This is a genomic window from Nocardia sp. MDA0666 (assembly GCF_003023875.1).
GTDB lineage: Bacteria > Actinomycetota > Actinomycetes > Mycobacteriales > Mycobacteriaceae > Nocardia > Nocardia aobensis.
Window position 1 is genome coordinate 56,648 of record NZ_PYHT01000008.1, and the last position, 115,343, is coordinate 171,990.

The 115,343-nt window shown below is 68.6% G+C and carries 105 protein-coding genes, 3 pseudogenes and 1 riboswitch (2 of these 109 running past the window's edge); of the genes and pseudogenes, 45 read left to right on the top strand and 63 right to left on the bottom strand.

Going from position 1 to position 115,343, the window contains the following annotated elements:
- Nucleotides 1-183: the start of an ABC transporter permease gene (locus tag C8258_RS13930; protein WP_106955555.1), read on the bottom strand. The gene continues 639 nt to the left of window position 1, outside the view; the window shows 183 of its 822 coding nt (coding positions 1-183); it begins with the start codon at nt 181-183; its stop codon lies beyond the left edge, outside the window.
- Nucleotides 180-1,013 (bottom strand): ABC transporter permease, encoded by an 834-nt coding sequence (locus tag C8258_RS13935; RefSeq protein ID WP_106955556.1) that lies wholly within the window; start codon nt 1,011-1,013, stop codon nt 180-182. The genes C8258_RS13930 and C8258_RS13935 overlap by 4 nt, the downstream gene beginning before the upstream one ends.
- Nucleotides 1,014-1,197: 184 nt before the next feature.
- Here C8258_RS13935 and C8258_RS13940 point away from each other — a divergent pair, with 184 nt between their 5' ends.
- The gene (locus C8258_RS13940) at nt 1,198-1,713 is read left to right on the top strand and encodes a peroxynitrite isomerase (protein WP_369974756.1); all 516 of its coding nucleotides are present in this window, start codon (nt 1,198-1,200) and stop codon (nt 1,711-1,713) included.
- Between the two features lie 168 nt (nt 1,714-1,881).
- On the top strand, nt 1,882-2,037 hold the full coding sequence (locus C8258_RS32610; RefSeq protein ID WP_157104394.1) for a hypothetical protein: 156 nt from the start codon (nt 1,882-1,884) through the stop codon (nt 2,035-2,037).
- A 67-nt stretch (nt 2,038-2,104) separates the two neighbouring features.
- Here the strand turns inward: C8258_RS32610 and C8258_RS13945 are convergent, their stop codons facing one another.
- The 3 genes from C8258_RS13945 to ispG (C8258_RS13955) form a co-directional block, all read right to left on the bottom strand.
- Nucleotides 2,105-3,925, bottom strand: coding sequence for a penicillin-binding transpeptidase domain-containing protein (locus C8258_RS13945; RefSeq protein ID WP_106955558.1), 1,821 nt, complete (start codon nt 3,923-3,925; stop codon nt 2,105-2,107).
- Nucleotides 3,926-4,005: 80 nt separating this feature from the next.
- Nucleotides 4,006-4,866 carry a GNAT family N-acetyltransferase gene (locus C8258_RS13950; RefSeq protein WP_106955559.1) on the bottom strand — a complete coding sequence of 287 codons (861 nt, stop codon included), beginning with the start codon at nt 4,864-4,866 and terminating at the stop codon, nt 4,006-4,008.
- Nucleotides 4,867-4,974: 108 nt separating this feature from the next.
- Nucleotides 4,975-6,108: a flavodoxin-dependent (E)-4-hydroxy-3-methylbut-2-enyl-diphosphate synthase gene (ispG, locus tag C8258_RS13955; protein WP_210743744.1), complete on the bottom strand. Its 1,134-nt coding sequence runs from the start codon at nt 6,106-6,108 to the stop codon at nt 4,975-4,977.
- Between the two features lie 255 nt (nt 6,109-6,363).
- Here ispG (C8258_RS13955) and nfi point away from each other — a divergent pair, with 255 nt between their 5' ends.
- The 4 genes from nfi to C8258_RS13975 all read left to right on the top strand — a co-directional run bounded on the left by nfi (nt 6,364) and on the right by C8258_RS13975 (nt 12,222).
- On the top strand, nt 6,364-7,146 hold the full coding sequence (gene nfi / locus C8258_RS13960; RefSeq protein ID WP_233225080.1) for a deoxyribonuclease V: 783 nt from the start codon (nt 6,364-6,366) through the stop codon (nt 7,144-7,146).
- A 505-nt stretch (nt 7,147-7,651) separates the two neighbouring features.
- Nucleotides 7,652-7,912, top strand: coding sequence for a three-helix bundle dimerization domain-containing protein (locus C8258_RS13965; protein ID WP_233225081.1), 261 nt, complete (start codon nt 7,652-7,654; stop codon nt 7,910-7,912).
- Nucleotides 7,913-7,947: 35 nt separating this feature from the next.
- The gene (locus C8258_RS13970; protein WP_106955560.1) at nt 7,948-10,743 is read left to right on the top strand and encodes a cation-transporting P-type ATPase; all 2,796 of its coding nucleotides are present in this window, start codon (nt 7,948-7,950) and stop codon (nt 10,741-10,743) included.
- A gap of 93 nt (nt 10,744-10,836) precedes the next feature.
- Entirely contained in the window at nt 10,837-12,222 is a 1,386-nt protein-coding gene (locus tag C8258_RS13975; protein ID WP_106955561.1) for a diacylglycerol kinase family protein, read from the top strand.
- Here the strand turns inward: C8258_RS13975 and C8258_RS13980 are convergent.
- Nucleotides 12,206-13,429: an RIP metalloprotease gene (locus C8258_RS13980; protein ID WP_106955562.1), complete on the bottom strand. Its 1,224-nt coding sequence runs from the start codon at nt 13,427-13,429 to the stop codon at nt 12,206-12,208. The genes C8258_RS13975 and C8258_RS13980 overlap by 17 nt on opposite strands.
- A gap of 21 nt (nt 13,430-13,450) precedes the next feature.
- Nucleotides 13,451-14,590 (bottom strand): 1-deoxy-D-xylulose-5-phosphate reductoisomerase, encoded by a 1,140-nt coding sequence (dxr, locus tag C8258_RS13985; protein ID WP_106955670.1) that lies wholly within the window; start codon nt 14,588-14,590, stop codon nt 13,451-13,453.
- 162 nt (nt 14,591-14,752) lie between these two features.
- Between dxr and C8258_RS13990 the strand changes: the two genes are divergently transcribed.
- Nucleotides 14,753-15,037 (top strand): DUF2631 domain-containing protein, encoded by a 285-nt coding sequence (locus C8258_RS13990; protein ID WP_086007267.1) that lies wholly within the window; start codon nt 14,753-14,755, stop codon nt 15,035-15,037.
- A gap of 46 nt (nt 15,038-15,083) precedes the next feature.
- Here C8258_RS13990 and C8258_RS13995 read toward each other — a convergent pair whose 3' ends face one another.
- A complete protein-coding gene (locus tag C8258_RS13995; protein WP_106955563.1) occupies nt 15,084-15,818 on the bottom strand; it encodes a LysR substrate-binding domain-containing protein in 735 nt (244 codons plus the stop codon).
- A gap of 194 nt (nt 15,819-16,012) precedes the next feature.
- Here C8258_RS13995 and C8258_RS14000 point away from each other — a divergent pair, with 194 nt between their 5' ends.
- The 3 genes from C8258_RS14000 (at nt 16,013) to crcB (C8258_RS14010) (ending at nt 17,685) form a co-directional block, all read left to right on the top strand.
- The gene (locus C8258_RS14000) at nt 16,013-16,660 is read left to right on the top strand and encodes a phosphatase PAP2 family protein (protein WP_199195700.1); all 648 of its coding nucleotides are present in this window, start codon (nt 16,013-16,015) and stop codon (nt 16,658-16,660) included.
- 147 nt (nt 16,661-16,807) lie between these two features.
- Nucleotides 16,808-17,326 carry a fluoride efflux transporter CrcB gene (crcB, locus tag C8258_RS14005; RefSeq protein WP_036503544.1) on the top strand — a complete coding sequence of 173 codons (519 nt, stop codon included), beginning with the start codon at nt 16,808-16,810 and terminating at the stop codon, nt 17,324-17,326.
- On the top strand, nt 17,323-17,685 hold the full coding sequence (gene crcB, locus C8258_RS14010) for a fluoride efflux transporter CrcB (RefSeq protein ID WP_036503547.1): 363 nt from the start codon (nt 17,323-17,325) through the stop codon (nt 17,683-17,685). The genes crcB (C8258_RS14005) and crcB (C8258_RS14010) overlap by 4 nt, the downstream gene beginning before the upstream one ends.
- Nucleotides 17,686-17,697: 12 nt before the next feature.
- Here crcB (C8258_RS14010) and C8258_RS14015 read toward each other — a convergent pair whose 3' ends face one another.
- On the bottom strand, nt 17,698-18,840 hold the full coding sequence (locus C8258_RS14015) for a CdaR family transcriptional regulator (protein WP_199195701.1): 1,143 nt from the start codon (nt 18,838-18,840) through the stop codon (nt 17,698-17,700).
- A gap of 179 nt (nt 18,841-19,019) precedes the next feature.
- Here C8258_RS14015 and hpnC point away from each other — a divergent pair, with 179 nt between their 5' ends.
- The 12 genes and pseudogenes from hpnC (at nt 19,020) to C8258_RS14075 (ending at nt 35,612) form a co-directional block, all read left to right on the top strand.
- Entirely contained in the window at nt 19,020-19,874 is an 855-nt protein-coding gene (hpnC, locus tag C8258_RS14020; RefSeq protein WP_106955566.1) for a squalene synthase HpnC, read from the top strand.
- A complete protein-coding gene (hpnD, locus tag C8258_RS14025; RefSeq protein ID WP_233225082.1) occupies nt 19,871-20,779 on the top strand; it encodes a presqualene diphosphate synthase HpnD in 909 nt (302 codons plus the stop codon). Before hpnC ends, hpnD begins: the two co-directional genes overlap by 4 nt.
- Nucleotides 20,776-22,245: a hydroxysqualene dehydroxylase HpnE gene (hpnE, locus tag C8258_RS14030; RefSeq protein ID WP_106955672.1), complete on the top strand. Its 1,470-nt coding sequence runs from the start codon at nt 20,776-20,778 to the stop codon at nt 22,243-22,245. Before hpnD ends, hpnE begins: the two co-directional genes overlap by 4 nt.
- Nucleotides 22,242-23,258 carry a polyprenyl synthetase family protein gene (locus C8258_RS14035; protein WP_106955567.1) on the top strand — a complete coding sequence of 339 codons (1,017 nt, stop codon included), beginning with the start codon at nt 22,242-22,244 and terminating at the stop codon, nt 23,256-23,258. The genes hpnE and C8258_RS14035 overlap by 4 nt, the downstream gene beginning before the upstream one ends.
- 2 nt (nt 23,259-23,260) lie before the next feature.
- The gene (gene shc, locus C8258_RS14040) at nt 23,261-25,423 is read left to right on the top strand and encodes a squalene--hopene cyclase (protein ID WP_106955568.1); all 2,163 of its coding nucleotides are present in this window, start codon (nt 23,261-23,263) and stop codon (nt 25,421-25,423) included.
- A 34-nt stretch (nt 25,424-25,457) separates the two neighbouring features.
- Nucleotides 25,458-26,609: a 4-hydroxy-3-methylbut-2-enyl diphosphate reductase gene (locus C8258_RS33635; protein ID WP_369974751.1), complete on the top strand. Its 1,152-nt coding sequence runs from the start codon at nt 25,458-25,460 to the stop codon at nt 26,607-26,609.
- The gene (gene hpnH / locus C8258_RS14050; protein ID WP_036503553.1) at nt 26,610-27,611 is read left to right on the top strand and encodes an adenosyl-hopene transferase HpnH; all 1,002 of its coding nucleotides are present in this window, start codon (nt 26,610-26,612) and stop codon (nt 27,609-27,611) included. It abuts the gene before it with no gap.
- Between the two features lie 48 nt (nt 27,612-27,659).
- Entirely contained in the window at nt 27,660-29,453 is a 1,794-nt protein-coding gene (locus C8258_RS14055) for a 1-deoxy-D-xylulose-5-phosphate synthase (protein WP_106955570.1), read from the top strand.
- The gene (ispG, locus tag C8258_RS14060; protein ID WP_106955571.1) at nt 29,450-30,577 is read left to right on the top strand and encodes a flavodoxin-dependent (E)-4-hydroxy-3-methylbut-2-enyl-diphosphate synthase; all 1,128 of its coding nucleotides are present in this window, start codon (nt 29,450-29,452) and stop codon (nt 30,575-30,577) included. Before C8258_RS14055 ends, ispG (C8258_RS14060) begins: the two co-directional genes overlap by 4 nt.
- Before the next feature lie 82 nt (nt 30,578-30,659).
- A pseudogene (efeU, locus tag C8258_RS14065) lies at nt 30,660-32,471 on the top strand (iron uptake transporter permease EfeU); the annotation flags it as partial.
- A gap of 511 nt (nt 32,472-32,982) precedes the next feature.
- Entirely contained in the window at nt 32,983-34,218 is a 1,236-nt protein-coding gene (gene efeB / locus C8258_RS14070) for an iron uptake transporter deferrochelatase/peroxidase subunit (RefSeq protein WP_106955573.1), read from the top strand.
- A 62-nt stretch (nt 34,219-34,280) separates the two neighbouring features.
- Nucleotides 34,281-35,612, top strand: a complete 1,332-nt coding sequence (locus C8258_RS14075; protein WP_106955574.1) for an MFS transporter — start codon at nt 34,281-34,283, stop codon at nt 35,610-35,612.
- On the opposite strand, the gene rlmN is transcribed toward C8258_RS14075, so the two are convergent.
- Nucleotides 35,609-36,718 (bottom strand): 23S rRNA (adenine(2503)-C(2))-methyltransferase RlmN, encoded by a 1,110-nt coding sequence (gene rlmN / locus C8258_RS14080; protein ID WP_063065000.1) that lies wholly within the window; start codon nt 36,716-36,718, stop codon nt 35,609-35,611. The two genes, C8258_RS14075 and rlmN, sit on opposite strands and share 4 nt — an antisense overlap.
- A 135-nt stretch (nt 36,719-36,853) precedes the next feature.
- On the opposite strand from rlmN, the gene C8258_RS14085 reads away from it, so the two are divergent.
- The gene (locus C8258_RS14085) at nt 36,854-37,201 is read left to right on the top strand and encodes a lipopolysaccharide assembly LapA domain-containing protein (RefSeq protein WP_030513091.1); all 348 of its coding nucleotides are present in this window, start codon (nt 36,854-36,856) and stop codon (nt 37,199-37,201) included.
- 3 nt (nt 37,202-37,204) lie between these two features.
- Here the strand turns inward: C8258_RS14085 and C8258_RS14090 are convergent, their stop codons facing one another.
- From C8258_RS14090 to pyrH, 3 genes are all read right to left on the bottom strand, one after another.
- Nucleotides 37,205-38,092 (bottom strand): phosphatidate cytidylyltransferase, encoded by an 888-nt coding sequence (locus C8258_RS14090; RefSeq protein ID WP_106955673.1) that lies wholly within the window; start codon nt 38,090-38,092, stop codon nt 37,205-37,207.
- A 103-nt stretch (nt 38,093-38,195) separates the two neighbouring features.
- The gene (gene frr, locus C8258_RS14095) at nt 38,196-38,753 is read right to left on the bottom strand and encodes a ribosome recycling factor (RefSeq protein ID WP_062962886.1); all 558 of its coding nucleotides are present in this window, start codon (nt 38,751-38,753) and stop codon (nt 38,196-38,198) included.
- A 63-nt stretch (nt 38,754-38,816) separates the two neighbouring features.
- Nucleotides 38,817-39,551, bottom strand: a complete 735-nt coding sequence (pyrH, locus tag C8258_RS14100) for a UMP kinase (RefSeq protein WP_036503626.1) — start codon at nt 39,549-39,551, stop codon at nt 38,817-38,819.
- Nucleotides 39,552-39,748: 197 nt separating this feature from the next.
- On the opposite strand from pyrH, the gene C8258_RS14105 reads away from it, so the two are divergent.
- Nucleotides 39,749-40,066 (top strand): hypothetical protein, encoded by a 318-nt coding sequence (locus C8258_RS14105; protein ID WP_106955575.1) that lies wholly within the window; start codon nt 39,749-39,751, stop codon nt 40,064-40,066.
- Nucleotides 40,067-40,126: 60 nt separating this feature from the next.
- On the opposite strand, the gene tsf is transcribed toward C8258_RS14105, so the two are convergent.
- From tsf to C8258_RS14125, 4 genes and pseudogenes are all read right to left on the bottom strand, one after another.
- A complete protein-coding gene (gene tsf, locus C8258_RS14110) occupies nt 40,127-40,951 on the bottom strand; it encodes a translation elongation factor Ts (protein WP_063011778.1) in 825 nt (274 codons plus the stop codon).
- Nucleotides 40,952-41,074: 123 nt separating this feature from the next.
- The gene (gene rpsB, locus C8258_RS14115) at nt 41,075-41,953 is read right to left on the bottom strand and encodes a 30S ribosomal protein S2 (protein ID WP_036503641.1); all 879 of its coding nucleotides are present in this window, start codon (nt 41,951-41,953) and stop codon (nt 41,075-41,077) included.
- Nucleotides 41,954-42,220: 267 nt separating this feature from the next.
- Complete coding sequence (locus tag C8258_RS14120; protein ID WP_106955576.1) at nt 42,221-42,586, bottom strand: DUF202 domain-containing protein; 366 nt, start codon at nt 42,584-42,586, stop codon at nt 42,221-42,223.
- A pseudogene (locus tag C8258_RS14125) lies at nt 42,583-42,918 on the bottom strand (YidH family protein); the annotation flags it as partial. The pseudogene C8258_RS14125 and the gene C8258_RS14120, both read right to left, overlap by 4 nt.
- 473 nt (nt 42,919-43,391) lie before the next feature.
- Here C8258_RS14125 and C8258_RS14130 point away from each other — a divergent pair.
- Nucleotides 43,392-43,766, top strand: a pseudogene (locus C8258_RS14130) (M23 family metallopeptidase); the annotation flags it as partial.
- Nucleotides 43,767-43,922: 156 nt separating this feature from the next.
- Here the strand turns inward: C8258_RS14130 and C8258_RS14135 are convergent.
- Entirely contained in the window at nt 43,923-44,693 is a 771-nt protein-coding gene (locus C8258_RS14135; RefSeq protein WP_106955578.1) for a siderophore-interacting protein, read from the bottom strand.
- Nucleotides 44,694-44,842: 149 nt separating this feature from the next.
- On the opposite strand from C8258_RS14135, the gene C8258_RS14140 reads away from it, so the two are divergent.
- Nucleotides 44,843-45,355: a DUF1990 family protein gene (locus C8258_RS14140; RefSeq protein WP_106955674.1), complete on the top strand. Its 513-nt coding sequence runs from the start codon at nt 44,843-44,845 to the stop codon at nt 45,353-45,355.
- Between the two features lie 485 nt (nt 45,356-45,840).
- On the opposite strand, the gene C8258_RS14145 is transcribed toward C8258_RS14140, so the two are convergent.
- The 21 genes from C8258_RS14145 to ftsY form a co-directional block, all read right to left on the bottom strand.
- Nucleotides 45,841-46,764, bottom strand: a complete 924-nt coding sequence (locus C8258_RS14145; protein ID WP_106955579.1) for a tyrosine recombinase XerC — start codon at nt 46,762-46,764, stop codon at nt 45,841-45,843.
- Between the two features lie 221 nt (nt 46,765-46,985).
- Entirely contained in the window at nt 46,986-48,158 is a 1,173-nt protein-coding gene (gene dprA / locus C8258_RS14150; protein WP_106955675.1) for a DNA-processing protein DprA, read from the bottom strand.
- Between the two features lie 309 nt (nt 48,159-48,467).
- Nucleotides 48,468-49,976, bottom strand: coding sequence for a YifB family Mg chelatase-like AAA ATPase (locus tag C8258_RS14155; RefSeq protein ID WP_106955580.1), 1,509 nt, complete (start codon nt 49,974-49,976; stop codon nt 48,468-48,470).
- Entirely contained in the window at nt 49,976-50,332 is a 357-nt protein-coding gene (locus C8258_RS14160; RefSeq protein ID WP_039779810.1) for a YraN family protein, read from the bottom strand. Before C8258_RS14160 ends, C8258_RS14155 begins: the two co-directional genes overlap by 1 nt.
- A gap of 144 nt (nt 50,333-50,476) precedes the next feature.
- Nucleotides 50,477-50,782 carry a DUF2469 domain-containing protein gene (locus tag C8258_RS14165; RefSeq protein WP_011210678.1) on the bottom strand — a complete coding sequence of 102 codons (306 nt, stop codon included), beginning with the start codon at nt 50,780-50,782 and terminating at the stop codon, nt 50,477-50,479.
- 65 nt (nt 50,783-50,847) lie between these two features.
- Complete coding sequence (locus tag C8258_RS14170) at nt 50,848-51,549, bottom strand: ribonuclease HII (RefSeq protein WP_255420421.1); 702 nt, start codon at nt 51,547-51,549, stop codon at nt 50,848-50,850.
- Between the two features lie 111 nt (nt 51,550-51,660).
- The gene (gene lepB / locus C8258_RS14175; protein WP_369974752.1) at nt 51,661-52,497 is read right to left on the bottom strand and encodes a signal peptidase I; all 837 of its coding nucleotides are present in this window, start codon (nt 52,495-52,497) and stop codon (nt 51,661-51,663) included.
- 152 nt (nt 52,498-52,649) lie between these two features.
- Nucleotides 52,650-52,991 (bottom strand): 50S ribosomal protein L19, encoded by a 342-nt coding sequence (rplS, locus tag C8258_RS14180; protein ID WP_030513071.1) that lies wholly within the window; start codon nt 52,989-52,991, stop codon nt 52,650-52,652.
- 175 nt (nt 52,992-53,166) lie between these two features.
- Nucleotides 53,167-54,129 carry a hypothetical protein gene (locus C8258_RS14185; protein WP_233225083.1) on the bottom strand — a complete coding sequence of 321 codons (963 nt, stop codon included), beginning with the start codon at nt 54,127-54,129 and terminating at the stop codon, nt 53,167-53,169.
- A gap of 143 nt (nt 54,130-54,272) precedes the next feature.
- Nucleotides 54,273-56,726: a Tex family protein gene (locus C8258_RS14190; RefSeq protein WP_106955678.1), complete on the bottom strand. Its 2,454-nt coding sequence runs from the start codon at nt 56,724-56,726 to the stop codon at nt 54,273-54,275.
- Between the two features lie 334 nt (nt 56,727-57,060).
- Nucleotides 57,061-57,744 (bottom strand): tRNA (guanosine(37)-N1)-methyltransferase TrmD, encoded by a 684-nt coding sequence (gene trmD, locus C8258_RS14195; protein WP_106955679.1) that lies wholly within the window; start codon nt 57,742-57,744, stop codon nt 57,061-57,063.
- Between the two features lie 44 nt (nt 57,745-57,788).
- Entirely contained in the window at nt 57,789-58,328 is a 540-nt protein-coding gene (gene rimM, locus C8258_RS14200) for a ribosome maturation factor RimM (protein WP_106955581.1), read from the bottom strand.
- A complete protein-coding gene (locus C8258_RS14205; RefSeq protein ID WP_036503663.1) occupies nt 58,329-58,571 on the bottom strand; it encodes an RNA-binding protein in 243 nt (80 codons plus the stop codon).
- Nucleotides 58,571-59,005 carry a 30S ribosomal protein S16 gene (gene rpsP / locus C8258_RS14210; protein WP_030513065.1) on the bottom strand — a complete coding sequence of 145 codons (435 nt, stop codon included), beginning with the start codon at nt 59,003-59,005 and terminating at the stop codon, nt 58,571-58,573. The genes C8258_RS14205 and rpsP overlap by 1 nt, the downstream gene beginning before the upstream one ends.
- Before the next feature lie 320 nt (nt 59,006-59,325).
- Nucleotides 59,326-60,420, bottom strand: coding sequence for an amidohydrolase family protein (locus C8258_RS14215; protein WP_106955680.1), 1,095 nt, complete (start codon nt 60,418-60,420; stop codon nt 59,326-59,328).
- Between the two features lie 165 nt (nt 60,421-60,585).
- Nucleotides 60,586-62,169: a signal recognition particle protein gene (gene ffh, locus C8258_RS14220; protein WP_036503666.1), complete on the bottom strand. Its 1,584-nt coding sequence runs from the start codon at nt 62,167-62,169 to the stop codon at nt 60,586-60,588.
- A gap of 132 nt (nt 62,170-62,301) precedes the next feature.
- Complete coding sequence (locus C8258_RS14225; protein WP_036503669.1) at nt 62,302-62,613, bottom strand: hypothetical protein; 312 nt, start codon at nt 62,611-62,613, stop codon at nt 62,302-62,304.
- A 207-nt stretch (nt 62,614-62,820) separates the two neighbouring features.
- Complete coding sequence (locus C8258_RS14230) at nt 62,821-65,259, bottom strand: [protein-PII] uridylyltransferase (RefSeq protein WP_199195702.1); 2,439 nt, start codon at nt 65,257-65,259, stop codon at nt 62,821-62,823.
- An 81-nt stretch (nt 65,260-65,340) separates the two neighbouring features.
- On the bottom strand, nt 65,341-65,679 hold the full coding sequence (locus C8258_RS14235) for a P-II family nitrogen regulator (RefSeq protein ID WP_030513058.1): 339 nt from the start codon (nt 65,677-65,679) through the stop codon (nt 65,341-65,343).
- 4 nt (nt 65,680-65,683) lie between these two features.
- Nucleotides 65,684-67,093, bottom strand: a complete 1,410-nt coding sequence (locus tag C8258_RS14240) for an ammonium transporter (protein ID WP_106955583.1) — start codon at nt 67,091-67,093, stop codon at nt 65,684-65,686.
- 206 nt (nt 67,094-67,299) lie between these two features.
- Entirely contained in the window at nt 67,300-68,889 is a 1,590-nt protein-coding gene (ftsY, locus tag C8258_RS14245; RefSeq protein WP_369974753.1) for a signal recognition particle-docking protein FtsY, read from the bottom strand.
- 217 nt (nt 68,890-69,106) lie between these two features.
- On the opposite strand from ftsY, the gene C8258_RS14250 reads away from it, so the two are divergent.
- Complete coding sequence (locus C8258_RS14250) at nt 69,107-69,496, top strand: DUF2237 family protein (protein WP_030513055.1); 390 nt, start codon at nt 69,107-69,109, stop codon at nt 69,494-69,496.
- Nucleotides 69,497-69,526: 30 nt separating this feature from the next.
- Here the strand turns inward: C8258_RS14250 and C8258_RS14255 are convergent, their stop codons facing one another.
- On the bottom strand, nt 69,527-70,627 hold the full coding sequence (locus C8258_RS14255) for an FAD-dependent monooxygenase (RefSeq protein ID WP_106955584.1): 1,101 nt from the start codon (nt 70,625-70,627) through the stop codon (nt 69,527-69,529).
- A 100-nt stretch (nt 70,628-70,727) separates the two neighbouring features.
- Between C8258_RS14255 and C8258_RS14260 the strand changes: the two genes are divergently transcribed.
- A complete protein-coding gene (locus tag C8258_RS14260; RefSeq protein WP_106955585.1) occupies nt 70,728-71,315 on the top strand; it encodes a TetR/AcrR family transcriptional regulator in 588 nt (195 codons plus the stop codon).
- Between the two features lie 27 nt (nt 71,316-71,342).
- On the opposite strand, the gene C8258_RS14265 is transcribed toward C8258_RS14260, so the two are convergent.
- Entirely contained in the window at nt 71,343-72,179 is an 837-nt protein-coding gene (locus C8258_RS14265; protein ID WP_233225084.1) for a TetR/AcrR family transcriptional regulator, read from the bottom strand.
- A gap of 63 nt (nt 72,180-72,242) precedes the next feature.
- Here C8258_RS14265 and C8258_RS14270 point away from each other — a divergent pair, with 63 nt between their 5' ends.
- Nucleotides 72,243-73,145 carry an NmrA family NAD(P)-binding protein gene (locus C8258_RS14270; protein ID WP_106955587.1) on the top strand — a complete coding sequence of 301 codons (903 nt, stop codon included), beginning with the start codon at nt 72,243-72,245 and terminating at the stop codon, nt 73,143-73,145.
- Here the strand turns inward: C8258_RS14270 and smc are convergent.
- Together smc and C8258_RS14280 are read right to left on the bottom strand one after the other, a co-directional pair.
- A complete protein-coding gene (gene smc / locus C8258_RS14275) occupies nt 73,142-76,750 on the bottom strand; it encodes a chromosome segregation protein SMC (RefSeq protein WP_106955588.1) in 3,609 nt (1,202 codons plus the stop codon). The two genes, C8258_RS14270 and smc, sit on opposite strands and share 4 nt — an antisense overlap.
- 88 nt (nt 76,751-76,838) lie before the next feature.
- Nucleotides 76,839-77,261, bottom strand: coding sequence for a hypothetical protein (locus tag C8258_RS14280; protein ID WP_106955589.1), 423 nt, complete (start codon nt 77,259-77,261; stop codon nt 76,839-76,841).
- 210 nt (nt 77,262-77,471) lie between these two features.
- On the opposite strand from C8258_RS14280, the gene C8258_RS14285 reads away from it, so the two are divergent.
- Both C8258_RS14285 and C8258_RS14290 read left to right on the top strand, forming a co-directional pair.
- Complete coding sequence (locus tag C8258_RS14285; RefSeq protein WP_106955590.1) at nt 77,472-78,704, top strand: acyl-CoA dehydrogenase family protein; 1,233 nt, start codon at nt 77,472-77,474, stop codon at nt 78,702-78,704.
- Between the two features lie 3 nt (nt 78,705-78,707).
- Complete coding sequence (locus tag C8258_RS14290; protein WP_106955591.1) at nt 78,708-79,832, top strand: acyl-CoA dehydrogenase family protein; 1,125 nt, start codon at nt 78,708-78,710, stop codon at nt 79,830-79,832.
- A gap of 176 nt (nt 79,833-80,008) precedes the next feature.
- On the opposite strand, the gene thpD is transcribed toward C8258_RS14290, so the two are convergent.
- From thpD to C8258_RS14320, 6 genes are all read right to left on the bottom strand, one after another.
- The gene (gene thpD / locus C8258_RS14295) at nt 80,009-80,890 is read right to left on the bottom strand and encodes an ectoine hydroxylase (RefSeq protein ID WP_106955592.1); all 882 of its coding nucleotides are present in this window, start codon (nt 80,888-80,890) and stop codon (nt 80,009-80,011) included.
- 27 nt (nt 80,891-80,917) lie between these two features.
- Nucleotides 80,918-81,310, bottom strand: a complete 393-nt coding sequence (locus tag C8258_RS14300) for an ectoine synthase (protein WP_030513045.1) — start codon at nt 81,308-81,310, stop codon at nt 80,918-80,920.
- A 2-nt stretch (nt 81,311-81,312) separates the two neighbouring features.
- Nucleotides 81,313-82,575, bottom strand: coding sequence for a diaminobutyrate--2-oxoglutarate transaminase (gene ectB / locus C8258_RS14305; RefSeq protein ID WP_106955593.1), 1,263 nt, complete (start codon nt 82,573-82,575; stop codon nt 81,313-81,315).
- A 12-nt stretch (nt 82,576-82,587) separates the two neighbouring features.
- On the bottom strand, nt 82,588-83,037 hold the full coding sequence (gene ectA, locus C8258_RS14310; RefSeq protein WP_063065010.1) for a diaminobutyrate acetyltransferase: 450 nt from the start codon (nt 83,035-83,037) through the stop codon (nt 82,588-82,590).
- Between the two features lie 169 nt (nt 83,038-83,206).
- Nucleotides 83,207-84,244 carry a HAMP domain-containing sensor histidine kinase gene (locus tag C8258_RS14315; protein ID WP_106955595.1) on the bottom strand — a complete coding sequence of 346 codons (1,038 nt, stop codon included), beginning with the start codon at nt 84,242-84,244 and terminating at the stop codon, nt 83,207-83,209.
- On the bottom strand, nt 84,231-84,941 hold the full coding sequence (locus C8258_RS14320; protein WP_036503729.1) for a response regulator transcription factor: 711 nt from the start codon (nt 84,939-84,941) through the stop codon (nt 84,231-84,233). The genes C8258_RS14315 and C8258_RS14320 overlap by 14 nt, the downstream gene beginning before the upstream one ends.
- A 354-nt stretch (nt 84,942-85,295) precedes the next feature.
- Between C8258_RS14320 and C8258_RS14325 the strand changes: the two genes are divergently transcribed.
- The gene (locus C8258_RS14325) at nt 85,296-86,528 is read left to right on the top strand and encodes an Ig-like domain-containing protein (protein ID WP_106955596.1); all 1,233 of its coding nucleotides are present in this window, start codon (nt 85,296-85,298) and stop codon (nt 86,526-86,528) included.
- Between the two features lie 33 nt (nt 86,529-86,561).
- Here the strand turns inward: C8258_RS14325 and C8258_RS14330 are convergent, their stop codons facing one another.
- The 4 genes from C8258_RS14330 to kdpF are packed head-to-tail and all read right to left on the bottom strand — an operon-like array spanning nt 86,562 to nt 91,399.
- Complete coding sequence (locus tag C8258_RS14330; RefSeq protein WP_106955682.1) at nt 86,562-87,470, bottom strand: potassium-transporting ATPase subunit C; 909 nt, start codon at nt 87,468-87,470, stop codon at nt 86,562-86,564.
- A gap of 16 nt (nt 87,471-87,486) precedes the next feature.
- Nucleotides 87,487-89,640, bottom strand: coding sequence for a potassium-transporting ATPase subunit KdpB (kdpB, locus tag C8258_RS14335; protein ID WP_106955597.1), 2,154 nt, complete (start codon nt 89,638-89,640; stop codon nt 87,487-87,489).
- Between the two features lies 1 nt (nt 89,641).
- The gene (gene kdpA, locus C8258_RS14340; RefSeq protein WP_106955598.1) at nt 89,642-91,312 is read right to left on the bottom strand and encodes a potassium-transporting ATPase subunit KdpA; all 1,671 of its coding nucleotides are present in this window, start codon (nt 91,310-91,312) and stop codon (nt 89,642-89,644) included.
- Complete coding sequence (kdpF, locus tag C8258_RS33190; RefSeq protein ID WP_223273250.1) at nt 91,313-91,399, bottom strand: K(+)-transporting ATPase subunit F; 87 nt, start codon at nt 91,397-91,399, stop codon at nt 91,313-91,315.
- A 368-nt stretch (nt 91,400-91,767) separates the two neighbouring features.
- Here kdpF and C8258_RS32615 point away from each other — a divergent pair, with 368 nt between their 5' ends.
- The 8 genes from C8258_RS32615 to C8258_RS14380 all read left to right on the top strand — a co-directional run bounded on the left by C8258_RS32615 (nt 91,768) and on the right by C8258_RS14380 (nt 98,718).
- Nucleotides 91,768-91,914 carry a hypothetical protein gene (locus tag C8258_RS32615; RefSeq protein WP_158271257.1) on the top strand — a complete coding sequence of 49 codons (147 nt, stop codon included), beginning with the start codon at nt 91,768-91,770 and terminating at the stop codon, nt 91,912-91,914.
- Nucleotides 91,911-94,433 carry a sensor histidine kinase KdpD gene (locus C8258_RS14350; RefSeq protein WP_106955600.1) on the top strand — a complete coding sequence of 841 codons (2,523 nt, stop codon included), beginning with the start codon at nt 91,911-91,913 and terminating at the stop codon, nt 94,431-94,433. Before C8258_RS32615 ends, C8258_RS14350 begins: the two co-directional genes overlap by 4 nt.
- Nucleotides 94,430-95,137, top strand: coding sequence for a response regulator (locus C8258_RS14355; protein WP_036503736.1), 708 nt, complete (start codon nt 94,430-94,432; stop codon nt 95,135-95,137). The genes C8258_RS14350 and C8258_RS14355 overlap by 4 nt, the downstream gene beginning before the upstream one ends.
- A 117-nt stretch (nt 95,138-95,254) precedes the next feature.
- On the top strand, nt 95,255-95,770 hold the full coding sequence (locus C8258_RS14360) for an OsmC family protein (RefSeq protein WP_106955683.1): 516 nt from the start codon (nt 95,255-95,257) through the stop codon (nt 95,768-95,770).
- Entirely contained in the window at nt 95,767-96,048 is a 282-nt protein-coding gene (locus tag C8258_RS14365) for an acylphosphatase (protein WP_036503737.1), read from the top strand. The genes C8258_RS14360 and C8258_RS14365 overlap by 4 nt, the downstream gene beginning before the upstream one ends.
- 24 nt (nt 96,049-96,072) lie before the next feature.
- A complete protein-coding gene (locus C8258_RS33195) occupies nt 96,073-97,062 on the top strand; it encodes a hypothetical protein (RefSeq protein ID WP_233225085.1) in 990 nt (329 codons plus the stop codon).
- Nucleotides 97,063-98,229, top strand: coding sequence for a glutathionylspermidine synthase family protein (locus tag C8258_RS14375; RefSeq protein WP_106955601.1), 1,167 nt, complete (start codon nt 97,063-97,065; stop codon nt 98,227-98,229).
- A 36-nt stretch (nt 98,230-98,265) separates the two neighbouring features.
- Nucleotides 98,266-98,718, top strand: a complete 453-nt coding sequence (locus tag C8258_RS14380) for a DUF350 domain-containing protein (protein WP_036503742.1) — start codon at nt 98,266-98,268, stop codon at nt 98,716-98,718.
- Nucleotides 98,719-98,728: 10 nt separating this feature from the next.
- Here C8258_RS14380 and C8258_RS14385 read toward each other — a convergent pair whose 3' ends face one another.
- From C8258_RS14385 to C8258_RS14415, 7 genes are all read right to left on the bottom strand, one after another.
- Nucleotides 98,729-99,754, bottom strand: coding sequence for a PHP domain-containing protein (locus tag C8258_RS14385; protein WP_255420420.1), 1,026 nt, complete (start codon nt 99,752-99,754; stop codon nt 98,729-98,731).
- Nucleotides 99,754-100,335 (bottom strand): dihydrofolate reductase family protein, encoded by a 582-nt coding sequence (locus C8258_RS14390; RefSeq protein ID WP_106955685.1) that lies wholly within the window; start codon nt 100,333-100,335, stop codon nt 99,754-99,756. The genes C8258_RS14385 and C8258_RS14390 overlap by 1 nt, the downstream gene beginning before the upstream one ends.
- Before the next feature lie 63 nt (nt 100,336-100,398).
- Entirely contained in the window at nt 100,399-101,256 is an 858-nt protein-coding gene (gene mutM, locus C8258_RS14395; protein ID WP_106955602.1) for a bifunctional DNA-formamidopyrimidine glycosylase/DNA-(apurinic or apyrimidinic site) lyase, read from the bottom strand.
- The gene (gene rnc, locus C8258_RS14400; protein ID WP_036503747.1) at nt 101,256-102,011 is read right to left on the bottom strand and encodes a ribonuclease III; all 756 of its coding nucleotides are present in this window, start codon (nt 102,009-102,011) and stop codon (nt 101,256-101,258) included. The genes mutM and rnc overlap by 1 nt, the downstream gene beginning before the upstream one ends.
- Nucleotides 102,012-102,034: 23 nt before the next feature.
- Nucleotides 102,035-102,217, bottom strand: a complete 183-nt coding sequence (rpmF, locus tag C8258_RS14405) for a 50S ribosomal protein L32 (protein WP_030513024.1) — start codon at nt 102,215-102,217, stop codon at nt 102,035-102,037.
- A 2-nt stretch (nt 102,218-102,219) separates the two neighbouring features.
- A complete protein-coding gene (locus C8258_RS14410; protein WP_106955603.1) occupies nt 102,220-102,879 on the bottom strand; it encodes a DUF177 domain-containing protein in 660 nt (219 codons plus the stop codon).
- 96 nt (nt 102,880-102,975) lie between these two features.
- Nucleotides 102,976-103,722 (bottom strand): DivIVA domain-containing protein, encoded by a 747-nt coding sequence (locus C8258_RS14415; RefSeq protein ID WP_063013333.1) that lies wholly within the window; start codon nt 103,720-103,722, stop codon nt 102,976-102,978.
- 257 nt (nt 103,723-103,979) lie between these two features.
- Between C8258_RS14415 and C8258_RS14420 the strand changes: the two genes are divergently transcribed.
- From C8258_RS14420 to coaD, 3 genes are all read left to right on the top strand, one after another.
- A complete protein-coding gene (locus tag C8258_RS14420; RefSeq protein ID WP_369974754.1) occupies nt 103,980-104,489 on the top strand; it encodes a GtrA family protein in 510 nt (169 codons plus the stop codon).
- A 328-nt stretch (nt 104,490-104,817) separates the two neighbouring features.
- Entirely contained in the window at nt 104,818-105,828 is a 1,011-nt protein-coding gene (locus C8258_RS14425; protein WP_106955605.1) for a hypothetical protein, read from the top strand.
- A gap of 45 nt (nt 105,829-105,873) precedes the next feature.
- Nucleotides 105,874-106,359, top strand: a complete 486-nt coding sequence (coaD, locus tag C8258_RS14430) for a pantetheine-phosphate adenylyltransferase (protein ID WP_036503754.1) — start codon at nt 105,874-105,876, stop codon at nt 106,357-106,359.
- Between the two features lie 81 nt (nt 106,360-106,440).
- Here the strand turns inward: coaD and rsmD are convergent, their stop codons facing one another.
- Together rsmD and C8258_RS14440 are read right to left on the bottom strand one after the other, a co-directional pair.
- Nucleotides 106,441-106,998 carry a 16S rRNA (guanine(966)-N(2))-methyltransferase RsmD gene (gene rsmD, locus C8258_RS14435; RefSeq protein ID WP_106955606.1) on the bottom strand — a complete coding sequence of 186 codons (558 nt, stop codon included), beginning with the start codon at nt 106,996-106,998 and terminating at the stop codon, nt 106,441-106,443.
- Between the two features lie 144 nt (nt 106,999-107,142).
- Nucleotides 107,143-110,547, bottom strand: a complete 3,405-nt coding sequence (locus tag C8258_RS14440) for a pyruvate carboxylase (protein ID WP_106955607.1) — start codon at nt 110,545-110,547, stop codon at nt 107,143-107,145.
- A 213-nt stretch (nt 110,548-110,760) separates the two neighbouring features.
- A riboswitch (cobalamin riboswitch) is annotated at nt 110,761-110,981 on the top strand.
- A gap of 134 nt (nt 110,982-111,115) precedes the next feature.
- Between C8258_RS14440 and metE the strand changes: the two genes are divergently transcribed.
- Together metE and C8258_RS14450 are read left to right on the top strand one after the other, a co-directional pair.
- Nucleotides 111,116-113,386 (top strand): 5-methyltetrahydropteroyltriglutamate--homocysteine S-methyltransferase, encoded by a 2,271-nt coding sequence (metE, locus tag C8258_RS14445; protein ID WP_233225086.1) that lies wholly within the window; start codon nt 111,116-111,118, stop codon nt 113,384-113,386.
- Between the two features lie 293 nt (nt 113,387-113,679).
- The gene (locus C8258_RS14450) at nt 113,680-115,092 is read left to right on the top strand and encodes a short-chain fatty acyl-CoA regulator family protein (protein ID WP_106955687.1); all 1,413 of its coding nucleotides are present in this window, start codon (nt 113,680-113,682) and stop codon (nt 115,090-115,092) included.
- Here C8258_RS14450 and recG read toward each other — a convergent pair whose 3' ends face one another.
- A protein-coding gene (gene recG / locus C8258_RS14455; RefSeq protein ID WP_106955608.1) for an ATP-dependent DNA helicase RecG crosses the window boundary here: on the bottom strand, nt 115,093-115,343 show its final stretch. The gene runs 2,041 nt beyond the window's last position; 251 of the gene's 2,292 nt are visible here — the last part of the coding sequence; its start codon lies beyond the right edge, outside the window; it ends in the stop codon at nt 115,093-115,095.

Below are 115,343 nucleotides of genomic sequence, written 5' to 3' on the forward strand. Positions count from 1 at the left end.
ATTCAGCATCACCAGCAGCAGCGCCGGGAACACCAGGATCTGCGCCGTCGTGAGCGGATCGCGGCGCCAGCGCCGCAACAACCGGCCGGTCTGCACCAGGGTCTGCGGCAGCAGATATCGCCAGCGCTCGGTATCCACCTGCACGGTCGCCAGTTCGCGCACCGCGGTGCCCGCCCCCGTCATCGCTGCCTCCGTATCGCCAGCACCACCGACCCGACGCCGAAGACCAGCAGGCCGGCCACCGTCCACACCACACCCGGCCCGATCGTCGACCGGTCCACCGCCGTCGCGAAACCCGGCTTGTCACCCGCGAGCGCCCGCATCGCGTCGACGAACTGCGACACCGGCTGATTCCGCGCGAAACCCTGAATCCACGGCGGGAATTGAGAGGCCGGCGCGAACCCGGTGGACACCATGCCGAGAATCAATTGCGGCAGCATCAGCACCTGGGTGGTGGCCTCCGGCGACTTCGACAGCGCACCCAGCAGATCACCGAACAGTCCCAGCATCACCCCGACCGACACCGCGAACAATACGAAACCCAATGTCTCCCAGTTACTTCCGCCGAAGCGGAAACCGATCACGTGCGCGGCCAGCAGCGCCGCCGCCAACGCGATCGCGACGCGGTATCCGGTGGCGGCGGTGCGGGCCGCCAACGGCGCGATCGAGGGAATGGGCATGGTCGCCAGCCGGGCATCGAGACCGTCCCGGGCATCGACCGCCGCGCGGAGCGCGGCCGCGGACGCGCAGAACGACACCGCCTGCATGACGATCATCGGCATCAGGAACTGGGCGTAACTGCTCGCCCCGTGCCCGGCGAAACTCATCACCCGATTCAGCGGTACGTAGAACCCCAGGGTGAACACCGTCGGGGCCAGCACCGCCGTGAGCACCTCGCCGTTGCGCAGCGACGGCCGGATCTGGCGCCGGGTGAGCACCCAGCACGGCAGCCACCAGCCGCGTAGCACGGCGTGCGCGCCCCGCCGCGGCATCGCCTGGATTCGCACGGTCATCGCCTGCTCCGTTCGCACCCGGTCGGCATCCGTCCATCACACCAGACCCGAGGCCGCCGCGGCGCGATCTCCGCGCAAAGCGCCGTCCGATTCGCGATGTATGTCGCGACCTACCGGGTCTCGTCCCGGACGAACCGGACCAGGCCGCGCGGTCCTCCCAACTTCTGCGGCGCGGGGAACTAAGCTGTGCGCCGTGCTCGAACCCCAGCCCGCCGTCGCCCCCCATCCGGATATCGCCCATCTGGCTCCGCTGCTGGGCACCTGGCGGGGCTCCGGCCACGGGGAGTACCCGACCATCGAGCCGTTCGACTATCACGAGGAAATCCGGTTCGGCCATGTCGGCCGGCCGTTCCTCACCTACCGGCAGCGCACCCGCCACGCCGGCGACGGCCGCTCGCTGCACGCCGAGACCGGCTATCTGCGCTCGATCGGCGCGGACCGGGTCGAACTGATCCTCGCCCATCCCACCGGGATCACCGAGATCTGCGAAGGGCGGGTCGCCGTCGCCGAGGACGGGCTGCGGCTCGAACTCGATTCCACACATATCGGCAACTCCAGTACGGCGAAGTCGGTCACCGCACTGGGCCGCTCGATCCATCTGTCCGGAGACACGATCGATTACAAGCTGCGAATGGCGGCCGTCGGGCAACCGAAGCAACACCATCTGTCGGCCAGCTTGCACCGCGCCGAACAGAATTAGAAATTGAAGGTGTAACCAGGCTTTTCATGGACTTTTCCGCTGCGCATTCGGGCACAGGGGGTTGTCGGCGCGCGGTTCGCCGGTTTACGGTTTTCCAGGTCGGCTAATAGTCGGCGAACCCGATGGTTCGATGCCAGTGGCTCTCACTCACCGACAAGGGAGAAGACCATGAAGCGTTCGACGCTCACGCTGATCACCGCGGGGATGATCCTCGCCGGGACCGGGGCCGTGGAGATTCTGGGAGACGGTTCGGCCGGGGCGTCACCCCCGACCGAGCACGCGACCTCGGCACCCGTCGGTGGAACGGAGGTGCAGGGACAATAAACGGCATCCGAACTACACAGCTTTCACCCCCGTGACCGGACGCGCCGAGCGTCCGGTCACGATTGTTTCAGGCACTCCCCGGCGGCAGAGCCGCCAGCATATCCCTGGTCACCGCGACCGCATTGTCGGAACTTCCGCCGCGCACCAGCAGCGTGGCCCACGCCAGATCGCCGCGATAGCCGATGAACCACGAATGCGATCCGCCGTCGACCTCCGCCTCACCGGTCTTGCCGAACACCTCACCCTGGTCGGCGATCCGCTCCGCCGTACCGCCGGTGACCACCTTGCGCATCATCGCCTGCAGCCCCTGCACCACCTGCGGCGACAGGCTCGGCCGATCGCCGTGCACGGCCGTCTCGTGCCCGGCGATCAGATACGGCGTCGGCGCCGATCCGTGCGCGACCGTCGCCGCCACCAGCGCCATGCCGAACGGGCTGACCACTACCTTGCCCTGGCCGATCCCGTCCTCGGTGCGGACCACCTCGTCGTCGGCGCGCGGTACCGAACCCGATACGGTCGGCAACCCGGCGACGGTGTAGTCCGGGCCCACGCCCATCCGCGCCGCCGCGTCGGTCAGTGCCGTCCCCGGCAGTTCGCTGGCCAATTTCGCGAAGGCGGTATTGCAGGAACGCTCGTACGCCGTCGACATCGGCACATCGCCGAGGGAGAACTCGTCGTAGTTCGGAATCGTGCGCTCCCCCACCACGATTCGGCTCGGGCACGGGACGACGGTATCCGGGTTCGCGATGTCGGCGGTCATCGCGGCGGCGGCGGTGACGGTTTTGAAGGTGGAGCCGGGCGGATACAGCCCGGTCGTCGCGACCGGACCGTCGGTGTCGGCGGCCTCGTTCTGCGCCACCGCGAGGATCGCTCCGGTGGAGGGCTGGATCACCACCATCATGGTCTGCTCGCGGCGCGGGTCGACGGCCCGCTGCGCGGCGTTCTGCACGGTGCGGTCGATACTCAGCGAGAACGACGGTGCCGGTTGCGGCGCAACCTCTTTCAGTACATCGGTGTCGACACCGTCGGCATTCACGGTGACCACGCTCCAGCCGGCCTTGCCGTCGACCTCGTCGATGATGGTCTTGCGGATCTGGGTCATCAGATCGGGCGCGAAATGCCGGTCGGCCGGGATGAGGTCCCACTGCCGGTCGGTGGTCACCCCGGGCAGTCCCAGCAACTGTCCACTGACCTGATCGAATTCCCAGTCGCTCAGGCCCAGGACCAGTGCGGTGCCGCGTTGTCTGCGGGCGGCGGCCAGGATCGCGTCGGTGGTCACGGTGTCGTCGAACTGCTTCAGCGCGGCCGACAGCGCACCGGCCACATAACCCGGGTCCGGGGCGTCGGACACCGTGAACGAGATCCGGTGCACCACACCCGGAACCAGGACGTCGCTGCCGGATCGTTCGTTGACCCGGGCGCGGGGCGCCGGGGTGGTGCGCAGGTGCAGATTCTGGGTGTCACCCAATTTCGGGTGGATGTCGGAAGCGCTCCAGCGCACCTTCCACTGCCCGCCGCTGCGGCCCATCTGCAACTGCCCGGAGTAGGTCCAGACGCGGTCCTTCGGCAGTGTCCACTCGTAGGTGTAGTCGACGGTGGCGGTATCGCCGGTGACGCGTGCGGATCCGGTGTGCGCGGTCAGGTGCTGTGCCTGCAGGTTCTGCCACGCCGAAGCCAGTGCCGCCGAGGCCTTCTCGGGCTGCGTGGTCAGATCGGCGGCGTCCGCCGGATCCTGCCGGGCGAAGGCCGCCAAGAAGGAGTCGGCGGCGGCGACCGGCCCCTGCGGTCCGGACGAACACGCGCCCGCCGTTATCACCACGGCGGCGGCCGCACTCAGCACCAGCGCGCGGGGCGCCCACGCGCGCGGCGCACATCTCGACTTCGACATCGCCACCGATGGTAGCCAGCCGGTCGCTGGTAAACGTTGCGACACACTGGTTTTGCCCGGTGCGCGGCGGAACCTGGCGTTCAGTCCACGAGGATCGTCGCGAATGTCGCGACCTGATGGAAGCCGACCTTGGCGTAGGCGCGGCGAGCGACCTCGTTGTAGGAGTTCACGTACAGGCTCGCGGTCCGCCCCGCCGCGACCACCGCATCGGCGACCGCGGCCGTCCCGGCGGTGCCCAAGCCGCGCCCGCGCCACTGCGGATGCACCCAGACGCCCTGGATCTGGCCGGTCCGCCGGGACATGGCCCCCACCTCGGCCTTGTAGACGACCTCACCGTCATCGAAGCGCGCCCAGGCGCGGCCCGCTTCGATGAGGCTCGCGACGCGACGCCGGTATCCGCGACCACCGTCACCGGCCCGCGGATCGACGCCGATCTCCTCGGTGAACATGGCGACCGCGGCGACCAGATACCGTTCCAGCTCGTCACCGCGCACGCGGCGCACCTTCGGATCGGGGATGGCCTGGGCACGGCCGTCGAGGGCCAGCAGCGGCTGATCGGCGCGGATCTCGCGCGGCGGACCCCACCGCTGCTCCAGCATCTCCCACAGCGGCAACGCCAATTCCTGGCGGCCCACCACCGAGGAGCACACCCGCGGCCAGCGGGCCGCGCGGTCGGCGAAGGCGCGCATATCGTCGGTCGTCCCGCGCAGCGGCACCAGATTGGCGCCGGAGAAACACAGCGAATCCGCCGGGGTGCCCCGCGTCCACAGTTCCCCGCCGCCGCGATTGTCCAGACCGTATTCCTGCAGGCGCGCGGCGACCATGCACCCGGCCACCGGATCGGTGTCCAGCACTTCCAGCACCTGCGCCAGATCGCGATCCGCGAGCTGACGAGCACCGGAAATCCGTGACCGGCGCGACGGTTCCAGCACACTCCGCACGCTCCCAGCCTGCCATGAACGTCGCCTGCGTGCGGGGGCTTTGCTCGGCTCCAGGGACAGAATGCGGCCGGCGCGCGACACGCCCACTCCCCTATCCGCGTCCGGCGATCATCCGACGGTGACGACGGGCTCGCCGGTTTCGGCGTCGGTACCCATCTCGTCGGCGATGCGCATGGCCTCTTCGATCAGCGTCTCCACGATCTGATGTTCGGGCACGGTCTTGACGACCTCGCCCTTCACGAAGATTTGGCCCTTGCCGTTGCCGGAGGCGACACCCAGATCGGCCTCGCGCGCCTCACCCGGACCGTTGACCACACAACCCATCACCGCCACTCGCAGCGGCACCTCGAGACCTTCCAGACCCGCGGTGACCTCGTTGGCGAGGGTGTAGACATCGACTTGCGCACGTCCGCAGGAGGGGCAGGACACGATCTCGAGTTTGCGCGGCCGCAGATTCAGCGACTGGAGGATCTGCCCACCGACCTTGACCTCCTCGGCGGGCGGCGCGGACAGCGATACCCGGATGGTGTCGCCGATGCCCTCGCTGAGCAGGGCACCGAAGGCCACCGCCGACTTGATCGTGCCCTGGAAGGCCGGTCCGGCCTCGGTGACGCCCAGGTGCAGCGGGTAGTCGCACTGCGCGGCCAGCTGCCGGTAGGCCTCGACCATGACCACCGGATCGTTGTGCTTGACCGATATCTTGATGTCGCCGAAGCCGTGCTCCTCGAACAGGCTCGCCTCCCACAGCGCCGACTCCACCAGCGCCTCGGGGGTGGCCTTGCCGTACTTCTCGAGCATGCGCTTGTCCAGGGAGCCGGCGTTCACGCCGATCCGGATCGGGATCCCGGCCGCACCGGCGGCCTTGGCGACCTCCTTGACCCGGCCGTCGAACTCCTTGATGTTGCCCGGATTGACGCGCACGGCGGCACAGCCGGCATCGATCGCGGCGAAGATGTAGCGCGGCTGGAAGTGGATGTCCGCGATCACCGGGATCTGCGACTTCTTCGCGATCATCGGCAGCGCGTCGGCATCCTCCTGCCGCGGGCAGGCCACGCGCACGATGTCACAGCCCGATGCGGTCAGCTCCGCGATCTGCTGCAGCGTGGCGTTCACGTCGTGGGTCTTGGTCGTGGTCATCGACTGGACGGAGATGGGGTGATCACTGCCCACTCCCACCGTGCCCACCATCAGCTGTCGCGTCTTACGCCGCGGTGCGAGGACCGCCGCCGGTGCGGCCGGCATCCCCAGGGTGATGGCTGTGCTCACGTTCGGCTGCCTACTTTCGTCTGCGTCTGGTGCACCCGTTCGTTGCCGAGTCTAGTGCGGGCGGTACGGGAGCGACCTGTGAGAGCACCGACACCCCTGCCGGTGACCGGCGCGCCCCGGGTCCGCGACCGCCCGGACCGACTGTGACCAGGACCGCACCGCTGCCGGGCCGGGCTGAGCGCGGCCCCCTGGTGTGCCCGGTCATCCGGGGTTTTCCGCTCGGAGGCCGATGTGGTTACCGTGGACCGGCCGAAGGCCGGCGCCCACCGTCGTGTTCAGGAGGATTCACCGGATGTACATCCCACGACCACGTGTCGGGCGGTGCTGACCGTGCGCCTGGCGATGACTCCGGAACTGCCCGCCGACCCGGAAGCGGCTGCGGCACTGCAGGAGCGATTGCGGGATTCGGTGCTCACCCACGACCCGCGGCCGCCGCGATTCGGCACCGTCGCGGGCCTGGATTCGGCCTACGACGAGTCCGGCGCGGTGGTCGCCGCCGTCGTGGTCCTCGATATCGACACGATGGAAACCGTCGACACCGCCGTCGCCCACGGCACGACGCGGTTTCCGTACGTCCCCGGCCTGCTCGCGTTCCGGGAGCTGCCGACCACCCTGACCGCGCTGGAGCGCCTCGGCACCACGCCCGATCTGCTGGTGTGCGACGGCCAGGGCATCGCCCACCCGCGGCGTTTCGGGCTGGCATGCCACCTGGGCGTGCTGACCGGGCTGCCGTCCATCGGCGTCGCCAAGACGGTGTGGGGTGACTGCGGCGAGCCCGATGCGGCGCGTGGTTCGGTCGCCGACATCACCGTGGATGGCGAGGTGGTCGGCCGGGCCCTGCGCACCCAGCCCGGGATCAAACCGGTGTACGTCTCGGTGGGCCATCGCATCTCCCTCGACACCGCCTGCGCCCAGGTTCTCGCGCTGGCGCCGAGGTACCGCCAGCCCGAAACCACCCGCCGCGCCGATCATCTGTGCCGGACCCTGCTGCGCGACACCATCGCTCGCGGCTGAGCGCGAATCCGGCGACCGGCGCCGTGCGGCAGCATCGAAACAATCTCGGAGACGAGCTTCGGCAATCTCATCGCTAACGCGAGTTCCCGAGGTGCTCACCGGCGAGATCCGCGGAACGCCAACGCCACCCGAGGCGACGGGCGATCATCGTCCGGGAGGCGCCGGAGTCGAATGCCACCTCGTTCCGAATATTCGTTGTCGAATTACCGTAGCGATCAACTCGATCGATTTGATTATCTGTTCCTCGAACAAATCGAAGCAGCTGGAAACCGAAAGCAATTCGCCCTCATCTCCGTGCGATTCGACTCCTTTCCTCCGATCCGCGACGCCGCCGGAGTACCACTGCCGCCATCGCTTCCCGTGCTGAATATCGCAGATCAAGCGGTGTTCCCGCGGAGCGGATATCGGCGACGGACAGGACGAACCACGAAAAGGCAAGCCGCGGTCGAAATTCGCGTCCAATTCGTGCCTTGACGGGCTTCGTCGCCGGGCAGACGATGGACCGATGACCGGCGATGAGGAATTGATTCAGGTCGAACAAGTCATCGGGCGGCTGATCGCCAGCCACCCGTCCGTCCCGCCCGGGGACATAGAACTCATCGTGCGCGGCATCCACAAGCGGTTCTCCGATGCACGAGTACACGACTTCGTCCCCCTTCTGGTCGAGAAGGCGGCGCGGCAAGCGATCAGCATCCGGCCGGCCGGAACAGCGGCGCCCTCGCCTCGCATCCGTCCGCGCGGCACCCACCCGGTAACGGTCATCTGAGGAGGATTCGCGCGCCGAGGGAAAGGACGAGCGTTATGGCGGCCACACAAGCGGTGCCCCAGAGTTCGTCGGCGGGTCCGCCGGCTCCCGAACCGGCCGATTGGCACGCCCGCGACGCCGACGCCGTGGTGGCGGCGCTGTCCTCGGACCGGCACGCCGGACTCACCTCCGCCTCGGCCGAGGAGCGGCGTCGACGCTACGGCCCCAACGAGATAGCCGCCGAACCCGCACCGGCGCCGTGGACCGTCGCGCTGCGCCAGCTCCGGGATCCGATGAACCTGATGTTGATCGCGGTGGTGGTGGTCAGCGTCGTCATCGGCGAGATTCCGACCGCCGTCGTGGTGGCGGTGCTGGTCGTACTCAACGTGGTGCTCGGCACGCGGCAGGAACTCGTGGCGCGCGCGAGCGTGGACGCCCTGGCGAAGATGCAGTCGCCGCAGGCGCGGGTACTGCGCGACGGAGTGCTGATCCAGCTCGACGCGCTCGAGCTGGTGCCCGGCGATATCGTCCAGCTCGAAGCCGGCGATATCGTCCCCGCCGACGGCCGGCTCGTCACCTCCGCGACCCTCGAAACCCAGGAGGCGGCGCTCACCGGTGAAAGCGCCCCCGTCGCCAAGGATCCCGGCACCCTCGCCGCCGCGGACGTGCCGCTCGGCGACCGCGGCGACATGGTCTATCAGAACACCTCGATCACCCGAGGAACCGCGACCATGGTGGTGACCGAAACCGGGATGAACACCGAGATGGGACGGATCGCGTCCATGCTGTCCGCGGTCGCCCCGTCGCGGTCACCGCTGCAGCGGGAGCTGGATTCGCTGACGAAACTGCTGGGTGTGATCGCGTGGACGGCGGTGGCGATCATCGTGGTGATCGGCGCGCTGCGCGGTCAGGATGTGACAGCGGTACTGCTGCTGGGCATTTCGATGGGCGTCTCCGCGATTCCCACCGGGCTGCCGACCTTCGTCCAGGCGATGCTGGCCTACGGCGCCCGCCGTCTCGCCGACGCCAAGGCCGTGGTCAAGAACCTCACCGATGTCGAGACGCTGGGCGCGACCAGCGCCATCAACTCGGACAAGACCGGCACCCTGACCATGAACCAGATGACGGTGCGCTCGCTGTTCTTCCACTGCCGGTGGTACGGCGTGACCGGAGAGGGCTACAGCAAGAACGGAACCGTCACCGAGGCCGCCGGCGCGGACACCCCGGATTTCACCCTGCTCGCCTACGGGCTGTGCCTGGACAGCGATGCCACCGTGTCCGACACCGGGGAGGTGGTCGGCGATCCGACCGAGGCCGCGCTGGTGGTTCTGGCGGCCAAACTCGGCATCGACGCTCCGCTCACCCGCCGCGACTACCCGCGCGTCGTCGCGGTGCCCTTCGACTCGGCCTACAAATTCATGGCGACCTTCCACCATCTGCGCGTCGACGGTGAGACTCGATTCGTCGAATTGGTCAAGGGCGCACCCGATATGGTCCTGGCCCGCTGCGCGAGCGCGTACCGCCCGGGCCGCACCGAGGTGCCGATCGACGAGGCGCGCGCCGAGATCACCGCCGCGATGCGCACCATGTCGGAGCAGGGGCTTCGCGTCCTGGCCTTCGCTGCCCGGATCCTCGACGGTCAGCAGGACGCCGCACGGGCCGACCCCATGTCGATGGTCGAGGATCTCACCTTCGTCGGCATGGCGGGCATCATCGACCCGCTGCGGCCCGAGGCGGTCGAATCGGTGCGCATCGCCCACGAGGCGGGCATCGACGTGCGCATGATCACCGGCGACCACGCGATCACCGCCGCCGCGATCGGAGCCGAGCTCGGGCTGGGGCCGGGGGCGGTCGGCGGCGCCGAACTGCAAGCCATGACCGACGAGCAACTGGCCGAGGCGCTGCCGCATCTGCACGTATTCGGCCGGGTGACCCCACAGGACAAGTTGCGGCTGGCCGGCGTGATGCAACGTGGCGGCGCGGTGGTGGCGATGACCGGCGACGCGGTCAACGATGCCGCCGCGTTGAAGAAGGCCGATATCGGCGTCGCGATGGGTTCGGGCAGCGAGGTCACCAAACAGGCGGGCAAGATGGTGCTCACCGACGACAACTTCGGGACCCTGATCACCGCGATTCGCCTGGGCCGCAGCATCTACGACAAGATCGTGTCCTACATCCGGTACCAGATGTCGAAACTGTTTTCCCTGGTGCTGCTGTTTCTGGTGGCCAGCATCTTCGACATCAACCACGGTGTCGCGCTGACCCCGCTGATGGTGCTGTTCCAGCACTTCTTCATCACGCTGTTCCCGGTGGCGGTCATCATGACCGATCCCCCGCCACCGAATCTGATGAACAAACCGCCCCGCGATCCGGCGATGCCGATCGCCAACCGGACCGCGTTCACGCAGTGGCTGATCTACGGTGTGCTGCAGTTCGCGGTCGCCCTCGCCGCCATGCTGCTGGCGCCCGGCGAGATGAGCACGGACACCGCCTCGGTGCCGATGACGACGACCTTCGTGGTGTTGTCGCTGGGCTCTGTCCTCGCCGGACTGGCGATGCGCCGCGACCCCGAATCCGGTTTCACCGCACCGATTCTCGGCGCCCTGAAGATTCTGTCGATACCGGTCGTGGTCACCGTCCTGGCCGTGCAGCTGGGCTTTCTGCAGGACCTGCTGATGACGAGGTCGCTGACGGGTGGGCAGTGGCTGGCCTGTCTCGGCTGGTCGCTGCTGATCCCGATCGCCGTCGAGGCGGAGAAGGCGCTGCGGCGCCGCCACATTCGCCGCAGTACACCGCCGGAGCCGTTGAACGCCGCGGTAGCGGTGGCGCCGCTGCGAGCCCGGACCGGCTGAGGCCGGTCGTCGCCGAGCCGATCACCGGCCTGGACCCTTCCGGCACCGATCCGGCCACCCGGCCGACACCTGAACTCCGGGACGAGGCACGCCATGGATCACACCCCCGACCGGCCGGACACACACCGTGCAGCGACCGGCACCGCGAACGGTCGTCAAGACCTGCGTGGCCGAAATCGCTGGGCGCGAGCCGCATTCGTCTTCGCCGCGGTGACGGTCGTGGTGCCGGTGGTGTTCGCCGGACTCCTGGGCACTCTCGTGGTGCTGATCATCGGCGCCGGCGGCATGGTGGTGACCGTGGCGGCGCTGTACTGGTTCGTGAGCGCGCGCGGCGTCCTGCGCTGGTTGTCGGCGGCGGTGGCGGTCGCGACGCCGATCGTGGTGCTCGTGATGTTCGTGCGCGCCGGCCTGCTGTGGGTGGTACTGCTGACGGGCGCGGCAGCCCTGGCCGCCGTGGTGTCCGCCCACCGTGCGCTGCGCCCCATCGTCACGTACACAACCGCGGTCGAATACGCCGCGCCGCCACCGCGGCGACCGTTCCTGATCATGAATCCGCGATCCGGCGGCGGGAAGGTCGCGAAATTCGATCTCCGGCGCCGGGCCGAGGAACTCGGCGCGGAGGTCGTCCTGCTGGAGGGCAGCGTCGATGTGGCCGCCTTGGCCCGCGAGGCCGTCGAACGCGGCGCGGATCTGCTGGGCGTCGCGGGCGGCGACGGAACCCAAGCCCTCGTGGCGGATGTCGCGGCCGCCCACGACCTGCCGTTCCTGGTGCTCAGCGCGGGCACCCGCAACCATTTCGCGCTGGACCTCGGGCTCGGCGGCGCCGATCCGGCGACCGGGCTCGACGCCTTGCGCGACGGTGTGGAGATGCGCGTCGACCTGGGCCGCATCAACGGCCGACCGTTCGTCAACAACGCCTCGTTCGGCGTCTACGCCGAAATCGTGCGCAGCCCCGCCTACCGCGACGACAAGACCGCGACCGTCCTGCGCCTGCTCCCCGATCTGCTCGCCGGCCACAGCGGAACCCGGTTGATCGCTCATATCGGCGCCACCACGGTGATCGGCCCGCAAGCGGTGCTGGTGAGCAACAACCCCTACGGCACCAGCGATCTCGCCGGGCTGAGCCGCCGCGACCGCCTCGACCGCGGCGTGCTCGGGGCGGTCACGGTCTCGGTCTCGGATACCCGCTCGGCCGTGGGTCTGATCCGCCGCACGCACAGTCGCGGCCTGACGCAGCAGACCGCGTCCGCCGTCGTCGTCGTCGAGGCCGGTGGCGCATCGATCCCCGTGGGCGTCGACGGAGAATCGCTGCTGCTCGACACGCCGGTGCGATGTGCCGTCGAACCGGGCGCCCTGCGCGTGCGGGTGCCGCGGAATCGCCCCGGAATACGCCCGGCCGCACCGGCTCTGGACTGGATGCGCCTGCGCGATCTGGCGATCGGCCGCGCGCACGCCGAATTCGCTACGGGAACAGCTTGATCGGGTTCACGATGTCGGCGACCAGGGTGAGGATCATGTACGCACCGCCGATCACCACCACGATGTAGGTGGCTGGTAGCAGCTTCATGTAGTCGACCGGAGCGCCGTTGGGCAGGCCCTTGCGGTTGCGCCACATGTTGCGCAGCTTCTCGAAGATCACCACCGCGATATGGCCGCCGTCCAGCGGCAGCAGCGGCAGCAGGTTGAACGCGCCGAGGAAGAAGTTCAGGCTGGCCAGCACCAGCACGAACGCACCCCACAGCCCGTGTTCGGCGGTTTCGCCGCCGATCTTGCTGGCACCGTAGACGCTGACGGGAGTGTCGGCATCGCGCTGGCCGCCGGTGACCGCGTGCCACAGGCTGACCACCTTGCTCGGCATCTGCGCCAGCGAGGCGAAGGTGCGGCCGAACATGTCACCGGTGAAGGCGACCGACGCCGGCACCGCGGAGACGATGTTGTGTTTGACCGGCAGGTAGAAGTCCTGTGCCACACCGACTTTACTCACGTACACCGGCGTGGTGACCCGCTCGGAACTGTCCGTGGACTTCAGCGGATAGGTCGCCACCCGCTCCGGGGTCACCGGAATCTGCAGCGTCCGATCGTCACGCTTCACGGTGTAGACGACCGGGCCGCTCGCCTTCTCGGTAATCGAGCGGAAGTCGTCCCAGGTCTTGACGGGCTTGCCGTCGATCGCGGTCACCAGGTCGCCGCGCTGCAGTCCGGCGCGTTCGGCCGGGCCGGGGCCGGTGCACTTCTGCGTCGACCCGTCGGGGTTCTGTGCGGGCACACAACCGGCCGGGTAGATCTGGGTGGCCGGCGGCGAATCCAGCCGCGGCAGCCCCCAGGCCACCGCGAGCAGCATGATCAGCAGGAAGCCCAGGATGAAGTTCATCGCGATGCCGCCGAACATCACCACCAGGCGCTTCCAGGTGGCCTGCCGGTACATCGCGCGATGCAGGTCCTCGGGTGGTACCTCGTCCAGCGCGGTCATGCCCGCGATATCGCAGAAACCGCCCAGCGGCAGCGCCTTGAGGCCGTATTCGGTCTCACCGCGGCGGAAGGAGAACACCTTCGGCCCGAAGCCGACGAAGTAGCGGCGCACCTGCATGCCGGTGGCCTGCGCCGCCCACATGTGGCCACATTCGTGTAGCGCCACCGATACCGTGATGCCGAGGGCGAACAGCACGAATCCGATCGCGAAGCCCATGCGGTATGGAACCCTCCTGAATCAGTTGCTCACGAGCGTGCGCGCACGCTGTCGCGCCCACGCATCCGCCGCGAGCACCTCGTCCAAGGTACTGGGTTCCGCGGCCCAGCGGTCGGCCGACTCGACCACCCGCGCGACCGTGCGCACGATATCCGGGAATCGGAGCGCACCGTCGAGGAAGGCCTGGACCGCGATCTCGTTGGCCGCGTTGTAGACCGCGGTGACGCTGCCGCCGGCCTTACCCGCCGCGCGAGCCAGTTCGACCGCGGGGAAGACTACGGTGTCGACCGGTTCGAATTCCCAGGTGAACGCCGTGCCGAAGTCGATCGGGGCGAGGGTGCCGGGGACCCGGTCCGGCCAGCCGAGCGCCAGCGCGATCGGGAGTTTCATATCCGGCGGGCTGGCCTGGGCGAGGGTGGAGCCGTCGGTGAAGGTCGCCATCGAGTGCACGATCGACTGCGGATGCACCGTGACATCGATCTTGTCGTAGTCGATGCCGAACAGCATGTGCGCCTCGATCAGTTCGAGGCCCTTGTTCACCAGCGTGGCCGAATTGAGGGTGTTCATCAGACCCATCGACCAGGTGGGATGGGCCTTGGCCTCCTCGGGGCGCACCGATTCCAGCATTTCCGCGGTCCAGCCCCGGAACGGGCCGCCGGAGGCGGTGAGCACCAGCCGCGCGACCTCGTCGGCGCGCCCGCCGCGCAGGCATTGCGCCATCGCGGAGTGTTCGGAGTCGACCGGCACGATCTGCCCGGGAGTGGCGGCCCGCGTCACCAGGCTGCCGCCCGCGACCAGCGATTCCTTGTTGGCCAGTGCCAGGCGCCGCCCCGATTCCAGGGTCGCGAGCGTCGGCCGCAGCCCCAGCGCGCCGACCAGGGCGTTGAGCACCACGTCGGCGTCGGTGCGGCGCACGAGTTCGGTCGCCGCGTCCGGACCGGCCAGGGCCACACCGAGTTTCGCAGCCGCGGCCGGATCGGCGACGGCCACGTTGTCGGTGCCGGTGGCGCGGATCTGCTCGGCCAGCAGGTCGGTATTGCCGCCGCGCGCGGCCAGTCCGACCACCTGGAATCGGTCCGGATTGGCGGCGACGACCTCCAATGCCTGGGTGCCGATGGAGCCGGTGCTGCCCAGCAGCAGAACTTTCACGATGTCGGACACGCACTCATTGTCCACGGTGAATCGCCGCGGACGTCACCCCGCTGGCTACGACGGCCGGTCGTATGCAAACATATTCTCGACAGATACCTTCACGACCTGCGGACCTCACGGCGTACTCCGCGCACGCGAGCCGCAGCGCACACGGAAATGATGGGAGCGAACGTGGCCGCCACGGAACTGGAACCCGCCAAGAGCGCCGGCGTCGTCACCAAGGTCGATCCCGCCGAGGTTCCCTCCGCCGCCTGGGGCTGGAGCGGTGAATCGCGGCGCACCTTCCGTATCGCCGGATGGGTCGTCGTCGTGATCCTGCTGGCCATGCTGTTCGAGAACCAGCAGGGCCACACCTCCGGCACCGGTTACACCGGATACATCTTCCTGATCGGTTTCGCCGTCGCGCTGGCGGCCGTGCTGATCCGCGATTCGATCATCCAGCGCAAGCCGCGCTGAATCCGCTTCGCGCCATCCTGTTTCGACCGGCCGCTGAGGTTCCGCCTCAGCGGCCGCGTCGTTTCCGGGGGCCGCCGGCCTTACCCGCCCGCCCCGGCTTCGCGGCGCCGCCCCGGCGCGCGGCCGGTTTCGCACCACTCTCGCCCCGGCTCCTACCGCGCTGTGCCGCACCACCTTCGGCGCGCGTGCCGGACTCCTGGCGGCCGCGCCGATCCCGTTCACCGGTGGTCCGGGAACTGCGTGCGGTGCGGCCCCGCACGACACCGATGAATTCCTCGGCGAGTTCGACCGCGTCCTCGATCGGCCAGGACAGGGCGATCTGCGTGGGGTCGACATCGGTGAGCGGACGATAGATCAGGTCGCGGCGATGATGCAGCCGCGCGAGCGACTGCGGCACCACCGCCGCCCCGCCGACCGCGGCCACCAACTCGACGGTGTCGCCCACGGCGTCGAGATCGGTCGCGTCCTGCATCCGCTCGCCGTCCAGATCGGCCAGACTCACCTCGTCGAACAGTCCGATCGGATGATCCTTGGGCACCACCGCCACCGCGACCTCGTGGTAGAGCGGAATCGCGTGCAGCCCTTCGCGTTCGATCGGCAACCGGACGAAGCACATGTCGACCCGTCCCTGCGCCAGCGCCTCGCGCTGCTGGGCCTGCGGCACCGCGATCACGTCGAGCGGGACGTCGGGGAAGCGTTCGGCCCACACCCGCGCCCACTTGGCGACGGTGACGCCCGGGACGTAGCCGATGCGCAGCGCGGTGGGAGCAGACTCGGTCATGCGGCCAGCGTATGGCACCGGTCGAGGCGGTCCGGCATCCGCCGCAATCCACAGCGGCCAGGTACGCGATCGAGGTGACGCGGAGGTCGACGGCAGTGGTCGAAACCGTGCCCACCGGGCGAACACGGTAGAAATGATCGCAGTACGTTTCCCATCCTCCCCCGGCGTCCCGGGCAGACCAGATCGGATATGCGTTGACGACCCCCTCCCCGGCCCCGATGGCATCCGGTGGCCCTGGATTCGATCGGCCGCTGTTCACCACCATCACCGATTTCGCCGACCACACCCGGTGGCTCAACGACACGATGCTGTGGTTGACCGATGCCGGCCTGGCGGTGTTCGCGGTGCTGATGGTGATCGGCTGGTGGCAGGCCCGCCGCCGCGACGACCGGTCGATGGCGCTGGCGCTGCTGGCTCCGGTGAGCGTGGTGATCGCCTATCTGGTCGCCGAGGTGGTGAAGGTGATCGTCGCCGAACCGCGCCCGTGCCGGGGCGTGCCGACCGCCTACATCATCGAGACGTGCCCGGTGCCGAGCGACTATTCGTTCCCCAGCGGCCACACCACCACCGCCGCGGCGACCGTCGCGGCGCTGTATCTGCTGGATCGGCGGCTGGGCTGGATCACGGCGGTCTTGGCGGTCGTCCTGGCCTTCAGCCGGGTCTACGTCGGCGGTCATTATCCGCACGACGTCGTGGCCTCGGCGATCCTGGCCATTCCGGTCGCCGCGGCCGTCAGTCTGCTGCTGGCCCGCCCGGCCAGCGCGGTGGTGACGCGGATGCGGTCCTCCGCGCTGGCGCCGCTGGTCACCGACACCGGAGGTACGCCGGTATCGCGGGTGTGAGCGAGTCCGGCCGGATTCGCTATTCTGTCCGACGTGGCGGTGGGGCTCGCCACTTCGGCGCAGCCGCCGGAGCAACCGTGATCGGACGATCGCCAACAGTCCCTACTCGAGGTACCGCCATGTCCGTGTTCGAGTAGGAGTCCGTCGTTGACCGAACTACGCCGCGAGGAGCCCCGGCCCGGCGCATCCGCCGACCGGCCGGTCGATCCCGATATCGATCTGCACGTCCCGTCCCAGCGGCGCGAACTGCTGCGCGAACACGGCGCCGTGCTGGCGGTGATCGGGCTGGGTGGCGGATTGGGCGGTCTGGCCCGCTACGGCCTGACCCAGCTGCTGCCGACCCGCCCCGGGCAGTTCCCCTGGGGCACCTTCACCGAGAACGTCCTCGGCTGCCTGGCCATCGGCGTGCTGATGGTCCTGATCACCGAAGTGTGGTCGGCGCATCGACTGGTGCGGCCGTTCCTCGGAGTCGGATTTCTGGGCGGGTTCACCACCTTCTCCACCTACGCCGTCGAGATCCGCAATCTGCTGCAGCCCGGTTCGGCCGTGACGGCGTTCGTCTATCTGGCCGCGACGTTGTTGAGCGCGCTGCTCGCGGTGCTCGCCGGGGTGACGGTGACGCGAATGACGGTGCTTCGCAAGGTGATTCGAGGGGAGGCGCGGTGACCGTCGTCCTGGTTTTCGCCGGTGCGGTGCTCGGTGCCCCGGCCCGCTATCTCACCGATCGCTTCGTTCAGGCACGCCACGACAGCCTGTTTCCGTGGGGCACGCTGACGGTCAACATCGTCGGCTGCCTCATTCTGGGCGCGCTCACCGGTGGTGCGGCCGGCAGCCCGGTGCTGGCGTTCGCCGGCACCGGATTCTGCGGGGCGCTCACCACCTACAGCACCTTCGGCTATGAGACGGTCCGGCTGCTCGAACAGCGCGCCGTGTTCTACGCCGCGATGAATGTGGTGATCAGCGTGATCGCCGGACTGGGTGCCGCACTGCTCGGCTATGCCGTCGCGCACGCGCTGATCGGCTGAGAACTCGCGTACTCAACCCGCTCGTCCGTGCGGCTGATCCCAGACCAGCGCCAGATACATGCGGGCCCGCTCGCGCGGCGAATTCAGGCGCTCTCCGAGCAGATCGTGCAGCCGGTCCATGCGGTAACGCACGGTCTGCGGGTGGATGTGCAGATCGTCGGCGACCGCGTGCCGGTCGCCCATGTTCCACAGCCAGCTGCGCAGCGTTTCGACCAGCCGGTCGCGCTTACCGTCGGGCAGCTCCCGAAGTGGTTGCAGCACTTGGGCTCGCAGCGTTTCCAGCAGCCATTCGTCGCGATTGGCGATGATGGTGTCGAGTTCCTCGGCGACCACGACCGGCGATCCGGACAGCACACCCGCCTTGCGCAATCGCAGCGCGGTGCGAGCGATCCGCATACCGGTCGGCAGCAGGTCCAGCGTGAGCGGATGACCGATCACCGCGTCGCAGCCCCGTAGCGCGGCGACGAGCCGCGTGATCCGCCCGCCCAGCATCGGACTGGGCACGATCGCCCCGACCGCGTCGTCGCGCCGGATCGGCAGGCAGTGACCGCCGAGATGTTCCACTACCCCGCAGGAGCGCGCATCGGCCGGATCGGCGAGCACCACCGCGACCTCGGGGGGCAATTGCCAGCCCGCGCGCTCGGCGGCCAGCCGGATTCCGATGGTGTCGGAACGCCCGGAAAGCAACATTTCCGCCAATTCCTCGCGATGGCGTTCCCGGGCCGCGCTGGACGCGGATTGTTCGAGCACATAACCGTGCGCGGAGGCCGCGGAGAATTCGTCGACGAAGGCGAAAACGGCCTCCGCCAGCACCGCGAGCACCTCCGGCCCCAGGTCGAGTTTCAGCGCCGTTTCCGCGACGTGATGCCAGGCCGCGCGGGCGCCGACCTGGTACGCGCCGAGCAGATCGGACAGGTCCGCGCCGTCCTGCAGTTGCTGGCGGCCGACCTGTTCGAAAACCAGCTGCGTCGGTGGCGGAACGCCCTCACCAGCGGAAACTCCTGTGCGCGGGCCGTGTTCGGCCAAGTGCAGCAGCCGATGGACGAACAGCACGCCGACCTCGGCCACCTCGGGACGATGGTCGTCGAGATAGCGCGCGTAGTCGGGCCACTCGGCGGCGAGCAGGTCACGGACCTCGTCCAGAAGATCGGGCATCCTAGCGTCGAGTTCCTCCGAAAGCTGCTCCAATGCCTCCGGTGTTATCGGAATTTCATTATGGGAATCGCTCATTCGAGTCCTCTCCGACTCGATTATCTTCCGGATACAAAAAACGCCAACCGGAATCACTTCAACGGTTGAAGATTTGAGCCCTGTGTTGCGTTCACCATCGAATCATGGACGCAGCGACAGCCCCGGCCCGCTGGCTGCGGGCCCGTGAAAAGGAAGAGAACTTTCCCGTCGCGCTGCGGTGGTTGCCGCGCGAACCACGCCGGCACCTGCACGCGGTCTACGCAGCCACCAGGTTAATCGACCAGGTCGGCGACGCAGCCCCCGGCGATCGTGTGTCGCACCTGCTGACGCTGCGCGCCGACCTCGCCGGTCTCTACCAGGGTCGCACACCCGACGATCCGGTGCTGCAGATGCTGGCCCCCACCGTGGCGGCGTGCGATCTGCCGCAGGAGGCGTTCCAGGAACTGATCGAGGCGAATCTGCTCGATCAGCGCGTCGGCCGCTACGCCACCTTCGAGGATCTGCTCGGCTACTGCCGGCTGTCGGCGAATCCGGTGGGCCGCTTGGTGCTGGCGGTCTTCGACCAGTCCACGCCGGACACGGTGGCACTGTCGGACCGGGTGTGCTCGGCCCTGCAGGTACTCGAGCACTGCCAGGACGTGGCCGAGGACTACGCGGCCGGGCGCGTCTATCTGCCGCAGGACGATCTGGCCGCGGCCGGGGTGGCGGAAGCGGCGCTGGCCAACGGCGGACCGGATGATCCGGCGTGCCGGACGGTGGTGCTCACCCAGGTCGAACGCTGCGAAGCGATGCTCGGCGAAGGCGCTCCGCTGGTCGCCCGGCTCACCGGATGGGCCCGGCTCGCGGTCTCGGGATATCTCGCGGGCGGCTGCGCGACCGCGCGGGCGCTGCGCGTGGCCGAGGGCGACGTGTGGAGCCAGCCGGTGCGGCCCCGGCACGTCGACACCGTGGCCTCGATGGTCACGCTGCTCGGCAAGGCCACGGTGGTGCCGCAGTGAGCACTATCGCGACCGGGACGACCACGGCGGCGGCCTATGACACCTGTGAACGGATCACCCGCACCGAGGCCAAGAACTTCTACTACGGCATCCGGCTGCTCCCCCCGGAGAAGCGCTCGGCGCTGTGCGCGCTCTACGCGCTGGCACGGCGCATCGACGATATCGGCGACGAGCAGGGCGAACCGGCCGCCAAAACCGAGGCGCTGACCCTGTTGCGCAAGGAATTGGACAAGGTCACCGGCGGCGCCGGAACCGATGATCCGGTGCTGTTCGCCGTCGCCGACACCGCTCGGCGCTATCCGGTGCCACTGGGCGCGTTCGGCGAACTGATCGACGGGGTGCAGGCCGATGTCGACGGCGTCACCTACACCGATTTCGACGAGCTGACCCACTACTGCCGCTGCGTGGCCGGGGCGGTGGGCCGCTTGTGCCTGTCGATCTTCGGCTCCGGCGGCGATCCGTGCGCGCCGCTGTACGCCGATCAGCTCGGGATCGCGTTGCAGCAGACCAACATTCTGCGCGATATCCGCGAGGATCTCGGCAACGGCCGCGTCTATCTGCCCCGGGACGAACTGCGGCGCTTCGGCGTCCAGCTGGAACTCGACGCCGGTGGGGCGCTCGACGATCCCAACGGCGGACTGGCCGCGCTGATCCGCACCGGCGCCGAGCGCGCCGAGAACTGGTACTGCCTGGGGTTGCGCCTGATTCCGCATCTGGACGGCCGCAGTGCCGCCTGCTGTGCGGCGATGGCGGGTATCTACCGGCGGCTCAACGAGCGCATCCGCGCCAATCCGGTGGCCGTCTACGACCGGCGGCTGTCGTTGAGCGGACGGGAGAAGACGCGCGTCGCCTCCGGCGCGCTACTGCAGTATTCGATGACCACATTCGGGTGGGGCCCGCGATGACGGCGCGGGTGGCCGTGGTGGGCGGTGGGCTCGCGGGGATGACCGCGGCCCTGCGCTGCGCGGACGCCGGATATGCGGTGCGGCTGTTCGAATCCCGGCCCTGGCTGGGCGGGCTGACGCATTCGTTCCTCCGTGGTGAGCTGTGGATCGACAACGGCCAGCACGTATTCCTGCGCTGCTGCGACCGCTATCTCGCGCTGCTGGATCGGCTCGGCATGCGCGATGCGGTCCGGCTGCAACCGCGCCTCGACATCCCGGTATCCGGCGGCGGACGGGTGGGCAGGTTGCGGCGGTTGCCGCTGCCGGCGCCGCTGCATCTGAGCTGGGCGCTCCTGCGTTACCCCTGGTTGTCGCCGGGCGCGCGGCTACGGTTCGTCCGGGCCGCGCTGGCACTGCGAGCCGTCGACACCACCGACCCCCGCACGGACGCAACGAGTTTCGGCGACTGGTTGCGTGCGCACGGTCAGGATCGCGACGCCGTCGACAGCCTGTGGGATCTGGTCGGCATCGCCACCCTCAACGCCCGGGCCGACGACGTATCGCTGGCATTGGCCGCCACCGTATTCCAGGTCGGCTTGCTCACCGACTCGGACGCGGCGGATATCGGCTGGTCGCGTATCCCGTTGCGCCAGTTGCACGGCGACGCCGGACAGGCGACGCTCACCGCGGCGGGCGCGACGGTGATCCACCAGAAGGTCACGGCCGTCCGCCGGGTCGGGGCCGGCTGGTCGGTGCACACCGGCGACAGCGAATATGCCGCCGACGCGGTCGTCTCGGCGGTGCCCCCGACGGCGGCGCAGGCGCTGCTGCCCGCCGAGGCGATGGATCTGCCCGCGAATTGGCCTGCGGCCCTGGGAAGTTCGCCGATCGTCAACATCCATGTGATCTACGACCGGCAGGTGATGGACGAACCGCTGCGAGCGGGTGTCGGCACGGTCGTGCAGTGGGTGTTCGACCGGACCGATGCATCCGGGTTGCGCACCGAGGCAGACCCCCGCGGCGCGGCTGCGACCGACAACCCTCGCCCGGCGGGAGCAGCGAGCCCGCTTCCCGCCGGCGCGCAGTATCTGGCCGTCTCCGTCTCCGCCGCCGACGCCTTCGTCGATCGCCCGGTCGCCGAGCTGCGCCGGGAATTCCTGCCCGCCCTCGAACAGCTGCTGCCCGCCGCTCGTACGGCACAGGTGGCCGACTTCTTCGTCACTCGCGAACGCCATGCGACGTTCCGGCCCGCGCCGGGCAGCGCGCGGCTGCGTCCGCCCGCGGCCACCGCATTGCCCGGCCTGGCGCTGGCCGGCGCGTGGACCGACACCGGCTGGCCCGCGACCATGGAGGGCGCCGTGCGCAGCGGGGAAGCCGCTGCGGCCGAAGTCATTTCGCATCTGGCGGGGCCCCGTCCCCGCGCCGGTGCCGCCGAGCGCACCGGTACGCCCGAACCTCGCACGCGGATATCGGAGGTGATCAGATGACGGTGACAACCCTGTCCACGGTCGATGCCGACGGTCATGCCGTCCGGTCGGCGCTGTCCGACGCCGTCGGACGGCTCGACGACGCGATCCGGCCGGTGGTCGCCTATCACCTCGGCTTCTGCGACGAACACGGCCGCCCGGTCGTCGCCGACAGCGGCAAATCGGTGCGGTCGCGGCTGACCATGCTCGCCGCCCACGCCGCCGGCGGCGACGGACTCTGCGGAATCCCCGGTGCGGTGGCGGTCGAACTCGTGCACAACTTCTCGCTCGTACACGACGACCTGATGGATCGCGACGCCACCCGCCGGCATCGCCCGACGGTGTGGGCGGTGTGGGGAGATGCGGTCGCGGTGCTGGCCGGCGACGCGATGCTCTCGCTGTCGCACGAGGTGCTGCTCGATTCCGGCTCCCCGCATGCGATGGCGGCGGCCCGGCTGGTCGGGAAGGCGACTCAGGAGCTGATCATCGGCCAGGCCGCCGACGTCGACTTCGAACATCGCAACGACGTGGGCCTGGCCGAATGTATCCGCATGGCCATGGGCAAGACCGCGGCGCTGCTCTCGGCGAGTGCCGCGGTCGGCGGCGTCCTGGCCGGGGCGCCACCGGCGACGGTCGCGGCGCTGCAGGCCTACGGCGACAACATCGGCCTCGCCTTCCAGCTCGTCGACGATCTGCTCGGCATCTGGGGCGATCCGGCGGTGACCGGCAAACCGGTGTTCTCGGATCTGCGCTCGCGCAAGAAGTCGCTGCCGGTCACCTGGTGCCTGGAATCCGGCCGCCCGGCCGGGCAAGCGCTGGCGCAGTGGCTGGCGCAATCGGGCGAACCGAGCGAGCACGATCTGCGGGCCGCCGCCGACATGGTCGAGACCGCCGGTGGCCGGCGCTGGGCACGGGCCGAGGCCCGGCGGCGGGTGCGCACCGCCCAGCAGGCCCTCACCACGGTCACCCTGACCCCCGAATACCGCCGGGAGCTCTGCGACCTGGCGGATTTCATCGTGGAACGGAGTGCATAGGAATGACAGTCACCCACACCGGCAATGCGGCAGCGAACTGGCGGGCAGCAGTCGATCCGGCGCCTGGCGCCGACGAACTGAGCGTGGTCCGCGCCGCCACCGACGCGGCGGTGCGGCTGCTGCGCTCGTCCCAGCACGAACAGGGCTGGTGGAAAGGCGAATTGGCGACCAATGTGACGATGGACGCCGAAGATCTGCTGCTGCGGGAGTTCCTCGGCATCTCCACCCCGGACGTGACCGAGCCGGCGGCGCGCTGGATCCGATCACAGCAGCGCGCCGACGGGACGTGGGCGACCTTCCACGGCGGACCCGGCGACCTGTCGACCACCGCCGAGGCGTGGGTGGCCCTGCGGCTGGCCGGCGACGACCCCGCCGCACCGCATATGCGCGCCGCCGCCGACTTCGTGCGCGCCGAAGGCGGGATCGAGGCGTCGCGGGTCTTCACCCGAATCTGGTTGGCGCTGTTCGGGTTGTGGTCCTGGGACGATCTGCCGAATCTGCCACCGGAGCTCGTGCTGTTCCCGTCCTGGTTTCCGCTCAACATCTACGACTGGGGATGCTGGGCCCGCCAGACCGTGGTGCCGTTGACCGTGGTGGCCACACTGCGGCCGTGCCGCCCGCTGCCGTTCGGCATCGACGAATTGCGGACCGGCGCGCCCCGGGCCCGCCGCGCGCCCCTCACCTCCCTGGCCGGAGTGTTCCAGCGGGTCGACACGGTGCTGCACACCTACGCGCGACTGCCGCTGAATCCGCTGCGCGATGTGGCGATGCGGCACGCCGCGGAGTGGATTCTGGCCCGCCAGGAGGCCGACGGCGGCTGGGGCGGAATTCAGCCGCCGTGGGTGTATTCGCTACTGGCCCTGCACCTTCTGGGCTATCCGCTCGATCATCCGGCGATGCGGGCGGGCATCGCGGGCCTGGACGGATTCGTCGTCCGCGAACAGACACCGGAGGGCGAGATACGGCGGCTCGAAGCCTGCCAGTCACCGGTGTGGGATACCGCATTGGCGACCGCCGCGCTGCTGGACGGCGGGGTGGCGCCGGACGATCCGGCGGTGCTGCGGGCCACCGACTGGCTGCTGGGTGAGCAGATCACCGCCGGCGGCGACTGGCAGGTGCGCCGGCCGCATCTGGAACCCGGCGGCTGGGCGTTCGAATTCGCCAACGACGTCTACCCGGACACCGACGACACGGCCGAGATCGTCATTGCGCTGCATCAGGTTTCGCATCCGGACCGCCGTGCACTGGATACCGCGATCGAACGCGCGGTGCGCTGGACGGTCGGCATGCAGTCCGCCGACGGCGGGTGGGGCGCCTTCGACGCCGACAACACCTCGATCCTGCCGACGAAACTGCCGTTCTGCGATTTCGGCGCCGTCACCGATCCGCCCTCGGCCGATGTGACCGCGCACGTGGTGGAGATGCTGGCTGTGGTCGGCCGCAGCGGTGATCGCGCATGCCGGCGCGGCGTGCGCTGGCTGCTCGATCATCAGGAGTCCGACGGCTCCTGGTTCGGACGCTGGGGCGCCAACCACGTCTACGGCACGGGCGCGGCGGTACCGGCGCTGGTCGCGGCAGGCACGAGCCCGCGGTCGACGACGATCCGCGCGGCGGTGCGCTGGCTGGAGAACCATCAGAACGCCGACGGCGGATGGGGTGAGGATCTGCGCTCCTATCGGGAGCCGGAATGGGTCGGCCGCGGCGAATCCACCGCCTCGCAGACCGCGTGGGCGCTGCTGGCCCTGCTGGCCGCCGAGGAACACGACTCTCCCGCCGTACGCCGCGGCATCGACTGGCTGGTGCGCACACAGCGACCCGACGGCGGCTGGGACGAGGACCTGTTCACCGGAACCGGATTCCCCGGCGATTTCTACATCAACTACCACCTGTACCGGCTGGTGTTCCCGATCTGGGCGCTGGGGCGGTATCTGCGGCGACAGACCGCATCGGACGAGCGGGTGGCCGCGGCGGCGGTGTCCGCACCGGCCATGTCCCAGGCAACCGGCGGAGCGGCCGTCCAGCGGCGCCGGCGCGCAGACGCATTCGGTGAGGACGGCGCCGACTCGCTCCGCGGCAGCACCTCGACCGCCTCGCACGGCGAGGGCCGCAGCGTCGACAGCCCGCGCTCGAACGGGACCGGTACTGCCGGTCGGGACGGGAGCTGACCGTATGGCCCGGCCTGGTACCGTCTGCGCCCCTTTGCTTTCGGAGTGGGCAGCACTGCGCGGCGCCGCCACGGCGCCCGTGGTGCACACCGGGCGCGGTCCGCGACGGCGCTACGACGCCGCCGCGGCGGGTCCGGTCGCGGTGGCGGGAGTCGCGGGTGCGCTGACGACGGAGCTGCGACCCGGTGATCTCGTGGTAGCCAGCGAGATCCGGCGCAACGGTACCGAATTAGCCAGTCCCGCAGCGGTATTGCTGCACGGTGAACTGCTGCGCTTGGGTCTGCCCGCACGGCTCGGGCCGGTGTATTCCGCCGAGCACGTGGTCACCGGCCGGGCGCGCGCCGAACTGGCGGAGACCGGTGCGCTCGCGGTCGATACCGAGACGGCGTTCCTCGCCGCCGATGCCCCCGACGGGCAGGCCGTCGCACTCCGGGCGATCGTCGACACTCCCGACGCGCCGCTGCTGAGCCCGGGCACGCTGTGGCGCGGGGTGCGGGCACTGCGTTCACTGCGCGCGGCGGCGCCGGTGCTGGACCGGTGGTCGGCGGCGACCGGCGATCGCGAGATCCTGCTCGCCGGTCCGCGCTCGTTCTGCGCCGGGGTCGAGCGGGCGATCGAGATCGTCGAGCAGGCCCTGGACCGCTTCGGCGCACCGGTGTACGTGCGGCGTCAGATCGTGCACAACAGCCATGTGGTGCGCGAATTGGCCGGGCGGGGAGCGGTTTTCGTCGAGGAGCTCGATCATGTGCCCGAAGGCGCGGTGGTCGTGCTCGCCGCGCACGGGGTGGCCCCGGAGGTCCGCCGCCAGGCCGAACGCCGCCGCCTGCGCGTGATCGACGGCACCTGCCCGCTGGTGTCGAAGGTGCATGCGGAGGTGCGCGCGGTGGCCCGCGAATCGGACCTGGTGCTGGTGCTGGGTTCGCGCAACTCCTCCAACTCGCTGCGGCTGGCCGAGGTCGCCGCGGCCGAGGGTGTGGCGGCGCATCTGGTGGAGGACGCCGGTGAGGTCGAATTGAACTGGCTGGCCGGCACCCGTCGCATCGGCGTCACCGCCGGCGCGTCGGCACCACCGCATCTGGTGGACGACCTGGTCGAGGCCCTGTCCGGGCTCGGCCCCCTCCGGGTCCGCCACACCACCGTGACCGAAGAGAGTGTTCGATTCAACCTGCCTCGGGAGGTGAGCTGAATGGCCATGCCATTCCGTCAATCCGTACGTCTGGGAGCGTATCTCGCCAAGCAGAAGCTGCTGCGACGCGAGAAGTTCCCCATCCTGGTCGAATTGGAGCCGCTGTTCGCCTGCAATCTGAAATGCGCGGGCTGCGGCAAGATTCAGCATCCGCACACGCTGCTCAAACAGCGCATGCCGGTCGAACAGGCCGTCGGCGCGATCGAGGAATGCGGCGCTCCGATGGTGTCGATCGCCGGTGGTGAACCGCTGATGCATCCGCAGATCGACGAGATCGTGCGGCAACTGCTCGACCGCAACAAGATCGTCTTCCTGTGCACGAACGCGGTGCTGCTGCCCAAACATCTGCACAAGTTCGCACCGCACCGCAATTTCGCGTGGATGGTGCACCTGGACGGATTGCGCGAACGCCACGACGCCTCGGTGTGCAAGGACGGTGTCTTCGATCAGGCCGTGGCCGCGATCCGCGAGGCCAAGGCCGCGGGATTCCGGGTGATGACGAATACCACGTTCTTCGACGTGGATTCGCCGCAGGACGTGATCGACGTCCTGGACTATCTCAACGACGAGCTCGAGATCGACCATATGCAGATCGCGCCCGGTTACGCCTACGAGAAGGCGCCCGATCAGGAGCATTGGCTCGGCGTGAAGGAGACCCATCAGCTGTTCGCCAAGGCCTTCGCCGACGGGCGCCGCAAGAAGTGGCGGCTCAACCACTCCCCGCTGTATCTGGATTTCCTGGAGGGCAAGGTCGACTTCGACTGCACCGCCTGGGCGATTCCGTCGTATTCGCTCAAGGGATGGCAGCGGCCGTGTTATCTGCTCGACGACGGTTATGTGGCCACCTATCGGGAATTGATCGACGACACCGACTGGAACGCCTTCGGCCGCGGCAACGATCCGCGCTGCTCGAATTGCATGGCGCACTGCGGATATGAGCCGACCGCGGTGGTCGCGACCCTGGGTTCGTTGAAGGAGACGATCCGCGCCGCCGTCAGCTGAGTCGAATCGACACCGGGTCGAAGTCCCCCACCGGAAGGTGAGCCACGCATGAACCCCTCGCCGCGCGGGCCGGACCCGCTCGCCGCCCTCACCGGACCCGACGCGCTGGCCGCGTTGTCCGACGACGAACTGCCCGCGCTCGCCCAGCGGTTACGCGATCGCCTCGTCGAGACCGTCACCGGAACCGGCGGGCATCTCGGCGCCAGTCTGGGGACGGTGGAGCTGACCATCGCGCTGCATCGCGTCTTCCGTTCGCCCACCGATGTTCTCGTCTTCGACACCGGACATCAGAGTTATGCGCACAAGTTGCTCACCGGGCGGTCGCCCACCTTCGACACACTGCGGCAGGCCGGTGGGATCGCGGGGTATCCGAACCGCACCGAATCCGCGCACGACTGGGTGGAGAATTCCCACGCCTCGGTCAGCCTGGCGTGGGCCGACGGCATCGCCAAGGCCTTCCAGCTGCGCGGCGAACACGAGCGCCGGGTGGTGGCGGTGATCGGCGACGGCGCGCTGACCGGCGGTGTGGCCTGGGAAGGCCTGAACAATCTGGGCGCGGGCGGGCGCCCGGTCGTGGTGGTTCTCAACGACAACGGGCGCTCCTACGATCCGACCGTTGGAGCGCTGGCCGGCCATCTCACCGGACTGCGCGACGGCGACATCGTCTCCGGAAATCTGTTCGACGCCTTGGGTTTCAGCTATCTGGGCCCGGTGGACGGCCACGATATCGGCGCGCTGTGCACGGCCCTGCACAAGGCGGTCGCACTGGCCAAACCCGTTGTGGTGCATGCGGTGACGGTCAAAGGGCGCGGCTTCGGCCCGGCCGAGGCGGACGAGGCCGACCGCATGCACGCGTGCGGGGTGATCGATCCGGTCACCGGTGCGCCGCGTAGACAACCCGCCCCCACCTGGACCGATATCGTCGAATCCGAACTGGCCGGTATCGCCCGCGACCATCCGGAGGTGGTCGCCATGACCGCGGCGATGCGGTTGCCCACCGGACTCGGCGAATTCTCCCGGAGCGCACCGGAGCGGGTGTTCGATTCCGGGATCGCCGAACAGCACCTGCTGGCCTCCGCCGCGGGCTTGGCGGCGGCCGGGATGCATCCGGTGGTGGCGGTGTACTCGACCTTCCTCAACCGCGCGATCGATCAGGTACTGCTCGATATCGCGCTGCACGAACTGCCGGTCACACTGGCCTTGGACCGCGCCGGCGTCACCGGTCCGGACGGCCCCAGCCATCACGGGATGTGGGATCTGGCGCTGCTCACCTGCGTACCGGGGATGCGGATCGCGTGCCCACGTGATCCCAGCCGGGTCCGCGAACTCCTGCGCGAAGCCGTAGCCACGGCCGGGCCCACCACCGTGCGCTATCCGAAAGCTACTGCCGGAGAAGGTATTTCGTCGCTGGCACGAATGGACGGGATGGATATCCTGTACCGCGGGCCGCGCAGTCCGCTCGACATCCTGCTGGTGGCGGTCGGCCCGATGGCCGGGCCGTGTCTGCGCGCGGCGGAACTGCTGGCCGACAGCGGTTTCGGCGCCACCGTCGTCGATCCGCGCTGGGTGTGGCCGATCAATCCGGGACTGCCGGCGATCGCGGCACGGCATCGGCTCACCGTCTGTGTGGAGGACGGTATCGCCGCCGGCGGGATCGGCACCCACCTGATGCACGCGGTCGCCCGCGACACCGGCGCCGCCCCGGTCCGCGCGCTCGGCCTGCCGACCGCATTCATCGCCCACGCCTCCCGCGACAGCATCCTGGCCGAATACGGCCTCACCGGCGAGGGCATCGCCGCCGCCTGCACACAGTGGTTACCCGCGACCGAGAGGATCCGATGACAGCCGTATTCCTGTCCGAGCCCTCGGCTCCGACCCTACGACCACGCCGGGAAAGCCGGCGCATCGACGTCGGCTCGGTGCCCGTCGGCGGCGGCGCACCCGTCTCGGTGCAGTCGATGACCACCACCGTCACCGCCGACGTCGAGGCGACGCTGCGCCAGATCGCCGAATTGACCGCTGCCGGTTGCGATATCGTCCGCGTCGCCGTGCCCACCCAGGACGACTGCGCGGCACTGCCGACGATCGCCCGCCGCTCGGCCATCCCGGTGATCGCCGACATCCATTTCAATCCGCGCTACGTCTTCGCCGCCATCGACGCCGGCTGCGCCGGAGTGCGGGTCAATCCGGGCAACATCCGCACCTTCGACGACAAGGTTCGTGAGATCGCCGCGGCGGCCGGTGCGGCGGGGGTACCGATCCGCATCGGGGTCAACGCCGGTTCCCTCGATCGGCGCATCCTGGAACGGCACGGCGGTCGCTCCACAGCCTCCGCCCTGGTCGAATCGGCGCTGTGGGAGGCCGGGCTGTTCGAGGAGCACGGTTTCACCGCACTGAAGATCTCGGTGAAACACAACGATCCGCTCACGATGATCCGGGCCTACCGGCTGCTCGCCGAGCGCTGCGACTATCCGCTACACCTGGGGGTCACCGAGGCGGGTCCGCCGCTGCAGGGCACCGCGAAATCGGCCACCGCGTTCGGGATCCTGCTGTCCGAGGGGATCGGCGACACGGTCCGGGTCTCGCTGTCGGCGCCGCCGGTCGAGGAGGTCAAGGTCGGGCATCACATCCTGGCCGGGCTCGGGCTGCGGCCCCGCACCCTCGACATCGTGTCCTGCCCGACCTGTGGTCGCTGTCAGGTCGACGTCTTCGAGCTCACGAAGAAGGTCGAGGCGGCCTTCCGGGATTTTCCGGCGCCGTTGCGCGTCGCGGTGATGGGCTGCATCGTCAACGGCCCGGGTGAGTCACGGGAAGCCGATATCGGGGTCTCGGCGGGCAATCACAAGGGTCAGATCTTCGTCCGCGGCGAGGTGGTGCGGACGGTGCCGGAATCGATGATCGTGGAAGCGCTGCTCGAGGAAGCGCTGACGCTGATCGACGACGCGCCGGAGAGCCGGTCGAGCTAATACGGACATACCTCGCATACCACCCCACCTGCGGCAATGAGTACTCGCTACAGGCATGCAGGATTGGACCTGTGGTATAGGTATGCCTTACCTTTGGACGGTGAGCTGGGCCGAGGCTGTACCTAATCTACTGATCTGCCTGCGGGAGGGCCTCGAGGCGGGACTCGTGGTGACGATCCTGCTGGCTGCCGTGCGCAAGACGTCGACCCCGCAGCGCCCGGTCTCCGCGACTCCCGTCTGGCTCGGCCTGCTCGGCGCGGTATCGGTGGCGGCCAGCTTCGCGGCCGTGCTCACCTACTCCACGAGCGTGCTCTCGAATTCCGGCCAGGAAATCGTCGGCGGCACCCTGAGCGTGATCGCGGTCGGACTGGTGACGGCGATGGTGTTCTGGATGCGGCGCACCGCCGCGTCGCTGTCCGGTCAGCTTCGCGGTGAGGTCGCCCGCGCCACCGCGATCGGGGCGGGTGCGCTGGCAATCACGGCATTCATGGCCGTCGGGCGCGAGGGCCTGGAATCGACGCTGTTCGTCTGGACCGCGGTCAAGGCATCCGGCACCACGGTCGCACCGCTGGTCGGCGCCGCGCTCGGTTTCGCCGCCGCGGTGGTGCTGTGCTGGTTGCTGTACCGGCAGTCGGTGAAACTCAACCTCGGCGTGTTCTTCAACCGCACCGCGCTCGCGCTGATCGTGATCGCCGCCGGTGTGCTGTCCTACGGTCTCGGTGATCTGCAGGACGCGAACATCCTGCCCGGACGACACTGGGTCGCCTTCGACCTGTCGGCCCATATCGACCCGAATTCGTGGTGGGTCTCGATCATCACCGGCATCACCGAGCTCACGCCGCGCATGACGGTGCTGCAGGTTGTCGCCTGGGTGGTCTACCTGGCCGTGGTGATCCCGCTGTTCATCCGCGCGGGACGCCAGGCGCCCGCGAAGGCCCCGGCGAAGGCGGCGCAGCCGGCTGCCGCGACGGCTGCCGCTGCGGCGAGCGCCCCGGGTGCCACACCGGTGTCAGCGGCTCCTGCCGCCTCCGACTCGGCCGCGGCCGAGTCGGAGCCCACTGCGCCGCCGCAGCCCAGGGAGGCAACCGGCCAGGGTCCCGCAAACACGGCGTCGGCGCCTCCCCCGAGTGCAGCGGCAACGTTCACATCGGCTCCAGCCGACTCCGAGCACGCGCCCGACTGGTGGGAGCGAATCGCCGGGCCGCGGCCGTTGCTGGTCGGTGCGGTGCTGGTGGTCGTTCCCGCCGTGGCCGCCGGGGTGGCGATCGCGCTGCTGCCGTCGAGCGGCTCCGGTAAGGCGCAGGCGGTGTCGGTCACCGACAGTTCGTGTGCCTCGGAATGGAAGTCGGGGCGGGCCGGGACGCAGACGTTCGAGGTGCAGAACAAGACGTCCAAGGCCGGGGAGATCAACCTGGTGAACTCCGGCGGTGCGGTCGTCGGGGAGATCGAGACGATCGGCCCGGCCACCACCGCCAACCTGACCGCGACCTTGAGCAGCGGCACCTACACCATGCAATGCCTGATGTCCGGTAAGCCGGTGACCTCGTCGGCGGCGGTGCAGGTCAGTGGCGAGGCGGGCGACACCCCACCGGCCGTCAAACGCGTCACAGAGGACGATCTGCGCGGCCCCAACGACGCCTATCAGGCCTACGCCGCCGGCGTGCTGACCCGGCTCTCCGGCGCCGTCACCGCGATCGGCAACGATCTGCGTGGCGGCAATATCGCTGCCGCACAAGCGGATTGGCTCAGCGCCCAGCTGGAATGGGAGCGCGTCGGCGCCTCCTACAACAGTTTCGGCGACGCCGGCACCGCGGTATCGGGTCTGCCCGACGGCCTGCCCGGTGGTGTGAACGATCCCGGATTCACCGGTCTGCACCGGCTGGAATACGGCCTGTGGCACGGACAGCGGCCCGATCAACTGCTGCCGGTGGTCGATCGGCTCGGCGGCGATATCGCGAACATCCGGCATAATCTCGGCAGCGACGACCTCGCCGGCGATCCGAAGAAGCTGCCGCTGCGCGCCCACGAAATCCTGGAAGACGCTCTGCGCGACCATATTTCGGGCATCGACGACCAGGGCGCGGGCGCGGCGTATCCGATGACGCTCGCCGACATCGACGTGACTCGCGCGGTTCTCGATCAGTTCGGCCCACTGATCGATCCGCGGGCGCCGCAACTGCGCGCCACCCTGCGCACCCGCCTCGACGAGTTGCAGGCGGCTCTGCTCGCCACCCAGAACCACGGACAGTGGCAGTCGCCGGATCGGACCCCGCCGGCCGCGCGGCAAGCCGTCAACGCGCGCCTCGGCGCCGCTCTCGAGGAACTCGCCAAGGTGCCGCGGTTGCTCGAAGTGCCGATCTCCCACTGACCATGCCGAACCACCGACCGACCAGTAAGGCTTCACGATGAACGTCAGCCGCCGCCGCTTCCTCTCCGGCGCCGCCGCCGGTGCCGCCGGAACCGCGCTGACCGCGGGCATTCTCGCCGAGGGTGCCCGCCAGGACGCCGACGCCGCCACGGTGGGCAGCCCGAAGGCCGAGGCGAGCTATCCCTTCCACGGCGAACATCAGGCCGGCATCCTCACGCCGGGCCCGTCGGCGAAACAGAACGCCGCCTGCTTCGCCGCCTTCGACGTCACCACCACCCACCGCGCGGAACTGGTGGAGGCGATGAAGACCCTCACCGCACGTGCCCGCTTCCTCACCGCCGGCGGCGCCCCGACCGACCTCGGCCTTGGTCAGCCGCCGTCCGACAGTGCGGTGCTCGGGCCGGAGGTGATCGCCGACGGGCTCACCGTCACCACCGGAGTGGGCGCGAGCCTGTTCGACGGCCGCTTCGGGCTGGCCGCGGCCAAACCCGCCAAACTCACGCCGATGCGAACCTTCCCCAACGACACCCCGGATCCGGCCTGGATGCACGGCGACCTGCTGATCCAGCTGTGCGCCCACCACCCCGACACGGTCCATCACGCGCTGCGCGACATCACCCGCCAGACCCGCGGCGCACTGCAACTGCGCTGGAAGATCGACGGCTACAACTCGCCGCCGCGCCCCTCCGGCACCGGCCGGAACCTGTTGGGCTTCAAGGACGGAACGGCCAACCCGACCGGCGCCGACGCCGAATCGCTCATCTGGACCGACGGCGGCGGCGAACCCGAATGGACCCGCGGCGGCACCTACCAGGTGGTCCGGCTGATCCGCATGCTCGTCGAATTCTGGGACCGGGTCTCGATCAACGAGCAGGAGAACATGTTCGGGCGCCGCCGCGACTCCGGCGCCCCGCTCGACGGCAATCAGGAATTCGACACCCCCGACTACGCCGCCGACCCGGAGGGCTCGGTCATCCCGCTGGATTCCCATATCCGGCTGGCTAATCCGCGCACCCCCGAAACCGCTCGCCAGCAACTGGTCCGCCGCTCCTACAACTACGACCTCGGCGTGGAGCGCAACGGCAACATGGCCTCGGGGCACATCTTCACCTGCTTCCAGCAGGACGTCGCCCGCCAGTTCGAGGCCATCCAGACCCGGCTGATCAACGAACCCCTCACCGACTACGTCCAGCCCTTCGGCGGCGGCTACTTCTTCGCGCTGCCGGGAGTGCGTGACGACAAGGATTGGTACGCAAGGGCTTTGCTCAGCTGAGCGGCGCGCGGGTGACACCACGACGCGACTTGACTGGCCGTCCGCGAATGCGGAGAGTACGGATGATGATCGCTCCCGCCGACGTCGCCACCGCGACCGTACGCAAGGTGACGATTCGGCTGGTGCCGTTTCTGTGCCTCCTGTACTTCGTCAATTACCTGGATCGGGTGAACGTGGGATTCGCCGGGCCCAGCGGAATGAAGGCCGACCTCGGCATGTCGGAGACCGCGTTCGGCTTCGCCTCGGGGATCTTCTTTCTCGGCTATCTCGTACTGGAAGTGCCGAGCAATCTGGCGCTGCACCGGTTCGGTGCGCGGCGCTGGATCGCCCGCATCATGCTCACCTGGGGCATCGTCGCCACCGCGATGACGTTCGTGCCCAACGAGACGGTCCTCATCGTGCTGCGCTTCCTGCTGGGCGTGGCGGAGGCCGGATTCTTCCCGGGCATTCTGCTGTATCTGACCTTCTGGTTTCCGCAGCGCTATCGTGCCCGAATCGTCGCTCTGTTCATGACCGCGGTACCGCTGTCGACCGCTCTCGGATCCACGCTGTCGAGCCTGCTCATCGAATACGGAGACAACGTATTCGGGCTCAGCGGCTGGCGATTCATGTTCCTCGTGCAGGGCCTGCCGGCCTTGCTGCTGGCGGTAGCGACCTGGTTCTACCTCACCGATCGGCCGGAGCAGGCCCGATGGTTGTCGGACGAGGAGAGGACTTGGCTGGCAACCGAACTCGCGGAGGAGCAACGGTCGGTTCAGCGCACCGAACACTGGACGGTGCGCCGATCTCTCACCCATCCGCGCATACTCGGACTGGCCGCGATCTACGCGGGTATCGTCTACGGGCTCTACGCGCTCGGGTTCTTCCTGCCCACCATCGTGGCCGGATTCCAGCAGCAGTACGGTACCCACTATTCGGTGGTGCAGCGCGGTCTGATCACCGCTGTCCCCTATGTGATCGGCGCGGTCGCGATGGTGTGGTGGGGCCGCCACGGCGATCGCACCGGCGAACGGCGCAGGCATGTCGCTCTGCCAGCGATCATCGGCGGTCTCGCCATTCCGGTCGCCTTGTACCTGCACAACCCGTTCGCGGCCATGTCCGCGGTCACCGTCTGCGCCGTCGGTGTGCTCGCCGCTCTGCCCACCTTCTGGGCCCTGCCGAGCGCGTTCCTGTCCGGCGCGGCCGCGGCGGGCGGTATCGCCCTGATCAATTCGCTCGGCAATGTCAGCGGGTTCGCGGCGCCCTACCTCACCGGCTGGCTGGCCGACCTGACCGGGACTCAGCGCGCGGGCCTGTGGGTGGTGGGAGCGGCGATGGTACTCGCGGGTCTCGGCGTATTCGCGCTGCGATCCGGCAGCGCCGACCGCGACCCTACCGGCAGCGCAGCAAGCTAACCCTCCGCGGCCAGCTGTCCGCAGGCCGCGGCGATTTCCTGCCCGCGGGTATCGCGTACGGTGCACGGCACACCCTGTGCCTCCACCCGCCGAACGAATTCCCGCTCAACAGGTTTCGGTGAGGCGTCCCACTTACTACCCGGGGTCGGATTCAACGGGATCAGGTTCACGTGCACACGGGCGCCCAGCGCCTTGTGCAGCTTCTGGCCCAGCATGTCGGCACGCCACGGCTGGTCGTTGATGTCGCGGATCAGAGCATATTCGACCGAGACCCGGCGACCGGTCTTGTCGGCGTAATACCGTGCGGCGTCGAGGACTTCGGCGACCGACCAGCGATTGTTGACCGGCACCAACGTATCTCGCAATTCGTCGTCCGGCGTGTGCAGGGACACGGCCAGCGTCACCGACAGGCCCTCGTCGGCCAGTTTGCGGATCGCGGGGGCCAGACCGACCGTCGACACGACCACGTTGCGCTGCGAGATACCCAGACCGTCCGGCGCGGGTGAGGTGATTCGCCGGACCGCGGCCACCACACGCTTGTAGTTGGCGAGCGGCTCGCCCATGCCCATGAACACGATGTTCGACAGCCGACCGGCACCGCCGGCGACCTCGCCGTCGCGCAGCGCCGCGGCGGCCGCGCGCACCTGGTCGACGATCTCGGCGGTGGAGAGGTTGCGGTTCAGTCCGCCCTGCCCGGTCGCGCAGAACGGGCAGGCCATACCGCAGCCGGCCTGACTGGAGATGCACAGCGTGTTGCGGTCGGGATAGCGCATCAGCACGCTCTCGAGCAAGGTGCCGTCACCGGCGCGCCACAGGGTCTTGCGCGTGGTACCCGCATCACACACCACCTGCCGCACCTCGCTGAGCAGCGGCGGGAACAACGCGTCGGCGATCTTCTCCCGCATCGGCTCGGGCAGATCGGTCATCTGCCGCGGATCGGCCTGCAGCCGCCCGTAGTACTGCCGGGCGATCTGATCGGCCCGGAACTTCGGCAGTCCGAGTTCCTCCACCGCCTGCCGCCGCTGGGCCGAGTCGAGGTCGGCGAGATGCCGCGGCGGCATTCCACGGCGCGGAGCGTCGAAAACGAGCGGCAGGGAGGTAGTCATAACCCTTCCAGTGTCGCATTGCCGGTACCGGCCCGCCGCCTGCGGGCAGGGATAACCCGATCACAGTTACGGCGCGGGCGAACGGGTATTCCGGAGATACGCATATCCGCCATAGCGATCGGGAATGATCGAAATATGACCAGCGACGCAGTACCGAGCCACGGACCGGACCCGGTCCCGCACACCGATCCCCCGCGCGTCGACACCCCGCCCTCGACCGCACCCGTCCGCCGCAACCGAGCACTCAAGACCCGTGCGGGCTACACCTGGGTGGCGCTCGTCGCGGCGGCGGTCATCGGGGTTCTGCTGTTGATCTTCATCCTGCAGAACCTCGATCAGGTCCGAATCCATCTGTTCTTCTGGCAGTTCAACCTGCCGCTCGGCGTCACGCTGCTGCTGTCGGTGATCGCCGGAGCGCTGGTGATGGCGCTGGCCGGCGGCTGGCGGATCATGCAGTTGCGGCGCGCGGCGAAGCGACGCTGAGCCTCAGAGCAGGGCGGTCAGCACCAGCCAGGAGACGAACGCCGAGGGCAGCATCGAGTCGAGGCGGTCCATGATGCCGCCGTGCCCGGGCAGCAACGTGCCCATGTCCTTGATGCCCAGCTCGCGCTTGATCTGCGATTCGATCAGATCCCCGCAGGTCGCCACGACCACGACCGCGACGCCCAGCAGCACGCCGATCATCGAATTGGCCTGCAGCAGCAGCGTCACCGTGAGGAGTCCGCCGATGATGCAGAACACCAGCGATCCGGCGAATCCCTCCCACGATTTCTTCGGGCTGATGGCCGGCACCATCGGATGGCGGCCGAACAGCACGCCCGCGACGTAACCGCCGACATCGGAGCAGACCACCAGGATCATGAAGGTCAGCACGCGGAGATTGCCGTCGTCCTGCTGCAACATCAGCACCGCGAACGAGGCCAGCAGCGGGATCCAGGACACCACGAACACCGTTATCGCGGTGTCGCGCAGGAAGTTTCGCGGCGTGGCCACCAGGCCGTGGTCGAACAGCCGCCACACCATGCACACCAGCGCCGTCGCCGCGAAGGCGCCCGCCACGCCCTCGGTGCCGTAGGGCCAGGCCAGCCAGATCATCGCCTGTCCGCCGACGATGAGCGGCACCCGCGGCACCAGGACGTCGGCCTCGCGCAGCCGCTTGGCGACCTCCCAGGTGGCGATCGCCATCGCGACCGCGATGACTCCGATGAGAACCTTCGGAACGAACAGCAGGATCGCGATCAGCGATGCGCCAAGGCCGACACCGACCGCCAGCGCGGCCGGTAAATTGCGACCGGCGCGGGAGGGCTTACCGCTCGGCTGCGCCGAGGGGGTGTCGGGAGCCGGTGTTGCACCGGCCGGGTCGCTCGCCGGCATCGTCTCGCCGGCTGCGGCTTCTTCGGCCACGATTGTCCCGTCGCTCACTTATTCGTCCACTCCGTCCCCGGGCCCGTGCCGCATCGTCGCGCCGGGCCGAGTCTCACACCTCGAGCAGTTCCGATTCCTTGTGCTTGACCAGCTCGTCGATCTGGGCAACGTACTTCTGGGTGGTCTTGTCCAGTTCCTTCTCGGCGCGACCGACCTCGTCCTCGCCGGCCTCGCCGTCCTTCTGGATGCGGTTCAGCTCGTCCATCGACTTGCGCCGCACATTACGAATGGCGATCTTGGCGTCCTCCCCCTTGGATTTCGCCTGCTTCACCAGTTCTCGGCGGCGTTCCTCGGTCAGCTGCGGGATCACCACGCGGATGATGGTGCCGTCGTTGGTCGGATTCACGCCCAGATCCGAATTGCGGATCGCGGTCTCGATCGTCTGCAACTGCCCCTGCTCGTAGGGCTTGATGACGACCATGCGCGGTTCGGGCACGGTGATGCTGGCCATCTGGGTGATCGGCGTCGGCGAGCCGTAGTACTCGACCACGACCCGGTTGAACATGCCCGGGTTGGCGCGGCCGGTCCGAATACCTCCGAGGTCGTCCTTCGCCACCGAGACAGCCTTTTCCATCTTCTCCTCGGCGTCGAAGAGCGCTTCATCAATCACGACCGTTTCCTCCACAGCATCGTTTCGGGGCCCGGAATTCGCGAGGACCGATCCCCGCAGGGTTCAGGACCGAACCAGTGTGCCGATTTTCTCACCGGCCACCGCGCGGGCGATATTGCCCTTGATCAACAAATTGAACACCAGCATCGGCATCTGGTTGTCCATACACAAACTGAACGCGGTGGCATCGGCCACCTTGAGTCCGCGCTCGAGGACTTCCTTGTGAGTGATCTCGGAGAACATGCTCGCCTCCGCCTCGACCTTGGGGTCGGCGGTGAAGACGCCGTCGACGGCCTTGGCCATCAGCACGACCTCGGCGCCGATCTCGAGCGCGCGCTGTGCTGCGGTGGTGTCGGTGGAGAAGTACGGCATGCCCATTCCGGCCCCGAAGATCACCACGCGACCCTTCTCCAGATGCCGCTTCGCGCGCAGGGGCAGATACGGCTCCGCGACCTGTCCCATGGTGATGGCCGTCTGCACGCGGGTGTCGACCCCCTGCTTCTGCAGAAAGTCTTGCAGCGCAAGGCTGTTCATCACGGTGCCGAGCATACCCATGTAATCGGAGCGGGCCCGTTCCATGCCGCGCTCCTCGAGTTCGGCGCCGCGGAAGAAGTTGCCCCCACCGATGACTACCGCCACCTGCACGCCGGTCGAGACGACCTCGGCGATCTGCTCGGCCACGGTCTGGACCACATCCGGGTCGAGCCCGACCTCGCCGCCGCCGAACATCTCCCCACCCAATTTGAGGAGTACTCGGCGATAGCCCTTGCGGTCGGGCGCCGTATCCGGGTCCGTCATCGGTCTCCTAGTCCTCGGCAGTCGAGCGAGCGCACGCACGGGAAATTACCCTCCCGGGCGCGATTGTTCGCGCGGGACGGTAACACGCTGTGTCCATCCTGCACCACCAGCGGTCGCGCCGGTGAGCCGACCCTCGAATACGCGACAATTCCCTATCCCACTGCGAAACGTTGTTGTTTCAAATAAGGTGCGGGCGCATGGAGATCACTCGCCGGACGGTTCACATTCTCTGCGCCGCGGCATTGCTCGGCGCCGCACCCCTCGCCGTCGCCTCCCCCGCCACAGCGGCGGTCGTTCCACTGACGCCGGAGGCCGGCGCGGCGCCGGATCACGCCGGTTCCGCGGCACCTGCCAGTTTCACCGGCCCGATCCCCACCGGCAGTACCGATGCCGCGTTCGGCAGCGTCGACAGCGGCACGCCGATCATCAGCCTGCTGCCGGCGATCCCGTATCTGGCGAACTGGGCCATCACGGGCAGCAGCGGATGCATCAACCCCGGCGGCTGCGGCGGCTGATCGATACCGAAAGGCCCCCGGCGCAACGGAATTCGTCGCACCGGGGGCCTTTCCGGCAGATCAGGCCTGACCGACCTCGAAGCGGGCGAAGCGGGTGATGGTGACACCGGCATCGTCCAGCAGCTGCTTGACGGTCTTCTTGCTGTCGGTGACCGAGGACTGCTCCAGCAGGACGACGTCCTTGTAGAAGCCGTTCACGCGACCCTCGACGATCTTCGGCAGCGCGGCCTCCGGCTTGCCCTCTTCCTTCGCGGTCGCCTCGGCGATCTCGCGCTCCTTGGCGACGACATCGGCCGGGACATCCTCGCGGGTCAGGTACTTGGCCTTGAGCGCGGCGATCTGCATCGCGGCGGCGCGAGCGACCTCGGCCGCGGCGTCGCCCTCACCCTGGTACTCGACCAGCACGCCGACGGCCGGCGGCAGGTCCGAGGACCGCTTGTGCAGGTAGGTCGCGACCGGGCCGTCGAAGGACACGACGCGACGCAGCTCCAGCTTCTCGCCGATCTTGGCGGCCAGCTCCTGCACCACCTGGTCGGCGGTCTTGCCGTTGACGTCGACGGCCTTGAGCGCCTCCAGGTCGGCCGGGCGCACCTTGGCGGCGGCGTCGACGATGTCGCCGGCGGTGTTCTGGAACTCGTCGTTCTTGGCGACGAAGTCGGTCTCGGAGTTGAGCTCGATCATCACGCCGTTCTGCGCGGCGACCAGGCCCTCGGCGGTGGCGCGCTCGGCGCGCTTGCCGACATCCTTGGCGCCCTTGATCCGCAGCACCTCGACGGCCTTGTCGAAGTCGCCGTCGGTCTCCTCCAGGGCCTTCTTGCAGTCCATCATTCCGGAGCCGGTGAGCTCGCGGAGCCGCTTCACATCCTGGGCGGTGTAGTTCGCCATCGTGGCGAGCCTCCTCGAAGATTTACGAAAGTTGTCAGGTCTCTTAGCACCACCATGCCGACCGCTTCCGAACAGGAAGGGCCGGCAGGGTGAACAGACAATCGCGGTGGGAACCGCGCCGGATCAGAAGTCGGCCGGGGTCTTGGTGGCCGGCTCTTCCTTCAGCTCCGCCTCGGCGGCGGTCTCGGCCGGAGCTTCGGCGGCAGCCTCGCCGCCCTCGGCGGCCGGGGTCGCCTGCGCCAGCAACTCCTGCTCCCACTCGGCGAGCGGCTCGCCGGCGCCGGCTTCGGGCTTCACATCGCCCGACGCGCGGGAGGCGCGGGCCTGCACGCCCTCGGCGACCGCGGAAGCGACAACCTTGGTGAGCAGCGCGGCCGAGCGGATCGCGTCGTCGTTACCCGGGATCGGGTAGTCGACCAGGTCGGGGTCGCAGTTGGTGTCCAGGATCGCGATGACCGGGATGTTCAGCTTGCGAGCCTCACCGACGGCGATGTGCTCCTTGTTGGTGTCGACGACCCAGATGGCCGAGGGAACCTTGGCCATATCGCGGATACCGCCGAGGGTGCGCTCCAGCTTGTTCTTCTCGCGGGTCAGCATCAAGATTTCCTTCTTGGTGCGGCCCTCGAAACCACCGGTCTGCTCCATCGCCTCGAGTTCCTTCAGGCGCTGCAGCCGCTTGTGCACGGTGGAGAAGTTGGTGAGCATGCCACCCAGCCAGCGCTGGTTGACGTAGGGCATCCCGACGCGAGTCGCCTCGGCCGCGATCGACTCCTGAGCCTGCTTCTTGGTGCCGACGAAGAGAACGGTGCCACCGTGGGCAACGGTCTCCTTGACGAACTCGTAGGCCTTGTCGATGTAGGTCAGCGTCTGCTGCAGGTCGATGATGTAGATGCCGTTGCGGTCGGTGAAGATGAACCGCTTCATCTTCGGGTTCCACCGCCGGGTCTGGTGACCGAAGTGTGCGCCGCTGTCGAGCAGCTGCTTCATGGTTACGACAGCCATAGCTGCGTACCCGCCTTTCTGAGCCGGTTGACGCAGAAATCGAGGGTCGATCTCTGCCCTGGCGTCCGTGGCCGCCGGACCTTCCGGAAAAATTCGGGAGGACCAGCCGACGGCACCGTGATCGGACGCGCGAAGTCGATCCGCGTACAGCGAACCGCGTTGCCAGTCTACGACCAGCGCAGGTGAGAACATAAACGGGGTGGTCAGCGCCCGGATTCCCACCCCCGCCCAGCGGACGCCGGGCAACCTGCCGATGCGCAGATCAGCTCAGAGATGCCAGCCGGGCGTCGACTCCAGCAACGCCACCACGAGCGCCGCCGACGCCACGACACAGATCGCCGCACTCGTCGTCGACATCGCGATCCGCCCGTCGCTCCAACTCCCCCACGCATGGGTGTGCAGGGTCCGGCTGCGCACCACACAGACGGTGGTGATCACCGCCAGTGCGCCGATCGCCACTAGCGCGAGCACGGTGGCGGCGCGGTCACCGCTGGTCAAGGCTACGTGCAGGAACAGCAGCGCATTGGCCATGGCACCCACGGCGGTCCGCCACCAGGACAACGCCGTCCGCTCGGCCTGCAAACCGCGGTCGGCCGGGACGGCGGGCGGACGATTCGGCGGGATCGCGGTCATGACAGCAGCAATCCGATTCCGGCCAGCAGGGCGATGACGGCGATCCCGATCGCCAGAATCGGCACCATCACGGTGTTCGGGAGCGGGCGGCCCGCCCGCATCGCCGCGCCCACCAGCCGCCAGCGGCCGAACGCGCCGAGCGCGATGACGGCCGACAGCACGATGCAACTGATCGCCAGGACCGATCGAATGTCGTGATGTCCGAACGGCTGCACCAACTCGTGCACCGCGACCCCGCCCGCGAGCAGGCCGAGGGCGGTGCGGATCCAGGCGAGGAAGGTGCGTTCACCGGCGAGGGTGAATCGGTAGTCGAGGTCGGGCCCCTCGGCGGGAGCGGGCGATGACGCGGCTGCGGGTGTGGACGACGACGCGGCCGCGGGTGTGGACGACGACTGGGCCGCGCGGCCCGGCGAGGACTCGACATCGCGCCCGGCGGACGAGCCGGCTCTGCCGCCACTCGAGTCCGGTGACGCGGGCTCGGCGGGCTCGGGCGTTTCGGCACTCATGAACCGGACCCCCTGCGCGCCCGGCGCGGGCGCGGGGAGCCGGACGAATCGCGAACGGCCACTTGCCTTTCCACCGGGCGCATCGTCGCGGTGACCGATGCGGCCGTGATCGGGTCGGCGACATCACGACACTCGACCATCGACCTGCCCCTTCCTCGGGCGGACCCAGCGGACCGTGGGGACCAGCACAACGTCTCGCCGGGAACGCGCCCTGTTCACATGCTTCCGAGTTGTCCACACACGCCGAAGCCGATCTTTCCATGTCCCTCGGTTCCGGCGAGGGTGGACGCATGCGCTGGATGTCGATACTTCTCCTGGCGGCGGCGGTGGTGGCCGTGAACTGCGGCGCCACCACGGCGAACGCCACGCCCGCGACCGGATTCGACTGGCCGCTGCAGCCGCGCCCCGCCGTCGTGCGCGGTTTCGACAAACCGCCGCAGAATTGGCTCCCGGGCCATCGCGGAGTCGATCTCGCGGGCGCCGCCGGACAGTCGGTACTCGCCGCCGGCGCCGGGATCGTGGTGTTCGCGGGTGAAGTGGGCGGCAAATCGGTCGTCTCGGTCGACCATCCGGGCGGACTGCGCACGACCTACGAGCCGGTGCGAGCGGATGTGCCGGTCGGCCGCCGAGTCGAGCGCGGGTCGGTGCTCGGGACGCTGCAACCCGGACATGCGGGCTGCCCCGGCGTCTGCCTGCATTGGGGTCTGCGGCGCGGCCGCGACTATCTCGACCCGCTGGTCCTCGTGCGACACGCCCCTGTGCGCCTGCTGCCGGTGCGACCCCCGGGGCCCTCGGACACTCGCCGGAGCCAGGCGGCGGCCCGCGCCGGTCTAGCGAACGGCCTCGGCGGCACCGGATTCCTGGTCGGACAGTTCACGCTTCCACTGCCGGAAGCCCTCCTCGGTGCGCCCGCGCCGCCAGTAGCCGGAGATCGAGGCCCAATCGGCGGGCACCCCGCGTTCGGTGCGGATATAGCGCCGCAGATCGTGCATGATCTTGTCGGCCTCACCATGGATGAAGACGTGCACGCGGCCGTCGCGCCAGGGCTCGGCACGGACCGCGGCGGCGAGCGCTTCGCCCGGGGCGCGATCCCCGCGATGCACCCAGTCGAGTTCGACCGCCGCGGGGCGCGGGACATCCAATTCGTCTGCGGGACCGGCGATTTCGACGAACACCCGGCCGATGGCATCGGACGGCAGGGCGGCACATGCGGCGGCGATGGCGGGCAGGGCGGCCTCGTCGCCGGCGAGCAGATGCCAATCCGCCTCGGGCTTGGGGGAATACGCACCTCCCGGCCCGAAGAGTTCGATGGGGTCGCCCGGCCGAGCCGCTGCGGCCCACGGCCCCGCGACGCCCTCGTCACCGTGGTAGACGAAGTCGATGGCGATCTCCTCGGCCTCGGTATCGATGGCGCTCACGGTGTAGGTGCGCATCGTCTCGCCGTCGGGGCCGGGGAAGAGCAGTTTGACGTAGGCGTCGGTGAATCCGTTGGGCTGGAATCCGGCGAACCCCGGGCCGCCCAGGTACACCCGGATCAGGTGGTCGGTCAGCCGTCGGGTGCGCCTGACCTCGAAGGACAGTTTGGTGCGGGTACGAGCCACAGTGCGATACCTCCGATATTAGGGTTACCTAAGGCAGAGTAGCACGACTTATCTCCGATAGCTCGGAGTATATCGGCGATAATTTCGAGTGCGCTGTGTCGCTCCGGTATCCCTGGTGTGTCACTCCCGCCGCGAGCGAGGATGGGGATATGGCGAATTCCGCGGCCGCCGAGCCGTTCACCTATCCGGAAGTCGGAGCGACCGCCGGAGAATTCCCGTCCGGCTATCACCACTTCCGCCTGCGCCGCCGCATCGGCAGCGGACGAGCGCTGTTCGCCTCCGCCGGCGATCAGATCCTGGCCTACCGCATGCAGCGTGGCACCGGCATCTTCCAGCACGCCGATACCCCGGTCGCCGAACCGGGAACAGCCCTTACGGTGCGGCTGGGCATCGCCGGTCTCGGCATCACGGCACCCTGCCGAGTCATCTACGTGGTCGACGAACCGACCCGCCGCGGCTTCGCCTACGGAACCCTGCCGGGGCATCCGGAAATCGGCGAGGAACTCTTCGCGGTGGAATACGACCCCGCGGACGAGACGGTCTACGGCGTGGTAGCCGCTTTCTCGCGTCCCGCCACCTGGTACACGAAACTCGGCGGGCCCGTCGTCCGCGCGATCCAGCACTTCATCGCCGGCCGCTACATCGACGCCATCCGCCCCTAGACGAGGCTGGGCCAGTGGCGACGACATGATCGGCCCGTAGGCGACGACGCGAAAGTCTTCGCCTTGGTCCACTGCTCGGGGCTTCGCACCCGAGCGTTGGTGTCCAGGACCCCGCCGCCGACCGAATGCCTTTCAGGGTCAGCGTCATTCTCGGCACCGGGTAGGGCGAACCCGTCCCAGACCGTCTCGTTCCATAGGTCGGCCCAGGGGTCGTATGGCCACGCATCGTCCGGGGTGCACGTCGACGGACTCCCGAACGCCGGGTGCAGGATCTTGCCGTGCGACACGCACCTCGGACCGGCTTCCCGATCCGCCGAGCACAGGTCACAGCGCGCCCGACGCCGGAGGGCACCCCGGCATCGCGCCGACTCCGCGAAACAGACCGCGTGCCGAGTGTTCGAACTGGTGTATAACAACGTGTTTCGAGCTCAGCAGCTCAACAACACCATCGCCGCGACGCTGCGGGGCGTCCGTCGCACCGCTGCTCAGGCGCGGGGGTGGGCTTGGTCGTGCACCCGTTTCAGGCGTTCGATCGAGACGTGGGTGTAGAGCTGGGTGGTCGCCATACTGGCGTGGCCGAGCAGTTCCTGGACCACACGCAGGTCGGCTCCCCCTTCCAGCAGATGGGTGGCGGCGGTGTGGCGCAAGCCGTGCGGACCCAGGTCCGGCGCTCCCGGAACCGCCGAAACAACTTCGTGGACAACGGTTCTGGCTTGGCGCTGGTTCAGTCTGCGGCCGCGCCGGCCGAGCAGCAGCGCTCGCCCGGATTCGGCGGTGGCCAGGTGCGGGCGCCCGAAGTTCAGCCAATTCTCCAGTGCCCGGTCGGCGGGCAGGCCGAACGGTACCGAGCGCTCCTTGTTGCCCTTGCCCAATACCCGGACCAGCCTCCTGCCCCGGTCGACGTCGTCGATGTCGAGCCCGCACAGTTCGCTGACCCGTATTCCGGTGGCGTACAACATCTCCACGACGAGCCGATCCCGCAGCGCCATCGGGTCACGCTGCGCCGCACCGGATTCCGCGGCGTTCATGGCCGCGTCGGCCTGGTCCTTGCCCAAGACGGCGGGCAGGACCCGATGTGCACGCGCCGAGCCCAGCCGTGGGCCGGGATCGGCCGCGAGGCGGCCGGTGTGCGTCAACCAGGCGGTGAACGTCCGTGCGGCCGAGGCACGCCGCGCCATGGTGGTCCGGGCGGCGCCCCCGGCCGACTGTTCGGCCAACCACGAACGCAACAGCGGCAGATCGATCTCTCCCACCGCGGCATCGGGCGAGCGGGCGCACAGATGTTCCAGCAGAGATCGCGCATCCCCGAGATAGGCCCGCACCGTGTGCGCGGACCGGTTGCGTCCGAGAAGCAGGTGCCGTTCGTACTGCTCGAGCAGATCCGCGAGATCGCCCGGTAATCCGTCCATTTCTCCACGTTCACCGGCGGCCGCCCCGCGCGCAAGCCCCCGCGCCGACAGCATCCCGCAGAACCCGCACACCCTCCCCCGCCCGGCTTCCGGTGGCGTCGGTCGGCCACCCCGGTGTCTCTCGATCGAGACGCCCGCTCACCACCGACGGACAGCCCCACCACCGCCGACCACGCCGACAGTCAGGCCCACTCTCACCCCGATCATGTCGTACTGGCCTTTCACGCCCCCTTTCGCACGGTGCGAAACCAGCCCGAACTGTCGGACCCGACCAGCCCGGCGACCTCGAGGGCGACGAGTGCGGCGCGCACCGCGTGGATGGTGAGGCCGCTCTCGTCGGCGATCTGTTTCGGCAGGCGCGAACCGGCCACCGGCAATTCGGCGAAGACCGTCGCCTGGTCGCCGGCGAGATCCGGCCCGACTTCGGTACCCGTGGGCAGCGACAAGCGCAGTGGCCCGACCTCGTCGTGGATTTCGTCGACGCGAGTGACGAGGATCGCTTCCCGGTCGCGGATCATGCGGTGGCAGCCGACCGACGCCGCGGCGGTGATCGGCCCTGGCACCGCGAGGGCCGGACGGCCCAGGCGCCGAGCCCATTTCGCGGTATTGCGCGCACCGCTGCGCATGCCCGCCTCGACCACCAGCACTCCGTCGGCCAGGGCCGCGATCAAACGGTTCCGCGCCAGGAACCGGTGTTTGAGAGCAGCGGCGCCGGGCGGGTATTCGCTCACCACCACACCCGTTTCGGCGATCTCGGCCAGCAGGCGTTCGTGCTGAGCGGGATAGGGGCGGTCGACGCCGCAGGCCAGGACGGCGATGGTGGGGCCGCCGACGGCCAGCGCCGCGCGATGGGCCATCCCGTCGATGCCGAATGCGGCTCCGGACACGATCGTCCAACCGTGCGCGGCCAGTTCACCCGCGAGTTCGGCGGTGACCTGTTCGCCGTATCCGGAGGAGCAGCGAGCGCCCACCACGGCGAGGGCCTGTTCGGTGTACTGCTGCAACGACAACGGACCGCGGGCCCACAGCACCAGCGGCACCGCGGCGTCGGCGTCGCGGGCCGGGTCGAGCTGGGTCAGGCCCAGCAGGCGCCACTGCGGCCACTCCGGGTCGTCGGGAGTGATCACGCGTCCACCGATGCGCGCCATCAGCTCGAGATCGCGTTCGGCACGGTCGACTTCGCGCCGGCGTTCGGTCGGCCCACGCAGCGATTCGGGCAGATCGCATTCACGCACCGCACGCGCCGCCTCCACCACACCGACGCGCGCGATGAGCGCCGACAACGCCGGACACGGGCCCTCCACCACGCGAGACAGATAGACCCAAGCCAGCCGCCGTTCGTCCGCGTCGACGGTCACCAGAGACGCGACACCACCACCCGAATCGCCGTCCATGCCGCCATCGTGACCGGTCACCGCGACACCTCCGTCTCGCTGCCGACGCGGCACGCATGCCGGTGGTGCCGCGGAAATCGACAGCCCGGCGTCACGGTCATGTCGTCCCCCGCCCTGCGAAAAACACCGTGCCTGTCCGCTCGATCTCGACTCCGAACGCGTTCGGCGATCCCCGTTCCCGCGCGGACCATCGATCTGCGAATCATCCATTCCCTCCCTTACTGCGCATTCGGTCACCCCGTCCCCACGCCCACGCCCACGCCCACGCCCACGCCCAGACGATGGGCGCCGAAGCCCGGCGCAAACGACTCAGGACACGCCGCGTTGCCGAAAGTTCAATGCCTGCAGGACATCCTGCGCCGACGGCACCTCTCCCCCGCGTAAGTCGCAGACGGTCCAGGCGACTCGGATCGCCCGGTCCGCACCGCGTGCGGACATCCGCCCCTGCCGCAGCGCACTCTCCACCGGTGCCAGCGCATCGGCCGGCAGCCGGAAGCGCTGGCGCAGGACATGTCCCGGCACCTCGGCGTTGACGGTCCAGCCGTACTCGGACCAGCGCCGCGCCGCGACCTGCCGCGCCAGCTCGACCCGTTCCCGCACGACGACACTGGATTCGGCGTCGGACGGGGTGAACGTTCCTGCGGCGTGCGCGTGCATCTGGACCCAGATGTCGATGCGATCCATCAGCGGCCCCGACAGTTTGCCCAGATATCTGCGGCGGGCCAGGGGCGCACAGATGCAGTCGACATCGCGAGCGGGAGCACACGGGCAGGGGTTCGCCGCCAGGATGAGCTGGAAGCGTGCCGGATACCGGGCCACGCCGTCGCGGCGGGCGATGCGGACCTCGCCCTCCTCCAACGGAGTTCGCAACGCCTCCAGCACCTTGGTGCCGATCTCGGCACATTCGTCGAGGAAGAGGACACCGCGGTGCGCACGGCTGACGGCCCCCGGACGCGCGGATCCGGAACCGCCGCCGACCATCGCCGACACCGATGTCGAATGGTGCGGAGCCACGAACGGCGCCGTCGTGATGAGCGGATGATCGTCCGACAACGTCCCGGCCACCGAATGGATGGCGGTGACCTCCAGTGACTCCGATTCGGTCAACGCAGGCAGCAGTCCCGGAAGTCGTTGCGCCAACATCGTTTTGCCGATGCCGGGCGGCCCGGTCAGTAGCAGATGATGGCCGCCGGCCGCGGCCACCTCCAACGCCCAGCGCGCCTCGTCCTGCCCGACCACCTCGTTGAGATCGCCGATACTTCGCCGCGGGGCGGTGTAGCCGCCGTCCGGCGCCGACAGTTCGCCGTCACCGCGCAGCCAGTCGATGAGTGCCCGCAGTGTCGGCGCACCGAGCACGGTGATGCCGTCCACCAGCCCGGCTTCACCGAGCACCGACTCGGGCACCACGACGGTCCGGCGGCCGGCGGTCCGCGCCGCCAGGACGGCGGGGAGAATCCCGCGCACCCGCCGCACCCGGCCGTCCAGGGCCAGTTCGCCGAGCAGGACCGTACCGGCGAGCTTCGCGCCGGGCACCGAGTCACCGGCGTGCAGTACGGCCGCCGCCAATGCCAGGTCGTACACGCTGCCGACTTTCGGCAGCGTCGCGGGCGACAGGGCGAGAATCACACGCCCGTCGGGCCACTTCTCCCCCGAGTTCGCCACCGCGGCCCGGACCCGGTCCCGCGATTCCTGCAACGTGGTGTCCGGACGCCCGACCAGATGGACCGACGGCAGCCCCTGCCCGATATCGGCCTCGATCTCGACGAGTTGCCCGTCCACCCCGGTCACGGCCACCGAATGAGCGCGTCCCAGGGCCATCAGAAGGCCGCCCGGACATGCTCGATCTGCGGGTCCCGCCCCGGCAGCAGCAGGACCGACACCACATCGAAGCGAACCCGCCGCCACGGTCCGCTCTGTTCGGCCAGCCACAGCAGCGCCAGCCGCCGGATGCGCTGCTGTTTGGCGAAAGTCACCGACTCGGCCGGTGTGCCGAACCCCAGCCCGGAACGCGTCTTGACCTCGACGAAGGCGGTGGTGTCGGACTCCCGGACGATGAGGTCCAGCTCGCCGTAGCGACACCGCCAGTTTCGTTCGACGATCCGCATCCCGGCCCCCTGCAGGAACTGCGCGGCCAGTTCTTCTCCGTGGGCGCCGAGCGCCAGATTGTGTGCCACCCGCTCAGGATGCCGTCGGCGTGATCGCGGCCAGCGGGCCTCACCTGCGGAAACAGAAAGTCTGTGGAGGAACCCGAGGCTGTGGATCAACGGCGGTGCCGGCAACCGATCGCCCCAGGTGGGACGGTTCTCGCGACCTGCGCGCTATTCGGGCAGGCGCAGGTCCGGCTTCTCCAGTTCCTCGATGTTCACATCCTTGAACGTGATCACACGGACGTGTTTGACGAAGCGGGCGGGCCGATACATGTCCCAGACCCACGCATCCGACATCCGCACTTCGAAATACACTTCACCGTCGGCGTTCTGCGGGCGCAACTCGACAGAATTGGCCAGATAGAAGCGGCGTTCGGTCTCGACGACGTACGAGAATTGACCGACGATGTCCTTGTACTCGCGATACAGCGAGAGTTCCATCTCGGTTTCGTACTTCTCGAGGTCCTCGGCGCTCATGCCTCGCTCCGCTCGCTCATCGGGTGGAATATCCTCCTCTATCGCCACGAACGCTGTAGGTCACATCATCCCGCATGGGCCGGATCGGCAGCCACCCGCCCGGTCTCCCCGGCCTCGGTGCCCCGCACGTTGCGCCACGACCGGCGATGTTCGTCGCTGGGCCCCAGCCGCTCCAGCGCCGCCAGATGTTCGGGCGTGTTGTAGCCCTTGTGCGCGGCGAAACCGTATCCGGGCAGGTCACGGTCCATCTCGACCATGATTCGGTCGCGGGTGACCTTGGCCAGAATGCTGGCCGCGGCGATACACGCCGCCGCCGCGTCACCGCCGATCACCGGCAGCGACGGAACGCTGATACCCGGCACCCGGAAGCCGTCGGTGAGTACGTAGCCGGGCCGCACCTCCAGACCCGCCACGGCCCGGCGCATGCCCTCGATATTGGCGACGTGAATGCCGATCGCGTCGATCTCCCAGGCTGGGATCACCACGACCTTCCAGGCCAGCGCCCGGCGCATGATCACCGGATACAGCTGCTCACGCACGGCCTCGGTCAGCTTCTTCGAATCGTCCAGTCCCGCAAGGGAATCGTACGCCTTCGGCGCGAGCAGACAGGCCGCGACCACGAGCGGGCCGGCGCAGCATCCCCGGCCGGCCTCGTCGACACCCGCGACGGGACCGAGGCCGCTGCGGATCAGCGCCGCTTCCAGGGTGCGCAGGCCACCGGCCCGCCGCATCACCACTCGCGGCGGCCAATCCCCTGTGCGAACCACCGGCCGGATGATCTTGCCGCCCTTACCGTTGCGCGTCGTGCGTCGCGATGTCTCCGCCACTGCACCTACCGTTCGACTATCCCGTGACTCGATTATCTCGCGCCGCGCGCCTCAGTTCGTCTGCGGATTCTGTGACTTGACCGGGCCGATCCGGTTCGGCGGCCAGATCTTGAACACCGCTTTACCGCGCACGGCGTCGATCGGCACGGTGCCGGAGTACTCGTCGTCGACATGGGCGCGCGAATCCGCGGATTCGTTGCGGTTGTCACCCATCACCCACAGATTGCCGTCGGGCACCTTGACCGGGCCGAATTCGCGACCGCGCGGGTCGATCGACAGCCCGCCGGCCACCTTGGTCGCATAGGCCAGCCCCGGCTGATAGGGGTAGATGTAGTGCGCGTAGGGCTCGTCGAGCGGTTTGCCGTCGACCATCACCCGGCCCTGCGCATCGCAGCACTGCACGGTTTGACCGCCGGTTGCGATCACGCGCTTGACCAGGTCGTTCTCATCCGGCGGCACCAATCCGAAGAATGAGAAGAAGTTCTGCACGCCGCGCACGGCGACATTGCCGGAGCGGTTGGAGTGGTAGGACTTGTTCCAGGAGCCGCTCGGTCCGACGAAGACCACGACGTCGCCGGGCTGGGGATCCCCGAAGTCGTAGCTCAGCTTCTCGACGTAGATCCGGTCGCCCGTGCAGCCGGCACAGCCGTGCAGGGTCGGTTCCATCGACTGTGACGGGATCACATAGGGCCGGCCGATGAAATTCACCACCAGCGCCGCGATCACGGCGGCGATGACGATCAGGATCGGCAGTTCCTGCCAGAAGGGCCGCTGCTTGCGCTTGCGCCTGCCCCGCCGGCTGCGCGATGCGGACTCGCCTTTGCGTTCGCTACCGGCACGGTTGTCATCGGCTCCGGGCACCGCCACCGACTCGCTTTCGTCTGCCACGCCGAACAGGTTATCCCGCAGCCATGTTCGTCGTCGCTCCGGCGCACCCCTGCGTGCCGGGAAGGCGGCATCTCGGGCACATCCCGGCCGGAAAAGGAAAACCCCCGGTCGCGAGGACCGGGGGTCGACGTGAACGGGCAGAGCCCTGATGTTCAGCGCTTCTCCTTGATCTTGGCGGCCTTGCCACGCAGATCGCGCAGGTAGTACAGCTTGGCCCGGCGGACGTCACCGCGGGTCACCACATCGATGTGGTCGATGTTGGGGCTGTGTACCGGGAAGGTGCGCTCGACACCAACGCCGAACGACACCTTGCGCACGGTGAAGGTCTCGCGGATGCCGCCGCCCTGGCGGCGGATGACCGCACCCTTGAAGACCTGGATGCGCTCCTTGTTACCTTCGATAACCTTCACGTGCACGTTCACCGTGTCACCCGGGCGGAAGTCCGGGATGTCGGTGCGCAGCGACTTTTCGTCGACGAAGTCGAGGGTGTTCATTTCCGTCCTTTGGAAGTTCGCGTGAACAGAGGAACCTGGCGGCAACTGCTCGGCCGGTTCGTGCTCCGGATAGTGGGCGGTGCGCCGGGCCGAATTCGCCCAGAGCAACCTGAGCATTGTGCCAGATCAGGCCGCTGCACGAAAAATCGCCCCCGAAGTCCGCGCGGTCCGGGCGTCACTGCCCGGAATGCCGGGGGTGGGCCGCGGTCAGGCCGTCCGCATCGGCCGGTCGCGGCGTATCCGCAGGTGGCGACGTGTCGGCAGAGCTCGCCCGGACCGGCCCGTCGTGCATCGAGGCCCGCATGGCCCTGGTCCGCAGATGGGCGGGCGGAGCGGGGACCACGGTCCGCGCCAACTCTTCCTCGGCGGCGCTGCGGACGTGGGCGACATCGGGCTTCCCGGCGACCAGATCCTGCACGAAGATCTTGGCCCGGATCACGGGGCGCCGGTACCGGCGTTCGCGCACGACTGCCCGGTACATCAGGCGGCGGCGTTCGCCGTAGCGCCAGCGCGCCCACGGCGCGCCCGGCCGGCTCAGCCGCAGGGCGCCCACGACCAGCAACGGCAAGAAGAACATGCCGAACAATCCGGTCCAGATCTTGCCTTTGGCGATGACGATCGCGGCCAGGACCAGATTCACCAGCGCGAACATGCCGAGGAAGCTGCGTCCCGCGACGCTGCCGTCGTGCCGGATGTCGTTGACGTCCAGCAACCACAGCGGATGGAAGCCGAGCAACAGCAACCCCGTGACGGCCACCGCGACGAACACCGCATCGACCGATGTGCGCCCCTGCTCCTCCCAGTACACGTCGCGCAGGTAATAGATCAGCGCGAATTCGTCGAGCACCAGCGCCGCACCGACACCGAACGTCGAGGCGAGGGCGGAGATGGTGCCGACCCCACTGTTGTAGGTAGCGACCATGCCCAGTCCCGATGTCAGCACCAGCACCACCCCGAACACCATGTGGTGGATGTGCACGTTGCCGGCGCGCAGGTTGCCGGGCCACCAGCGCACCTGCTTGCGAATCATCCGCACACTGAGCCGGATCAGCAGGAATCCGACGATGAAGCCGAGCAGGAAGCACAGCAACGGCAGGCGTCCCTCCGCGAGAATCGCGTCGTCGAACCAGCGCCGCACAGCCGTCGTCCCCTCACTCGGAACCGGGGTCGGGGTAGTGATGCCCCGCGGGGCCGATGACCGAGATCGAACCCCGCGACTCCATTGTCCCGTACCCGGCCGCCGCGGTCGGGACAAACCCGCATGCGGCGGCCGCGGAGGTCCTACCGCCCGAAACCGGCGCGGCGCAGCGCATCCGCCATCGCGCCCGACGGCTCGGGCGCGCTGCGACGCTGCTGATTTCGGCCCTGCCCCTTGTTCTGGCCGCCGCCACGGTTCTGTCCACCGCGATCCTGACCGCCACGATCCTGACCGCCACGATCCTGGCCGCCGCGGCCCTGATTGCCCTGGCCGCCGCGCGGCTGACCACCACGGTTCTGCCCGCCGCGCTGGCCCGCGCCGCCCTTCTCGGGCTTGCCGGCGCCGGGCTCGTCGTCCAGGCGCAGGCTCAGGCCGATGCGCTGGCGGGCGACGTCGACCTCCAGCACCTTCACCTTCACCACGTCACCGGACTTCACGATCTCACGGGGATCGCGGACGAACGAATGCGACATCGCCGAGACGTGGACGAGTCCGTCCTGATGGACGCCCACATCGACAAAGGCGCCGAAGGCGGCCACGTTCGTCACCACACCTTCGAGCACCATGCCGGGTTCGAGGTCGGCGACCTTCTCCACCCCGGCGGCGAATTCGGCGGTCTTGAATTCCGGGCGCGGGTCACGGCCGGGCTTCTCGAGTTCGGCGATGATGTCGGTGACGGTCGGCACACCGAATTTCTCGTCGGTGAATTCGCTCGGCCGCAGTGCCCGCAGGGCGGAGGTGTTGCCGATCAGGCCGGGTACGTCGCGTCCGGTCGCCTCCAGCATCCGGCGCACCACCGGATAGGCCTCGGGGTGCACGGCCGAGGAGTCCAGCGGATCGTCGCCGCCGCGGATGCGCAGGAAGCCCGCGCACTGTTCGAACGCCTTGGGGCCCAGCCGCGGAACTCCCAGCAGCGCGGTGCGACTGCGGAAGGGCCCGTTCTGATCGCGATGCGCCACAATCGATTCCGCGACCGAGGACGCGATACCGGAGACGCGGGACAGCAGCGGCACCGAGGCGGTGTTGACGTCGACACCGACCGCGTTCACCGCATCCTCGACCACCGCGCCCAGCGACCGGGCCAGCAGCGTCTCGGAGACGTCGTGCTGGTACTGGCCGACGCCGATGGACTTCGGCTCGATCTTCACCAGTTCGGCCAGCGGATCCTGCAGCCGGCGCGCGATCGAGACCGCGCCCCGCAGTGAGACGTCCAGTTCCGGCAGCTCCTGCGAGGCGTACGCGGAGGCGGAATACACCGAGGCGCCCGCTTCCGACACCACGATCTTGGTCGGCTTCCGCGCGCCGGGCGTCGCACCGATCCGCGAAATCAGTTCCGCGGCAAGGGCGTCGGTCTCCCGGGAAGCGGTGCCGTTGCCGATCGCGATGAGCTCCACGTCGAATCGCGCCACCAGCGCCCCGAGCACCGCGAGCGACTTCTCCGTCTGGCCCTGCGGCTTGTGCGGGTAGATCGTCTCGGTGGCCACCACCTTGCCGGTGCCGTCCACCACGGCCACCTTCACGCCGGTGCGGTAGCCCGGATCCAGGCCCATGGTCGTGCGGGTGCCGGCCGGTGCGGCGAGCAGCAGGTCACGCAGGTTGGCGGCGAAGATGTCGACGGCGTCCTTCTCCGCGGACTGCCGCAACCGCATCCGGATATCGATGCCGAGGCTGACCTGCAGCTTGGTCCGCCACGCCCAGCGCACCGTGTCCAGCAGCCAGGTGTCGGCCGGGCGCCCCTGGTCGGCGATGCCGAACTTGTGCGCTATGCGGCCCTCGTAGATGGTGCGCTGCCCCGGCTCCGGTTCCTCGGTGTCGGGTTCGAGCGACAGGCTCAGCACATCTTCCTTCTCGCCGCGCAGCAGCGCGAGGATGCGGTGCGAGGGCAGTTTGGCGAAGGGCTCGCTGAATTCGAAGTAGTCGGCGAATTTGGCCCCGGCCTCTTCCTTACCGGTCCGGACCCGCGAGGTGACCTGTCCGCGCTCCCACATCAATTCGCGCAGTTCACCGACGAGGTCGGCGTCTTCGGCGAATCGCTCCACCAGAATCGCGCGGGCGCCGTCGAGCTGTTCGGCGGTGTAGCCGGCCGGATCGGTGGCGGGGTCGCCGATGAGGGCGTCCGCGACCGGTTCGTGCCCGGCTTCGCGGGCGATCTGCGCCTTGGTGCGCCGCTTGGGCTTGTACGGCAGGTAGATGTCCTCGAGGCGGGCCTTGGTCTCCGCGAGCATGATCTGCTGTTCCAGCGCGGCATCCAATTTGCCCTGCCCGCGAATGGATTCCAGGATCGAGTTCCGGCGCTCGTCGAGTTCGCGCAGGTAGTGCAGCCGCTCCTCCAGTTGCCGCAGCTGCGCGTCGTCGAGCCCGCCCGTCACCTCCTTGCGGTACCGGGCGATGAACGGCACGGTCGACCCGCCGTCGAGCAGCTCTACGGCGGCACGGACCTGTTCGTCACGGACCGAGAGCTCCTCGGCGATCCGCCTGCCGACACTGGCCAGGCGGACCTTGCCGGTGGCGGGGGCATCGGCCGGAGCGGTGCCCACGGAGGCTTCCGTGCCGGTGGTTGCTTCGGTGCTGACGGGTTCGGAGGCTGTCGTCACGCTGGCTGACACTACCGTCGGCCGCCGACAGCAGACCAGGTGGAGCGGCCGGTGCTCACACAGCCGCACCCGGTGTCGGCGCGCCGGGGACGGAAACGGCCGAAAATTGGCTGGCCACAGCCTCGCCGATCTCGTCACCGCGATCGAATCCGATGTTCCGGGCGACCGCACATCCGCACCCCTTCACGGGCGCGTCGGCAATGTTCGGCACGCGATACGACAGCGGCGCGGATGCCGGATCGCGGCGCGGTGAAGTCCTGTCGCGCAGAGTTTTCGGTTACTCCGGCGGCAGCAGATCCGGGCGCCGCTGCCTGGTCCGCAGCACCGATTGTTCATGCCGCCACGCCTCGATGCGCGCGTGATTGCCCGACAGCAGAATTTCGGGCACATCGAGTCCGCGCCAGCTCACCGGCCGGGTGTAGCTGGGGCCTTCGAGCAGGCCGTCGGAGAACGAATCCTGTTGGTGGGAGGCCTGATTGCCCAGTACCCCGGGGATCAGGCGCACCACCGCCTCGGTCATCACGAGCACGGCGGCCTCCCCGCCGATCAGGACGTAGTCGCCGATGCTGACCTCTTCCACCCGGACCCGGCGGGCGGCATCATCGAAGACACGCTGATCGATCCCCTCGTAGCGGCCGCAGGCGAAGACCAGATGCGATTCGGCAGACCAGCGCTGGGCCGTCTCCTGGGTGAACGGCACACCGGCCGGCGTCGGGACGACGAGCAATGCCTCGTCCGGGCACACCTCGTCGAGCGCATCACCCCAGACGACGGGTTTCATGACCATGCCCGGACCGCCCCCGTAGGGCGCATCGTCGACCGACTGGTGCACATCGTGGGTCCAGCGCCGCAGATTGTGCACGTCGAGTTCGATGATGCCCTTCTCGATCGCCTTGCCCAGCAACGCCGTTCGCAGCGGCTCGAGATATTCGGGGAAGATGGTGACGACGTCGATGCGCAGAGCTGACGAGCGCTGCGCGGGTTCGTCGGCTCCGGCGGCCATCACTACTCCTCGTCCAGCAGGCCTTCGGGTGGGTCGATCACGATCACGCCCTCGGCGAGCGACACGGTCGGCACGATCGCGGTGACGAAGGGCACCAGGATTTCACGCCCGGCGCGCCCCCCGGCGCCCGCACCGGCCCGGATCGACAGCAATTCGCCCGCGGCCGAATGCAATACCTCGTTCACGGTGCCGATCTCGGTCCCGTCCGCGAGCCGCACGCTCAGTCCTTCGAGTTCGTGATCGTAGAACTCGTCGGGATCCTCCGACGGCGGAAGATCATCGGTGTCGACGAGAAACAGAGTGCCGCGCAACGCATCCGCGACGGTGCGATCGCCGACACCCTCGAGACGGACGAGAAGCCGACCCGAATGCTCTCGAGCCGACTCCACCGTGAATATGTCCACCGCCCCGCTTCTCGGCGCCCGGCCACGCAGGCGGGCGCCGGGAGCGAAGCGGAGTCCGGGTTCGTCGGTACGTACCTCGACCACGAGTTCGCCGCGCACACCGTGCGATTTGGCGACCCGCCCGACTACCAGTTCCATCTACTGATCGGTGTCGACCACATCGACCCGGATACCCCGGCCACCGATACCGGCGACCAGGGTGCGCAGCGCGGTCGCGGTACGACCGCCGCGGCCGATCACCTTGCCCAGATCGTCCGGGTGGACGTGGACCTCGACGGTGCGTCCCCGCCGGCTGGTGATCAGATCGACGCGCACGTCGTCCGGATTGGCGACGATACCGCGCACCAGGTGCTCGACGGCATCGGCGACGACCGCACTCATTACTCGGCAGCCTCGGTCGCGGCCTCGGCCTCACCCTCGGCGGCCTTGGACTTCTTCTTCTTGGGGGTGACGGCCTCGGCGACCGGCTCGCTGTCGGCGGCGGCCAGGGCGGCGTTGAACAGGTCCAGCTTGCTCGGCTTGGCGGCCTTGACCTTCAGGGTGCCCTCGGCGCCCGGCAGGCCCTTGAACTTCTGCCAGTCGCCGGTGATCTCCAGCAGACGCTTGACCGGCTCGGTCGGCTGCGCGCCGACGCCCAGCCAGTACTGCACGCGCTCGGAGTCGACCTCGATCAGCGAGGGCTCTTCCTTCGGGTGGTACTTGCCGACGTTCTCGATGGCGCGGCCGTCGCGGCGGGTGCGCGCATCGGCGACGACGATGCGGTACTGGGGGTTGCGGATCTTGCCCAGACGGGTCAGCTTGATCTTGACAGCCATGGCTGTATCGATGCCTTTCGATGGCGGCCGCCCGGGGGCAGCCTGAGTGGTCACGGCGCAATTCAGCAGCCCGCACGGGGTGTGGGCCCGGTTTTGCGTTGAGTGTGTGACCGCCGCGCGGTACGTAACCGGAGACGGGCTGACACTGTCCTCGAACACGGCCCCGCGAGCGGGTCGCGGTCGTCGACGAGGACGGTCGTTCATTGTGCCAGATACGCCCGCACCCGGAGAAATCGCCCCGGAATCGAGCCCGCCGTTCGCCGAGCATGCGGAGATCGATGACCAGCGCCGTTGCCGAACCGTTCGTCGCGCCGGCGCCCCTACCGGTGTCCGGTGACCGGATCGCGGCCCGGGTACACCCGCCCGCGGAGGACGACATATGCCGGGGCGTCGAGCGCGTCGCGGCTCGACCGCGGATCGGTGCGGTAGACGACGAAATCGGCCGGTGCGCCGTCCTCGATACCCGGTCGGCCGAGCCATTCACGCGCCCGCCACGACGCCGCCGCCAGCGCCTCGTGCCGCGACAACCCGGCCCCGGCCAGCGCGTCGATCTCGTCGGCGATGCGGCCGTGCACGATCGAACCGCCGGCGTCGGTGCCGGTGTAGATCGGCACCCCCGCCGCGTGGGCGTCGGCGACGGTGTCGCGGACCCGGCGGTGCAGATCGCGCATGTGGGCGGCGTAGACCGGGAATTTGCCGGCGCTGTCGGCGATATCGGGGAAGGTGTCGATATTGACCAGGGTGGGCACCAGGGCGGTGCCGTGTTCGGCCATCATCTCGATGGTGTCGTCGGTGAGTCCGGTGCCGTGCTCGAGGCAGTCGATGCCCGCGCTGATCAGGCCGGGCAGCGCGTCCTCGCCGAAGACGTGCGCGGTGACGCGGGCGCCCTCCCGGTGGGCGGCGTCGATGGCCTCCTTCAGGATCGCGTCGCTCCACAGCGGCCGCAGATCACCCGCGGACCGATCGATCCAGTCACCGACGATCTTGACCCAGCCGTCGCCGAAGCGGGCCTGTTCGGCGACGATCTCGGGCAGGTCCCGCTCGTCGTCCAGTTCGATGCCCAATTCGCGGATATACCGCTTGGGGCGAGCGATGTGGCGGCCGGCCCGGATGATCTTCGGCAGTTCGTGATGGTCGTCGATGAAGCGGGTGTCGATGGGCGATCCGGCATCGCGCAGCAGCAGCGCCCCGGCATCGCGTTCCACCTCCGCCTGCGCGATCGCGCCCGCGCGATCCTCGTGCCCGCCGCCGTAGCGAATGCCGACGTGACAGTGGGCGTCGACGAGGCCGGGCACGAGCCAGCCTGTGTCACACAGGGTTTCGGCATCGGGCACCGGCTCGTACGAGATCACCCCGTCGCGAACCCACAGATCGCGCACCTCGTCGTCGGGAAGGACCACCCCGCGCAGATGCATCCGCATACCGCCTCCTGACCACGTCGCCCGCTCCGGCCTCACCGCCGCTCCCCAAACTACCGCTGCGATCGCGACGGAGTGCGCACGAGATGCGTGGTCGACGAGTCCCCGAACAACGATGCGGACGGCGCCACCAGGCGCCGTCCGCATCACTCGCTACACAACTCAGTTCTTCGGGAACTTCAGCTTCGACAGATCGAATCCCTCCAGGCCCGGCGGCAACTCGTCCAGTCCGGCAGGCATATTCGACAGGTCCGGCATTCCGGCCGCGGGCATCCCCGGCATTCCGCCCGGCAGACCCGGCATCCCCGGGAATCCTCCGCGCATCCCCTTCGGCGGCGTCGGTCCGCGTCCGCCCTTCTTGCCCTTCTTCCCCTTCTTGCCCTTGGCGTTGCGGCGCGCGCCCGGCAGGCCCATCTGCCGGCCCATCGCGGCCATCATCTTGCGGGCTTCGAAGAAGCGGTCGACCAGCTGGTTCACATCGGTGACGGTGACGCCGGAGCCGTTGGCGATGCGCAGGCGGCGGGAGGCGTTGATGATCTTCGGATTGGCCCGCTCGGCGGGGGTCATACCGCGGATGATGGCCTGCACCCGGTCGAGTTGTTTGTCGTCGACCTGGGCCAGCACGTCCTTCATCTGGCCGGCGCCCGGCAGCATGCCGAGCAGGTTGCCGATCGGGCCCATCTTGCGGATGGCCAGCATCTGGTCGAGAAAGTCCTCGAGGGTGAGTTCGCCGGAGCCGATCTTGCGGGCGGCCTCCTCGGCCTGCTGCTGGTCGTAGACCTGTTCGGCCTGTTCGATCAGGGTGAGCAGATCGCCCATGCCGAGGATGCGGCTCGACATGCGGTCGGGGTGGAAGACGTCGAAGTCCTCGAGCTTCTCACCGGTGGAGGCGAACAGGATCGGTACGCCGGTGACCTCGCGGACCGACAGCGCGGCGCCACCGCGGGCGTCGCCGTCGAGTTTGGTCAGCACGACACCGGTGAAGCCGACGCCGTCGCGGAAGGCCTCGGCGGTGCTGACGGCGTCCTGACCGATCATCGCGTCGAGGACGAACAGCGTCTCGTCCGGGTGCACCGCGTCGCGGATGCCGGCGGCCTGGCGCATCAACTCCTCGTCGATACCCAGGCGACCCGCGGTATCGACGATCACGATGTCGTAGTGCTTCTGCTCGGCTTCCTCGATGCCGGCCTCGGCCACGCGGATCGGGTCGGCGGCGGTGACGCCCAGGGCGTTGTCGCCTCCGCCGATCGACGTCCCCGGATGCGGGGCGAACACCGGCACACCGGCCCGCTCGCCGACCACCTGCAGCTGGGTGACGGCGCCCGGCCGCTGCAGGTCACAAGCCACCAGCAAGGGGGTATGCCCCTGGCCCTTCAGCCATTTCGCGAGCTTGCCCGCGAGCGTGGTCTTACCGGCACCCTGCAGACCGGCGAGCATGACGACCGTGGGCGGGTTCTTCGCGAACTGCAGGCGCCGGGTCTCGCCACCGAGGATGCCGATCAATTCCTCGTTGACGATCTTCACGACCTGCTGCGCGGGGTTCAGCGCGGCCGATACCTCGGCGCCCTTGGCGCGTTCCTTGACGCGGGCGATGAACTGCCGCACGACCGGCAGCGCCACGTCGGCCTCGAGCAGGGCCAGCCGGATCTCGCGCGCGGTCGCGTCGATATCGGCCGGTGACAGACGCCCCTTGCCACGCAGATCCTTCAGGGCACCGGTCAACCGGTCGGAAAGGGATTCGAACACCGATCGCGCTCCTGGTCTCGTCGAGGGACGTCACTCGGGTTACCAGGGTACGGGCAACTCCGCGATCGGTGGATTCGCCCTAGTCCAAGGCCTGCCGCCGACCGGGCGGCAGGCCCCTCACCGGGACTGCGGTCAAGACAGCGCGCTGTGCCGCGGCCGCGGGGCCCGGCTGAAGTCGTGCTGTTCGTAGGCCACCAGATAGACCGCCTCGCGGCCGGTCAGCCCCAGTGGCAGTGCCATGGCGTCCAGGGTCGCCCAGTCGGAGTCACCTGGTGTGCCGTCGACGAGCGCGCCGGCCAGCTTCATGGCCGCCACCGCCTGACCGCCGGTCAGCGTCCGGCCCGGAAGCCAGGAAACCACCCAATGGTCGCCGCCGACACAGCGAGCGATGTGGTGGGTCGAATCGCTGGTGATCATGGATGAGGACACGACTTCGTTTGCCATCGACCTGCTCCCCTCAACGCACCCAACTCGCCGGACAGGTGGTACAGCAACAGCTCGAACAGCTAGCGATCACGATCAACTTCACGATCTACACCGATCGTAGAGTGGCGGACATCACATCCAGCAGAGGTTGCCGCAACGATCTGGTTACCTCACTGCGGACCAAACGACCAGGTTGGCCCGATAACCGGCGGGAGGTCGGTAAACCTAACCGCCATCGGCGCCGGTGTCCGTTTCGCTCGGTTTCTTCGGCTCCTGATGCGGGACGACCCCCAGCAGCGCCGCCTCGATGGCACGGCGCCGCTGCGGAGTGTCGTCCTCGCCCAGTCCGAGGCCGAACGAGTCGACCACCACCGAGCCCATCGTGTCCGCTTTCGCCCACCGCACATCCGCGCCCTGGGCGGCCAGCGCCGCGGCCAACCGGCTGAGCAGGCCGATGCGGTCCTCGGCGCGCAATTCGAGCACCACCTCGCCGGGCCGGTCGACCTCGGTCCAGATCACCTTCGGCTGAGCCTGCGCGTATCGGCTGGTCCGAGCCGCCGCCTCGCGCTCCTTGTCCGCCAGCACGGAGGACAGCTTCAGATCGCCGTTGATCGCGCGGATCAGCTCCTGGCGCACCAGGCCGGCGTCGGGCGGATTGCCGAAAGTCGGGGTCACCACGAAGGTGTCGATCGCGGTGTCTCCGGAAGCCGTCAACGTCGCGGAGAGCACCCGCAGGGAGTGCAGGGCGAGCACCCCGGCCGCCTCCGAGAGCAGACCCGGAGTATCGGGAGCCACGACCGTGACGGTATGGATGTAGCGCCCGTCGCCGGGCGCCAATTCCACGTGCACGCCACCGGCCGCGACCTTGTCCATGACAGCCGCGTCGACCACCGTCGGCGTGGGCGAAACCCGTTGCGGTGCGGGCTCTCCCGCCATCGCGGCGTGGCCGCGGCGCACGAGTTCCCCGATCAAGGACGCTTTCCACTCCCCCCACACACCCGGACCGGTCGCCAGCGAATCGGCCTCGGCGAGGGTGTGCAGCAGATCCAGCAGCTGCCGGTCACCGTCCAATGCGTCGACCACACGGGCGGCGGTCGCCGGATCGTCGAGATCGCGCCGGGTCGCTGTTTCGGGCAGCAGCAGGTGATGCCGCACGATCGTCGCCAGGCTGCGCACATCGTCGGGCCACAGACCCAGCCGATGACCGATCCGGTCGGCCAGTTCGGCACCCACCACGCTGTGATCCTCGGTGCGGCCCTTGCCGATATCGTGCAGCAACGCTCCGAGCAGCAGCAGATCCGGCCGGGCGACCCGGGTGCTCAGCGCACTGGCGTAGGCGACGGTTTCGACCAGGTGGCGGTCGACGGTCCAGGTGTGCACGGCATCGCGGGGCGGCAGGTCGCGCACCGCTCCCCATTCCGGAAATAGCCTGCCCCATAAGCCCGTTCGATCCAGGGCCTCCACCGCGTCGATGGTGTTGCGGCCGGCGCCGAGCAGCACCAGCAGATCGTTGAGCGCCTCGCGCGGCCACGGCTCGCGCAGTTCGGGAGCGTCTTCGGACAGGCGGTTGAGGGTGGTCGCCGACATCGGCAGACCGGTGCGCGCCGAGGCGGCGGCGACCCGCAGGATCAGGCCGGGATCGCGCTGCGGCCGTGCGTCGCGGGCCAGCACCACCTCGCCCGCGTGTTCGACCACGCCCTCGTCGAGCGGTCGGCGAACGGGCAGACGCCGCAGCCGGGCCAGGCCGCGGCGCGGCAGCGCGTTGCCGGCGGTGCGCAGGCCGACGTCGACCGAGTAGACGACCGTGCGCGCCGCATCGCTGAGCGTGCGCGCCAGATCGAATCGATCGCCGATGCGCAGCGCGGCGCCGATCTCGTCCGCGTCCTGGGCGCGCAGCTGATCGCGGGAACGCCCGGCCACCCGATGCAATTCGGTCCGCACATCGAGAAGCCGGCGGTGGGCGGCCTCGAGACCGCCGCCGGGAACGTCGGGGCCCAGGCCGGGCATGGCGTCGGTCAGCTGGGCGATGGCCAGCGCGTCGAGCAGCTGGATATCGCGCAGCCCACCGCGACCGCTCTTGAGGTCGGGTTCGGCGCGATGCGCGATCTCGCCGTTGCGCTTCCACCGCGCCTGCGCCTGTTCCACCAATTCGCCGAAGCGGGAACGGATTCCGGTACGCCATTCGCGGCGCACGCCCCCGATGAGCAGATTGCTCAGCTCCGCGTCGCCGACGATGTGGCGGGCATCGAGCATGCCCAGCGCGGCGGTGAGATCGTCGGCGGCCACCCGCAGCGCCTGCGGCACGGTCCGCACGCTGTGATCCAGCTTGATGTGGGCGTCCCACAACGGATACCAGAGCCGATCGGCCACCTCGGCTACCCGCCCGGGATCGACATCGTCGTGCAGCAACATCAGATCCAGATCGGAATACGGCAGCATCTCGCGCCGGCCCAGTCCTCCGACCGCCACCACGGCCAGCCCGCTGTCGGCGGTGATGCCCAGCTCCGCGCCCTTGGTGGTCAACCACAGCTCGTGCAGGTCGACCAGCGCCTGCCGCAGCGCCTCGGCGCTCAGCCGCGGGCGCCGGGGATCACCACCGTCGAGCAGTTGATCTCGGGCGGCCACCAGTTCCTTGGCGCCCTGGGACAATTCGTCTGCACTCATACCCGCAACCACCACCCGTTCATGCGGGCAGCCCCGTCCCCGGCCGGTGCCAGGAGCGGGGCTGCCCGAATCCTTCATCTCCTATAGTGCGTCGGCACCGCGTTCACCGGTTCGGACCCGGATCACCGATTCGACCGGGGTCACCCAGACCTTGCCGTCACCGATCTTGCCGGTGCGCGCGGCCTCGACGATCACCTCGACAACCTTTTCGACCGAGGCGTCGTCCACGACGACCTCGACCCGTACCTTCGGCACGAAATCGACCGAGTACTCCGCGCCGCGGTAAACCTCGGTGTGCCCCTTCTGGCGGCCGTACCCCTGGACTTCGCTGACCGTCATTCCCAGCACACCGGCCTGCTCGAGCCCGGACTTGACGTCCTCGAGTGTGAACGGTTTGACGATTGCAGTGATCAGTTTCATTGCGTCATGCCTCCTTGACGGCGGTACGTGCCGTGCCACCCACAGCAGCGAAATCGTATGACGTCTCCGCGTGCTCCGACTCGTCCATACCCTTGAACTCGTCTTCCTCGGAAGCACGAATGCCGATCGTGTACTTGATGATCAGACCCAGAATCAGCGAGACGACGAAGGAGAACGCCAGCACGGTGAAGGCACCGACGGCCTGCTTGCCGAGCTGATCGAAACCGCCGCCGTAGAACAAGCCCTTCGCACCGCCGGCGCCCGCACCCGATTCCGGGGTGAGGAACAGACCGATCAGCAGCGTACCGACCACACCGCCGACCAGGTGCACGCCGACCACGTCGAGCGAGTCGTCGAAACCGAGCTTGAACTTCAGCCCGACCGCCAGCGCGCACAGCACACCGGCCACCGCGCCGATCACCAGCGCGCCCAGTACGTTCACCGACGAGCAGGACGGCGTGATCGCGACCAGGCCGGCGACGATGCCCGAGGCGGCGCCGAGGCTGGTGGGCTTGCCGTCGCGGAACTTCTCCACGACCAGCCAGCCGATCATCGCGGCGCAGGTGGCGAAGGTGGTGGTCAGGAAGGTGGAGCCGGCCAGGCCGTTGGAGCTCACCGAGGAACCGGCGTTGAAGCCGAACCAGCCGAACCACAGCAGACCGGCGCCGAGCATGACGAAGGGCAGGTTGTGCGGGCGCATCGGCGTCTTCGGCCAGCCCTTGCGCTTGCCGAGCACCAGGCACAGCGCCAGGCCCGCGGCACCGGCGTTGATGTGCACCGCGGTACCACCGGCGAAGTCGATGGCCTGCAGCTTGTTCGCGATCCAGCCGCCGTGGTGGACGATGTTGCCCGCGGCGTCCTTGACGTCGAAGTCGAACACCCAGTGCGCGACCGGGAAGTAGACGATGGTCGACCACGCGATCGCGAAGACCACCCATGCGCGGAACTTCATGCGGTCGGCGACCGCACCCGAGATCAGAGCCACGGTGATGATGGCGAACATCAGCTGGAACGCCACGAACACCGTCATCGGGATGGTGCCGGCCAGCGGGATGTTCACCTGATCCACCGCCGACGCGCCGGTGGACGGGTCGGCCGGGCTGGCCTTGACGGCATTGGTGCCGATCAAGCCCTTGAGCCCGAAGAACTGGGCAGGGTTGCCGATCACGCCGAATTTGTTGTCACCGAATGCCTCGGAAAAGCCATAGAGCGACCACAGCACGCCGACGATGCCCATCGCGCTGATGCTCATCATGATCATGTTGAGCACGTTCTTCGAGCGGACCATACCGCCGTAGAAGAACGCCAGCCCTGGGGTCATCAACAAAACGAGCGCGGAGCTCGCCAGCATCCACGCGGTGTCGCCGGTGTCGGGCACACCGAGCAAGGGATACGCCACCTTGTTCCTCCTCATCTCGGGCCCGGCCGAAACTGCGGCAAACGAGCCTGCACAGAAGGGTCGCGATCTGGTGTTTCATCCGTGCCGCCGCGATGTTTCGCATGCGTGAACGGATCCGCTTGCTGTGTTGCTACCAGGTTTCAGCGCGCACACAGCGCATGTCGGCGCACTGTGAGGACCGTGTCGAAATGAGGAGGAACTGCCGTTTTCGTTGCTCGCCGCTACCCGAGGAGGGCGTCGACGAATGCGGACGGTTCGAAGGGGGCCAGATCGTCGGCGCCCTCGCCGAGGCCGACCAGTTTCACCGGCACGCCGAGCTCGTGCTGCACCTGGAAGACGATGCCGCCCTTGGCGGTGCCGTCGAGTTTGGTGAGTACCACGCCGGTGATGTCGACGACCTCGGCGAAGACGCGGGCCTGGGTGAGCCCGTTCTGCCCGACGGTCGCGTCGAGTACGAGCAGAACCTCGTCGACGGCGGCCTTCTTCTCCACCACGCGCTTGACCTTGCCCAGCTCGTCCATCAGACCGGTCTTGGTGTGCAGGCGGCCGGCGGTGTCGACGAGGACCGCGTCGACACCCTCCTCGATGCCGGTGCTGACCGCGTCGAAGGCGACCGATGCCGGATCGGCGCCCTCGCGGCCGCGGACCGTATCGGCGCCGACCCGCTCGCCCCAGGTCTGCAGCTGGTCGGCGGCGGCGGCGCGGAAGGTGTCGGCGGCGCCGAGCAGTACGCGTCGGCCGTCGGCGACCAGGACGCGCGCCAGTTTGCCGGTCGTGGTGGTCTTACCGGTGCCGTTCACGCCGACGACCAGCAGGATCGACGGGTGGTCGGCATGCGGCAGCGCCCGGATCGCACGATCCAGGTCCGGGCGCAGGGCCTCGATCAGCACATCCCGCAGGACCTGCCGCGCCTGCTCGGCGGTGCGCACGCTGCGCGCGGCCAATTCCTCGCGCAGCCGCTCGACCACGGTCGTCGTGACCGAGGTGCCGAGGTCGGCCATGACCAGGGTGTCCTCGATCTCTTCCCACGAGTCCTCATCGAGGTCGCCGCCGCCGAGCAGGCCGAGCAGGCTCTTGCCGACCGCGTTCTGCGACCGCGAGAGCCGCCCGCGCAGGCGGGTCAGGCGGCCGGCGGTGGGTTCGATCTCCTCCACCGCGGTGGGCTGGGGCGCCGGTGCGGTGGGGGTCGGCGCTGTCGGAGTCGGTGCGGTGGGAGTAGGTGCGGTCGGGGCGCTCGGCGCCGTGGTCGGAGCCGAATCCACCGGCGCGGATTCGGGTGTCTCGGCGGGGGCGGGCGTGACCGCGGTGGCGCCGTCGGTCGAGGGCGGCGCGGCGGGGGCCTCGGCCGGGGCTTCCGGGGCTTCCGGCGCGGCCACACCGTCGCCGGGGGTTTCCGTCGTTTCCGGTTCGACGGTCGGCGCGGTCGCGCTCGCCCCGTCCGCCGGGCGGTCGGCGAGGGTTTCCGGTTCCGGCAACCGCACGTCGGTGATGGTCCGGCGCACCGAGTCGCGCGGGATGGCGGCGTCGTCGCCGACGTGCGGCTGACCCTCGTCGTCGGTGCGTTCGATCGGGACCGGTTCGGGGCGCGGTGGGGTCAGCGTGCCGGAGCCCGCACCGCCCTGACTGAAGTTGAAGCCACCGGCTGCGGTGTACCCGCCCGATCGGTCGGTCAGCTGCTTGTCCTGCTCCTCCGCCGGGGTGATGCTCACTCGGCGGCGCTTGTACAGGACGAATCCGGCAACGAACGCCACCAGTAGTACGGCGACGATCGCGGCGATCAGAATCCAGGCTTGCGCAGTCACGGTTCCCATCCTGTCAGAACCCGCGAACGCGCCTGCGTGGCGGCAGGCGGGTGTTGCGCCCGCGACGGTACGGGCGATTCGCCACTATCCGCTCAACTGTCCGAGGACGTCCGACACGCCGACGACGTCGGACGATAAGCCGTCCGGCCACGCCTCACCGGCAACCGTCCCGATATCAACCGCCCAAGGCGCGGCGAATCCGACACAGAGACAATAGGATCGGCTCGTGACCGATCGAAATGTGCTTGGGGGACCGCTGGAGGAGTGTGGCACCGATCCTCTCACCGGCTTCTACCGGGACGGCTGCTGCAGCACCGGCCCCGAGGATCTGGGTAGCCACACCGTCTGCACTGTTGTGACCCAGGAGTTCCTGGAGCATCAGAAATCGATCGGCAACGATCTGCTGACCCCACGCCCGGAGAACAATTTCCCCGGACTGCAACCCGGCGACCGCTGGTGTGTGGTCGCGGTGCGGTGGCTGCACGCCCACGAGGACGGGGTGGCCGCGCCGGTCGTCCTGGCCGCGACCCACGAGAACGCACTCGAGGTCGTGCCGATGGAAACCCTGCGCAAATACGCCGTCGACGTCCCCGACGACGTGAGCGACCTTTTGTAGTCGCTCGCCGGATCGGCGATCGGGCGAGCGTCACGCAGCCGCGAACAGGCGGACCGCGGTATTGCGCAGCCCGATGGCCGGACGCGACCCGGGCACCATCAGCGCCGAGGCGAATCGAACCCCTCGATGTGATGCGCCGATCCGATCGCGATGCCGCCGCTCGTAGCGTTCCCACGCCGTAGCCGGGTCGTGCGGCGCCCGCGCCAGCTCCTCGGCCAGGGTGTGTGCGCCCGCGATGGCCAGGCTCGATCCGTCGCCGAACAGCGACAGGCATGAGGCGGCGTCTCCCACGACGGCGACCCGGCCCCGCGACCAGCGCGGAAGCGACACCTTGCTGACGGCGTCGAAGTAGAGCTCACCCCCGGCGCGCACCTCCTCCAGCACATCCTCGAACGGTCCCATCCGCCCGGCGAATTCCGCGACCAGCAACCGACGCTGCGCCTCGCTGTCGCGGTGATCCAGACCGGCCACCGGAGCGCGCCGGAACATGAAAGCCGCGATCGGGCGGCCACCGGCGGGATGGACCGATACCGACCGCCCCGGCGAGTTGTACATGACCACCTCGTCCGCGGCGCCCGCGGCCCGCGCGAGGGGCACGGTGGCGATGTAGATCCCCATATGCCGCACGAATTCCCGGTCGTCGCCGAAGGTCAGCCGGCGCACCGCCGAATGCAGGCCGTCGGCGCCGAGCACGTAGTCGTAGTGCGCCCGCTTCCCCGACTCGAAGCCGACGGTGACTCCTGTCGCGGACTGCTCGATCTCGGAAATACCGTCACCCCAGCGCATCTCGACGCGGTCGCGCGAGGCCCCGGCGAGAATGGTGGCGAGATCGGCGCGAGCGAGCTCCACCTCACCGCACTCTCGATCGCCGACGCGCATCGAGGCGCGCCCACGGCCCCGCGCGTCGACGAACCGCACGCGATCCACGGCCGTTGCGGCAGCATGCAATTCGGGCAGCACACCCATGGCGCTCACCACTTCGAGCGCCGGCCCGCGCACGTCGACCGGGTTGCCGCTGGAGCGCAGCTCGGCGGCCCGCTCGACCACGGTCACCCCGAATCCGTGCCGGCTCAGCCAGTAGGCCAGCGTCGATCCCGCGATCCCCGCGCCGGAAACGAGTACGTCGACCATGTCGCCACCTTTCTCAAGTGGACGATTTTCGTCCGCTTAGGTCGATGGTAGTTTAAGCGGACGTAATTCGTCCACTTGTCGAGCACGACGGGAGCCGCCGATGGTTTCGGAGCCGATCGACCCGGATTCCCTGCGCGCGGACGCGCGCAGCAATCGCGATCACATCCTGCTCGCCGCCTTGGACGTCTTCGCCGAACGCGGCACCGATGTCCCGATGAAGCTGATCGCCGATCGCGCCGGGGTCGGAGTCGGCACGCTGTATCGCCGGTTTCCCGACCGCGACGCCCTGGTGGTCGCCACCGCACAGGCACACCTGAACCGCCTCGCCCGCATGGCCGAAGCGGCGGGCGCGGAGGAAGCGACGGCGTGGGACGGGTTGTGCCGGTTCCTGCGCGAGTGCGCACTGCTGCGCCTGGGTGCGCTGGCGGCGGCCATCGAACCGGCCGTGCACGCGATGGTCCGCACCGACCCGCGGATCGGCGCGGTGCGCGCGGGAGTTCTGGACCGGATCGGCGAATTGATCCGGCGAGCCCAGCGAGACGGCGACCTGCGCACCGATGTCGGCCTCACCGAGGTCGGTCTCCTGATGACCGTGCAGGTCTACGCCCAGCCCGGGGAGTCCTATCCGGCGGCGGTGGAGCGGGTGCTCGCCATCGTGTTCGACGGGCTGCGGCCGGCGTCGCGCTGAATCGGTCTGCATCCATGGCGCCGTGGATCACTCGATGCCGACCGGATTCCTTCCCGCCGCACTCGCGGCACGACGCAGCCGGTGAGCCTTCTGCCTGCAGGCGGACGAGCAGTACCGTGCGGGCCGTCCGGTCTCCGCATGCGCCACGTGCGCCCCGCAGATCGGGCAACTCCCGCTGTCACGATTCCCGCCGGTCACCGTCATTTCGTTACGGCCGAGAGAAAAGTTCGCCGGTTTCGTTACGGCCGAGTCGGCTCGCATCGCCGCCAGCAGCATGGCGGCGGGGCGGGACAGTTCGTCGCGGGCAGTCGAAACTCGCTGCATGGCAACGCAACCGGCGAAGATCGCCAGCACGTCGGTCAGGGTCAGATCGGCACGTACCCCGCCCGCACGCCGCGCCGCCTCCAGCAGCTGCCCGAGGGCGAGGTGAAATCGCTCGCCCGCATCCCGGAGCAGCATCCGTGGCCAGCCGTCGTCGGCGTCGAGCAGGTCGCACATCGCCTTGTTCCCGGGCGTGCGCGTGACGACCTCCGCGCAGAATGCCAGGAAGGCCGCGGCGGGGTCCGGATCGTCGCGCAGCATCAACGCACGCGCGGTGAGCTGGTCGATCCGTTGCTGCAGCACGGCCTCGAGCAGGTCGGTCTTGGTCGGGAAGTGGCGATGCACGGTGCCGGCCCCCACACCGGCTCGGCGGGCGATCTCGGCCAGCGACACCGACGTTCCGGATTCGGCGAAGGCCCGCTGGGCGGCGGCGAGGACACGAGCCCGGTTGCGGCGCGCGTCGATTCGGGTGCCCGGCGCTGCGGGCGCCGGTTCGCGCACCCCGTAACGAAACCCCGCGTCGGCGAATAGCGGAGACGACAACGCTGCTCCTATCGTGCGAATACGGGTCGACCGACCCGATTCTACCGAAAGGGCTCCTCCGAAATGACCGTGCAGAACAACCTCGTTCTCGTCACCGGCGCGACCGGCAAGCAGGGCGGCGCCACGGCCCGCGCGCTGCTCGCCGACAACGTCCCGGTCCGCATCCTGGTCCGTGATCCCGCCGCCGAGGCGGCGCGCGAACTCGCCGCCCTCGGCGCGGAAGTGGCCGTCGGCGACTTCGACGCCCCGGCCACCCTGACCGCGGCGGTAGCCGGGACACGAGGCGTCTTCCTCGTTCCACCCGCGGCCTTCGGGCCCGACGGCTGGGATGTCGACCTGGAGACGATCCGCGGTGCCGCCGTGATCGAGGCCGCCCGCAACGCCGGAACCGACCACGTCGTCTTCACCGGTGTGGCGTCGTTCGACAAAGAAATCTCCTGGGGCAGTACCGGAAAGCGGCAGATCGAGCAGGCGCTGGCCGACAGCGGCATGCGCTACACCGTGCTGCGTCCGGTCCGGTTCATGGAGAACTATCTGGCGCAGGGTATGCCGCTCGACGGCTTCGTCGACGGCGTGAACGTCCACCTGTTTCCGGCCGATCGACCGGCACAGATGATCGCGGTCGACGATATCGCCGCGGTGGCCGCGCTGGCGTTCGCCGATCCCGAACGGTTCTCCGGGCAGACACTCGAACTCGCCGGCGACGCCGTGACCCCCGTCGCCGCCGTCGAGCTGATCTCACGCGCGACCGGATATCCGGTGCGGTATCGCGAAATCACCGAGGCGGAGGCCGACGCACTGGGTGAACAGATCGGCAATACCTGGCGCCTGAGCCATCAGGGCCACGGCTGGCATGCCGATATCGAGCAGACCCGCTCGTTCCATCCCGGCCTGCAGAGCCTGGAGACCTGGCTGGCCACCACCGGCGCCGCGGTTCTGAAGTCCCAGTTCGCGGCGGGCGACTAGGTCGTCGCGCCCACCAGATTCTCCCCGCGCAGTCGCTGCGAGATGACCTGGGTGATGCCGTCGCCGCGCATGCTGACGCCGTACAGCGCGTCGGCGATCTCCATGGTCGGCTTCTGGTGGGTGATGACGATCAGCTGCGACTTCTCCCGCAACTGCTCGAACAGCCCGATCAGGCGGCGCAGGTTGGTGTCGTCCAGGGCCGCCTCGACCTCGTCCATCACGTAGAACGGGGAGGGGCGGGCCCGGAAGATCGACACCAGAAACGCCACGGCGGCAAGGGATTTCTCACCACCGGACAGCAGCGACAGCCGCTTCACCTTCTTACCCGGCGGCCGCGCCTCCACCTCGATACCGGTGGTGAGCATATCGCTGGGGTCGGTCAGCAGCAGCCGTCCCTCGCCGCCGGGGAACAGGCGGCCGAACACCTGCACGAATTCGCGTTCCACGTCCTCGTAGGCCTCGGTGAACACCTGCAGAATGCGGGCGTCGACCTCGGCCACCACATCGAGGAGATCCTGGCGGGCCTTCTTGACGTCCTCGAGTTGGGTGGACAGGAAGTTGTAGCGCTCCTCCAGGGCCGCGAATTCCTCCAGCGCCAGGGGATTGACCTTGCCCAGGGTGGCGAGATCCTTCTCGGCGCGTTTGACGCGGCGCTCCTGGGTGGCGCGGTCGTAGGGCATTTCCTGCGGTGGGCTCACCTGGTCGCCGCGCTCGCGGGCCTGCTCGTACTCCTGCATCTCCAGGGCGGTCGGCGGCATCGGCACGTGCGGACCGTATTCGGCGACGAGTTCGTCGAGCGCGATGCCGAACTGCTCGGCGATGGTGGTTTCCAATTGCTCTATGCGCAGCGCGGATTGGGCCCGCGCGACCTCGTCGCGATGCACGGCGTCGGTCAGCTGTGTGAGTTGCGTGCTCAGCGCGCGCACCCGTTCCTTGATCTGATCCACCTGGCCGGCGCATTCGGTTCGCCGGCGGACCAGGTCGTCGCGCCGCGCGGCCGCCTCCCCCACCACGGTTTCCAGTTCGGCGGCGATCCGCTCGGCCGATTCGGCGACCACCGCCGCCACCTCGGCGGCACGGCGGCGGGCGGCCTGGGCCCGTTCGGCCCGGGCGCGGGTCTCGCGTTCGGCGCGCGCCGCGCGGCGCAGCGAATCCGCTTTGCCCCGGACCGATTCCGCCCGCTCCTCGGCGGTGCGCACCGACAGCCGGGCCTCCACCTCCATGGCACGGGCCTCGGCCAGCGCCGCGGCGGCCTCTTCGCGCTCCTGCCCGGCGGTGTCGGTGCCCGCGTCGGCATCGGAATCCAGATCGGACTGCTCGGATTCGGCATGACGCAGCCGGCCCTCGAGTTCGGCCAGGGCCGTCAGGTTCTCGTCGCGCGCGGATTCGGCCTCGGCGCGCTGGGTCAGCAGCCGCTCGTATTCGGAGTGCGCGCTGCGCGCTGTGGCACCGAGGCGGCCCAGCCGGTCGTAGATCGCGACCAGCGCCTGATCGGATTCGTGCAATGCCAGCAATGCCTGGTCGACTGCCTGTTTGCGATCGTTCTGCTCGGCGAGCGCACCCGACAGCGCGGCCTCGACCTCCTCGGCCTGCCGCTGCCACGACACCAGTTCGGCGGCGGCGGCATCGATATCGGCCTGCACCTCGATCTGGCTCGGCGCCCGGTCCGAACCGCCGAGCACCCAGCCGGAACCGCTCAGATCGCCGTCGCGGGTCACCACCCGCAATTCCGGTCGGCTGGAAAGGATTTCGGCCGCCTGCGCCAGATCGTCGACGACCACGGTGCCGGCGGTGAGCGCCGCGACCGCACCACGCAGCGGGTCCGGAGAATCGATCACCTCCGCGAGCGGGCGCACTCCCGCGGGCAGGTCACCGATCTCGCCGCGGGGCTGCGCCGCACCGCCGTAGACGACGGCCGCGCGGCCACCGTCGGCGTCCTTGAGCGCCCGCACCGCCGCCTGCGCGGTGGGGTGCGCGTCCGCGGCGATGGCGTCGGCCAGCGGACCGAGCGCGGCGGCCACCGCGGCCTCGAATCCGCTGTGTACCCGCACCATTCCCGACAGCCGGCCCTGCAATCCGTCGGCGCGGTTGTCCAGCAGCCAGGCGCCGCCGTCCTTGCGGGCCAATCCCATGGTCAGCGCCTCGATGCGGGCGGTCAGCGAGGCGACCTTCTTCCCCGCCTCGCGGTCGCCTTCACGCAGTTCGGTCACCCGCGCATCGGCCAGTTCCAGCGCCTGGGCGGCGTGTTCGTAGGCGGCGTCGAGGCCTTCCTCACCGGCGTCGAGTTCGCTCAATTCGGTTTGCACGGACTCGAATTCGGCCTCGGCGGCATCACCGCGCTGCCGGGCGGCGGCCAGCGCCTCCGACAGCCGGGCGATATCGCCGTCGGCCGACTGGGCGCGGTGGCGCAGCGTATCGACCTGCCCGGCCAGCCGGGCCAGACCCTCGCGCCGATCGGCGATGGCGCGCACCGCGGCCAGGTGGGCCTGTTCGGCGGCCTTGGCGGCCTGTTCGCGGTCGAGCAGCTGATCGCGGGCGGCCTCCAGGGTCGCCGTGGCCACCTCGACCGCCTCGAGCAGTTCGGCCTCCTCGGCCTGCACCCGGTCCGCCTCGGCCTCGAGTTGTTCGGGGTCGCGGCCGGTGCCGGTGGGCTGTTCGATGGTGAGATTGCGGGCCCGGTCGCGGGCGATCCGGATGGTCGCGTTGACCCGTTCCACCAGCGCCGACAGCTGAAACCAGGTCTGCGCGGCCGCCTCGGCGCCGGGCGTGAGCCGCGAGAGCTGGAATTCCTGCTGCGCCAGCGCCGCATTCGCGGCGTCCAATTCGGCTTGCACGGTGATCTGCTGTTCGCGGGCGAAGGCTTCCTTGCTCTGCTGACTTTCCAGTTCGCGCCGGCGCGCCACCAGATCGTCGGCGGCCAATCGCAGCCGGGCATCGCGCAGTTCGGATTGGACGGTGGCCGCGCGCCGGGCCACCTCGGCCTGGCGGCCCAGCGGTTTGAGCTGGCGGCGCAGTTCGGTGGTGAGGTCGGTCAGGCGGGCCAGATTCGCCTGCATCGCATCGAGTTTGCGGACCGCCTTCTCTTTGCGCTTGCGATGTTTGAGCACGCCCGCGGCCTCTTCGATGAAGGCGCGGCGGTCCTCGGGTCGCGATTCCAGAATCGCCGAGAGCTGGCCCTGGCCGACGATGACGTGCATTTCCCGGCCGATACCGGAGTCGGACAGCAGCTCCTGGACATCCATCAACCGGCAGGAGTTGCCGTTGATCTCGTATTCACCGGCGCCGTCGCGGAACATCCGGCGGGTGATCGAGACCTCGGAGTAGTCGATGGGCAGCGCGCCGTCGGAATTGTCGATGGTCAGTGTGACTTCGGCGCGGCCCAGCGGCGCCCGTCCGGCGGTACCGGCGAAGATGACGTCCTGCATCTTCCCGCCCCGCAGCGCCTTGGCGCCCTGCTCCCCCATCACCCAGGTCAGCGCGTCGACGACGTTGGATTTGCCGGACCCGTTCGGCCCCACCACGCAGGTGATGCCGGGCTCGAGCCGCAGCGTCGTCGCGGACGCGAAGGATTTGAATCCCTTCAGCGTCAGACTCTTCAGGTGCACAGTCGGTCAGGCTACCCGGTCGGGGTGCGTTGCCGGTCGGATGCCGGGCGAACGTGTTCGCCCGGCATCCGCCGAATAGGGCCCGGAATCAGGCGGCGGTGACGGTCAGCGTGAAGTCGCTGGGCGAGCCGTCGGCGGAGCTGACGTAGATCTGGTAGTCGAGGCCGTCGGCCACGACCTCGGCGTGCGGGACGTCGGCCGCGATCGGACCTCCGATCAGCGGCGCCACGGTCACGCGGGCCTGGCCGTTGTTCGAGGTGATGTCGAAGATCAGCCTCTGCCCCCCGACCGACCCGATGGAGTAATTGGCGATCTTGTTCGCCACCACCGACCCCTGGCCGGTGACGGAGTTCTGGCCGGGCGCGATCGCCAGTCTCGTGACACCACCGCTGTCGATCGACGGCAGCGGCATCGGAGCTGCCGAGGCGACGCCGCCGGCGACCGCGAAGGTGGCGGCGGCGAGCAACGCGACCAGCACGGCCGGTACCGCCCGGACGAACACACGAAGCACTCGAGATGCGTACATGAGGGTCCATCTTTCCTCACACGATGCTCCGAAATGCAAGTCCCCGCGCGTGTTTCGGACACACACGAGCCTGGCCCAGCCTGCGGCGGATCGCCTCGGCACACCGCCCGCTACATCAATAAGTTAACGACCATTTGCGCTCGACCCGGAGTAAATGAGAAGGTAGAGGCCCGTTTATCGCACAAGGAGTTCTTCGTGAATCTGGACTGGTCGCCCACCGATCTGGCGTTTCGCGACGAGGTGCGGCGCTTCCTGGACGAGAATTTGACCCCGGAACTACGTCGCGCCGGTCAACTCGCCACCAGCGTGTACCCGGATCACGAGGCCAGCATGCAGTGGCAGCACATCCTGCACGCCCGTGGCTGGGCGGCGCCGGCCTGGCCGGTCGCCCACGGCGGCTGTGACTGGAGCATGACGCAGCACTACATCTTCGATCGTGAATCCACCCTCGCGGGCGCGCCCGCACTCTCGCCGATGGGCATCCGGATGGTCGCGCACGCGATCATCGCCTTCGGCACCCCGGAGCAGAAGGACTACTTCCTGCCGCGCATCCTCACCGGCGAGGTGTTCTTCTGCCAGGGCTATTCCGAACCCGAGGCGGGCTCCGATCTGGCCTCGCTGACCATGGCCGCGGTCTCCGACGGCGACGATCTGGTGTGCACGGGTTCCAAGATCTGGACCACCCACGCCACCGAGGCCAACTGGATCTTCGCCCTGGTCCGCACCTCGAAACTGGAACGCAAACAGCAGGGCATCACCTTCGTGCTGATCCCGATGGACACCCCCGGCATCGAGATCCGCCCGCTGGTCATGACCTCCGGCGAGCAGGTGCAGAACCAGGTGTTCTTCGATGGTGTCCGGGTGTCGAAGTCCAACGTCATCGGCCGCATCGACGAGGGCTGGACGGTCGCCAAACATCTGCTGAACTTCGAGCGCGGCGGTTCGGCCTACGGCCCGGCGCTGCAGGTGCTGGCCGAATCGCTGGCCGAGCACGCGGCCGGACAGCCCGGTTACGCCGGCGGCAGCCTGCTCGACGAACCCGCCTTCGCGGCGAAACTGGCCGATGCGCGGATCCGGGCCGACGTCCTCGAGATCCTGGAATACCGCACCATGTCGGCCATTTCGCGCGGTAAGGATCCGGGTCCGGCCGCATCCACGATCAAGATCCTGGGCACCGAATTGAGCCAGCGGCTCACCGAATTGGCCTTCGAGGCCGCCGGCCCGCGCGGGCGTGCCTATCAGCCGCACGCCGCCATGCCGGGCGGTCCGGTCGCCGACTTCGTCGCGCCCGCCGACGGATATCTCAGCGGCGAACCGTGGCAGGCCGTCGCGCCGCTGCGGTACTTCAACGACCGCGCGGGCTCGATCTACGCGGGCAGCAACGAGATTCAGCGCAACATCATCGCCAAGGCAACCCTGGGACTGTGAGAGATGGACTTCGAATTCACTGCCGAACAGCAACTGCTCCGTGACACGGTCACCGAATTTCTCGCCGCCCGTTACGATCTGGAGAAAAGCCGGGCCGCGGCGCGGGTCGGCGCCGGCCATCAGCCGGAGATCTGGCGCGGCTTCGCCGAGGAGGTCGGCATTCTGGGGGCGAGCCTGCCCGAGAGTGTCGGCGGATTCGACGGCGGCGCCATCGAGACCATGATCATCGCCGAGGCGCTCGGCGGCGCCCTGGTCGTCGAACCCTATGTCGACACCGCCGTCCTGGGTGGCGGACTGCTGCGCCGCGCCGGCGGCGCGCGGGCCGAGGAACTGTTGCGCGGCATCGTCGACGGCTCGGTGATCACGGCCTTCGCCGCCCTGGAAGCGGACTCCGGGTACGACCCCGCACGCGTGGCCACGACCGCCCGCCGCGACGGCGACCACTGGGTCCTCGACGGCGCCAAGGGGGTGGTGACCACCGCACCGCTGGCCACCCATCTGCTGGTGACCGCACGCACCGCCGACGCGGCCGCTCTGTCGCTGTTCGTGGTGCCGGCCGACGCGGCCGGTCTCACGCAGCACCCCTACCGCACGATCGACGAACGCCGCGCGGCCGATCTGGTCCTCGACGGCGTCCGGGTCCCCGCCGACGCGCTGCTCGGTGCCGAGGGCGCGGCCGACGAGTCGGTCGAGCGGGCCGTCGACGAGGCGATCGCCGCCATCTGCGCCGAGGCCGTGGGCGGAATGCGGCGGGTACTGGCCGACACCGTCGAATACAGCAAGCAGCGCCGCCAGTTCGGTGTGCCGATCGCCAGTTTCCAGGTGCTGCAGCACCGCATGGTCGATATGCACCTGGAGCTCGAACAGGCCGTGGCCGCCACCTATCTGGTGACGCTGAAACTCGACGCCGAGCCGAAGGTCCGCGCCCGGGCCGCCGCGGCCGCCAAGGCCACCGTCGCCCGCGCCGCCGGCTTCATCGGCCAGCACGCGGTGCAACTGCACGGCGCGATGGGCATGACCGAGGAACTCGCGATCGGGCATTTCTTCAAGCGGCTCACCGCGATTCGCACCGAATGGGGTTCCGCGGACCAGCACATCGCCCGCTACGCCGCGCTGACGCGGGCCTGAGCGGCGCACACCGATCGCCGGGGCGCAGTCCCATACCGCCGCCGCCCCGGACATGTTTTCGGCCGGAATCCGAATGGATTCCGGCCGAAAACGCGCCGGGGATGCCGGGCTCGCCCCGCCACCGTCGGGAGCGAACCCGCGCGATCATCGGTCCCGACGTGATCGGGTCACCCCACTCAGCGCAGGGGGGTGAAATCGCGCGAGGCGATATAGGTCGGCCGCTGGTGCGGGGCCGAATACGGTTCTTCGAGAGTGTTCTCCACGCTGTTGAACACCAGGAAGACGTTCGAGCGCGCGAAGGGCGTGATGTTGTTCGACGAGCCGTGCATGATGTTGGAATCGAACAGCAGCGCCGAACCGCGTGCGCCGGTGAACTGCGCGATGCCGTACTTGTCGGCCAGCTGCGCCAGATCCTCCTGCGCGGGCACACCGATCTGCTGCTCTCGCAACGATTCCCGGTAGTGCTCGTCGGGAGTCTCGCCCTGGCACGGCATGAACTGCCGGTGTGAGCCCGGCAGCAGCATCAGGCTGCCGTTGAACGGATAGTTGTCGGTCAGCGCGATCGACAGGCTCACCGCCCGCGGTGAGGGCATCCCGTCCTCGGCGTGCCAGGTCTCGAAATCCGAATGCCAGTAGAACCCGGCGCCCTCGAAACCGGGCATGTAGTTCACCCGGCTCTGATGGATGTAGACCTCGGAACCGAGAATCTGGCGGGCCATCCCGACGATCCGCTCGTCCCGCACCAGCTCCGCCACCACGGCGCTGATCTTGTGCACCTCGAAGATCGAACGAACGCTGTTCGACTTCTTCTCGATGATCACCCGCTCGTCGGCACGCAACAACGGATCGGCGGCCAGCCGATCGATGTCGGTGGCGATATCGGCCACCTCCATCGGGGTCAGCAACTCGTCGATGATCGCGTACCCATCGGCATCGAAATTCTGCAGCTCCGGCGAGGTGACCGTGCCCCACACCGTGGGGTCGGTACGCTCCACCGGCGGTACCGCTACGGCAGTTCTGGTCCGGTAGCGGTCGATTCGACTCTCCGCCAATGTCATCGCGGCGTCGTCCTCCTAACTACATCACTACTCGCCTACGGCCACCAGCGGATAGACGCCGTTCTCGTCGTGAACTTCCTTGCCCGTGACCGGAGGGTTGAACACACACAGCATCCGCATCAGGGTGCGGGTCTCGACCCGATGCCGCTCGTGCCCGTTGAGCAGGTACATCGTTCCCGGCGCCAGGTCGTAGGTGACGTCGTTGGTCAGGTCCGTGAGCGTGCCCTCGCCCTCCACCAGCCACACCGCTTCGACGTGGTTCTGATAGTGGAACTCGTGCACGGTGTTCGGCTGGATCGTCGTCTCGTGGAAGGAGAAACCCACCCCGTCGCCGCCGAGGATGATCCGCTTGCTCCGCCAGTCCTCGGCCGCGACGTCGCGGTCGGTTCCGGTGATCTCGGCAGTGGTACGCACGATCATGGTCAGTTGCCTCCTCGGGCCATGTCGACCGCCCGGTCCAGGATGCCGAGGCCGTGGTCGAGTTCGTCGTCGGTAATGGTCAGCGGCGGCAGCAGCTTGACCACCTGGTCTTCGGCGCCGGAGGTCTCCACCAGCAGGCCCTCCTCGAAGGCGATGCTGCTGACCTTGCCGGCCTCCGAGGCGTCGTCGAACACCAGGCCCTGCACCAGCCCGCGTCCGCGGGTCGAGACACCCTCGAAGTTCTCCGAGAGGGCCTCGAACGACTTTCGGATCTTCTCGCCCTTGGCGGCGGTGGACACCTCCAGCCGGTCATCGGTCCAGTAGTGCTCGAGCGCCACGCGGGCGGTCACGAACGCCGGGTTGTTGCCGCGGAAGGTGCCGTTGTGCTCACCGGGCGCCCACTGGTCCAGCTCGCGCTTCATCAGCACCAGCGCCAGCGGCATGCCGTAACCGCCGATCGACTTCGACAGGGTCACGATGTCGGGGGTGATGCCGGCGATCTCGAAGGAGAAGAACGGGCCGGTCCGGCCGCAGCCCATCTGCACGTCGTCGACGATCAGCAGAATTCCGCGCGCGGCGCACAGCTCCGACAGGTGCCGCAGCCACTGTGCCCGTGCGACGTTCACGCCGCCCTCGCCCTGCACGGTTTCCACGATCACCGCCGCGGGCTTGTCCACACCGGAGGAATTGTCATCGAGGACCCGCTCCATCCACGCCAGATCGTCGGTGCCGTCCAGATACCCGTCGTAGGGCATCGGATTCACGTGGTTCAACGGTACTCCGGCGCCCGCGCGCTTGGTCGCGTTTCCGGTCACCGACAGCGCGCCGAGGGTCATGCCGTGAAATGCGTTGGTGAAATTCAGGATCGACGTGCGGCCGGTCACCTTGCGGGCCAGTTTCAGCGCCGATTCCACCGCGTTCGCACCGGTGGGACCGGGGAACTGCACCTTGTAATCGAGGCCGCGCGGATCCAGCAGAACGTTGTTGATCGTCTCCAGCAATTCACGCTTCGCGACGGTCGACATATCGAGTCCGTGGGTAATTCCGTCACGGGCGATGTAATCGATCAATGCTTCTTTGAGAACGGGGTTGTTGTGCCCGTAGTTGAGCGCTCCCGCGCCCGCGAAGAAATCGAGGTAATCACGTCCGCTACCGTCGCGCAGCCAGGCGCCGGATGCGGTGTCGAACAGCGTGGGCCACGAGCGGCAATATCCACGGACATTCGATTCGAGCGATTCGAAAACGGTCATCTCAGCGGTGGTCATCGATGATCCTTCCTATCGTTTTGCGTCACCCTGCAGTGGCGCGATCCGGTACAGGTCCTCCGATTCGTGCCCGTCCGGAAAATCTTCTGGCTCGAACAACGTTTCTCGCGTCATTTCCGCGTCACGGCGCCGGGCCAGTGACGCGAACATTGCCAGCGAGGCTTCGTTGTCCGGCGAAACGGTTGTCTCCAACTTCGAAACACCTTGGTCGGCAACGTCTTCGACGAGCCGATCCAGCATTGCAACGCCCACTCCGCGGCCGCGGAAGGCGTGATCGACGGCTACCTGCCAGATGAACAGTGTGTCCGGCGATTCCGGGCGCAGATATCCGGTGACGAATCCTGCTATCTCCGAGTCGATTTCGGCCACGACGGTGGTCGAGGCGAAGTCACGGCTCCAGAGCAGATACGCGTAACTCGAATTGGCGTCGAGCACTTGGGAATCCACTGCGATTCGCCACATCCGCGCTCCGTCGTCCACCCGCGGCCGACGAATCAGCGTCTGGGAGGAAACGGGCCGACGGCCGTTCGACTCGTCGGTTGCCGGAGATCTGAACGACATACTCCGCGTTCGGGTCTGCATCACCTCTTCAGAATTGCCCGCGAACGTTGAGGTCTATCGTGCGACTACTTTACGGTTGTGTTACAGAAGTATGATCGGTGAATTTCGTCACGGTGGGCAACCACACCATGAATCGAGCACCTCCGCCGGGACGGTCGTCACATTTCACGCGGCCGCCGTGGGCGGCAACGGTTTCGGCCACCAATGCCAATCCGATGCCGGTGCCCGATCGTTTCCCGCGGCGCACCGTCACGAATCTTTCGAAGATGCGTTGCCGATCCTGCGGCGCCACTCCCGGACCGGCGTCGTCGACCGTGATCACCATTTCGTCCCCGGCGCGTGCGACCCCCACCGCGACCACTCCGCCGCCGTGCCGCTGCGCATTCTCGAGCAAATTCACCAGCGCTCGCTCGAGTTCGAGCTTTCGCCCGGTCACGATTCCGTCGTCGGCGACGGTCAGCAGTTCCGGTGAATAACGCATTTCCGCGAGGGTGTGGGTGAGCAGTTCGCGCACCGACAGCGGCTCGGCGTCGGCGCCGTGCATCCGCGCCTCGGCCCGGGCCAGGGCCAGCAGATCGTCGAGCAACCTGCGCAGATGGTCGAGTTCGGCGCGGACCAGTTCCAGCGCCCGCCGCGACCGTTCCGGAAGTTGATCCTCATAGCGCGACATCACGCCGACGCTGGTGGTGAGGGTGGTCAGCGGGGTGCGCAGTTCGTGACTCACATCACCTACCAGCCGGCGTTCGCGATCGATGCGGTTCTGCAGGGAGTCGACCATGGTGTTGAACGCGTCCACGGTCGGGGCCAGATCGGGATCGTCGGTATCGGGCAACCGGGTGCCGAGCTCACCGGAGGCGATCTTGGCCGCGGTGCCCGTGACCTGGCGCAACGGTTCCAGCAAACGGTGCGACAACCAGATACCGAAGATCGCGCCGATCACGGTGCCGCCGAGTGCGCAGGCCAGCGCGGTGCGCCATCCGCCGCCGTCGAACTTGGCGATCAGTACCGCCAGCAGTGCCGAGACCAGCCCGGTGACGGTGAAAGCGACGATCACGCGACCGCGCAGAATCTGGCGGCGGGGCAGGCGCGGAAATCTAGCGCTGCACATCGAGGCGGTAGCCGAGCCCGCGCACGGTTACCACGATCGCCGGCTCCGACGGGTCGCGCTCGATCTTGGTCCGCAGCCGCCGGACGTGCACGTCCACGATCCGCTCGTCACCGAAGAACCCACGGTCCCAGACCCTTTCGAGCAGGACACTGCGCGACAGCACCCGGCCGGGGGTCTCGGCCAGTTCACACAGCAACCGGAATTCGGTGAGGGTGAGGTGCAGTTCCTCGTCGCCGCGGTGGACGGTACCGCCGTCGGCCGAAAGCACCAGCGGCGCTTCGGGATAGGCGTCGAGCACGATCTCCTGCGGGGCCGGCGGCTCCACGGTCTGCTGGGCGCGGCGGCGCAGGGCCCGCATCCGGGCGGTGATCTCCTTGATCTCGAACGGCTTGGTCACGAAGTCGTCGGCGCCGGCCTCCAGCGCGGCCACCACGTCGTGGGTGTCGTCCCGCGCGCTGACCACGATGATCGGCACGTCGTGATCGCGACGAATCTCACGTATGCAGGTGAATCCGTCCATCTCCCCCAGCATCAGATCCACGATCATCACATCCGGTGCGCCGTTGTCACGCAGATGTTCGAGCGCATCCTCGGCCTCCTCGGCCTCGGCGACGTCGTAGCCCTCGTCCTCCATGGCCAGTCGCAGCGCACTGCGAACCCGGTCGTCGTCCTCTACGATCATCAAATTTGCACTCATCGCTACACCTCGTCCAGCTGCGCGTCATCGGAGCGTGGTTCCCCGACCCGTCCGTTCGTCCGCAGTGCGAGCGGCCGCGCAGCCTGTGGTCTCGCACCGTTCTCTCATAACCACACATCCCTAACAGACGTCGGTGGCGGACCACACGACACCGGGCGCCGGCCGATCGGTCCCTGAGCGCCCACTGGGCACACAACAGTAACTGGAGTACCCGGGACCACGATGCGTAAACACGGGGCAACACCACCGAGGTGCAAGCACCTGAAAAAGCCCCGTAAACTACGTACCGAGACAGTAAGGCGATTGGTGCGCTGCGAGGGCTTGCTCAGGCGCACGTCGAACGCAGGAGACACCATGTCCACTCGCCGCTGCCGATTCAGTGTTGCGCTGGGAGCTATCGCCCTGGTGACGACGCTGATGGCCGCGTGCTCGTCATCCCCGGAGCCGGCGTCGAATCCGACGCGCGGCACCCCGGGGCCCGCCGCGCCGGCCATTGCGATGGTCCCGGCCACGGGTAGTGCCGACGTCGATCCGCTCGGCACGATCGAGGTGAGCGCAACCGACGGCATCCTCACGGATGTGACGTTGACCAACGAAGAAGGCAAACAGGTCGACGGCACGCTCAATCCGGAGCGAACCGCGTGGAAGCCGAAGGTTCCGCTCGGTTACGGCCACAACTACAAGATGACCGCGAACGGCATCACCGTCACCGGACCCAGCGGTCCGATGACGTCGTCGTTCACCACGCTCACTCCCAGCAACCAGGTCAAGGCGTATCTGACCACCACCGCCGGGCAGCCGCTGGCCGAGGGCGGAACCTACGGAGTGGGCACTGTCATCGTCGCCCACTTCGACGAGGCGGTCGGTGACCGGGCGGCGGCCGAGAAGCGGCTGTCGGTGACGACGGAACCGCAGGTCCAGGGGTCGTGGTACTGGCTCGACGACAAGAACGCGCACTGGCGGCCGCAGCAGTACTGGCAGCCCGGCACCAAGGTCACCGTCGCGGCCAACATCTTCGGCGCGCAGCTGGGTTCCGGCCTGTTCGGCCAGGAGGACTCCAAGACCAGCTTCACCATCGGCGACTCGCATGTCTCCATCGCCGACGACAACACCCACGAAGTGCAGGTATTCGAGAACGGCAAACTGATCCGCACCATGCCCACCTCGATGGGCCGCGGCGGCAGCGAGCAGGTCGGCGGTAAGACGATCTACTTCAACACCCCCGCGGGCATCTACACCGTGATGGGCAAGGGCAATCCGGTGATCATGGACTCCTCGAGTTACGGACTGCCGGTGAACTCTCGCCTGGGTTACAAGGAGGCGATCGGCTGGGCCACCCAGATCAGTGGCGACGGGATCTACCTGCACCAGCTCGACTCCACGGTGTGGGCGCAGGGTAATACCGACACCTCGCACGGCTGCCTGAACCTGAACCTCGAGAACGCGCGCTGGTTCTACAACTTCGCGGTCCCCGGCGATGTGGTCGAGGTCCGCAACACCAGCGGTCCGCCGCTGCCCTCGTGGAACAACGGCGACTGGATCGTGCCGTGGGATCAGTGGGTGGCCGGCAGCGCGCTGCACTCCTGATCGCCACCGCACCGATCACCACAGCTGCCGAGTTCAGCGCCGCGTCGGGTAGCGCTGGTCCAGCTCGAGATTCACGCCGAGGACGTCGACCCTGGGCTCCCCCAGGAAGCCCAGGTCGCGCCCGGCGGTGTGCGCTGCCACCACGGCGGCGACCTGCTCGGCCGTGATACCTCGCGCGGCCGCCACCCGTGCGCTCTGGATCTGTGCGTAGCGCGGTGAGATGTGCGGATCCAGTCCGGAACCGGATGCGGTGACGGCGTCCGAGGGCACTGGGGTGTCGGCCGGCGCGTCACCGCGGACGGGGACGATCAGCCCGGCCGAATAGTCCGTCCCGGGCTGGGCGCAGTCCACCCGGACCCCGCGGTAGGCGTCCTGGAACGGCACCGCCGGGCACGCCTCGTTCACGCTCACGACCTTCGTGGGCGCGGTGACCTGCCCGTGGCCGTCGCGCGGACCGAAGACCGCCAGCACCGCACCGGCCCCGCCGGGGGTGCAGAACGGTCGCGCCCCGGAGACTCCCTCGCGCTCGCCGATCTGTTTGCTGCGCGTGCAGACCGTGGTCAGCAAACCGGTCGTCGACTGCGACGGGTCGGCCGCCAGGGTGTCGACCACATCCTCGGGGCCTTTGTTGCCGAAGCCGGTGTTGGTCGGGTCGTAGCCGTCGGGGCGGCTGCCGTCGGCGGGCGCGGAATTCGACGGCCGGGTCTGGAAGTACTGCGGTAGTGCCGCGCCGTTGCCGTCGGTGAACGCCTGACCGATCAGGCTGCTGCCCACCAGCTTTCCGTCGCGGTGGACGAGCGAGCCTTCGGCTCGGTCGTGCAGTCCCGGCAGCTGGGCGAGCGCGAAGACCGCCAGTGGATAGACGAGTCCGGTGATCACCGTCAGCACGAGCAGTGCCCGCACCGCGGCCAGATGCTGGCGGAACCAGGTGGTGTATCGCATCGAGAACGAAGGCATATCAGGACATCCCAGGAAGGAATCGGACGACAAGGTCGATGAGTTCGATGCCGATGAACGGAGCGACGATGCCGCCCGCCCCGTAGATGGCGAGATTGCGGCTGAGCAGTTTCGACGCACTCGACGGGCGATAGTCGACGCCGCGCAGCGCCAGCGGGATCAGCGCCACGATGACGATCGCGTTGAAGATCACCGCGGACAGGATCGCCGACTGCGGACTGTGCAATCGCATCACGTTGAGTACATCCAGGCCGGGGAACAACGCCACGAACAGCGCCGGAATGATCGCGAAGTACTTGGCGACGTCGTTGGCGATGGAGAAGGTCGTCAGCGCGCCCCGGGTGATCAGCAACTGTTTGCCGATCTCGACGATCTCGATCAGTTTGGTCGGATCCGAGTCCAGATCGACCATATTGCCGGCCTCCTTGGCCGCCGACGTCCCGGTATTCATCGCGACGCCGACGTCGGCCTGCGCCAGCGCCGGCGCGTCGTTGGTGCCGTCGCCGGTCATGGCGACCAGGCGCCCGCCGGCCTGTTCGCTCTTGATCAGCGCCAGCTTGTCCTCGGGGGTGGCCTCGGCCAGGAAGTCGTCGACCCCGGCTTCGTCCGCGATCGCCTTGGCGGTCAGCGGATTGTCGCCCGTGATCATGACCGTGCGAATTCCCATGCGGCGCATCTCGTCGAAGCGTTCCCGCATGCCCTGTTTCACCACATCCTTCAGGTGGACCACACCCAGCAGCCGGGCCCGCCCGTCGAGCAGTTCGCCGACCACCAGCGGTGTGCCTCCGGAGGCCGAGATGCCGTCGACGGTCCGCCCGACGTCTTCGGGCACCGAACCACCATGGACCCGAACCCATTCCGTGACCGCACTCGCGGCGCCTTTGCGCAATTGATGCCCGTCCCGCAGATCCACGCCCGACATTCGGGTCTGGGCGGTGAACTCCACCCAGTTCGCGCCCGCGAGCTCACCAGGGGTGCGTTCGCGTTTGCCGTACGCGGATTTCGCGAACACCACGATCGAGCGGCCCTCGGGTGTTTCGTCGGCGAGGCTGGAAAGCTGTGCGGCGTCGGCCATCTCGTCCTCGGTGACGCCCGGCATGGCGACGAAGCTCGACGCCTGCCGGTTGCCGAGGGTGATGGTGCCGGTCTTGTCGAGCAGCAGCGTGTTCACATCGCCGGCGGCCTCGACCGCGCGACCCGACATCGCCAGCACATTGCGCTGGACGAGCCGGTCCATTCCCGCGATGCCGATCGCCGACAACAGCGCGCCGATCGTGGTCGGGATGAGACAGACCAGCAGCGACACCATGACGATGCCGGTAACCCCCTGTGCACTCAGCGCCGCGCTGTCGCCGACTCCCGGATTGTTCGCCTTGGCGAAGATCGCGGGCGGCTGCAACGTCACGACCGCGAACACGAAGATGATCGTCAACGCCGCCAGCAGGATGTTCAGCGCGATCTCGTTGGGTGTCTTCTGCCTGCTGGCGCCCTCCACCAGGGCGATCATCTTGTCGATGAAACTGCCGCCCGGCTCCTGGGTGATCTCGACGACGATGCGGTCCGAGAGCACGGTGGTGCCGCCGGTGACCGCGGACCGGTCGCCGCCGGATTCGCGGATCACCGGCGCCGATTCACCGGTGATCGCCGATTCGTCGACCGAGGCGATGCCCTCCACGACGTCACCGTCGCCCGGAACCACCTGTCCGGCCTCGACCACCACGTAGTCGCCGAGCCGCAGTTCGGGTGCGGCAACGGTTTCTTCGAGCGGCGCTTCGGCGCCCGGATGCCAGTTCACCAATCGCCGGGCGACGGTGTCGGTCTTGGCTTTTCGCAACGTATCGGCCTGCGCCTTGCCGCGGCCCTCGGCGACGGCCTCGGCCAGGTTGGCGAAGATCACCGTCAGCCACAGCCAGATGACGATCGCCCAGGCGAAGACCGTGGGATGGGCGACGGCGAGGATAGTGGACCAGAGTGCGCCGAGCTCCACGATCAGCATCACCGGATTGCGCCACAGTATGCGCGGATCCAGTTTGCGCAGGGCGTCGGGCAGCGACCGGGCCAGTATCACCGGATCGAACATGCCACGGCTGCCTCGGCGCGGCGACGGTTCGGCAGCGGGCGGAACGGTCACGGAATCGGTTGTCGGAGCGGTCATTTCAGTGAATTCCTTCGGCGAGCGGCCCGAGCGCCAGCATGGGCAGGAAGGTGAGGGCGACCAGGATCAGCGTCACGCCGGCGACCATGCCGACGAACTGCGGCCGGTGCGTCGGCAAGGTGCCGATCGATTCCGGCGTATGCCCCTGGCGCGCCAGCGATCCGGCCAGCGCGAGCACGAGAACGATCGGAACGAACCGGCCGAACACCATCGCCAGACCGAGGGCGGTATTCCACCACACGGTGTTGCCACTGAGCCCGGCGAAGGCCGAGCCGTTGTTGTTGGCGGCCGAGGTGAAGGCGTACAACACCTCCGACAGGCCGTGCGGTCCCGCATTCGCCATGGCCGCGCGCTCGCCCGGCAACGCCATCGCGAGCGCGGTGCCTGCCAGCACGATCAGCGGACTGACCAGGAAATACGATGCGGCGAACTTGATTTCGCGCGGGGTGATCTTCTTGCCGAGATATTCGGGCGTGCGCCCGACCATCAGTCCGGCGACGAAGACGGTGATCACCGCCAGGATCAACATGCCGTACAGGCCCGATCCGACACCGCCGGGCGCGACTTCGCCCAGCTGCATGTTCACCATCGTCACCATGCCGCCGAGGCTGGTATAGGAATCGTGGGCGGAGTCGACGGCACCGGTGGAGGTCAGCGTCGTGGACGTGGCGAACGTCGCGGAATCCGCTACGCCGAACCGTGTTTCGACGCCCTCGAGCGCCGCGCCGGCCGCCGTCGGCACGGTGCCGTGATGGCGCAACTGCAGGAAGTTGGTCAGCGTCACGCTGATCAGCGCGAGCACGCCCATCACCGACGCGATCGCAAAACCCTGCTTGGTGCTGCCCACCATGCGGCCGAAGGTTCGCGGCAGCGAGAAGGCGATCAGCAGGATCAGGAAGATCTCGACCCAGTTGGTCCAGGCCGTCGGGTTTTCGAACGGGTGCGCGGAGTTGACGTTGAAGAAGCCGCCGCCGTTGGTGCCCAGCTCCTTGATGCTTTCCTGCGAGGCGACCGGCCCGCCCGGAATCGTCTGCGTCGCACCGGTGATCGTCTGCGCGACCTGATCGTGCAGATGGAAGTTCTGGATCGCGCCACCGGCGATGAGCACGATCGCGAATACGAACGCGATGGGCAGCAGAATCCGGAGGGTGCCGCGCACGAGGTCGACCCAGAAGTTGCCGAGGTCACCGGTGTGGCGGCGGGCGAAGCCGCGCACCAGCGCGACCGCGACCGCCATCCCGACCGCGGCCGAGACGAAGTTCTGCACGGCCAGGCCCGCCATCTGGACCAGATGTCCCTGGGTCGACTCCCCGGCGTAGTTCTGCCAGTTGGTGTTGGTGACGAAGCTGATCGCGGTATTCCACGCCAGCGCCGCGGTCATCTCGGTCCCGGGCTCGTGCAGATGCAGCGGCAGGTGGCCCTGGATCAACTGCAGGAAGAACAGCGCCAGCACGCTCATCGCGGAGAAGGCCAGCACGCTGCGGGCGTAGACGCCCCAGGTCTGCTCCACGCCGGGCTGGACTCCGATGGCGCGGTAGACGATGCGCTCGGCCCGCGAGTGTTTCGTGCCCGCATACACCCGGTACATGTAGTCGCCGAGCGGGATGTGGACCGCCGCGAGCGCGATGATCAGGGTCGCCACGAACACGACCCCGGCAGTGGTTGTGCTCACCTAGAACCTTTCCGGGAACAGCAGCGCCGCGACCATGTAGACGGCGACGCCGAGGGCCAGGATCAGACCGACGATGTTCGCGATCACAGCCGTTCCACCCCCCGTTGGAGCAGGCCGAGCAGGGCGAAGATCGCCACGGTCACGACGGTGAACACCGCGACGGACATAGTGCAAACCTCTCTGTTGACGGCATCCGGAAGCGAATGCGCCGCAGTGAGTCAAGCTCGTGAAACGACCGATTTCGACGGCGTTGACGGCTTCTTAGCGGTCGCGGCGACGGCATTGACGGGGTGCTTACACGCCGCCGCGGCCCCGCTGCCGCGCCGTCAATGTCGGCCGCGACCCCGTCAAGGAGTCGTAAAGATCGGCGATCGAGCCCGCGCGGCGGTGCACAGTGTGTTGTCCGGTCCCGTCGACCGGCACAGCGGCAATCACCGGGTCGTGAGGAGAAGACAGTGCCGGATTTCGCGGTCGCGGCGATGGTGATCCTCGCCTTCGTCAGCTGCGCCCTGGGTCTGCGCGTGGCCGGCGGGCGCACCACTCGGGTCGTCCGGGTTTCGCGCCGTCCACGTCGTCCGAATCGCGCGATGATGGACCTGTGAAGCGCGGACAACTACGCATCTATCTCGGGGCCGCGCCCGGCGTGGGTAAGACCTACGCGATGCTCGGCGAGGCGCACCGGCGAATAGGCCGTGACCGCGACGTGGTGGCCGCGGTGGTGGAGACCCACGGCCGCAGCAAGACCGCGGAACTACTCGAGGGTATCGAGCGGATACCGCCGGCGTTGCGCACCTACCGCGGCACGACCCTGCCCGAACTGGATGTCGACGCGGTCCTGCGGCGGGCGCCGGCGGTGGCCCTGGTGGACGAACTCGCGCATACGAACGTGCCGGGATCGAAGAACGAGAAGCGCTGGCAGGACGTCCACGAACTGCTCGACGCCGGCATCGACGTCATCTCCACGGTCAACGTTCAGCACCTGGACAGCCTCAACGACGTCGTCGAGCAGATCACCGGCGTGGTGCAGCGCGAAACCGTGCCGGATTGGGTGGTGCGCGGCGCCGATCAGGTCGAACTGGTCGACATCACGCCGGAGGCGTTGCGGCGCAGGCTTTCCCACGGCAACGTCTACACCGCCGACAAGGTCGACGCGGCGCTGCGCAACTACTTCCGGCCCGGCAACCTGACCGCGTTACGCGAACTGGCCCTGTTGTGGCTGGCCGATCAGGTCGACGCCGCCCTGGCCAGATACCGGGCCGACCACAAGATCACCGCGACCTGGGAGGCGCGCGAACGCGTGGTCGTCGCGGTGACCGGCGGCCCGGAATCGGAGACGATCGTGCGCCGCGCGAGCCGCATCGCCACCAAATCCAGTGCCGAGCTGCTCGTCGTGCACGTCGTGCGCGGGGACGGACTGGCCGGAGTGTCGGCACAACGGCTGCATCGGCTGCGGGAGCTGGCCGCCGGGCTCGGTTCCAGCCTGCACACGGTGACCGGCGAGAACGTCCCCAATGCCCTGCTGGATTTCGCCCGCCAGGTCAACGCCACTCAGCTGGTGGTGGGCACCTCCCGGCGCTCGCGCTGGGCGCGCATCCTCGACCAGGGCATCGGCGCGACCGTAGTGCAGCGCTCGGGCAGTATCGACGTCCACATGGTCACCCATGAGGAGGCGCAACGGGGGCTGCGCTGGTCGGCCCTGCTGCGGCGGCAGCGGTCGACGGTGTCGTGGCTGGCGGCGCTGGTGGTGCCCACCCTGATCACGCTGGTCTGCTATCTGTGGCTGGATTCGCGCCTGGATCTGGCCGGTGAGAGCGCGATGTATTTCATCGGCGTGATCGCGGTCGCGCTGCTCGGCGGTGTCGCACCGGCAGCGTTGTCGGCGGTGCTGGGCGGGCTGCTGCTGAACTGGTTCTTCACCACCCCGCGGCACAGTCTCACCATCGCCGAACCCAACAATTTCCTCACCATCGTCGTGATGGCGGGGGTCGCGGTGGCGGTGGCGGCGCTGGTCGACATCTCGGCCAATCGCACCCGCGAGGCACGCACCGCCTCCCGTGAGGCCGAGTTGCTGACCCTGTTCGCCGGGGCGATCCTGCACGGCGCCGACCTGCCCGATCTGCTCGAGCGGGCCCGCGAGATCTACCGGCAGCGGGCGGTGAGTTTCGTCGGCCACGAGGAGGTGATCGCCTGCGTCGGTCACGATCCGGCACGCACACCCGCCGCCGCCGATACCGCGATCGGCGCCGGCGACGAGGAACACTGGCTGCTGCTCAGCGGGCGCGCGCTGACCCCCGGTGACCGCCGGGTGCTCGCGGCGGTGGCCGGGCAGGCGGCCGGGCTCGTGCGCCAGCGCGAACTCGCCGATCAGGCCCAGGCCGCCGCGGGTGTGATGGCGACGGACCGGCTGCGGCGCGCGCTGCTGTCGGCGGTCAGCCACGACCTGCGCACGCCGCTGGCCGCGGCGAAGGCGGCGGTGTCGAGTCTGCGCAGTGAGGACGTGCAGTTCTCCCCCGCCGATACCGCCGAATTGCTGGAAACCATCGAGGAATCCACCGATCAGCTGACCGCGCTCGTCGGCAATCTGCTCGACTCCTCGCGGCTCGCGGCCGGCGCGGTGGAGCCCAACCTCAAACAGGTGTACCTGGAGGAGGTGGTCAACCGCGCGGTCGTCGGTGTCGGGATGGGGACCCGCGGTGTCCGCCAGGCGGCGATGGACCGGGTCAAGGTCGAGGTCGGCGAGGTCTCCGTCTACGCCGACAGCGGCCTGCTGGAACGGGTGCTGGCCAATCTGATCGACAACGCGCTGCGCTACTCGGCCCCGACCGGTACGGCGGTCCCCGACACACCGGTGCGGGTTGGCGCCGAACGCGACGGCGACCGGGTATCCATCACAGTGGTCGACTACGGTCCGGGCGTTCCGACCGGACTCGAGGACCAGATGTTCGAACCGTTCCAACGATTGGGCGACCGCGACAATTCGACCGGCGTGGGCCTGGGCCTGTCGGTGGTCCGCGGATTCGTCGAGGCGATGGGCGGCACCGTCCATGCCGAGCCGACGCCGGGAGGTGGTCTGACCATGGTGATCGAGCTGCCGGCCGGCAAAACACAGGAGGCGGCGTGACATCGGCCGAACGACCGCCGGCCGCCGTCCGGGTGCTGGTCGTCGACGACGAACCGCAGATCCTGCGCGCGCTGCGGATCAACCTGTCGGTACGCGGCTACGAGGTGATCACCGCGGCCACGGGCGCGGCGGCCCTGCGAGCGGCCGCGGAGAAGCATCCCGACGTGGTCGTGCTGGATCTGGGCCTGCCCGATATCGACGGAGTCGAGGTGCTGGCCGGCATTCGCGGCTGGAGTTCGATGCCGGTCATCGTGCTCTCGGCACGCACCGATTCCTCGGACAAGGTGCAGGCCCTCGACACCGGAGCCGACGACTACGTCACCAAACCGTTCGGCATGGACGAGCTGCTGGCCCGTCTGCGAGCGGCGGTGCGGCGGTCCGCCTCGGCGGCCGAGGAGTCCGCGCCGATTGTCGAAACCTCCTCCTTCACTGTCGATCTCGCGGCGAAGAAGGTCGTCCGCGGCGGCCGCGACGTGCACCTCACCCCGACCGAATGGGGTGTGCTGGAGATGCTGGTGCGCAACCAGGGCAAGCTGGTGGGGCGTCGCGAACTGCTGCGCGAGGTGTGGGGGCCGACGTACGCGACCGAAACCCACTATCTGCGGGTATATCTGGCGCAGCTGCGGCGCAAGCTCGAAGACGATCCGTCCCAGCCGAAACATCTGCTGACCGAGGCCGGCATGGGGTACCGCTTCCAGGCCTGACCCGACCGCGCCCGAGCTGGACAAAACCGGTGATATCGGACACAACCACTCACTCACGCCGTGGTGAAATCCGGTGTGCGATGCGCCTGCGCCGGGCCCGATGGCAGGATCGACGGTATGTCCGAACAGACCGCCAACTCCGCCGCACCCACCGCCGCCGCCTCGCAGCCCGCGACCGGCGCGGCCGCGCCGCAGACCAAGGCACCGAAGCCGGTCACCGAATTGTGGGTGGAGCGGACCGGCACCCGCCGCTATACCGGGCGCAGTTCGCGCGGGGCCGAGGTGCTCATCGGCTCCGACGGCGTCGAGGGCGTCTTCACTCCGGGTGAGCTGCTGAAGATCGCGCTGGCCGCCTGCACCGGGATGAGTTCGGACTTCCCGCTGTCCAACCGGCTCGGCGAGAACTACGACACCACCATCCGCGTCTCCGGCGACGCCGACCGCGAGAACGAGGTGTATCCGGAGCTGAAAGAGGTCGTCGAGCTGGACCTGTCCGAACTCGACGAGGCCGGTCGCCAGCGATTGCTGGTCACCGTGCAGCGCGCCATCGACAAGGTGTGCACCGTGGGACGGACGCTGAAGGCGGGCACCACGGTGAACCTGACGTTCCAGATCGACAAGATCGAGTCGTGAGCTCCGACCCCGTCCGGCTCAGCGCCTGGGTGCACGGCTACGTGCAGGGCGTCGGGTTCCGCTGGTGGACGCGCGCGCGGGCGCTGGAGCTCGGTGTGGTGGGCCACGCCCGCAACACCCGGGACGGGCGGGTGCACGTGGTGGCCGAGGGTCCGCGACCGGCGTGCGAGCGTTTGCTGGCATTGTTGCGTTCGGGTGACACTCCTGGTCGAGTCGATCTGGTTGTGGAAAACTGGGGCGCCGCCCTCGGCGGAATCACAGGGTTCGAGGAACGGTAGCGGCGGGGATACAGGAGTCGATCGTTGGCAACACATGAGCCGGGCGGGCCCGGGGATCGGGATTCGCACGACCCCCGCGACACCCCACCCGCGGGGGACGACAGCACCGGCGGCGGCGCGGAGTCCGGAAAGCCGAAGGGAATCGGCGCCTCGGATCCGACGGTGCGTTTCGGCGCACAGCCCGGCGGCGAAGGCGAGACCGGCGGATCCGAAGCGGAACCGACGCGACGCCTGGGCGAACCGGACCCCACACTCCCGAATCCGCAGACCGCGCCGACGCTTCCGGGCGCACCCATCCTGCCCGGCTTCCCCGACCTCACCGCGCCGATTCCCGGCCTCGGCACCCCCGGCGTGCCGAACCCGCTGTCGGACAACGCTTTCGGCGCCGACGCCGGGGGCTCGACCGGATCCGAAGGTGAGAGCGCCGGCGACGCAGGCGAACCCGGCAAACCCCGGCGCATGCGCGGCAGCATGCAGCGGCAGGAGGCCGGCGTCACCCAGCCCCGGCCGCCGACGGTGGCCGAGGCGCGAGCGCGCGACAAGGCCCGCAAACGCGCCGAAGAGGCCGAACGGGCCGCGGCCGAGGCCGCGGAAACCAAGCGGCGCAACCGCAAACGGCTGCTCATCGGCGGCGTGGCGGTCGCCGGCATCGCCGCGGTGGTCGGCACCGGCTATCTCGCCTACCAGGCCGCACACAGGCCGGCGAATGTGACCGCCTACTGCATCACCGACGACAACGGGCAGCAGCAGGTCGTCCCCGACGACGACTGCGTGCGCGCCCAGTCCTACGCGAGTACCGGCGGCTATTACGGCGGTGGCGGGCTCGGGCCCGGCATCTTCCTCTACAACGGCCACCAGTACCGCTACTACTACGGCGGCAACAACGCCGTCGGGCGCGCGCCCGTCGGCGGCAGCACGGTCGCGCCGAAGAAGGCCACCGTCAGCACCAAGAGCGGGACCGTCGTACGAGGCGGTCTCGGCAGTAAATCCGGTTCCACCAGTGGAGGCTCCTAGATGCGTCGGATGCGCAACCGGCAACGTACCGGCTGGCAGAAGATCATCGCCGATCAAGGGCTGGTATTCGGCTCGCCCGGCCGCGACGCGAACGGACAGTCGCGCCCGTACTGGGACGAATCGGTGCACTACGAATTCGATCTCGACGAAATCCTCGCGCTCGAGGCCCAGGTCGAGGTGCTGCATTCGATGTGCCTGCACGCGGTCGAACAGATCGTGCTCACCGAGCGCTTCGCCGATTTCGGCCTGCCCGAATGGAGTTGGGAGCCGATCAAGAAGTCGTGGCAGCGCAGCGACCCGTACGTCTACGGACGTTTCGATCTGCGCTACGACGGCCGCGGACCGGCGAAACTGCTGGAGTACAACGCCGATACGCCGACCTCACTGCTGGAAGCGGCCATCGTGCAGTGGCACTGGCTCACCGACGTCTACCCCGACGACGACCAGTGGAATTCGCTGCACGAACGCCTCGTCGAACGCTGGGGCGAGCTGCTCGACCAGCTGCCCACCAACCAGCTGCACTTCACCTGGTCCTCGGCCGACGCTTCCGGCGAGGACAACGTGACCACCGCGTATATGCAGGAGACCGCCGCCGAGGCCGGATTCGACACCATCGCGCTGCCGATCGAGGAGATCGGCTTCGACACCGAACTGGAGCGTTTCGTCGATCTGGCCGAGGCGCCGATCGGTTCGATCTTCAAGCTGTATCCGTGGGAATGGGCCCTCGACGACGATTTCGGCAAGCGTGTGGTGAACTCCGTCCCCGAGACCGCCTGGGTCGAACCGCTGTGGAAGACACTGCTTTCCAACAAGGCCTTGCTGGCGGTGCTGTGGGAGATGTATCCCGGGCATCCGAATCTGCTGCCGGCCTATCTCGACGATCCGCACGAACTCACCGAGTACATCCGCAAGCCGAAGCTGGGCCGCGAAGGCGCCAATATGACCATCGTCGGCGCGGGGATGGAAACCTCGACCGGCGGCGTGTACGGCGAGGAGGGGTTCGTCTACCAACTCCTCGACCCGCTTCCGGATTTCGACGGCCTGCGCCCGGTGCTCGGCGCCTGGATCGTCGGCGACACCTCGGCCGGTCTCGGCATCCGCGAATCCCCCGGCCTGATCACCGACGACGGCTCCACCTTCGTTCCGCATCGCATTCCGACCAAGTAGCATTCAGCGACTCGATCAACATCACCGGAGGAATCTGTGTCGTCCACCCTCGCGCTCGAATCAGGGTATTGGAGCTCCGTCGGGCACGGCGTCGGCGCGATCGCGCTGTACGCGGTGCTGGGTCTGGCCCTGATGCTGATCGGCTTCCAGGCCATCGACAGTTCCACGCCCGGACCGCTGCGCAAGATGGTCGCCGCCGGTAATCCGAACGCGGTCGTCATCGCCTCCGCCGGCATGGTGAGTATGGCGTTGATCGTGGTGCTGGCGATCTACTCCTCCGGCGGCCGGCTCATCGAGGGCCTCATCGCCACCGGGATCTACGGGCTGGTGGGCATCATCGCGCAGGTGGTCTCCATCCGGCTGCTGGAATGGCTGGTCGGCCTGCACATCGGCGATCTGCTGAAATCGGCCACGTACCAGATTCAGTCGCTGCTGGTGGCCGCCGCGCATCTGGCGATCGGCATGGTCGTCGCGTTCGCGATCCTCTGAGCGGGCGCGTTCACCGCGCGGTGAACGCCAGGAGTTCGCTCAGCGGAAGGCTGTTGATGATCCGGTCGGCCGGGACCTGGTTCGCCGCGGCACGTTCGCAGCCGTAGCCCTGCCAATCCAGCTGGCCCGGCGCGTGCGCGTCGGTATCGATGCTGAAATGGCAGCCCATCTCCACGGCCAGGCGCAGCAACCTGCTCGGCGGATCGAGACGTTCCGGGCGGCTGTTGATTTCCACCGCCGTCCCGTAGCGGCGGCAGGCCTCGAAGACGAGTTCGGCGTCGAACGACGATTCCGGCCGGATGCCGCGATTGCCGGCGACCAATCGTCCCGTGCAGTGGCCGAGCACGTCGACGTTCGGATTCGCCACCGCGTACACCATGCGCTTCGTCATCGTCGCCGAGTCGGCCCGCAGGTTCGAATGCACGCTGGCCACAACGACATCCAGGCGAGCGAGCAGATCGGCCTCCTGGTCGAGGGTGCCGTCGTCGAGGATGTCGACCTCGATACCGGTGAGGATCCGAAACGGCGCCAGTCGTTCGTTGAGTTCGGCGACCACGTCCAACTGGCGGCGCAGCCGCTCCGCGGACAGGCCGTTGGCGACTTTCAACCGCGGCGAATGATCGGTCAGCGCACAGTATTCGTGGCCCAGCGCCTGCGCGGTGCGCATCATCTCCTCGATCGGGCTGCCGCCGTCGGACCAGTCGGAGTGGGTGTGCAGATCGCCCCGCAGCAGCGCGCGAACCTCGGCGCCCGCGGGTGCGATCGGCTGTGCGGTGGAACGCAATTCGGCCAGCCGCTGCGGTACGGCACCGGACACGGCCTGCTCGATCACCGCGGCGGTCTTGGGTCCGATACCCGAAAGCTCCTGCCAGGCACCGGATTCGCGGTACCGATCGAAATCGGCGTCCGACAGCTCGGACACGACATCGGCCGCGCGCCGGTAGGCCTTGACCCGATGGGTCTGGGCGCGATCGCGTTCCATCCAGAACGCGATCTCGCGCAGCGCGGCCACCGGGTCCGGAACGTGATCGGCCACTAGCGGATCCGGCTGTACTTGACGAATGCCACCCCGTCCTCGAACACGCGGCCCGTGAGGACCCGGAACAGTGCCGGCTCCGGCAGCCGCGGTCCCGCGCCGAACAGCGGCCGGCCGTGCCCCAGCACGATCGGATACAACTTCAGGAAGATCTGGTCGATCTCCGGCAGCAGCGCCTGGGCCAGTTCGCCACCGCCGCACAACCAGATGCCCGACCCCTGCTCCTGCTTGAGTCCGCGCACGCGTCCCAGCGGGTCGGAGGAGATCAGCTCGACGTCCCGGGCCGGATCGCCGGGCAGGGTGGTCGACACGACGAACTGCCGCAGATGTGAATACGGGCTCGACGTGCCGGTCCGCACGCCGAAGTCGTGGGTTTTGCGGCCCATCAGCACGGTGTCGAAGCTCTCCCCCGGACTGTCGATCCCGAGCGATTCCCGGATCTTGGTCGGCAGCGTCTCCGGATACTGGGCGGTGATGGCCGGGCCGTGGTCACCGCCGACCGGGAAGAAATCGACCGATCCGTCCGGGGTGGCGATATACCCGTCGATGGTCGAGGCCACGAAGTAGGTGAGCTTGCGCATCCGTTCTCCCTTCATGCGAAGTGGCGTCATCGGACACACCGCAAATTTAGCGCGTGCTCGCCACTATCGCCGGGGCTTCGGCTGGCATCGCGGACAGGAGTAGGAGGAGCGATTCATGAACTTCTCGCGGCGGATCGGGGCGCCGCAGCGACGGCACGGCTCGTCCTCACGACCGTAGGCGGCCAGCGACCGCTCGAAGTATCCGGAATTGCCGTTGACGTTGACATACAGCGCGTCGAAGGAGGTGCCGCCCGCGTCGAGGGCCGCGCCCATCACCGCCTGCACCTCGCTCAGCAGCCGCCGCAGCGCGGGCCGGGTGAGCGCCGCGGCGGGGCGTTCGCCGTGGATGCGGGCTCGCCACAACGCCTCGTCGGCGTAGATGTTGCCGATGCCCGAGACCACCGTCTGATCCAGCAGCACGCGCTTGATCTCGGAGGATTTGGTTTGCATGCGCGCGACCACGGCCTCGGTGTCGAAACGGGGATCGAGCGGATCGCGCGCGATGTGGGCGACCGATTCCGGCAGCTCCTCACCGTCGAGCGTGACGAACCGGTTCAGCGCCCAGCCACCGAAGGTGCGCTGATCGATGAAGCGCAACTGCGTGCCGTTGTCGAGTCCGGCGACGATATGCGCATGCTTCTCCAGCGGGGCCTGCGCGGACTGCACCAGCATCTGCCCGCTCATACCGAGGTGGACGACGAGTGCGGCATCGGGATCGTCGAAGGTCAGCCAGAGGAATTTGCCGCGGCGGCGGGCCGCGTCGATCCGCAGGCCCGCCATCCGGGCGGCGAGATCGTCGCCGCCGAGTTCGTGGCGGCGTACCGACCGCGGATGTTTGACCAGGACCGATTCGACGACGTGGCCGACGACGTGTTCGTCTAGTCCACGCCGCACCACCTCGACCTCGGGCAGCTCGGGCATCAGTCCCCGGCTTCGGTGGAACCGTCCGCGGTGAGCGCCTGCCAGGCGGCGCCGGCGGCCTTCTGCTCGGCTTCCTTCTTCGACCGGCCGACACCCTGCCCGTAGGCCGTGCCGCCGATCACCGCGGTTGCGGTGAATTCCTTGTCGTGGTCGGGCCCGGTCGAGGTGATCTCGTAGCTGGGCACGCCGATACCGCGTTCCGCGGTGAGCTCCTGCAGGCTGGTCTTCCAGTCCAGGCCGGCGCCCATCCGAGGACCGCGTTCGAGCAGTTCGGCGAACAGCCGCAGCACAACTCCGCGCGCGACCTCGATGCCGTGTTGCAGATGGACCGCGCCCAGCAGCGATTCCATCCCGTCGGCGAGGATGCTCGCCTTGTCCCGACCGCCGGTGAGCTCCTCGCCCTTGCCGAGCAGCAGATGACGGCCGAGGCCGCCCTCACCCAGGCCGCGCGCGACCTCGGCCAGGGCGTGCATATTCACCACACTGGCACGCAGTTTGGCGAGCTCACCCTCGGATTTCTCCGGATGCTCGAGGTACAGGCGCTCGGTGATGCTCAGACCGAGGACCGAATCGCCCAGGAACTCCAGGCGTTCGTTGGTCGGCAGACCACCGTTCTCGTAGGCGTACGAACGGTGGGTGAGCGCCAGCCGGAGCAGATCCGGACGCAGCTCCACGCCGAGCGCTTCCAGAAGGCTGGCGTGGTCAGCGGCATCGCCCGCTGCGGGTGCGGCCGCTTCGTCCTTACCGGCGGTCACTTCGCGGCTACCCGATCGGCAGATCAGATGGCCGAGGTGACCTGGCGGCCCTTGTAGGTGCCGCAGTTGGGGCACGCGATGTGCGGGAGGGTCTTCTGACCGCACGCCCGGTTCGGGCAGGTGATCAGGGTCGGCGCGGTGGCCTTCCACTGGCTGCGCCGCGAGTGGGTGTTGGCACGAGACATCCGGCGCTTCGGAACGGCCACGACTACTTCTCCTCTGTCGTCGAACTTGCCGAACCATTGCGGTCGGCAAGAGATCGGTCTACGTCTGATGGGGCGTCGGAGACGCCGGTGCCGGGGGTTTCGCCCGCGAATCTCGCAAGCCCCGCCCAGCGAGGGTCCAGTATCTCATGCGTGTGATCCGGACCCGCAATCGCCATCCGGACACCGCATTCCGGGCACAGCCCGGCGCAATCGGGTTCGCACAGCGGTTGCAGTGGCAATTCCAGGCCGACGGCGTCGGTGACCACCGGCTCGATGTCGATCATGTCGTCGACGAGCCGGTAGATCTCGTCTTCCTCGGTGGTCTGCTCGGTCGCGCTGTCCGGATAGGCGAACAGTTCGGTGATCTCGAGTTCCAGATCGTCGGTGAACGACTCCAGGCAGCGCGAGCACTCCCCCTCGATCGGCGCCGACACCGAACCGGTGACCAGCACGCCCTCCGAGACCGCCTGCAGGGTCAGATCGAGATCGATCTCGGCACCCGCCGGGATCGCGATCAGATCCAAGCCGATCTTCTCGGAGGCGGTGACGACCCGATGCACCTGCCGGATCGAGCCCGGGGCACGCCCCAGACTGCGGGTGTCCAGCACGAAGTCCGCGTCGGTCTGACGACGACGCGAACCGGGACCGGACTGGGCGGACATCGGGCACTCACTCACGTTTCGAGGGGGTTTGGGCAACCACTCCACAGTACGCGAACTGCGCCGATCCCCCCAAATCCCGGAACGAGCGCGAGCGGATCAGCGCCGGAAGTCGGCGGCGTAGTCCGGAATGCCGGTCCCCGAACGCAATTGCTGACGACCGCGGCCGACCGTCCGCAGCGTCGAGTGCAAAGTCTCCTCGAAATCGGCGAGCTGGGAATCGACGTAGTGGTCGCATTCCTCGCGCAGCCGGTCCGCCTCGGTCTGCGCGGCGTCGATCAACCGCGCGGATTCGCCGTGCGCGGCCCGCACCACCTCGGTCTGGGACACCAGGCGTTCCTGTTCGGCCTGCCCCTCGGCCACCGACCGGTCGTAGGAGGCCTGACCCGCCGCGATCATCCGCTCCGATTCGGTGCGGGCGCGGCCGGTGAGCGCCTCGTATTCGGCCTTGCCGTCGGTCACGATGCGGTCGGCCTCGGCCTGCGCGGTCGCGACCAGATGATCGGCGTGCGCCCGGGCCTCGGCGACCATCCGGTCGGCGTGCGCCTTGGCGTCGGCCAACAGCCGGTCGGCCTCCTCGCGGGCGCCGGCGACGGTCTGTTCGGCCTGGTCGTTGGCGCCGGTCACCGTCGCCTCGGCGGAATTGCGGGCGTCGGAGACGATCTTGTCGCGGTGGTCGAGCACATCCTGGGCGTCGTCGAGTTCGCCGGGCAGCGCCTCACGCACATCGTCGAGCAGTTCCAGCACCTCACCGCGGGGCACGATGCAATTGCGGGTCGGCGGGATACCCCGCGCCTCTTCGACGATCGCGACCAGTTCGTCGAGTGCCTCGAATACGCGATACATCCTGCTGACCCCACTCTCGTGCCGAACTACTGCTCTCGGCCCCAGTGTGCCCGCATCCCGCGTGTCTGCCCAGATCACCATCGGTGTGTCGGGCGGTGTTTCCTATCCCACACAAATCAAGTGGAGGAAATCTCTCCGCTTGGTGCTATCTTTTCTACCGAGCGGTAGACCAGCCGGAACCCGTCGCCAACGGCGTCCGGCACTGTGCGATCGGAACGACCATGGTTGTCCTTTATCCGGCACCTCCGGGTATGTGGGTGAACCCACAGCCCGATCCGGGTGTATCCATCGTGCACAGCGAACTGCTGGCCGAGACGCCGGAGCCGCAGCAGTCCCCGCCCCGCATCCGCCGCCTCGCCTCGCGCTTCGCCAGCTATCTGCGCGGCGACCACTGGCTGCCGCAACTCGTCCGCTTCGCGCTGGTCGGCGGTTTCAGCAATATCGGCTACTTCCTGCTGTTTCTCGCCTGCTACAGCGGCGGGCCGCAACTCGCCAACCTGACCGGATCCATCGTCAGCACGGCACTCGCCAACGAACTGCACCGCCGCCTCACCTTCCACGCCGCCGACCGGGTCGGCTGGCTCACTGCCCAACTCGAGGGCGGTGGACTGGCGCTGGCCGGACTCGCCATCACCTCGGGGGCGCTGGCGGTCCTCGATATCGCGGCGCCCGGACTCGACGACGTCACCGAGGCGATCGCCGTCATCGGCATCACCGCCGGAGTCGGTGCGCTGCGCTTCCTCACCCTGCGGCTCTGGGTGTTCTGATCGCCTGGCGGCTCTGGGTCTTCTGATCGCCTGGCGGCTCTGGGTCTTCTGATCGCCCGTCGTGCTCATGCACGGGGTGCGGCTGCAACCTGGTCATTTGAGCAAGGAACCGAGCCTCTGTACCCCACGTCCTAACTCAGCAAACGTCGTTGCGAGTTCTCATCGTGGGAGGTTCGGCAATGCACCACCGTTCGCGGAATCACTGCCCGGGAAGACCCACCCTCTGGCGCGCAGGTCTGTGCGCGGCCGCGTCCACGCGCCCTCGGGTACCGATCCCCTGTCCGCTCCTGCCCCGCCCGCGCCACCCCCGCCCGCACCGGGATCCGCAATGACCCACGACAGCGGATGTGCCGAAATCCTGTGCGGCCCAGGGCGGCAGGCGCGTGCGGGTGGGCTGCATCGGCGTCGTGACGTGGTGTCGGTCGGGGTCAGCGACGACGAGATCCGGCGGCGGTGCGCGATCGGAAGCTGGCGGCGGGTGCGGCGCGGGGCGTATGCGGAGACCTCGGCACTCGCCGAACTGGACGGCGTGGCGCGGCACCGGCTGGCGGTGGCGGCGCTGCTGCCGGAGATGGCGGCCGACGCCGTGGTGAGCCATCAATCGGCGGCGGTGCTGCTGGGTGCGCCGATGTCCCCGGCCCTGCTCGACCGCGTGCACGTGACGCGCAATCGACGCCACGGCGGGCGCATCAAGCCGAATCTGACGGTGCATTGCGCACCGGTCCCCGTCGTCGCCGAACGGGATGGGCTGCTGGTCACCGGTCCCGCCCGCACCGTCGTCGACCTGGCGCGCACGCTTCCGTTCGAATCCGCGGTCGTCGTCGGCGATGCCCTCGCCCGCGAATTCGGCATCACCGCAGCGGCATTGGCGCGCGAACTGGCCCGCGCCCGCGGCCGGCGCGGCGTCGACGCTGCCCGGCACGTGATCGGTTTCCTCGATCCGCGCAGCGCCGGAGTCGATCACTCCCGGGTCCGGGTGCTGCTGCGGCTGCTCGGATTCCCGCCGGCGGCCGCGGGGGGAGTGATCCATGCCGACGACGGGAGGGTGCTGGGGACGGCGGATCTGTATCTGGGCCGGACCGGCGTGGTACTCGAGATCGACGGGCACCGGACGAAAAGGGCACGCGTACACGGGGACCCGTCGCGCCGAGCCCCGGATGCGGTGTTGCGCCGCTACGGATTTCGGTCGATCAGTACCACCTGGCGCGAGTTGAGCACCGGAGTCGCCGCGCAGCGCGTGCACGGCGCGCTGAGCCGGGCGCGCGAGCAGCGTCCCCGCGGTTACATCCGCCCCGCTCCGCTTCCGCCCCCGACGCCGCTGCGGCTGCGTGCGCTGTGACGACCACGATCGGCTCGGCCTGCCCGGACCTGTTAGCGTCGCTGCATGGCTGGAGCACTGTGCCCCGGATCCTTCGATCCGGTGACCAACGGGCATATCGATGTCATCTCGCGCGCGGCCGCGCAGTTCGACGAGGTGGTCGTGACCGTGATGATCAACAAGAGCAAGCAGGGCATGTTCAGCGTCGACGAGCGGATCGAGATGTTGCGCGAGGCCACCGCCGATCTGCCGAACGTGCGGATCGAATCCTGGTACGGGCTGCTGGTCGATTTCGCTCGCGAACAGGGCATCACCGCCATGGTCAAGGGCCTGCGCGATGCCACCGATCTCGGATACGAGATGCAGATGGCCCAGATGAACAAGCACCTCTCGGGCGTCGACACCTACTTCCTGGCCACCAACCCGGCGCTGAGCTTCCTGTCCAGTTCCCTGGTCAAGGAGGTCGCGACCTTCGGCGGCGACGTCACCGGCATGCTGCCGCCGGAGGTTCACAAACGCCTGCTGGCTCGCATCGCCGAACGTCGCGGCTGAGTGGTCGCCGCGGCGGCGGGAGCCACCGTCGCGGCAGGCTTTGCCGACGGAACGACCGATGACCGAGCCCCGGGCCGGGGATTACCCCTGGTATTCCGCCAGGTCGACGCGGGTTTCGCCGTACCGGCGCGACTTCAACGCCGAATAACCTGCGGGCCAAGCGGTTTCCGGCGATCGCGCCGATCGCTCGACGACGATCAGCGCATCCTCGTACAGCCACCCGTTGGCCGCCAGCGCCCGCAGGTCGGCCTCGACAGCGGCGTCGTCCACGGCGTAGGGCGGGTCGGACAGCACCAGGTCGTACGGTTCGACGGGTGCCGTCGCCACGACGGAAGCGACTGTGCCCATGCGCAATTCGGCGCCGGGCACATCCAGATCCGCGATATTTCCGCGAATCACCGCGGCCGCCTTGCGATCCGATTCGACCAGCAGAGCATGGGTCGCCCCGCGCGACAGTGCCTCCAGACCGAGGGCCCCGGAACCGGCGTAGAGGTCGAGCACCCGGATGCCGTCGAAATCCAGGCGCGCGGAGAGCGCGTTGAACAGCGCTTCCCGCACCCGGTCCGAGGTGGGCCTGGTGCCGGCGGGCGGAACCCGCAGCCGCCGACCACCGGCCGTGCCCGCGACGATCCGGGTCACCGCGATCTCTCCGTGGCACGCGAGGTCGCGCGAGCGGGTCGGCCCCGCCCACGCGACGGCATCGGCACGTGCACCGACATTCGGTGTGTACGACCGATCACGGCCGGCCCTCGCTACGCGCCCGAATGTGGCTGACCGGCACCGTCATTCGGCGGCGGTCTCGTTCATGCGCAGTTCCACCAGCAGATCGCCACCCTCCACCTGCTGCACCGTGCCGATGGCCACGCGGGCGACGACACCGGCGCGGGGTGCGGTGATGGCGGCTTCCATCTTCATGGCCTCGATCGTGCCGACCGTGTCACCGGCGGCGACCGTGTCACCTTCGCCGACGGTCAGCGTGACGACACCGGCGAAGGGGGCGGCGATGTGGCCGGCGTTGTTCTTGTCGGCCTTCTCCGCCACCGGGACCTCGCTGGCGATCGAGCGGTCGCGCACCTGTACCGGACGCAACTGCCCGTTGAGGATGCACATGACCGTGCGCATACCCCGCTCGTCCGGTTCGGAGATCGCCTCGAGACCGATCAGCAGGGTGACGCCCTTCTCCAGTTCGACGCGGTGTTCCTCGCCGTGGCGCAGTCCGTAGAAGAACTGATTCGCCGACAAGCCGGTGGTGTCGCCGTATTTCTCCCGGTGCGCCAGGAATTCCGCGGTGGGTGCGGGAAACAGCAACCGGTTCAACGTCTCTCGGCGCTGCTGCGACGAACCGTCCAGCGCCGCGGCGTCTTCCGCGGTCAACGGAACTTCCGGCTTCGCCGGGCCGCGGCCCTCGAGGGCGCGGCTGCGGAAGGGTTCGGGCCAGCCACCGGCCGGGGTGCCGAGTTCGCCGCGCAGGAAACCGATGACCGAGTCCGGGATGTCGTAGCGCGCCGGGTCGGTGGCGAAATCCTCCACGTCCACACCGGATCCGACCAGGGACAGGGCGAGGTCACCGACGACCTTCGAGGACGGGGTGACCTTGACCAGGCGACCCAGCAGCCGGTCGGCGGCCGCGTATTTCGCCTCGACCTCCTCGAACCGGTCGCCCAGCCCGAGCGCGATGGCCTGCTGCCGCAGATTCGACAGCTGCCCACCCGGAATCTCGTGGTGGTACACCCGGCCCGTCGGCCCCGGCAATCCGGATTCGAACGGCGCGTACACCTTGCGCAACGCCTCCCAGTACGGCTCGAGATCGCAGACCGCGTCGAGGTTCAGCCCGGTGTCGTAGGGCGAATGCGCGGCCGCGGCGACGATCGCCGACAGTGCGGGCTGGCTCGTGGTGCCGGCCATCGGGGCGCTCGCCCCGTCCACGGCGTCCGCACCGGCCTGCCAGGCCGCCAGATAGGTGGCGAGCTGACCGCCCGGGGTGTCGTGGGTGTGCACGTGCACCGGCAGATCGAAGTTGCTGCGCAGCGCCGTCACCAGCGTGTGCGCGGCCGGCGCCCGCAGCAGCCCGGCCATGTCCTTGATCGCCAGCACGTGTGCGCCGGCCTCGACGATCTGCTCGGCGAGCTTCAGGTAGTAGTCGAGGGTGTAGAGGTTCTCGTTCGGATTCGACAGATCGCCGGTGTAGGACATCGCGACCTCGGCCAGCGCGGTCCCCGTCTCACGCACCGCGTCGATCGCCGGCCGCATCTGATCCACATTGTTGAGTGCGTCGAAGATCCGGAAGATGTCGATGCCGGTATCGGTGGCCTCCCGCACGAACGCCCGCGTCACCTGCTCCGGATACGGCGTGTAGCCGACGGTGTTGCGCCCGCGCAGCAGCATCTGCAGGCAGATGTTCGGAATCGCCTCCCGCAGTGCGGCCAGCCGCTCCCACGGATCCTCGTACAGGAACCGCAGCGCCACATCGTAGGTCGCGCCACCCCAGCACTCGACCGACAGCAGTTCCGGCGTCATCCGGGCCACGTGCCCAGCCACCGTCAGCAGTCCACGCGTCCGCACCCGGGTCGCGAGCAGCGACTGATGGGCGTCGCGGAAGGTGGTGTCGGTGACGCCGACGGCGTCGCGCTCGCGCAGCCAGCGCGCGAACCCCTCGGGCCCCAGCTCGAGCAGTCGCTGGCGGGTACCGTCCGGCGGCGGCGCACTCAGATCGATCGCCGGCAGTTTGTCGTGCGGATATACCGCCGTCGGCCGCTCACCGTGCGGCTTGTTCACCGTCACGTCGGCCAGATAGCGCAGGATGCGGGTGCCTCGGTCGGCCGAACCGCGTTGGGTCAGCAGCTCCGGGCGCTCGTCGATGAACGAGGTGGTGATCCGCCCGGCCCGGAAGTCCGGATCGTCGAGCACCGCCTGCAGGAACGGGATGTTCGTGGCCACGCCACGGATGCGGAACTCCGCCACCGCGCGCCGGGCCCGCGCCACCGCCTGCGGGAAGTCGCGGCCGCGGCAGGTCAGCTTCACCAGCATGGAGTCGAAGTGCGCGCCGACCTCGGCGCCGAGGTTCGCACCGCCGTCGAGGCGGATACCACCGCCGCCGGGCGAGCGGTAGGCGGTGATGCGTCCGGTGTCGGGTCGGAAGCCGTTGGCCGGATCCTCGGTCGTGATCCGGCACTGCAGCGCGGCACCGTGAATCGACACGCTGTCCTGGCTCAGTCCCAGATCCGCCAGCGACTCGCCGGCCGCGATGCGCAGCTGCGACTGCACGAGGTCGACGTCGGTGATCTCCTCGGTCACCGTGTGCTCGACCTGGATGCGCGGGTTCATCTCGATGAACACGTGACGGCCGCGCTCGTCGAGCAGGAACTCCACGGTGCCGGCGCACGAGTACCCGATCTGCCGCGCGAAGGCCACCGCGTCCGCGCAAATACGTTCGCGCAGTGCGGGATCCAGGTTCGGCGCGGGCGCGAGCTCGATCACCTTCTGGTGCCGCCGCTGCAGCGAACAGTCGCGCTCGAACAGATGCATGACGTTGCCGTGCTGATCGGCCAGGATCTGCACCTCGATATGACGCGGGTTGATCACCGCCTGCTCCAGGAAGACCGTCGCGTCCCCGAACGCCGACTCCGCCTCACGCATGGCCGCCTCGATCGCCTCGCGCAGCTGCACCCGGTCCGCGACCCGGCGCATACCCCGGCCGCCACCACCGGCGACCGCCTTCACGAACACCGGGAACTCCATCTGCTCCGCGGCGCGCAGCAATTCCTCGACATCGGCCGAGGGCGCGCTGGAGTTCAGCACCGGAAGCCCGGCCGCCTTCGCCGCCGCGATGGCCCGTGCCTTGTTACCGGTCAGTTCGAGCACCTCGGCCGAGGGACCGATGAAGGTGATGCCCTCCGCCGCGCACGCCGCGGCGAGGTCCGGATTCTCCGACAGGAAGCCGTAGCCGGGGTAGACCGCATCGGCGCCGGCGGACTTGGCGGCGCTGATGATCTCGGGAATCGAGAGGTAGGCCCGCACGGGATGTCCGGGGACACCGATTTGATACGACTCGTCGGCCTTGAGGCGATGCACCGAGTTGCGATCTTCGTAGGGGAAAACCGCCACGGTGCCGATGCCGAGTTCGTAGGCGGCACGGAAGGCACGGATGGCGATTTCCCCGCGGTTGGCGACCAGCACTTTGGAGAACATTCGATAAAGGTACCTGCCCGGTGAGCGGGGCCGGACAGTGAATACGGCTTCGCAGCCATCCTCACAAACCGGATCGGCGAGTCTGCGAAGTTGTGTTCTTCCAGCGGAAACAAAGACGGCCGGGCGGGCGGTGTTTCCCCTGCCACTCGCGGTGGATTACGCTCGGGAACGCAGCTGGTTCGCTGCCGTCGACGAGTTGGAGCCCCGAGCGTCGCGCGCAGCGTCGAAACCGGTCCTCGCGGGCCGGCGAGAGGGAACCCGGTGGGAATCCGGGACTGTCCCGCAGCGGTGAACAGGAACGACCGCCGTCATGAGCACTGGATCCTTTCCGGGAAGCGACGGCCAGTAGGTGACATCCGGGGCCCCATCTCCGGACCGGTCCGTACGACCGATGCCTGTGAGTCCGAAGACCTGCCGGTTGTGCCGGATACGCCGTATCCGGCGGCCACCGCCTCGTGGATCGGGCGGGCGGACCCGCGGCACACCGGAACCCCCGGTGCGGCAGTGTTTTTCGGGGCTTCGTCCGCCGTGCGGCGGTGACCTGTGGCTTCCACTTCTGGAGAACACCGTGACTGTCACAACGCATACTCGTTTCACCGCAACGATTCTGGGCCTGCCGCGCATCGGGCCGCGGCGCGAACTCAAACGTGCCGTCGAAGGTTATTGGGCCGGACGGATCGACGCCGCCGAACTGCGGGCCGTCGCCCGGCAGCTGCGCGCACAGGGCTGGACCGCGGCGCACGACGCCGGCCTCGACGCGGTACCGGTGGGCACCTTCTCGTTCTACGACCAGATGCTCGATACCGCGGTCATGCTGGGCGCGCTGCCGCCGCGAGTCGCCGGCATCGGCGATCCGCTGGACCGCTATTTCGCCGCCGCGCGCGGCGCCGAGGGCGTCGAACCGCTGGAGATGACCAAATGGTTCGACACCAACTACCACTATCTGGTGCCGGAAATCGGCCCGGACACCCGGTTCGCCCTCGATCCGTCGGCACTGCTCGGCGAGCTGCGCGAGGCGCGTGAGCTGGGCATCGCCGCCCGGCCGGTGGTCATCGGCCCGCTGACCTTCCTGGCCCTGTCCAAAGGTGTCGACGGCGTCGCGCCGATGGACCGGCTGGCCGAGCTGATCCCGCTGTACCGGGACCTGCTGGCCCGGCTGGCCGACGCGGGCGCCGCCTGGGTCCAGATCGACGAACCCGTGCTGGTGCGCGACCTCTCCGAGGCGGAACTCGGCGCCGTCCGCACCACCTACGCCGAATTGAGCGACGGGGACCGGCGGCCGAACATCCTGGTGGCCACCTACTTCGGCTCCCCGGGTCCGGCGCTGGGCGCCCTGGCCGCCACGCCGGTCGAGGGTGTGGCACTCGACTTCCGTTCCGGCACAACCGTTTCCGAGGTCGCCGCAGTACCCGCCCTGGCGGACAAACTGGTGGTGGCCGGCGTGGTGGACGGCCGCAACATCTGGCGCACGGATCTGGAAGCGGCGCTGAGTGAGCTGGCCACCCTGCTGGGTTCGGTCGGCGCGCTGGCGGTGTCGACCTCGAGTTCACTGCTGCATGTGCCGTATTCGCTGGACGTGGAGCCCGGCCTGGACCCGGTGCTGCGGTCGTGGCTGGCTTTCGGCGCCGAGAAGATCGACGAGGTACGGGTCCTGGCGCATGCGGTCGATGCGGGCACCGACGCGGTCGCCGCGGAGCTCGCCGCTTCCCGTGCCGCGATCGCGAGCCGCCGCTCCGATCCGCGTCTGCACAACGAGGCCGTGCGGGCCCGGCTCGCCGGTCTCGGTGAGGATCAGGCGCGGCGAGCGCCGGCGCAGCGCCGCCGTGAGCTGCAGCGCGCACAGCTGCGCCTGCCGCTGCTGCCCACGACCACCATCGGCTCCTATCCGCAGACCACCGCGATCCGCACCGCTCGCGCGGACCTGCGCGCCGGCACGATCGACGACGCGCAGTATCGCGAGCGGATGCGCGCCGAGATCGCGGATGTGATTGCGCTACAGGAGGATCTGGGGCTCGACGTGCTCGTGCACGGCGAACCCGAGCGCAACGACATGGTTCAGTACTTCGCCGAACAGCTCGACGGATTCGCCGCCACCGACAACGGCTGGGTGCAGTCCTACGGCACCCGCTGCGTGCGCCCGCCGATCCTCTACGGCGACGTCGTGCGCACCGCGCCGATGACCGTCGAGTGGATCACCTACGCCCAATCGCTGACCGGCAAGCCGGTCAAGGGCATGCTGACCGGCCCGGTCACGATTCTGGCCTGGTCGTTCGTGCGCGACGATCAGCCGCTCGCCGACACCGCGCGGCAGGTGGCGCTGGCCATTCGCGACGAGACGGTGGATCTGGAGGCCGCCGGCATCCGGATCGTCCAGGTCGACGAACCCGCGCTGCGGGAACTGCTGCCGCTGCGCCGTGCTGATCAGGAGCAGTACCTGGACTGGGCCGTGGGCGCGTTCCGCCTGGCCACCGCCGGGGTTCGCGACGACACCCAGATCCACACCCATCTGTGCTACTCCGAATTCGGCGAGATCATCGGCGCCATCGCGGCCTTGGATGCCGATGTCACGTCGGTGGAGGCGGCGCGCTCGCATATGGAGATCCTCGACGATCTCACCACCGCCGGATACGCGCTCGGCATCGGGCCCGGCGTCTACGACATCCACTCACCGCGGGTGCCGAGCGTGAGCGAGATCGAGAACTCGCTGCGCGAAGCGATGAAAGCCGTTCCGGCGGAGCGGTTGTGGGTGAATCCGGACTGCGGACTCAAGACCCGCGGCCGCGCCGAGGTGGAGGCGTCGCTGCGCAATATGGTCGAGGCGGCCGCGCTGGTGCGCTGATGCCGTACGGTCGGCGACTCGCCCGGACGCGGGTCGCCGGCCGGACAGGCTCTCGTCATGTGGCTCCGGCGGGCACCAGCAGCCTTCCCGGCAACCTTTTCCACCCGGTAGTTCACCACCTCCGAGCAGCACTTCCGCTATCGTGCACACACCCGATCCGGCCGCATACTTCGCACGCTACGCATTGCCGAAGTTGATCAAAACTCCTTGCAACAGCAGATTTTTGTACGCGCCGAGTAGCGAAATTGCAATGATTGCGAAGATGTGAAGGTAGCATCTGCGGCGTGCGCAAGATGTATGCGGGTGCCCGGTTACGGCGGTTGCGCGAAGAACGACGGATGACCCAGGCCGCCCTGGCCAAGTCGTTGGAGCTTTCGCCCAGCTATCTCAATCAGCTCGAACGTGACCAGCGACCCCTGACGATTCCCGTTCTCCTGAAACTCAATTCGACCTTCGATCTGGATGTGCAATTCTTCGCCGCCGACTCCGACGCACGCCTGGTGTCGGACCTGCACGAGGTGCTGGTGGAGGCGGCCGGCGGTACCGCCCCGCCGGCCGCGGAGGTCGAAGATCTCGCCACCCGGCTGCCGGAGGTCGCCAAGACGATCGTCGCGATGCATCGCCGCCTGCGCGCCACGACCGATCAGCTCGATCTGCTGTCGTCGAAGGTCGCCGCCCCCACCGGGGCGCCCGGCGTCCCGATGCCCTACGAGGATGTGCGCGACTTCTTCTACGACCATCACAACCACATCCCCCAGCTGGATCTGGCCGCCGAACGACTGTTCGACGAATGCGGTCTGACCATCGGATCGATCGATCGCCAACTGGCCCGCGTGGCCGAGGAGCGAGCCGGGGTCACCGTTCTGGTCCGCGGCGACGGCGCCGATCCCGCCGTTCCGAAACGGCGCTACGACCCCGAGACCCGCACCCTCATCCTCGCGCGCCGGCTGCGCCCCGGTCAGCGGGCATTCCAGATCGCCACCACGCTCGCCTTCCTGCTGCACGGCGATCTGCTCGACGAGGTCCTCGACGCCACCCCGTCGCTGGTCGGTGAATCGCGGGCGCTGGCCCGGGTCGGCCTGGCCAACTATTTCGCGGGCGCGGTGGTGCTGCCGTACGGGAAGTTCCTGCGGTCGGCCGAGGAACTGTCCTACGACATCGACCTGCTCTCCCTGCGTTTCGAGGTCGGCTTCGAGACGGTCTGCCACCGGCTGAGCACGCTGCAGCGGCAGGGACAGCGCGGAGTGCCGTTCTTCTTCGTCCGCACCGACCGTGCGGGCAATATCTCGAAACGTCAGTCCGCCACCGCATTTCACTTCTCCAGGGTGGGTGGGAGCTGCCCGCTGTGGGTGGTGCACGAGGCGTTCTCCCATCCCGGTCGGATCCTCACGCAGGTCGCGGCCATGCCGGACGGCCGCCGCTATCTGTGGATCGCGCGCACGACCTATCCCAGTCCGCACGGATTCGGCACCGCCACCAAGGAATTCGCGGTCGGGCTGGGCTGCGATATCGAATACGCCGATCGGCTGGTGTATTCGCAAGGCCTGCAGCTCGACGAGCCGGCCGCAGCGGTGCCCATCGGCGCCGGATGCAAGGTGTGCGAGCGGCCCGCCTGCCCGCAGCGCGCGTTCCCGCAGATCGGCCGCCCGCTGGCGGTCACCGAGAATTCCAGCGTCGATCTGCCGTATCCGCCCGCGGTCCGCTGATCAGGACTTCGCCAGATATTCCAGCCGCTCGGAGTCGACGGCGGCATGCATCATATTCGCCAATCCCGGATGGTCTGTCAGCCCCGGATCGGCGTCGACGACCTCCCGCGCCAGCACCTGGGCGGTGGTGATGACGTCGAGATCGTCGAGCAAGGAGAGCAGTTTCAGGCTGCGCGCGGTACCCGACTGCGCCGAACCCAGCACATCGCCCTCCCGGCGCTGCCGCAGATCGAGCACCGACAGTTCGAAAC

Excerpts from the sequence above, each read along its gene's own strand:
- C8258_RS14240 (WP_106955583.1), bottom strand. The coding sequence starts at position 67,093 with ATGAGGAGGAACAAGGTGGCGTATCCCTTGCTCGGTGTGCCCGACACC.
- C8258_RS14205 (WP_036503663.1), bottom strand. The coding sequence starts at position 58,571 with ATGAGTGCGGTCGTCGCCGATGCCGTCGAGCACCTGGTGCGCGGTATC.
- C8258_RS14215 (WP_106955680.1), bottom strand. The coding sequence starts at position 60,420 with ATGCATCTGCGCGGGGTGGTCCTTCCCGACGACGAGGTGCGCGATCTG.
- C8258_RS14300 (WP_030513045.1), bottom strand. The coding sequence starts at position 81,310 with ATGATCGTGCGTACCACTGCCGAGATCACCGGAACCGACCGCGACGTC.
- efeB (WP_106955573.1), top strand. The coding sequence starts at position 32,983 with ATGAACGTCAGCCGCCGCCGCTTCCTCTCCGGCGCCGCCGCCGGTGCC.
- kdpB (WP_106955597.1), bottom strand. The coding sequence starts at position 89,640 with ATGACCGCTCCGACAACCGATTCCGTGACCGTTCCGCCCGCTGCCGAA.
- rimM (WP_106955581.1), bottom strand. The coding sequence starts at position 58,328 with ATGGAACTGGTAGTCGGGCGGGTCGCCAAATCGCACGGTGTGCGCGGC.
- coaD (WP_036503754.1), top strand. The coding sequence starts at position 105,874 with ATGGCTGGAGCACTGTGCCCCGGATCCTTCGATCCGGTGACCAACGGG.
- mutM (WP_106955602.1), bottom strand. The coding sequence starts at position 101,256 with ATGCCCGAGCTGCCCGAGGTCGAGGTGGTGCGGCGTGGACTAGACGAA.
- C8258_RS14260 (WP_106955585.1), top strand. The coding sequence starts at position 70,728 with ATGGTTTCGGAGCCGATCGACCCGGATTCCCTGCGCGCGGACGCGCGC.
- C8258_RS14320 (WP_036503729.1), bottom strand. The coding sequence starts at position 84,941 with ATGAGTGCAAATTTGATGATCGTAGAGGACGACGACCGGGTTCGCAGT.
- C8258_RS14440 (WP_106955607.1), bottom strand. The coding sequence starts at position 110,547 with ATGTTCTCCAAAGTGCTGGTCGCCAACCGCGGGGAAATCGCCATCCGT.
- C8258_RS13975 (WP_106955561.1), top strand. The coding sequence starts at position 10,837 with ATGGATCACACCCCCGACCGGCCGGACACACACCGTGCAGCGACCGGC.
- thpD (WP_106955592.1), bottom strand. The coding sequence starts at position 80,890 with ATGACATTGGCGGAGAGTCGAATCGACCGCTACCGGACCAGAACTGCC.
- C8258_RS14290 (WP_106955591.1), top strand. The coding sequence starts at position 78,708 with ATGGACTTCGAATTCACTGCCGAACAGCAACTGCTCCGTGACACGGTC.
- C8258_RS14165 (WP_011210678.1), bottom strand. The coding sequence starts at position 50,782 with ATGAGCGCCGAGGACCTCGAGAAGTACGAAACCGAGATGGAACTCTCG.
- C8258_RS14415 (WP_063013333.1), bottom strand. The coding sequence starts at position 103,722 with ATGTATCGCGTATTCGAGGCACTCGACGAACTGGTCGCGATCGTCGAA.
- C8258_RS13980 (WP_106955562.1), bottom strand. The coding sequence starts at position 13,429 with ATGGGCTTCGCGATCGGATTCGTGCTGTTCGCCCTCGGCATCACGGTA.
- dprA (WP_106955675.1), bottom strand. The coding sequence starts at position 48,158 with ATGGACGGCGATTCGGGTGGTGGTGTCGCGTCTCTGGTGACCGTCGAC.
- pyrH (WP_036503626.1), bottom strand. The coding sequence starts at position 39,551 with ATGACGGACCCGGATACGGCGCCCGACCGCAAGGGCTATCGCCGAGTA.
- C8258_RS14450 (WP_106955687.1), top strand. The coding sequence starts at position 113,680 with ATGTATGCGGGTGCCCGGTTACGGCGGTTGCGCGAAGAACGACGGATG.
- C8258_RS14155 (WP_106955580.1), bottom strand. The coding sequence starts at position 49,976 with ATGGCCCTGGGACGCGCTCATTCGGTGGCCGTGACCGGGGTGGACGGG.
- C8258_RS13970 (WP_106955560.1), top strand. The coding sequence starts at position 7,948 with ATGGCGGCCACACAAGCGGTGCCCCAGAGTTCGTCGGCGGGTCCGCCG.
- hpnH (WP_036503553.1), top strand. The coding sequence starts at position 26,610 with ATGGCCATGCCATTCCGTCAATCCGTACGTCTGGGAGCGTATCTCGCC.
- C8258_RS14145 (WP_106955579.1), bottom strand. The coding sequence starts at position 46,764 with ATGGACGGATTACCGGGCGATCTCGCGGATCTGCTCGAGCAGTACGAA.
- rplS (WP_030513071.1), bottom strand. The coding sequence starts at position 52,991 with ATGAACACCCTCGACTTCGTCGACGAAAAGTCGCTGCGCACCGACATC.
- tsf (WP_063011778.1), bottom strand. The coding sequence starts at position 40,951 with ATGGCGAACTACACCGCCCAGGATGTGAAGCGGCTCCGCGAGCTCACC.
- C8258_RS13935 (WP_106955556.1), bottom strand. The coding sequence starts at position 1,013 with ATGACCGTGCGAATCCAGGCGATGCCGCGGCGGGGCGCGCACGCCGTG.
- C8258_RS13995 (WP_106955563.1), bottom strand. The coding sequence starts at position 15,818 with ATGACCGAGTCTGCTCCCACCGCGCTGCGCATCGGCTACGTCCCGGGC.
- C8258_RS14390 (WP_106955685.1), bottom strand. The coding sequence starts at position 100,335 with ATGCGCAAGCTCACCTACTTCGTGGCCTCGACCATCGACGGGTATATC.
- C8258_RS14230 (WP_199195702.1), bottom strand. The coding sequence starts at position 65,259 with ATGAGTGCAGACGAATTGTCCCAGGGCGCCAAGGAACTGGTGGCCGCC.
- C8258_RS13945 (WP_106955558.1), bottom strand. The coding sequence starts at position 3,925 with ATGTCGAAGTCGAGATGTGCGCCGCGCGCGTGGGCGCCCCGCGCGCTG.
- ftsY (WP_369974753.1), bottom strand. The coding sequence starts at position 68,889 with ATGGGAACCGTGACTGCGCAAGCCTGGATTCTGATCGCCGCGATCGTC.
- C8258_RS32610 (WP_157104394.1), top strand. The coding sequence starts at position 1,882 with ATGAAGCGTTCGACGCTCACGCTGATCACCGCGGGGATGATCCTCGCC.
- C8258_RS14325 (WP_106955596.1), top strand. The coding sequence starts at position 85,296 with ATGTCCACTCGCCGCTGCCGATTCAGTGTTGCGCTGGGAGCTATCGCC.
- C8258_RS14410 (WP_106955603.1), bottom strand. The coding sequence starts at position 102,879 with ATGTCCGCCCAGTCCGGTCCCGGTTCGCGTCGTCGTCAGACCGACGCG.
- ectA (WP_063065010.1), bottom strand. The coding sequence starts at position 83,037 with ATGTGGCGAATCGCAGTGGATTCCCAAGTGCTCGACGCCAATTCGAGT.
- C8258_RS14375 (WP_106955601.1), top strand. The coding sequence starts at position 97,063 with ATGCGTCGGATGCGCAACCGGCAACGTACCGGCTGGCAGAAGATCATC.
- C8258_RS14075 (WP_106955574.1), top strand. The coding sequence starts at position 34,281 with ATGATGATCGCTCCCGCCGACGTCGCCACCGCGACCGTACGCAAGGTG.
- rpsP (WP_030513065.1), bottom strand. The coding sequence starts at position 59,005 with ATGGCTGTCAAGATCAAGCTGACCCGTCTGGGCAAGATCCGCAACCCC.
- C8258_RS14035 (WP_106955567.1), top strand. The coding sequence starts at position 22,242 with ATGACGGTGACAACCCTGTCCACGGTCGATGCCGACGGTCATGCCGTC.
- C8258_RS14235 (WP_030513058.1), bottom strand. The coding sequence starts at position 65,679 with ATGAAACTGATCACTGCAATCGTCAAACCGTTCACACTCGAGGACGTC.
- C8258_RS14330 (WP_106955682.1), bottom strand. The coding sequence starts at position 87,470 with ATGCGATACACCACCTGGTTCCGCCAGCATCTGGCCGCGGTGCGGGCA.
- C8258_RS13965 (WP_233225081.1), top strand. The coding sequence starts at position 7,652 with ATGACCGGCGATGAGGAATTGATTCAGGTCGAACAAGTCATCGGGCGG.
- ispG (WP_210743744.1), bottom strand. The coding sequence starts at position 6,108 with ATGCCGGCCGCACCGGCGGCGGTCCTCGCACCGCGGCGTAAGACGCGA.
- C8258_RS14105 (WP_106955575.1), top strand. The coding sequence starts at position 39,749 with ATGGAGATCACTCGCCGGACGGTTCACATTCTCTGCGCCGCGGCATTG.
- C8258_RS14425 (WP_106955605.1), top strand. The coding sequence starts at position 104,818 with ATGACCCACGACAGCGGATGTGCCGAAATCCTGTGCGGCCCAGGGCGG.
- rlmN (WP_063065000.1), bottom strand. The coding sequence starts at position 36,718 with ATGACTACCTCCCTGCCGCTCGTTTTCGACGCTCCGCGCCGTGGAATG.
- C8258_RS14360 (WP_106955683.1), top strand. The coding sequence starts at position 95,255 with ATGTCCGAACAGACCGCCAACTCCGCCGCACCCACCGCCGCCGCCTCG.
- C8258_RS14270 (WP_106955587.1), top strand. The coding sequence starts at position 72,243 with ATGACCGTGCAGAACAACCTCGTTCTCGTCACCGGCGCGACCGGCAAG.
- C8258_RS14090 (WP_106955673.1), bottom strand. The coding sequence starts at position 38,092 with ATGCCGGCGAGCGACCCGGCCGGTGCAACACCGGCTCCCGACACCCCC.
- C8258_RS14055 (WP_106955570.1), top strand. The coding sequence starts at position 27,660 with ATGAACCCCTCGCCGCGCGGGCCGGACCCGCTCGCCGCCCTCACCGGA.
- hpnC (WP_106955566.1), top strand. The coding sequence starts at position 19,020 with ATGGACGCAGCGACAGCCCCGGCCCGCTGGCTGCGGGCCCGTGAAAAG.
- C8258_RS14085 (WP_030513091.1), top strand. The coding sequence starts at position 36,854 with ATGACCAGCGACGCAGTACCGAGCCACGGACCGGACCCGGTCCCGCAC.
- C8258_RS14015 (WP_199195701.1), bottom strand. The coding sequence starts at position 18,840 with ATGCCCGATCTTCTGGACGAGGTCCGTGACCTGCTCGCCGCCGAGTGG.
- ispG (WP_106955571.1), top strand. The coding sequence starts at position 29,450 with ATGACAGCCGTATTCCTGTCCGAGCCCTCGGCTCCGACCCTACGACCA.
- C8258_RS14225 (WP_036503669.1), bottom strand. The coding sequence starts at position 62,613 with ATGGCAAACGAAGTCGTGTCCTCATCCATGATCACCAGCGATTCGACC.
- C8258_RS14255 (WP_106955584.1), bottom strand. The coding sequence starts at position 70,627 with ATGGTCGACGTACTCGTTTCCGGCGCGGGGATCGCGGGATCGACGCTG.
- C8258_RS14120 (WP_106955576.1), bottom strand. The coding sequence starts at position 42,586 with ATGACCGCGATCCCGCCGAATCGTCCGCCCGCCGTCCCGGCCGACCGC.
- ectB (WP_106955593.1), bottom strand. The coding sequence starts at position 82,575 with ATGACCACCGCTGAGATGACCGTTTTCGAATCGCTCGAATCGAATGTC.
- C8258_RS14315 (WP_106955595.1), bottom strand. The coding sequence starts at position 84,244 with ATGTGCAGCGCTAGATTTCCGCGCCTGCCCCGCCGCCAGATTCTGCGC.
- C8258_RS14140 (WP_106955674.1), top strand. The coding sequence starts at position 44,843 with ATGGCGAATTCCGCGGCCGCCGAGCCGTTCACCTATCCGGAAGTCGGA.
- rpsB (WP_036503641.1), bottom strand. The coding sequence starts at position 41,953 with ATGGCTGTCGTAACCATGAAGCAGCTGCTCGACAGCGGCGCACACTTC.
- shc (WP_106955568.1), top strand. The coding sequence starts at position 23,261 with ATGACAGTCACCCACACCGGCAATGCGGCAGCGAACTGGCGGGCAGCA.
- hpnE (WP_106955672.1), top strand. The coding sequence starts at position 20,776 with ATGACGGCGCGGGTGGCCGTGGTGGGCGGTGGGCTCGCGGGGATGACC.